Raw genomic sequence first — 84,429 nt, 5'->3', positions numbered from 1 at the left:
CCACCCGCTACGACAAGACCGCCCAGTCCTACAAAGCAGCCGTCACCCTCGCATCACTCCTGATGTGGGCCTGACACTTTGACGACAACTCCTAGCCCGAAGCCGACCGTTGTAGCGACTGCCACGGCCAGGGTGTTCAGAGGCGTCACGAAGCTGAGCGCTGCCACTGCGCCGACGCTGACCAGGACACCGACGACCGCCGCAGCCAGCGCCAGCAGCGCAGACCCGACCGCCCCGAGACCCAGGACGAGCAGCAGCAGCGCAACCGGGAGCGTGAACGCTCGACACGCCGCATGTCCCTCAGATCCGCAGCAACCATCTCGGCGAAGACGGGCGTCAGACCCGTCAAGGCGACCGTGACCCGCCCCCGCGACGCCCCTGACACGGCGGCGGAGGCCGCGGCGGCCACCCGCGGCGCAACCCGCTGCTGCTCCGCATGGTCTCCCCGGACCCCGACCAACAGATAGACGTGGTGCGGGTCGCGCTCCGGGCCGTGCGGCAACGCGAGCACCCCGCCGACGCCGGGAACAGCGGCCACGATCTGAGCGCAGCGAGACACGGCGTCCTGGTACGGGTTGTCGTCTACGCGCAAGATAGGAGAATCGAAGGCAAGGATCATCTGCTCAGATCCGAGCCCCGGCATTCCGTCTGCGATGAGTTCTTCCGTTCGGGCGGAGGAACTCGCTGGCACCTCCAAGGCCGGACCGCGAAGATGCCCGAGCCCGATGGCTGCGGCAAAGCACGTGACCACGAGCACGATCACCCAGGCGTACATCCTCCGCCGGCCCCGTCGGCTCCACCCGTCCGTCAAAGGTCCCCCCAGCCGTCGCCTGTTCGTGGCGGCACGGCTGTTTGCGCGCAGGATCCTGACTCACTCAGCGTGGAGCACGGCACCTGCCACCAGACCAAACAACGCCGTGTCCCGCGACAAGTTACGTACCGCCACTTCAAGTCGACAGCTCTGTGCGCTGCCGTCGTCCCCGGAGGACCTGGCGTACCAGATGCCGCCGCCGATGATCAGCGCGATGGCGACGGCCGCCGCGACGACGATGAACAGCACGGCGTTGTTCCGCCCGCCGCCGCCCGCCCCCGGCTGGGGCGCCATCGGCACGGCGGCCGGCGGCGGCGTCGGCCCTAACCCTGGCTTCAACGCAGAGCGGCGACACCCGCCAGGGTGCCATGATTGATTCACAGCGCCGCGCCGGCCTCGTGCGCGTCGTCCACGTACTTGCCTGGCCCTTGTGCAACTCGTCGGGCGGTGGCGCGCTGTCCGGCCTGAGTTCGGCCTATCCGCTGGTGGTCACGGCTGGAGTCTCTTCGGTCGCCTGTCTGGGGTGCCGGCTGTGCGCGCGCTCCCGCATGGGCCCCACCAAACCCAAGGCCACGGCGTAGCTTTGAGTGATATTTGCTGCGTGTGCGGGGCGCGTGAGATGGGAGAAGGGGGGAACCGTCGATGGCGTGCGGCGCGCGTATGCCCCTGATTCCTTGGAAGTAACTCTTATTTTGTGTGCTTGTAGGGCTGGAGTAAGGGCATCCGGTGGTCAGGAGGTTGATAACGATGGTTCCCCTGCTTCTGGTTCTTCTGCTGGCTCTGATCCTCTTCGGTGCGGGCTTCGCCCTGAAGGCACTGTGGTGGGATCGCAGTGATCGTGCTCATCGTGTGGCTTCTCGGCTTCGTCGTGCGCTCCGCGGACAGTGGCGGCCGCAAGGGCCGCTGGTACCGCTGGTAGACGAAAAAGCACCCGGCGCGAGGAGCGCGCCACGCGCAAGCAATGAGTGGGCCCGGCCGATACGGCCGGGCCCACTGGCGTGAAAAGAGAAGCTTGCCTGCTGCGGTTGGGAGGGAACGGGCTTATCGGGCGCACCGCAGGGTACGTGAGTCATGCACCGGCCCCGCAGGCTCAGCAGTGGAACCCTGCTCCTCCTGTCTGCGGGGCCGGTGCGTATCGCGCGTGCATCTGGGGCGTGTTGTGAAAGTGAGGGGGGCACGGCGTGCACGAGATTGTCGGGTGGCTATGGATGTTGACCACGTCATGACTCAAGGACCAGCGTCTCGCTCACTGTCGGACGAAGCCCTCTCCGACATGCTTGGCAGGCAACAGTTCGGCACGCTCGCCACCGTCAAGCGCAGTGGCCACCCCCACCTGACCACCATGCTGTACAGCTGGGACTCCGAGGCCCGCATTGTGCGGTTCTCGACGACGGCCGACCGCATCAAGGTCGGGCACCTGCGGCGCGACCCGCGTGCGGCGTTGCATGTGCAGGGCGGTGACGTGTGGTCGTTCGCCGTTGCCGAAGGCGAGGCCGAGGTCTCCGAGATCACGACGGTTCCTGGCGATGCGGTTGGTCGGGAGCTGCTCGGGATGATTCCTCAGGCCGCGAAGCCGGAGAATGAAGATGCGTTTCTGGAACAGTTGGTCGCCGAGCGCCGAGTGGTCATCCGGTTGAAGGTGGACCGGCTGTACGGAACAGCGCTCGACATCAGCGGCTAGTACTCCAGCTGTAGATCGCGATCTTCATGTCTGGGATGCGGCTTGTCGCGGGTAATGGCTGGTGAGGGATCGTTGTTGATGGAGCCGCCGCCAGTGCGACCAGCCGAGCCGGTAGGCCGTATCGTGGCGAGGCTGCACGGTGACCGTGATGAACAGGCGCTGGATCTCGTTGCAGGACAGCGGGGCCAGTCCGTCCGGGGCCGGGCTGCGGGCGTGTTCGTCGGCACGGACTACCGCGAGGAAGGCGTGGGCGAGCATCGCGAGGGTGACCCAACGGGTCCAAGAGCGGTAGCGGCGAACCTGGTGCTCGTCGAGTCCCGCCAACCCTTTCTCGGCCTGGGAAGGTCTCTTCCACGCGCCACCTCGAACCAGCGGTCTTGACCAGCACAGTCAGCGGGATTGGCTCGGCGGAGTGGCAGCGGAAATAGGCGAGTTCGCCGGTGGTGCGGCTGCGGCGGAGCAGGAGCTGGTGGCTGCCCGGCGTCGGCTCGACGAGGTCGACGACGGCCCAGTCGTAGAACCGTTGTCCCTTCGCACCGCGTCCGGCCGAGAGCTTCTGCCAAGCCCGCTTCGGCACCTTCTTCACCAGGACATCGGCGCGGAACCTCCCCGCACCCGTGGCCATTTCGGCCGAGCAGGCCACGGCAAGGACATAGCCGATGCCGCGCTCCTCCAGCGCCGCGCGCAGTCTCGGGTTGCCGCCATAGACCTCGTCACCCGTGACCCAGCCGACGCGGTGTCCGGCATCCCAGAACCGTTCGATCATCCTGAGGGCCAGGTCCGGCTTGGTTGCGAAGACGGTGTCCTCGCCGAGCCCCGCCGCCCGGCAGCGATCCGGATCGCCCGTCCACGAACGCGGAATGTACAACTCCCGGTCCACCGCCGCGTGTCCCCGGGCGCCGGCATAGACGAGGTAGACCGCGACCTGGGCATTCTCGATCCGTCCGGCCGTGCCGGTGTACTGGCGCTGGACCCCGACGGTGTGGATGCCCTTTTTCACGTCGCCGGTCTCGTCGACGACGAGCACCGCGGCTTCGTCGTGGAGGTGCGCGACGACGTATTCGCGCACGTCGTCGCGGCCGGCCTCGGCATCCCAGGCGGCCGGGCACAACAGATGCTGCATACCGTGCGGGCTGGCCTCCCCGACCCACTCCGCGATCGTCTAGCAGTTCTTGCGGGGCAGGTCCGACAGCAGGCCCAGTACCAGTCGCCCGGCTCGCAGGCGGGGTTCGTATCGAGCGAACCGGCCCGCGATGCGGCCCATGGCCGCCGCGAACGCCTCCCGCCGCCGACCGGGATCTATGCTGTGACCTGCGGCCACCATCTCATCGTCAGTCCACACAGCTCACGATGATCAACCGTGGTCGCACTCGTCCCCCACCGGACCCGGCCAGCACCATCACGCTCTACGAGCATTCGGTGAGCAACTCCGCCAGACAGTCGGCGAATTCAGTGAGCCAGTCCAGCCGTGGTCCACTGCGGGCGATACGAAAACCGTGGCGGCGGCCCCAGAACGCAGCCTGGACGGCATGGAACTGGGCCCACCGCTGGACGCGTTCACGGTCGAGTTCCGCGGCCTCGGCGAAGACGTCCACGACGCGGTGGACAGCCTTCGGCAGGTCATCCGCTTCAAGGAGCGTCAGCGCGCGCGACTTCAGCAGTGTCCCGCCATCGTAGGCGGGATCTCCCACGTACCCCTTGGGGTCGACAGCCAGCCACGGCTCTCGGCCGGCACGCAGGATGTTCCGGGCATGGAGGTCGCCATGGATGAGAGTGTCCGGCTGGTCCCGACCCAGCTCCCGAACAGTCGCCACGGCGGCATCCAGCACCTGCTGCGGCAGTGCATGCGGCAACTCCTCGGCGTCGTTGCACAACTGCTCCTCCCAGGCATCGACCTGCTCACGCAGCCGGGGCAGGCCGGACGGTGCGGGGATGGCCAGGCGGCGATTGAGCCGCCCGGCCACCGTCACAACCTCGTCGCCATCCTCGACCTCCGCCAGGGTCGACGGCTGAACCCGCTCCAGCAGCATCGCGAACCGCTCGTCGTCGCGTTCATGCAGCAGGACGGCGCCGCGTCCGCCCCACGCGGCGAACGCATCCGGCTCATGGACGTTGCCGGGATGCGGAAACGACACCTTCAGCACGGCGCTCTCCTCAGCCCGCCGCCGTACCGGAACGATGACCCCGACGCCCCCGTGCATGACCTCGCCATCCGGCACGCACCCCCAGCGCCCCAGCAATTCGTCGACGATCCCGGGCAGCTCGGCGAGCCACGCCGCCCCGGCCTCCCCCTCGCGGTCGACAGTGCTCTGTGCGAACTCCTCTGGCATCGCGATCATGCTGGCACCCTACGCGCCAGCCCGCCACAGCCACCAAGCCCAAGCCGGCCGCTGCCACCCGTCGGACCGCGCACTACGAAGATCGCGATGTACAGCTGGAGTACTAGCGGTCGACGACGCCGAACTGTTCCGGCGGCTCCGGCACAAGGCTGAACAGTTTCAGCGGCTCCTGGTCCCACGTCTGCCGGACCTGAGCCCCTTCCAGGCTGCCGCTGCCTATCGGCCCGCCCCCACACCCGGTCTCCTGGGCGGCGACTGGTACGACGCCTTCCTGATCTCCGACGACACCTGCACAGCCGTCATCGGCGACGTACTCGGCCACGACGTGCACGCGGCCGCTGCCATGTCACAGACGCGGCCCATGCTGCGGGCGCTGATGTACGACAGCGACTCATCCCCCAGCGACCTCCTCACCCGCCTGGGCCGGGCTCTGCAGGCCATCACGGACACTCCCGTCACCACAGCCTGCCTCGCACGACTCGAACCTGCGGGACCCGGCATATGGACACTGCGATGGAGTTCCGCCGGACACTGCCCGCCCATCCTCGTCACCCCCGACCGACACGCCCACAGCCTCGCCATCGACTCGGATCTGCCCCTCGACGTGGACATCGCCGTGCCACGCCGCGACCACACCCACACCGTGCCGGCCGGCTCGACCATCGTCTTGTTCACCGACGGACTGATCGAGCATCCTCACCAACCCATCAACGTCGGGCTGGACCACCTCGCCGCTACCGTCGCGCGCCACGCCCACCTGCCACTACGCCCCTTCGTGCAGGCCCTGACAGACGAACACTGCAGCGACGGACACGACGACATGGCCGTTCTGGCTCTCCGGCCTCCATTGAAGTTGCCGAGCGCGGGCGTCCGTGAACCTGCATTGCGAAAGATGGGCTGCATGGACAAGCCAGCCATCAACGGCTTTTCTGGCGCAGGACCGCCGTGACCCGCCCGCCGGCGTCTGGGTGCGGTTGGCAGGGTTCTGCTGCGCTCGGCGCTCGTTCGGGCGACACTGCAGCCCCGCCCGCGCAACGACCGCAGCCGGTTCGCCCCGTTCGGGCGCGCGCTGGCGTTCCCGGGTCGGCACCCGGTGGGGTCGCGACCGGACTCGGGGACTGGACGCGACACCACCGCCCGGAGGGCATGCACAACGCGCGCAGCGGGGTGCCGCCCCGTGCCAGTCAGGCACACGGAGCCGAACGGGTGGCTTGATCACAGGCCGACTGCGTACGCCCCGCGGGCCGGAAGCGGAGGTGCGGACAGATGCGGGCCGACGACGGCGTTCATACGCTGATGGAGCTCGGGGTGAGCACGAGAGGTGGGTCATGCCCCGCACGATCTTGTCCGGCGCGCTCCTTCGGCCTGGTCACCGATCAACGTGGTCGGCGCCACCGAGGACCACAGCATCCGCTTCCACCAGTACCACCTGCCGTTCCGGCGGAGACCGGCAGCGGCGTGCTGTTCTGGCAGGCGGCGTCCCTGGCGGCGTTCGCGCGGCGGGTGGCGGGCGAGGATGTGCGTGTCGCGACGGCCCGCGACGGGCTCGGGGTGGACCGGTTGCTCGACGCTGCCCGGGACTCGGCCGCGTGGGTGCCAGTCACTCCGTGTGACGGGCGGCGACGGGGCGGCCGCGCGTCCCAGGGGCGCCGCGGCCGGTGGGCCCTGCTTTTCCGCCGGCCGGGGGCACGCCGCCCCGGCCCGCTGGACCATAGAGCGCACGATGGCCTGGCTCGCCGGCTGCCGCCGACTCCACCGCCGCTACGAGCGCAAGGCCGAACACTGCCTCGCCTTCACGAGCATCGCCTGCACCCTCATCTGCTACCGCAGACTCAGATGACGTCTAAGCGATGGCGAAGCAGGCGTGTGTGTCAGCGGGGCGCGGGCCGTCGACGTGGTCGACCACCGTCGGCGCAACGGGCCGCTGGTTCCTCGCAGGCCGCAGGCGTTCGCGTACGGGGGCGGATTCTCGTGTCCGGCGAGTGCCTGAAAGGTGGTCAGTCGGACGCGGCTGCGCTCAGGTTGCGGCGGAACGAGCCCGGCGTGCGCAGCGCCTTCTCGATGTCCTCCAGGGACCGGCCGCGGGTCTCCGGCACCTTCAGCGCGACGAACACCACGCACAGTACGTTCATCGCCGCGTACACGAAGAACGTGCCCGACCGTCCGATCGCCCCGATCGCGCTGAGCGCCGTCACGGCGATCAGCAGGTCGAACCCCCAGACTCCGAGAGTCGCCAGGCTGGTGGCCGGCCCCCGTACCGACAGGGGGAGGACCTCAGGAGCGATCAGCCACACCACCGACTGGATGCCGATGCCGTTGCAGAGTATGTAGGCGAACAGCGCCACGATGACCAGGGGCTTCGGGGCCTGTGCACCCCCGCCGAGGAAGGCCGCGCCGAGCACGGCCATCGCGAGTCCCGACAGGGGGACGAACCACAGGATCGTGCGCCGCCGGCCCAGCGCGTCGACCGCGATGGCCCCCGTCACGCCGGCCACCACCAGCATCAGCCCGATGCCCACGCCCGTCAGCAACGCGACCGAGTCCCCGAACCCGGCGTCGGCCAGGATCGTCGGCGCGTAGTAGACCATCGCGTTGATGCCCGTCAACTGGGAGAAGGCGGCGATGCCGACGGCGACCAGGAGCGCCGGACGGATCCACCGCTGGCGCAGCGCGCGCCGGTCCCCGGCCGGGGCGGAGACCTCGCTGATGCCCGCGATCTCCGCGTCCACGTCGGCGCCCACGGGCCGCAGCCGCGTGAGGACGGCGCGAGCGGACTCGGCGTCGCCGCGTTCGACGAGCCATCGGGGACTCTCCGGCAGCCTCATCATGCCCACGGCCAGGACGGCTGCCGGAATCACCGCCAGTGCGAACATCACCCGCCAGCCCCCGTGCTCGGTCAGCAGCCAGCCGCACAGGTACGACACCAACTGGCCGATGGCGACCATGAGCTGGAACAGCACCATGAGCCGGCCGCGGATCGCCGCGGGCGCCACCTCCGCGATGTAGACGGGCACCATGTTGGAGGCGCCGCCGACGGCGAGCCCCAGCACGAAACGGGCCGCGATCAGCGCGCCCGTGTCCGGAGCGACCGCGGAGGCGAGCGCTCCGGCGGCGAAGACCACGGCCACCCACTGCACGACGCGCCGGCGTCCGTGCCGTACCGCCAGGCGTCCCGACCACAGAGCGCCGACCATCGCGCCGACGAGGATCACACTGACGACGACCTCCTGCGCGCGGGACGACAGGTGGAGGTCCTCACGCAGGTGCAGCAGGGCGCCCGAGATGATGCCCGTGTCGTATCCGAAGAGCAGGCCGCCCAGCGCGGACACCGCGGCCACCGCATACAACTGCCGAGGGTGCCGGCCCGCGGTGCGCGCGTCGCGCGGGCGCTGCGCGGTGAGCTCAGGCATCGCCCATGACCAGACCCTCGATGGTGTGCTTCTGCGTGACCGGGACCAACTCGTCCACGACCGGGCAGTCGAGGTGACGGCGCACCCGCTCCGGCAGCTGCTCCCAGAAGCTGTACGTGACGGCGAGGTCGTGCCGCTCCCCGTTGTTCGCCTCGGGGCCGTCGACGCCCAGGACGAGGACGGGGCGCGGGCGCGGGGAGTGGTTGGTGGTGCCGCGGTGGATCGTCAGAGCGGTCCGGGCGGAGATGTCTCCGCGCTGCGGGTATTTGCGCACGGCGCGCTCCACGTAGTGGGCGTACTGCGACTTGGGCGGGAACATGCCGTGGTCGAATTCGGCGCCGTCGTCCCACTGGGTGCCGGGCGCGATCTCGAAGGGACCCATGTCCTCGGCGGTGTCCACGGTGGTGACGTTGAACGCGAGCGAGGTCAGACGGCGTTCCCTGCGGGTCTCCTCCGGCATCGGGAAGTCCCGGTGCCACGGCTGGTTGACGGCGCCCTCCAGCGGCACGTCGAAGCCGATCTCGACGATACGGTAGTCCGGGCCGAGCACGGCGGTGCACAAGGAGCGCACCCAAGGGTGGTCGACGAGGTCTACGAAGCCCCTGATCTGCTCGGGATGGATCTCGACGTAGTAGCGGTTCGGCCCGCGTCCCACCGCGCCGCCCGGCCGGGACAGCGCTTCCTTGAACGCGAGGTCGACGTCCTCGCGGAGCACGTCGGCCCACTGAACGCTGAAAGCGCCTTTACGTGCGGTGATGCCGTCGGAGTAGAGGGCCTCCACGTCGGCGGTGACGTCGGCGTCGAGGGCGGAGGGCGTGGTTCCGGGATACAGATGTGCACTCACAATGCGGCTCCTCGGTGGGGGAGCCTCTATGTTGCAACGTTGCATTCTTCGTTGCAATACCTCCCGCCGCCCCTATTTCGATGGCTCCGGGACCCATGCGAAGATGTCCGGCGTGACCAGCCGCCTCAAAGACGTCGCCGCCCTGGCCGGGGTGTCGATCAGGACCGTCTCGAACGTCGTCAGCGGCTCCGGCGCCGTCGCCGAGCACACCCGTGCCAAGGTCCAGGCCGCCCTGGACGAACTCGGCTACCGCCCCAACGTCGCCGCCCGCAACCTGCGCGCCGGCCGCACAGGGCTGATCGGTCTGGCCATCCCCGAACTCCATTCGCCGTACTTCAGCGAACTCGCGGGACTCGTCGTGCAGGCGGCGCAACAGCGCTCCTGGACCGTCGTCATCGACCAGACCTTCGGCGACCCCGACGCCGAGCGCCGCCTACTCGAAGGCACCGGCGGACGGCTCGTCGACGGCCTGATCATCAGCCCCTGGGCCCTGCGCCCCGAGGAACTCGCCGCACGAGCCCAGCGGACGCCCCTCGTCTTCCTGGGCGAACGCAGTCCCGCTGGCCTCGCCGACCGTGTGGCCGTGGACAACGTGGCGGCGGCCGACGAAGCGACCACCCACCTGCTCGGCCTGGGACGCCGCCGCATCGCCGCCATCGGCCTGCAGCCGCACCTCCACAACGGCACCGCCCGCCAGCGCCACGAGGGGTACCACGCGGCCCTCGACCGCGCCGGTCTCGCTCCCGACCCCGCCCTGGAACGGACCGTCGAGACCCTGCACCGCAAGGACGGCTACGCCGCGATGTCAGCGTTGCTCGACGAGGGCGCGGAGCCCGATGCCGTGTTCGCCTTCACCGACGAACTCGCCCTCGGCGCGCTGCACTGCGCCCACAACCGGGGATTGTGCGTCCCGGAGGATGTGGCGGTCATGGGCTTCGACGGCATCGACGACGCCCGCTACGCCAACCCCGCCCTGACGACGGTCGTGCCGGACAAGCGGCAGATCGCAGAGCGCGTGCTGCAGTGTCTCGCCGACCGCATATACAGCCCGGCTTCGGTGCCGCCGCAGGACATCGTTGTCCCCCACCACCTGGAGATCCGTGCCAGCACCGTGGGACGTGCAGGGGAGTCTTACGAGCCGACGCACTGATGGTGTGCGAAAGCGGCCAGTCGGGCAACCTGGTCGTCAGGTATCCCGCGGGCCAGGTTTCGACTCGCTGGGACGGCCGCCGCTGTCCTCACCGTCAGCGTCCGCGACGCTAGTCCAGCGGGGCGGTACGGCCGGGCTCTTGGTGCCCAGCGGCGCGCTCATGGGGCGGCCACCTTGGCCACGCCGACCATCGCGTCCCGCGTCACCAGGGACACGAGTTCCTCCTCGGTCAGGTGCTCTGTGCCGGCCGGGCGTTCGGGCAGCACCAGCCAGCGCACCTCACTGGTGGAGTCCCGGACGATGATCTGCACGTCGTCGTCGAGCTCGAGTCCCATTTCGGCCAGTACCGAGTGGGGATCCTTGACGACGCGCGAACGGTAGGCAGGGTCCTTGTACCAGCTCGGTGGGAGGCCGAGCACCGGCCAGGGGTAGCACGAGCAAAGTGTGCACACCACCACGTTGTGGGTGATCGGGGTGTTCTCCACGACCACGATGTGCTGGCCCATCGGGCCCCCGAAACCCATTTCCTTGATGGCCGCGGTACCGTCCTCTAGCAGTCGCCGCCGGTAGTTCGGGTCGGTCCATGCCTTGGCGACGACCTTGGCGCCGTTGAGCGGTCCCACGTTGGTCTCGTAAGTGGTGATGATCCCGTCCATCACCTTCGGGTCGATCAGGCCGCGCTCGGTGAGCAGCTGCTCGAGTGCTTCGGTGCGCAGGGCCACGGGAAGGCGTTCACCCGTTGGGCTGGTGGTGCTCATGCGGTTTCTCCAAGTAGCTCTCGAACAGCTCTACGGTGAGGGCGAAGGATCTGGCATCGGCGCCCCACAGTTCGCGTGAGCGGAATCGCACCGAGTAGACGTGCTGCGGGTTCTCGCCCTGGAAGTGGGCGTTGGTGTCCGGCAACACGGCTGCGGGTTGGATGCGTTCGACGACTCCGACGTGTCCCCGTACGTACCGCGGAAGTCTGGAGTGTCCTGCCGGTGACATGTCCTTGGCGCGTACACGCTCGCCGGCGGCGAAGACCGGCGCGGCGTCTACTGTGCGAAGCGAGCCCGGCGCGGTGGGCGCGTAGTCGGGCAGGGCCGGCTCCGGGATAGGCGGTTCTTTCACGTCTTCGCCGCGCAGGTTGCGGGCGCGGGCGTCGACCGCGCCCGCCGCCAGGATGGCGCTGTCGGTAAGCATCAGCTCCGCGCCGTTGAGCCAGCGTCCGTAGTAGCCGTCGTTCAGATAGGCGTCTCGGTCCAGTCGCTCCAGCGCGTGACGGAAGGCGTCCACGTTCCCTCCGGCCACCCCGTACGAGACAAGCGCCAACGCGAATGCCCGGCCGTGCCACGTCTCCGCGAAGACTGGCTCATCGACTTCAGGTGGGGGAACAGGGCCCCAGCCCGACGTACCACCCATATCCGCTATGCCATCCATTGCACAACACCCCTCGTTTGCTCAGGCGCATCCACTGGATCGTCTGGTATCGGCCTCAGGGGGGCGCAGCTGCGCCATCAGACCCTGGCGATTACGAGTATATCCTCTTTATTGGTGGGGTGTGCAAGCGGTGGGCGCACGAGAGGACTCCACCGACGAGGGTCCGCGCCAGGGCAGTGCTTCCTCGGCGGTGCAAGCAAGGGGTGACCCGAGTCGGGCCCGCTGTCAACCTGGTCCCCCTGACCGGCTGACGTGTCTCTCGCTTCGATCCCGCCAGAGCGCCGAGGCACAGCGAGCCGACCAGGGCAAGCATCCTCGACCGCCACCGCGCGGCCCTGCGCGTCCGCGGCACCGTGCCGGCCGACACCGAACTCGTGTGGGACTGCGGCGACAGCCGGACGCTGTACTCCACGGTGGGTCCACTGCGCTGCGTGATCAGTCCCTGTCCCGGTGAGGTCCCTCTGCCGGGTGAGGCGACCCGGCTTCTGGCGAGCACACCGGTACCGTGAGCACTACGTCCGGTCGGCTGTCGCCGCCATACGGTGGGCTCATCCCTTCGCATCCGAGGTCGTCTCGGGCACCGGGCGGGCCGCAGCTGCCCCGATGACCTGAACGTCCGCCCCGTGAATCCCGCCGCGGTGTGCCGCGACGGGACAACGTCGCACCATGGGGGACGATCAGTCGGCCCCCACCCCTACAGGACTGCCCACCGTGCGGCGGGTACCGCCGTTCGGCGTCTGACAACGCGCCCCTACGCCACTGGCCGGGGTCACTTTCCTGGGGTCGATGAGCGCCGGAGGGCTTCGGCGATGATCTGTACGAGGTGGCGGCTGTCGAGGCCGGCGAGGTCGCGGACCTGAGTGCGGCAGGAGAACCCGTCGGCGAGGATCCGCCGGTCAGGACTGAACGATGCCTTGGCGAGGATGCCCTCCCGTGCGATCTTCTCGGAGACTCGTAGTGGCCTTCTCCATGCCGAAGTTCCCGGCGAGGCCGAAGCATCCGGCGAAGATCTAGACGGACGAGGAGCTTCTCGGCTGCTCGCGGCGGCTCCAGCCGATGGAGGTGAGCAACTCGGCGATGGTCTTGACCGAGCGGGCCAGCTCGGCAGCGCGGGGGTCGTCGGCGAGGAGCTCCACGAGGTACGGATGCGGTGTGCGGCGCGCGCCCTCCCAACCCCCCGGCCTCCTCATCACTCCCCTCGCAGCCCAGTCGGGGCGCAGCCCAGCAGTCCTGCCGGCCTGCGCCGTGACCATCACGGTCGCGACCGCCCTCGTCTCCTGCGTCCCGGACATGTTCCGTATCAGGTGGCTCACCGGCGAGCCATGCCTCGAGGGCATCACATGACGATCGTGAAGGAGAGCATGCATAGCGAATGTTCGTCGGACCGGGGTCACGGCGTCGTCCGGATCGCCTCGCCCATGAGACGTTGCAGATACAGCCCGCGCGCTGCGTCGAGTTCCGTCGGCTGGTTCGTGCGTACGGCGGTGGCGAAGCTGCGACGCAGGATCGGCCAGCACTCCTCGTGGTCGATCTCCGCCGTGTCGTAGCTCAACGGGGCTTCGGAGCCGAAGAGTTCGACCCGGGTGAGCGCGCGGTCGACGACGACGGAGCCCGACAGGGACGCCTGACTCACGGCACCGTTCTCGTGCTCACAGGTCAGTTCGATCCATCGGCGGGGGTCGCCGGAGCCGCGTATCGCGGTGATGGGCGAGACGGCGGTGTCCAGCAGGTCGAGCAGATGCGGGCCGAGGTCGAGCAGCGCGCCGTGCTCAAGGCGCCATCCGGTCGCGAAGTCGCCGCCGAGGAACGCTCCGTGGAGGTAGCAGGAGCGGGCGCCGCTGACCTCGCGGCCCCGCGCGGCGTCGAGGAAGGCGTCGGTGACCGGGTGGTAGCGCTTGGTCAGGACGAGTTGTGAGACCACGCCCGCGTCGAGCACGGCGTCGGCGACACGTTGTGCTGCAGGCAGGTCCGGGCCGAGCGGTTTTTCCAGCAGCAGCGCTTTTCCCCGTCGTGCCGCCGACGGCGCCAGTTCAGCCTGTACGGCGGGGGGGACGGCGAACGCCACGGCCTCGCACCGGTCGAGGAGGTCGTCGAAGGAGGCGGCGACGTGTGCGCCGTAGGGTGCGGCGGTCTGCCGCGCGGCGTCGGGGCGGCGGGCCCACACCGCGGCGAGCCGGGTCTCCGGCCCGGCGGCGAGCATGCGGGCGTGCATGGCGCGGGCCCAGGGGCCCGCGCCCACGAGGCCGACCTCGACGGGGCGGTCCGTCCAAGGGGCAGAGGTGACGGTCACGGTCTTCCTGTCTGTACGAGTGTGCTGCGCGCGCGGGGCCCGGCAGCCCCGCTCGCCGTGGCGGATCCGCGTGGGCGGCCCGTTCAAGCGGTGAGTGAGCCGAGCCGGGCGTCGGCCCGGTCGGGGGAGTAGAGGATCTCGACGACCATGGCGGCCGCCCCTATGACGCCCGCGTGGGCGCCCAGGCGTGAGGTGACGACCTGGAGGTTCGCGGTGGCACGAGGGAACGCGCGCTGGTAGAGCAGCTCCCGGACACCGGTCATGAACGGGACCCCGGAGAGCTCGCCGGCGATCATGAGGACGCCGGGGTTGAGCAGGCTGACCACGGTCACGAGAACCTCGCCCGCCCTCCGTCCGGCCTCCCGGGCCAGCCGGACGGCGTCGGGGTGCCCTTCGGTGAGCAGGCGCCTGACATCGGTGGCCGACGCGACGTCGAAACCGAGGGCGCTCAGGTCCCTCGCCAGCGCCCGGCCGCTGGCGACGGCGCCCAGGCAGCCATGGGAGCCGCACATGCACAAGACGTCGGTTCGGTCGTGCAGGCGGATGTGCCCGATGTCGCCGGCGCCGCCGTCGATCCCGCGGTACACCTTGCCGTCCACCACGACACCGGCACCGATGCCGGTGGAGACCTTCACGAGGACGAACGCAGTGCAGTCCCGGTGATTGGCCTGCTGTTCGGCCAGTGCCATGAGGTTGGCGTCGTTGTCCACGAGCACGGGGACGGGCCCCCCCTCCAGGCTGCCGCCGACGTGCTCGGCGTAGGCCTGCTGAAGACGCTCCGGGATGGGGTACCGGTCCCAGCCGGGCATGATCGGCGGTTGGATGACCCGGCCCGTCTCCCACTCCACGGGACCGGGGACGGACAGCCCGATCCCGCAGACGTGCCCGGCGTCGACACCCGCGGCGGCGAGGAGGTCCGGAAACCACCCGGCCAGTCGGTCCAGCACCACCTCCGGCCCCTCGGTGATGTCCAGCGGCCCGGTGTTCTCGGCGAGGATCGTGCCGCTGAGATCGAGGACCGCGGCGCGGGCGTATCTGGTTTCCAGGTCCACGGCGATGACCGAGGCGTGCCTCGGGTCGAACACGATCCGCTGGGACGGACGGCCTCCGGTGGAGGAACCCGTCACGTGCCTGAGCCATCCCGCCCGGTTGAGCAGGTCCAGGCGCTGGCCGACGGTCGAACGCGAGAGCCCGGTGATCCGCTGGAGATCGGCGCGGGTGTTCGCGTGGCCGCCGCGGATGAGCTGCAACAGCTCGCCCGCGCTGATCTGGCTCGGTGTCAGCATCGGTTCCCTCATGGTCTCAGCTCTTGTCGGCACCGCTGGTCAAACCCTCGGTGAGCAGCCGCTCGGCGGCGAAGAACAGGAGTACCACGGGGATCGTCAGGACCACCGATCCGGCCATCAGTACGGTCTTCGGCACCTCGACGCCGTTGGAGAGCTGGGCCAGGCCCAGCGGCACCGTCCACTTGCCCGGGTCCGCGGCGAGGAAGAGCAGGGCGAACAGGAACTCGTTCCACGCGATCATGAAGACGTACAGCCCGGTTGCCATGAGGGAGGGCAGGGCCAGGGGAAGAACCACCTTGCGGACGGTCTGCAGCCGGCTGCACCCGTCGAGCGCCGCAGCCTCCTCGATCGAGGGGGGAATGGTGACGAGGTAGTTCTTGAGCATGTAGATGGCCACCGGCACGGTCTGGGCGACGTAGACGACGGCGAGGCCGAACAGGCTGGAGGACAGGTGCAGTTTGGCGAAGACGACGAACAGCGGGACGGCCAGCAGCGTCGCAGGGAACAGGTAGACGGCGAGGAAGAGGGCGCTGACCTGGCGGTGTCCGAAGAACTTCAACCGGCTGATCGCGTAGGCGCCGGGTACCGCGGCCAGCATGGTCAGGGCGACGGTGCCGAGCGAGACCAGCGCGGAGTTGAGCAGGAACTTCAGGAAGCCCTGGCCACCGTCGTCGGTGGAGCGCAGCACGTCGCGGTACGTGGAGAGGGTGAAGTCCTTCGCCGAGACCCACAGGGAGCCCGGGTCGAGCAGCAGCGCGTCGATCGGCTTCAGCGACAGCAGCAGCATGTAGTAGAAGGGCACCACCGTGATGACGGCGAGGAACGCGATGACCACCCAGCGCGCGACGCCGAAGAATCTCTCCTCGAACTGAGCCCGGCTCATCACGACTCCTCCTGGACCTTGTTGCCGAAGAACTTGAAGTAGAGGCCCATCAGGACCATGAGCGAGACGGCCAGGACCAGGGCCTGGGCGGCCGCGGCACCCACGTCGTAACGGGCGGTGAGGAAGTCGTAGACCCGCACGGCGGCGACGTCGGTACCGGCGCCGCCGCCGGTCAGCAGGTAGACGTCGTCGAACTTGTTGAAGGTCAGGATGAAGCGCAGCACGCACAGCAACGCGATGACGGGCATCAGCTGGGGCAGCAGAATGTGGCGGAACCGCTGGGTGGTGGTCGCGCCGTCCACCAGGGCGGCCTCCTCCAGCCCGCCGGGCACCGCCTGGAGCCGGGCCAGGATGAACAGGAACGCGAACGGGAAGTACCGCCAGGTCTCGAAGGCGATGACGGTCAGCAGCGCCAGCGGCACGTCGAAGTGCAGGCCGAACAGGTGCACTTCGTACGAGCGGGTGGAGAGGAAGGCAATCGGATCGTCCCAGCCGAACAGGCGGTGGCCCCAGTTGTTGACCACGCCGTACTGCGGGCTGAGCGCGACCTCCCAGACGAAGGAGACCGCGACGACGGGGGCGACGTACGGCAGCAGCATCGCCGCGCGCAGCAGGCCGCGGCCGCGGAACGGCTTGCGCAGGGCGAGCGCGGCGACCAGGCCGAGGGCGACGGAGCCGAACGTGGCGCCGGCGGTGTACAGCAGGGTTGTGGTCAGGCTGGACCAGAAACCGGCCGAGCCGAAGACCTGGTCGAAGTTGTCCAGGGTCCAGTTGCCGAACAGGCCCATGCCCTGGATGTCGACCAGCTTGGCGTGCTGGAACGCCAGCAGGACGGTCCACAGGATGGGGAGGATCACCACCACCAGGACCACCACGAACGTGGGTGAGACGAACGCGAGGCCGGCGCGGTTGGCGCGGCGGCTCGTCGTCATGGGGCGGCGGGCGCGTTCGGCGGGCCGGTCCGTGGACCTGCCGCCGGTGTGCCGGCGCTGGGGTGCGCCGGCTGGAGCTGTTGTCATGAGGGGACCTTTGTAACGTGCAGGAGGGCGGCTACTGGAGGGACTTCTGCAGGGCGGTGACCTCGTCGTCGGCCTCGCCGGCCGCCTCGGAGGGGGAGATCTGTCCGCTGGTCATGGCGCCGATGGCCTTCGGCACGGGCAGTTCGCCGTTGGTGGCGCCGACGAGCGCGCCCTCGCCCTGGGTGATGCCCCAGCGCCGCATGTTGCTGACTCCGTCGGCGAGCTGGTTGAGCAGGCTAGCGGGGTACACCTTGTCGAAGGGCTGCTTGGTGTCGACGCCGATGGTGCTGTGGCGCCAGGCCTCCAGGTAGCGTCCGGGCTGCGCGGCGGTGCCGGTCCGGACGGGGATCTTGCCCTCGGGCGCCATGCCGAACCAGGACTCGTAGCCGGTGCCCATCATGTACTCGATGAACTCGCGGGAGGCCGCCGTCTCGGCGGTCTTGGTGGTCACCCATGAGGTGATCTCGCCGAACTGGGCGGGCCGGGCGGCGTCGGGGCCCTTCATCGCGGTGACGATGCCGCTGTTGCGTGACAGGTACCGCGGGTCGTCCTTGCACTGCGGGCAGCTGGGCAGGGCGTCCTTGCGCAGGCCGGCGAGTTCGTCCAGGAGGAACGAGGACCAGATGATCGAGGAGGACTGGCCCGCGAAGTAGGTGGCGCGGGTAGAGTCCACGGTCTGGGTGCCCGGGGCGCCGTAGGTGCGGGCCAGCTCGTCGTAGGTCTTGAACGCGGTTCGGCACTGCGGCGATTCGAGGGCGACCTGGTGCCGGCCGTCGACGAGCTGGCAGTCGTCGGCGAGTGCGATGCTCTCGAAGCTCTGCGAGGTGAAGGCGTCTCCCGGGTCGGTGGCCACGGAGATGCCGTAGCGCCCCTTGGTGGTCAGCGCCTTGGCGCCGGCGACTGCCCGGGCGTAGGTGTCCGGAGCCTCGAGGTGCTTCGAGTCGAACTGGTCCTTGCGGTAGACCAGCAACTGCAGCCAGGCGTCGGAGGGCACGCCGAGGCTCCGGCCGCTGTCCGAGGTGAGCCTGAGCGCGTTGGCGTTGAAGGTTTTCCGGCCCAGCCCGTCGATGATCTGCCGAGGTATGTCCGTGTTGAGCAGGCCGTTGCTGTACATCTGCCAGACCTGGCCCATGGGCGCGGCGCCGATGACGTCGGGCAGCGAGCCCGAGGCGGCGGCCGACATGATCAACTGGGGCATCTGGCCCTCGTCGACCCCGACGAGGTGGACCTTGATGCCGGTCTTCTCTTCGAACCCCTTGACGATCCTCTGCGTCACGGCGACGCGATCAGGGAGGTTCTCCTGTGACCAGACCGTGATCTCCCGGTCGGGTCTGCCCGGTCCTGTGCTGCTGGCGCAGCCAGTGAGCAGCCCCAGGCCCAAGGCCGCCGTGATGCCCACCGCGATCGTCTTCGATCGCCGGCTCATGGTGTGCATTGCATGTCCTTGCTACGACTTCCGTCTGTTGAAGACGCATCACAGCATCACTTTTGCTGGTTGACAAGACATAAGCTCGGGATATTGTCGACGCAACCGCACTCGCAACCCCCTTCCGGAGTCATCCGTGGAACGCGTCGTCCAATTCACCGGCCCCCGCCAGGTGGAGGTAACCGAGCAGGCCGGAGCCGATCTGCCCCCCGGGCACCTGAGGGTCCGCACCCGCTACTCGGGCATCTCGGCCGGTACCGAACTCACCGCTTACCGCGGGACCAACCCGTACCTGACGCGGACCTGGGACCCCGAGGCCCGGCTGTTCCGCGACGGCGCGGCCGGCATCCAGTACCCTGTGGCCGGCTGGGGCTACTCCGAGGTCGGGGAGGTCGTCGAAGCCGCCCCCGACCTGACCGGGACCCCGGGCCTGCCGCAAGCGGGCGACCTGGTCTGGGGCATCTGGGGCCACCGCAGCGAGGGCATCGTCCCCGCCGAGCGCATGATCGGCCACACCCTGCCCGCCGGCCTGGAGCCGCTGGCCGGCGCCTTCGCCCGGGTCGGCGCCATCGCCTACAACGCCGTCCTGGCCGGCGACATCCACCTCGGCGAGGACGTCGCCGTCTTCGGCCAGGGCGTCATCGGACTGCTCACCACCCGCCTCGCCCAACTCAACGGCGCCCGCGTCACCGCCGTCGACGCCCTCGACGGCCGCCTCAAGACCGCCGAGCGCTACGGAGCCCGGCACACCCTCAACGCCCGCACCGACGAGGTCGCCGAACGCATCCGCGAAGCCACCGGCGGCCTCGGCGCCGACCTCGCCATCGAGATCAGCGGCGCCTACCCCGCCCTGCACACCGCGCTGCGCTCGGTCGCCGTCGGCGGCCGGGTGGTGGCCTCCGGCTTCTACCAGGGCGACGGCATCGGCCTTCGCCTCGGCGACGAGTTCCACCACAACCGCGTGCAGCTCATCTGCTCCCAGATCGGCGGCGTCCCCCCGCAGCTGTCCCACCGCTGGACCGTGGAGCGCCTCCAGCAGACCTTCCTGCGGCTGGTCGCCGAGGGCCAGGTGGACGTCACCTCCCTGGTCAGCCACGTCATCCCGGTCGCCGACGCCGCCGACGCCTACGTGCTGCTCGACGAGCGCCCCGCCGAGGCGCTGCAGGTCGTGCTGGAATTCTGAACGCTTCGAAAGGCCCCTCATGCTCAAGACCGCGGCGCAGGAACAACTCCTGCCCGGAGACACCCTGCAGGCCAAGTGGGAGTTCGCCCAGGAGGCGGGCTACGACGCCATCGAACTGCGCGGCAAGGGCGACTTCCACTTCGCCTCCCGCCTCGACGAACTGAAGAAGGCCCGCAAGGACGGCGTGGTCATGCCCACCGTGTGCGTCGACATGCTGCACTTCCTCGGCGCCTTCGACGCGGACCTGCGCCGCGACGCCGTCGACCAGATGAAATCCCAGCTCACCGTCATCGCGGAGATCGGCGGCCGGGGCGCCCAGACCCCGGCCTCGTACGGCATGTTCTCCCGCCGTCTGCCGCCCTTCGAACCCCCGCGCACCGAGGAGGAGGACCGCGAGATCCTGCTCAGCGGCCTGACCGAACTCGGCGAACACGCCCGCAGGGAAGGTGTGACCCTCTTCCTGGAGCCGCTGAACCGGTACGAGGACCACATGGTCAACCGGCTGGAGCAGGCCGCCGACCTGATCCGCGCCACCGGCCTGGACTCGATCAGGATCGGCATCGACAGCTACCACATGAACATCGAGGAGAGCGACCCCGCGGCCGCGATCCTCGCGCACGCCGACGTCATCGGCCACGCCCAGGTCTCCGACTCCAACCGCTTCCAGCCCGGAGCCGGCCACCTCGACTGGTCCGCCTGGCTCGGCGCCCTGCACACCATCGGCTACGACGGCCACCTCGCCCTCGAATGCCGGCTGACCGGCGACCCCGTCGAAGCCGTCCGGTCCGTCCCCGCGTTCCTCAAGAGGTCCGGCGCGTGAAGTCCCTCCTGGACCGACCCGCGCCCACCGCCGCCGCAGACCTGACCCTGCGGCGCGGTGCGGCGCGGGTCCTCATCGACAACTGGACCGGCGCCTCGACCGTTCCGTCCCGCACCCTCTACCCCCACCAGTGGAGCTGGGACTCCGCCTTCATCGCCATCGGCCTGCGTCACCTCTCGGTCCGCCGCGCCCAGCAGGAGCTGGAGTCACTGCTGTCCGCCCAGTGGGCCGACGGACGCATACCTCACATCGTCTTCAACCCTGCCGTACCGGACGACGCCTACTTCCCCAGCCCCGACTTCTGGCGCTCCTCCGCCGCCGGGCGGCCGGCGGGCGCGCCGGCGGCACCCGAGACGTCCGGCATCGTCCAGCCACCAGTGCACGCCCTGGCGGCCTGGCTCGTGCACCGCGCCGACCCCGAGGAATCCCGCCGGCGCGGCTTCCTCACCCGAGTCCGCCCCCGCCTCGCCGCCTGGCACGACTACCTCCTGGGCCAACGTGACCTCGGCGGTGGCGGACTAGCCGCCGTGGTCCACCCCTGGGAACCGGGCATGGACAACAGCCCCTGCTGGGACCAGGCCCTCGTACGCGTGGAACCGGCCGCTCCGGACGCCTTCCGCCGTGCCGACCTCAACCACGGCCATCCCGCCGACAGACCCACCGACCTGGATTACGGCCGCTACGTCCGCCTGGTCACCGACTACCGCGACGCCGGCTACGACGACCACGCCGCCCGGCACACCTTCGCAGTGGAAGACCCCTGCTTCAACGCCCTGCTCATCGTCAGCGAACGGGCTCTCGCGGCCATGGCACGGGAGACCCGCGCGGACGCCGCAGTGCACTCCGCCCGCGCCGACGCCCTCACCCGACACCTGATGACCCGTCTGTGGGACGACAACGCGGGCCTCTTCCGCGTCCGCGATCTGGCCACCGACACCCTGGTCGGAGAAGACTCCGTCACCGGCCTGACACCGCTCCTCGCCCCCCACCTGCCGCCGCACGTCGTCAGCCGCCTCGTCGACACCCTCACCGGCCCGCGCTTCGACGCACCGGCCACCCAGCTCGTCCCGAGCTACGCCCTGACCGGCCACGCCTTCGACGCCCAGCGCTACTGGCGCGGCCCCGCCTGGTTCAACACCGCCTGGCTTATCCACCGCGGTCTGCGCACGCACGGCCGGGAACAGGACGCCGAACGGCTGCGGCGGGGATTCCTCAGCGAGGCGGGACGGTCCGACTTCGCCGAGTACGTCGACCCGACCACCGGTGCTGCCCGGGGCGCCCGGCACTTCTCCTGGACCGCCGCCCTCACGCTCGACCTGCTGTGCGCCGACCCCAAGGAGCCCACCCCATGACCCCGGCCGACACCCTCGTCCAACTCGTGCGGGACGCCACCTTCGCCCGTGTCGACACCACCGGGGGCATCCACGGCACCCACGGCACCGCACCCGACGGACTGTTCCTGCGCGACGGCCGCCACCTCAGCCGCTGGCACCTGACTGTCGACGGCACCGAACCCGTCGCCTTGGTACCCGCCGACGCCACGACGGACGACACCGCCGTCTGCGTCCTCACCCCGAGAGGCACCCGGGACAACCCGCCAGCCTTCACCGTCTTCCGCGAACAGTCTGTCGGTGCTGGGGAGTTCACCGAACACCTGCGCCTGGTGAGCAACCGTCCCGAGCCGGTCACCGCCCTGGTGGAGATCACCGCCGACGCCGACTTCGCCGACCTGTTCGAACTGCGCGCGGACGACCGCCGCTACGCCAAGCCCGGCGCCCGCCGCGAGAGCCAGCACACCGACGACGGATTGGTCTTCGACTACCACCGCGCCGACTGGCACTCCCGGACCACCGTCGTCAGCCACCCGCCGCCTACCGGCCACGACACAGTCGTGGGCCTGCCCACCGCCCGCACGCTGCGGTGGCAGCTGCCGCTCGCCGCGCACGGCGAGGCCGAACTTTGTCTGACCGTCCGCGCGTTGCCGCACGGACTGCCGGCCGGTGCTCCCGCCGTGCCACGGCCGCGGCGACAGACCACGGCGCCGGCCGACGACCTGGCCCGCACCTGCGAACGGGGCCTGGCCGACGTGGACCTGCTGACCGTCGCGGTCACCGGCCTGGACGGTGAGGAGGTCGCCGTCCCCGCCGCCGGCATCCCGTGGTTCCTCACCCTCTTCGGCCGCGATTCACTGCTGACGTCGTACTTCCTGCTGCCCGAGCGGCCCGGGACGGCAGCCGCCACCCTGAGCGCCCTCGCGGCGACCCAGGGCCGTCTCCACGACCCCGTGAGCGGCGAACAGCCCGGACGCATCGTCCACGAGACCCGTCACGGTGAACTCGCGCACTTCCGGCAGGTCCCCTACGGCCGCTACTACGGCGCCGTCGACGCCACACCGCTCTTCCTCGTCCTGCTCCACGCCCACCACGAGACGACCGGCGACTCGTCCCTGGCCGTTCGGCTGGAGCAGCACGCCCGGCGAGCCGTCGACTGGATGTTCACCGACGGCGGCCTGGACGAACACGGCTACCTCGTCTACCAGCCCGACCCGAACGGCCTGGTCAACCAGAACTGGAAGGACTCGGCGGGCGCCATCTGCTTCACCGACGGCACACAGGCCCAGGGCCCCATCGCCGTCTCGGAAGCCCAGGGCTACGCCTACGACGCCCTGGTCCGCACCGCCGAACTGGCCGCCGCGGTCTGGCAGGACCCGTCCTACGCCGGCCGCCTGCGCGAAGCCGCCGAAGGGCTGCGCACCCGTTTCGTCACCGACTTCTGGATGCCGGACACCGACTTCCCCGCCCTGGCCCTGGACGGCCGGGGACGCCAGGTCGACGTCCTCGCCTCCGACGCCGGCCACCTCCTGTGGTCGGGAATCCTCGACCCGGCACGGGCCCGCCGGGTCGGACAGCGGCTGCTGGAGCCGGACTTCTTCTCCGGCTGGGCGATCCGGACGCTCGCCGCGGGCCAGAAGCCCTACCATCCGCTGTCCTACCACCGCGGCAGCGCCTGGCCGCACGACAACGCAGTCATCGCGCTCGGCCTGGCCCGGTACGGACTCGCCGACCAGGTCGGCGCGGTCGTGGACGGCCTGGTGGCGGCGGCAGCGCCCTACGGGTACCGCCTGCCCGAGGTGCTGGCCGGCTACGACCGTACGGCCACGGTCCGCCCGGTGCCCTACCCCCACTCGTGCTCCCCGCAGGCCTGGGCCGCGGCGACCCCGCTCGCCCTGCGAACGGCGTTGCGAATGGTGTGAAGCCGGCAACTCCCCACGGACGCGCGCGGCCGGGTCGGTGCCCGGGACGACGGCCTGGACGCCGGTGTCGGCGTACGTCTTCGGCGTCAACGTGGACAGGTACCGGCCGGCGGGGTGCGCGGCTGACGGGCGGGCGGCGTCGATGGCGTGGGCGGTGGCCCAGGAGTGCCCGAAGCGCAGTAGTTCGGTGGCGGTGACCGCGGCGTCGGTGTCGAACGCCTCGATCCGGATGACGTAGCCGCGGACCTTCCTGCCATCGCAGTGCCGGGTCACCGTGCCGGGGGCGGCGGACAGCCCACAACGGGCGGCAGCCGCCTGTTCAGAGCTGTTCGCCGAGGAGGTGCTGGCCGTGCCGTTCGTGCTGTGCCCGGCCACCACCGACCGGGCGACCGCCGAGGATTGGCTCGACCCGGCGTGGGGCGCGGCCGGCATCGAGGGCGTCGTCGTGAAAGGCCTGGCCCAGAAGTACCAGCCGGGCCGCAGGGGCTGGATCAAGGTACGAGCCCGCGTCAGCGCGGAAGCCGTTGTCGCCTCCGTGACGGGCCGGATGGCCGCCCCGTCGACGCTGCTGCTGGGCCGCTACGACGAGTCGGGCCGGCTGCGGTTCATCGCGCGGACGGCACCGCTGTCGGCGACGGCCCGGCGGGAGGTCGGCGGCCTGCTGTATCCAGGCGGTGCGGAGCACCCGTGGCAGCACCGCCGCTTCTCGGCCGGTTGGGGCACCCCGCGAGGTGATCGACCACCGGCCGGTCGTGCCCGACGTGGTGGTCGAGTTCGCCGGGGACACCGCGGTGGACGAGGGCCGCTACCGCCACCCTGTCCGCTACCTGCGCGTACGTGACGACCTGAGCCCGCTGCCGCCCCCAGGGGGCTAATCCGGAGTCACGCCCGCGCCGCCGACTGAGCGCGGGCTCCTCGCCGTCGGCGACGAAGATCAGGTTCTGCTGCCCGCCAACCCCTGGGCATAGGCGACCGTCGACAGCTCGGCCACGGGCGACCGAACAACATCTTGCATCTGGAGGGAGCGTTTACGGGCTCAGGTGGCGCAGTTCGTTGTCGTAGAGCTCGGCCCGGTCGAGGCCCATGCCGGTGAAGCGGCCTGCCAGTTCCAGGGAGAGGATGCCGTGCAGGCGTGTCCAGAAGAGCAGGGCGCGGCGCAGGGCGGCGGGCTGTGCGGGGTGGCCGGCGGCCCATTGCCGGTGCTGGGCGAGGTGCGCCCGATGCGGTAGCGGCCTTGCGCGTCGCGTTCCAGAGCGCCCCACATAAGCAGGTCACCCAGCATGCGGTGCACGGTGGACACAGGCAGACCCGATCGCGGGCCAGCTCGCTCAGGGACAGGTGAGGACGTTTTGCGCCGAGGGCACTGAGGATGCGCAGGGCGCGGCCGATGACGGGGCCCGTCCCCGTGGCGGGCGTAGCCCCGGCTTCCTGCGGGGGCGTCGAGGAAGGTGCGATGCGCAGGGCGTGGTGAGTCAAGGCGTGAGTCCTTCCTCGCTGCGGGGACGGCCCGCCCTTCACCGGGCTTACGGGCCGTCGCTGAGTGACCCGGCGTCCAACGACGCGATCTTGCGGAGGATTTCGATGGCCAGCTTCCGTTCGTCGCCGGGTAGCGCGTCGAGAAGTTGCTCGTTGATGTCCTCGGCCGGGCCGATCAGGGAATCGAGCAGTTCGGACCCCTGGTCCGTGAGGCTCAGCAGGGTCCGTCGGCGGTCGTCCTCGTCGCGTACCTGACTGACGTAGTGCTGGTCGGTCAGCCGGCGGACGATGTGGTTGACCGTTGAGCGGTCCAGTGAGGTGAAGCGCGCGAGGGTGCGCTGGTCGATGCCGGGGTCGCGACTGAGGGCATTGAGGACGGCGAACTGCTGGGAGGTGATCTCCCGGGACACGTGCCGGAACCACAGAGCGGTGTGCACTTGTTCCGCGCGCCGGATCAGGTGCCCGACGTAGTTGTGCAGTTCCAGTGCGTGCGCCACAGTGTTCCGTCCGTCCGTCTGTCGACGAGGTGGTGCCGTCCGGGGAGACGGCCGGTGTGGGGAGTCTACGAGTGCGGGCACCACCTGGCGGCGAGCGGCGGTCAGCGGCTGCGGCGGCCGGGGCGCTGGTCGTAGGGGGTGGCACGGGAGCCGTCGACACCGACCTCTAGGCGACCGACCTTCTCGATGTCCAGGATCACGCGGTCACCGTGGCTGAGCGGTCCTACTCCGGCCGGGGTGCCGGTCGCGATCACGTCGCCCGGGTGCAGGGTCATGACGGAGGAGGTGTAGGCGATCAGTTCCCGGACGCCGAAGATGAGGTCCGCGGTGTTGGTGCGCTGCCGGGTGGTGCCGCCGACGTCGCAGCGCAGGTCGAGCGTGTCCGGATCCGGGATCTCGTCCGCGGTCGCGATCCAGGGGCCGAGGGGGGTGAAGGTGTCGAAGGACTTGCGGGTGGAGCGGTCTTCGCCGGAGCGGACGGTGATGTCCAGGACGCAGGTGTAGCCGAAGACGTGGTCCAGGGCGTTGTCCGCGCTGACGTGTGACGCGGTGCGTCCGATGACGACGCCCAGCTCGCCTTCCTGGTCCGTGCGCTTGTCGGAGTAGGGGAGGAGGATGTCCTCGCCCGGCCCGATGACGGAGGAGTTCGCCTTGAGGAAGACGCCGAGGTCCGCGACCGAGGTGGTGTACTCCATCTCGACCTTGTGATCGTGGTAGTTGACCGGCGCGCCGATGATCTTCCCGGGGCGGGGAAGCGGGGCCTGAAGGGCAGCCTCGGTCAACGGGATCCGGGGCCGGCCGGCGAGGTCGAAGCGGACGGTGCCCTCGTCGGCTGCCGTCTCGATATAGCGCTGGAGCGCACCGACGGGGCCGGCGGTGTCGCCTCCGGCGACCTGGTCGGTCACATCGATGAGGTCGTCTCCCTCGACGAGTCCGAGGTGTCCCTTGTTGAACAGTGCCAGACGCATGCTGGCCTCCTTGTGAGTGTCGGGTGGGCGGATCAGGCGCCGGGATCGGCGTCTTCGGTGCGGTAGAGGCCGAGGGAGCGCATGACCGGCTCGTCGCTGTAGGAGAACAGGACGGCGTCCGCGGAGGCCGAGGTGTTGACGTGGCGGTAGGACGCCCAGCCGGGGACGGCGAAGGTGTCGTGCTCGGACCACTCCAGCCGCTCGCCGTCGACGATCGTGGCGCCCTCCCCGCGGACGACGTTGAAGATGGTCGAGGCCGTGTGGCGGCGGCCGGCGCCCTCGAAGCCGGGGCGCAGCCGCTGAACGCGGCAGCCGATGGTGGGCATGACCGGACCGCCGGTCCAGGGGTTGGTGTACTCCAGGACGATGCCGTCGACGTCGCTGCCGTCGGCCGTGTCGGCGATGGCGTCCAGGGCGCGCTCCGTCTCCTGCCAGGTGTACCGGGTGACGGGCGAGCTGGGTCCGTCCTGGGTGAGCCAGGCAGGGGTGAGCCGGCCGTGCAGGAACTGGCGGCTGCCGGCGTCGTCGGGCTTGGTGACGGGCTGGAGCCGCTGCGGGTACTGCTCGTAGAAGCCGGCTTCCAGGGCGTTGACCAGGGGGTAGTCGAGGGCGTCGAGCCAGATCATCGGTCCGTCGCCCTCGTGGGTGTGGTCGTGCCAGTGCCAGCCCGGGGTGAGCAGCAGGTCGCCGGGGGCCATGAAGACCCGTTCACCGTTGACGGTGGTCCAGGCGCCGTCGCCTTCGAGGATGAAGCGGAAGGCGTTGGAGGTGTGCCGGTGCGCCTGTGCGGTCTCGCCGGGCAGGATGATCTGCAGGCCCGCGTAGAGGGTGTTGACCGTGGCCGGAGGGTCGGTGAGGCCGGGGTTGACGAGCATGAGGACCCGTCGTTCGGCCTCCTCCAAAGACAGGGTCTCGGAGAAGTGCAGGAGGTGCGGGCGGAGTTCGCGCCAGCTCCAGCGATAAGGGACGGCGCGGCTCTTTGGCTGGGCGGGAAACAGGTTGCTGTAGAAGCGCCACAGAGGCGCGGCGCCCAGGCCCTCCAGGGCCTTGTAGGCGAGGTCGTCGGTTGTCATGGTGTCCTCCTACGCGATCCGGATCACAGGGCGGGAGCAGGCGCGGGGGTGGGGGTCCACACCCAGGAGATGTCGTCGAACGCCTCGGGACCGCGCGAGGCGAGGAGCATGTTGCGCAGGGTGGCTCCCATGCCTTCCAGGTGGCAGATCTCGCCGAAACGGCGGGCGTTGGTCTGAATGCGGGCCGCCCGGCCGCGGCGCCGGTCGGCGTACGCGGCGAAGGCGTCCGCGGGGTCGGGGTGCTGGCCGAGGGCCTCGCCCAGGGCCACGGCGTCTTCCACTGCCTGGCAGGCGCCTTGGGCGAGGTACTGGAGCATGGGGTGGGCGGCGTCTCCGAGGAGGGCGATCCGGCCGTGCACCCAGGTGTCGATCGGGGCGCGGTCGTACAGCGGCCAGCGACGGTCGCGGGAGACGAGCGGCAGCGCGTCGCGCACGGCATCGCAGGTGCCGGCGAAGCGTTCCTCCAGCTCTGCCTCGGTGCCCCAGTCGTCGGAGTCCGGTGTGTAGTGGTCGCTCTCGAAAACGGCGACCTGGTTGTACAGCTCGCCGCGGCGTACGGGGTACTGCACCAGGTGCATGCGCGGGCCGGCCCAGACCATCACCGCTTCCGAGGCGGCGTGCTGGGACATCCGGCCGCTCATCTTCTCGGTGAGCAGGGCGCCGCGGAACGCGACGTAGCGTGAGCAGACCGGTTCTCCGTCGCCCACCAGCGCCTGCCGTAGGCGGGAACGCAGACCGTCCGCTGCGACGACTGCGTCGGCGGTCAGCCGTGTGTGGCGCTCCGCGAAGTACAGGTGGACCGAGGACCCGTCCTGTTCGGCGTCGGTGACGGTGTGTCCCGTGCGCAGCGTGACACCGGAATGCTCCTGGCAGGCGGCCAGCAACGCAGCGTGCAGGTCGGTGCGGTGGGTGACCAGGTAGGGGTGCGCGAAGCGATCGGTATACGCCGCGCTGCGCAGATCGAGGGCGGTGATCTCGTCCCCGGTGAGGGCGTCCATCATGACCAGCCGGGGTGGGGCTACCGCGGTGTGCCGGACAGCCGGAAGCACGCCGAGTTCGTCGAGGGCGAGGGAGGCGTTCGGGGCGAGCTGCAGGCCGGCTCCGATCTCGCCGAAGTGGGCAGCTCGTTCCACGAGTGTCACGCGGTGGCCGGCGCGGGCGGTCGCCAGCGCTGCGGCCAGTCCGCCGATGCCGCCGCCGACTATGGCGATGTGGAGTGGAGAAGGGGTGACAGACATCTGGCCTCCATGAGTCGGCACGGGAGGGCACCCGGGGCGGAGGCGGTCCGGACCGGTTCCGCAATGATCCGTACATAAATCATTGGTGTACAGATCATATTGTGAGGGTGTTTCCTGTGTGTCAATGGTTCGTCGGTGGTGAGACTTGCTGTGCGTCGCCGGTCAGCAGGCGGCGGAGACGCTGTCCATTCGCAAGGCGGCTTCCGTCCGGGCGGTGATGTCCTCGACGGTGACGCCAGGGGCGGTTTCCACAAGGGCGAGACCGTCCTCGGTGACGTCGATGACGCCGAGGTCGGTGATGATCCGGTGCACGCACCGCTCACCGGTGAGGGGCAGCGCGCACTCCCGCAGGATCTTCGGGCTGCCGTCCTTGGCGGTGTGCTCCATCAGCACGATGACGCGGCGGGCGCCGTGTACGAGATCCATGGCACCGCCCATGCCCTTGACCATCTTCCCGGGGATCATCCAGTTGGCGAGGTCACCCCGTTCGGATACCTGCATAGCGCCCAGGACGGCGGTGTCGATGTGACCGCCACGGATCATGCCGAAGGAGAGCGCGGAGTCGAAGAAGGAAGCACCCGGCAGGACGGTGAAGGTCTCCTTGCCCGCGTTGATCAGATCGGGGTCGACCTCGTCCTCGTACGGGTAGGGACCGGTGCCGAGGACGCCGTTCTCGGAGTGGAGCACGACGTGGACGCTGGGCGGGAGGTAGCCGGGGATCAGCGTGGGCAGGCCGATGCCCAGATTGACGTAGGAGCCGTCGCCGAGTTCGGCGGCGGCGCGGGCGGCCATCTGGTCGCGGGTCCAGGACATCAGGAACGCACCGTCCTCTTCTCGATGGGCTTGTTGGTGGCCTGCTCGGGGGTGAGCGTGACGATCCGCTGTACGTAGATGCCGGGCAGGTGCACCTGGTCGGGGGCGAGTTCGCCGGGCTCGACGAGCTCCTCGACCTCAGCGATCGTGATGCGCCCGGCCATGGCGGCGAGGGGATTGAAGTTGGCGGCGGCGTGCCGGAAGACGAGGTTGCCGTGGCGGTCGCCGCGCCAGGCGCGTACGAGGGCGAAGTCGGTGGTGATGCCGTGTTCCAGGACGTACGGGCGGCCTCCGAACTCCCGGGTCTCCTTGGGCGGTGAGGAGACGGCCACTTCGCCTCCATCGGGCGCGTACCGCCAGGGCAGGCCGCCCTGGGCCACCTGGGTGCCGACGCCGGCCGGGGTGTAGAAGGCGGGGATGCCGGCGCCGCCGGCGCGCAGCCGTTCGGCGAGCGTGCCTTGCGGGGTCAGTTCCACCTCCAGCTCGCCGCCCAGGTACTGGCGGGCGAACTCCTTGTTCTCGCCGACGTAGGAGCCGGTGACGCGGGCGATGCGGCCCGCGGCGAGCAGGACGCCCAGACCGCGGCCGTCCACACCACAGTTGTTGGACACAACCTCCAGTCCGGTCGTGCCCTGCTCGTACACGGCGTCGATGAGGACGGCGGGGACACCGGAGAGGCCGAAGCCGCCGACGGCGAGCGAAGCACCGTCGGGGATGCCGGCCACCGCCTCGGCGGCGCTGCCGCAGACCTTGTTCACGTACTTGGTTCCTTCCGGGATGCGTTCGGGCACAGGTGGTTCAGGCGGTGGCGCCAGGCAGGCCCGCGGACCACCCGCCGTCGACGACGAGGTGGGTGCCGGTGATGTAAGCGGACTCTTCAGAGGTCAAAAAGACGGCCGCGTTCATGACGTCCTCCGGGGTGCCCAACCGGCCAAGCGGGACGTGGCGGGCGATGTCGTACATCGGGTGGTCGTCGGCGAGCAGGGTGGCGCGGGAGCCATCGGTGTTGATCATTACGGGGCTGACGCAGTTGACCCGGACACCGTGCGGGCCCCCCTCCGCGGCGAGCTGCTGGGTCAGCGCGATCACTGCGCCCTTGCGAGCCGGCGGCGCGGTGCGCGGGCTGGTGGGGGAGCCGCTCGGACCGGAGGTCGAACTGACCATCACTACGCAGCCGCGGCTGCGGACCAGGTGCGGCCAGGCGGCTTGGACCATCAGCCGCGCCGAGTCCGGCTCGGCGCGCACGGTGGACGCGAAGTCCTCGTAGAACTGCGGCTCGATCACCTCGGAGCGGACGGCACCGGCGTTGGCGTAGACGATGTCGACGCCGCCGAACGCGTCCACGGCGGCCTTGGTCCAGGACCGCACGGAGTCCTTGTCGGTGACGTCCAGCGGGCCCGGCGTGAGGATGGTGCCGCCCTCGCGGGCGACGAGCCGCTGGGTCTGAAGGGCCTCCTCGTGCAGCAGGTCGCCGCCGACGACCAGGGCACCCCTCGGCGGCGAACCGCAGGGCTGCCGCCCGGCCCTGGCCCCTGGCGGTGCCGGGAATCAGGGCTACCTTGCCGTCGAGCCGCTTCATCCGCGGGCCTCGGTGAGCACGGCGTCGGATACGGACTTGACCCCGCCGTGCGCGGTCAGGCCGCCATCCACGGGGATCTCCGCACCGGTTATGAACGACGACTCGTCCGACAGCAGGAACACGACCAGCGGCGCCACCTCATCGACCGTGCCGGTGCGCCCGAGCGGGGTCTCCCGGAGGTTGGCCTCGCGGAACGCGGGGGCGGCGGAGGCCGTCATCTCGGTCTCGATGTAGCCGGGGTGGACGGTGTTGACGCGGATGCCGCGCGGGCCGAGTTCAAGCGCAGCGGTCTTCGACAGGCCTCTCAGCCCCCACTTGCTTGTGGTGTACGCGACCGGGTAGTGCGCGGTGAGCGCGGCCGAGGATCCGACGTTGACGATCGAGGAGCCGGGCGGCATCAGCGGGCTCAGGTGCTGGATGCCGAGCAGCGGACCGGTCACGTTGACGGAGTGCACCCGCTCGAAATCCTCGGCCCGCACGTCACCGACCCGGGCCCGCCAGGTGACGCCGGCATTGTTCACCAGGCCGTGCACCTGCCCGTACGCCGCCCGCAGCTCGGCGGCCAGTGCGGCCCACTCCTCGCTACTGCTGACGTCGAGGCGGCTGCACTTTCCGTCCGGGGTCACGTCGGTGGCGATGACCCGGGCGCCCTCGCGGGTGAGGGCTTCGGCCTCGGCGGCGCCCTGGCCCCGGGCTGCGCCCGTGACGACGACGACCTTGCCGAGCAGCCGCTTGGGGTGCAGGTCGCTCACGGCCGCTCCCGGCTGCGGCGCCGGCCGGTCGGCAGGAATACGGGCTCGGGGCCGGGGACGACGGTGTTCGTCAGGGTGCCGATGCCCTCCACCGTGAGGGTGACGGTGTCGCCCCGCTTCAGCGGCGGCGGGGTCTGCTCGCCGCGTCGGCCCCACAGTTCGGCCAGGCAGCCACCGTTGCCGCAGGTCCCCGAGCCGAGGACGTCACCCGGGATGACGCGGGTGCCGCGGGAGGCGTAGGCGGTCATCTCCTCGAAGGTCCAGCTCATGTTGGACAGCAGGTCCTCGCCGACCGTCTCGCCGTTGACCTCGGCGGTGAGGGCCAGACGCAGGAAGCCGTCGGTGTCCCGGTAGGGCTCCAGCTCGTCGGCGGTGACCAGGTACGGACCGAGGGTCGTGGCGGTGTCTTTGCCCTTGCAGGGGCCGAGGCCGACCGTCATCTCGGTGCCCTGCAGGTCGCGCGCGGACCAGTCGTTGAACACGGTGTAGCCGACGATGTGGTCGCGGGCCTGCTCGGGGGTGAGGTCGCGGCCTTCCCGGCCGATGACAGCGCCCACCTCGAGCTCGAAGTCCAGCACGGCCGAACCGGGCGGTACCGGGATGTCGTCGCCGTGGCCGTAGACGGCGTGCGGGTTGGTGAAGTAGAAGGTCGGAGCCGCGTACCACTGCTCGGGGACCCCGGTGACGCCGTTGATCGAGCGTCGCACGCCCTCGACGTGTTCCTCGAAGGTGACGAAGTCCCGGACCGACGCCGGCTGCAGTGGGGGCAGCAGCTGTACTTCGGAGACGTGGGGGCCGTGCGGGACGTCGAGGGCGGCCCGGCCGGCGGCGAGCAGTCCGGGCAGTCCGTCGGCCTGCGCGAGCAGGTTGGCGAGTGCGGTGACTTCGGGCAGCGGGTAGAGGGTGCCGTCGCCCTCGACGACGGCCACGCGGTGGCGGTGGTGGTGTTCGTAGGCGGCGAAACGCATGGTGCGGCTCCTGAGGGAGGGGTCAGGCGAGGGGGATGCGCATGAGGTCGTGGCCCACGGTGAGGTGGCCCCGGTAGCCGGCCGCGCGGGCGGAGCTGCGGGCGGCCGCAGCCCACTCGCGGTCGGGGAACTGGGTCGGGTCGGCCGGCGCGAGGTGGCTGAGGACAACCCGGCGGGCTTCCGCGGCGGCGGCGATTTCGCCGACCTCGGAAATGTCGGTGTGGACCTCGCGCATGTGGTCGACGAGGCGGGCGGGCATGCCCTGCTCCTCGAACCACGTGGCATCGACGGCCTCGTGGACCAGCAGGTCGCAGCCGCGGGCCAGCGCGACGAGGTCGTCGCTGCGGCTGGTGTCGCCGGAGAAGACGACGGAGCCGTCCGCGGTGTCGAACCGGTAAGCGTACGAGGGGGACATGTTGCCGTGCGGGACTCTGGTCGCCGTCACCTTCACGGTGGCGGTCTCCAGGACGGTCACCACCGTGCCGGGCCGCGCCGGCAGCTCGGTCACGTCCAGCATGGAGACGGGGTCGATACCGAAGCCCTCGGCGACGAAGGCGTTGGTGGAGGCGGCGAAGGTGGCGTTGGCGCGCCGGGTGGTCTCGACTACGCCCGGCGCGGGCTGCCCGGGGGTGACGGGACCAGCGGTGACCGTGTCGCTCGGCCCCGGACCCCACACGCGCACGGTGCCGCCGAGTCCGGTCTGGGGCGGCAGCACGCCGGCGCACAGCAGCGGGAAGTCGAAGTAGTCCACGATGTGGTCGGCGTGGAGGTGGGTGAGGAAGATTCCCTTGAGCGACGGCATCGACAGCCCCGCCCGCAGGTACTGGGTCACCGCGCCCCGGCCGCAGTCCACCAGGTAGGTGTCGCTGCCGACGGTCACCGCGGAGGCGATGCCCATGCGCTCGCCGTACGGCGGGGGGCCGCCCGCCGTGCCCAGCAGGTGCACCACCGTGCCCGGGCTCGGCCGGGATTTGTCCCGCGCCTCGGCGGACTGCGGAGCGCCGGCGAAAGCGGTAGCGGCCGCGCCGCCGGCCAGCAGGCCGCGCCGGGACAGCGAGGGCGTACGAGAGGTCATCGGGCGGTTCCTTCGATCGTCGCTGACGTGGGAGCCGTGGGGGGAGGAGCGAGGCGGCGGGTCCGGGGACGCGGCGGCGCGAGTCAGGGCGTGGACGCGGCTGTCGCGTCCCCGGGGACTGGGTGCGAGATCAGACCGGCGGGGCGACGAAGACGCCGCGGTCGGGGTCGTTGAAGGACTCCTTGGCGACGAGTTCGTTCATGGGGTTGGCGGTGCCCCACTGGTCGGTGACCTCGGGCCGGGAGAAGTCGTAGACGTGCGGGTGCCAGGTGTCCTCGTCCAGGCACTCCAGCTCGGTGGTGTACTCGACGGTGTTGCCGTGCGGGTCGAGGAAGTACGTGAAGGTGTTGTCCCCGGCCATGTGCCGGCCCGGCCCCCAGATCTTCTTGAACCCGGCGCGGATGACGCGGCCGGAGCCACGCAGGTACTCGTCGATGCCGCGCATCTCGAAGGAGACGTGGTGCAGGGAGGTGTGTGGGCCCTTGGCCAGGGCCATGGAGTGGTGCTGGCTGGAGATCCGCAGGAAGTGCATGACCTCGCCCATGTGCGGCGAGCTGAGCGTGTCGGAGAGACGGAAGCCGAGGTGGGTCTCGTACCACTCCCGGGTGCGGTTCAGGTCGGGGGAGTTGAGGACGACGTGGGAGAGCTTGACCGGGATCGCCTCCTTCTCCTCGATCCTGCGGTGCCGGCGCACCTCGACGTCGGCGGAGACCTCGATGGTGCGGCCGTCGACGTCGAAGAAGCGGAAGCCGTACCCGCCGCCGGGGGTGTCGATCTTGCCCGGCTGGGTGATCAACTGGACGCCCCCGGCGAGCAGTCGTTCGGCGAGGGTGTCGACGTCGGCGGCGGACGCGGCGCCGTAGGAGACGAGGTCGAGGCGCTTCTCCTCGGCCTTGCGCAGCCGGACGACGTACTGCTCGGGGGAGCCCTCGGCGGCGAGGAAGGAGATCCCGGAGTCCTCGGCGACCTTGGTCAGGCCCCAGACACCGGCGTAGAAGTCGAGCTGCTTGTCGTAGTCGGGCACGGCGAGGTCGACGTGCCGCAGATGGGTGAGCAGACGCATGGTGTCAGTCCTTCCTCAGGAGTGCGGCCGCCGTGCCGCCGCGGACGGCGTCGAAGTCGGGCTGGGACAGGCGGGCGGCGCGCAGGAAACCGAGGGGGTCCTCGGTTCCCATGTCGAAGGGGAAGTCGGAGCCGAGCAGCACCCGGTCTGCGCCGGCCACCCGGATCAGCTCCCGCAGGACGTGCGGGTCGTGGACGAGGGAGTCGAAGTACAGCCGCCGCAGGTAGCTGCTGGGCAGGTGCGCGCAGCCCGCGCCCGCGTCGGAGCGGGCGGACCAGGCGTGGTCGGAGCGGCCGATGTGGGTGGGCAGGTAGCCGCCGCCGTGGGCGGCGACCATCTTCAGCGCGGGGTGCCGGTCGAGGACCCCGGAGAAGATCAGGTGGGAGAGGGCGACGGCGTTCTCGGTGGGCTGGCCGACGGTGTTCGACAGGTACCACTGGTCGAGCCGTTCGCCGAGTGTGCAGCCGAAGGGATGCAGGAAGACCAGCGCGCCCCTCTCCTCGGCCCGGGCCCAGAACGGTTCGTAGGCCGGGTCGGACAGCTCGCGTCCCGGGGCATGGCTGGAGATCTCCACCCCGGCCAGGCCCTGCTCCAGGGCGTGGTCCAGGGCGCGGACCACCTGCTCCGGGTGCTGCAGCGGCACCAGGCCGAGGCCGCGCAGCCGGTCGGGGGCGGCCGAACAGTGCGCCGCCGTCGTCTCGTTAGCCAGCCGGTACACCTTCTCGGCCGTGTCTTCGTCCGCCCAGTAGTGGTAGTGCGAGGGAGAGGGGCTGACCAGTTGGACGTCTACGCCCTGGGCGTCCATCGCGGCCAGGCGCACGGCCGGGTCGGTCAGCCTCGGTATGCGCTCGCGCACCATGGGGCCGCTGACGGCGAGGGCGGCGGAACCGTTGCGACGGGCGTCCAGGGCCCTGGCCTCGGCGTGTCCGGGCAAACCGGCGACAAGCGCCTCCACCTCGGGCAGCAGGACGTGGGCGTGCACGTCGATCGTGGGAGTGGGGGTCGGCGTGGTCACGGCAGCTCCCGGAGCATGGTCATCATGCGGCCCATCAAACCCGGCACGTCGGCGTCGCGTACCCCGTCGAGCTGCCACTGCCCGATCTGTACGGACGCCTCCACGACCGGGCGGACCCGGGCGATCCGCCGCTCGTAGTACGCCTGGAACAGTGCGTCGTTCCACTGGTCGGATGCGGTCAGCATCTGAGCGAGCACCCAGGCGTCTTCGAGGGACAGTGCGGCGCCCTGGGCGAGGGTGGGCGGGCAGCAGTGGGCGGCGTCACCGAGGAGGACGACGCGGCCGCGGTGCCAGGAGTCCTCGACCAGCAGCCGGTCGAACCAGGTGTAGTTGATCTTCGCCGGGTCGGTGATGTGCGCGGTGATCTCGGGCCAGAAGCCGCCGTAGTAGCGGGTCAGGCGGCGCATCTCGTCCGCGTACGACTCGGGCGGTATCCCGGCGCGGTCGCGGTTGGCCTCGACGACGTAGGCGTACAGGGTGGTCTCGCTGGTCGGGCAGTATCCGGCGATGTAGGCCGGGCCGCCGTAGGCGAGGTCGGTGCGGGTCACGCGGGCGGGGCGCGGGGCGGCGATGCGCCAGATGGCCATGCCGGTCGGTTCGGGCTTGTCCGTGATGCCGATCGCGGCGCGGGTGGCGGAGCCGAGGCCGTCGGCAGCGACCACCAGGTCGTAGTGGCCCTCGGCGCCGTCGCTGAAGCGTACGGAGACACCGTCCGCGTCCTGGTCCAGGATCTCCGCGGTGGTGCCCAGCCGGACCGACACGCCGCTGGCGCGCACCGCGTCGATGAGGATCTGCTGGAGCTGCGGCCGTTGCATGCCGACGGTGGCGGGCAGGTCGTCGCCGCCGGTGCGCAGGTCGTCCTGGACGTGCAGGACGGTGCCGTCGGGGGCGGTGATGCCGACCGAGCCGAAGCCGAAACCGGATGCCTGCACCTGTTCCCAGACGCCGAGTTCGCGCAGGACGCGCAGAGCGTTGCCCTGGAGGGTGATGCCGGAGCCGGCGGTGGCGTTCCAGTCGTCCTTGGCCTCGATGAGGTCCACCGCGTACCCGGCGCGGCGCAGCAGGATCGTCACGGCGTTGCCCGCCGCGCCGCCGCCGACGACGAGAACCGTGCGGGGTTGGGTCATGGGGAACTCCCTTGTTCCTCGGTCTACTTGACCGCGATCGGGTTGACGGGCGAACCGACGGCACCAGTGATGGGCAGCGGCGCCGCGGTAAGCCAGAAGTCGTACCGGCCGTCGTCGGCGCAGTCGTCGGCGAGCGCTTCGAGGTCCCACATCTCGCCGATGAGGAGACCGAGGTGGGGGATGGCGACTTGGTGCAGGGGCTGGAAGGCGTGCTCGAACTCGTTCGGGCGGACCTCGAAGCCCCAGGTGTCGGTGGCGATCGCGGCGATCTCGCTACCGTGCAGCCAGCCCGCCGTGGTGAACGACAGGCCGGGAGCGGGGCCGCCGGCGTAGTCGCCCCAGCCGTCGCGGCGGACGCGCGCGAGTTGCCCTGTGCGCACGAGCACGAGGTCACCGCGGCCGACCGCGACGTCCTGGGCATCGGCGGTCGCGGTCAGGTGCTCTTCGGTGATCGCGAAGCCGTCCGGCAGCTCCCCGTCCTCACCGACGACCCGGCCGACATCGAGGAGCACACCGCGTCCGGCGACATGTGCGGCCATGTGCTCGATGCCGGTGACCTGGTCGCCGTCGGAGGTGACGACCTGCTCGGAGGGGCGGCCGTTCCACGCCTTGCCGTGGTCGAAAATGTGGCCGAGCCCGTCCCACTGGGTGGAGCACTGCAACGGCATCGATATGACGTCGTCGGCGCCGCCGATGCCGTGCGGAAGGCCCTGATTGCCGAGGGCCGCGTCCGTGCCGGTGTCCAGCATCGTGTGCACCGGATTGGTGCGGCGGCGCCAGCCCTTTTGCGGGCCGTCGATGTCGAAGCGCTGCGACAGGGAGAAACTCACGCCCCGGCGAATCAGCGCGGCGCCCTCACGGCGTTTCGCCTCGTCGAGGAAGTTGAGCGTGCCGAGCACGTCGTCTTCGCCCCAACGACTCCAGTTGGAGTACGCCTTCGCGGCGCGTGCTACGGACCCTTCGGGGTCGGTACGGTCCAGGGTCACTGTGCCGCCTCCGCCACACAGCGGGTGCGCTGGGCACCGAGCCCGGTGATCGTGGCGTCCATGACGTCGCCGTCCCGCAGCAGCCGGCCCCAGTGCATGCCGTTCCCTGCGGGCGAGCCAGTGAGTACCAGGTCCCCGGGCAGCAGCCGGGCGGTCTGCGACACATAGGAGACCATCCGCGCGACGTCGAAGATCATGTCCTTGGTGGATTCGTCCTGCATGGTCTCGCCGTTGAGCCGCAGCGTGAGGCGCAGGTCGTCCGGGTCCGCGATGGACGTGGCGGGCACTATCCAGGGGCCGAGTGGAGTGAAGCCGGGGGCGTTCGCGCTGCGCAGCCAGTCGGTCCCGATCTGCGGCATATCCCGGCGGAAGACAGTCGCCCGGTCGGTCAGGTCGTTGGCGATGGTGTAGCCGGCGACGTGGTCGAGGGCCTCCTCGACGGACACCCGGTGGGCCGGGCGGCCGATCACCGCGGCCAGTTCCAGTTCCCAGTCCGGCTTGTCGGCCCAGGCCGGCAGGACCACGTCGTCGTAGGGGCCGGTGATCGCGCTCGGCAGGCCGATGAACACGTACGGCAGGTCCTCGGCGGCCCGCCGGTCCATGATCTCCGCCGCCTCCGCGCGCCGCTCCTCCTCCGGCCGGTCGTCGCCCGGGGCCCGGTGCGCGATGTGCAGATCGATGACGTGCTGCCGGTAGTTGGCACCCGACTGGAACACCTGGCGCGGCTCGACCGGTGCGTGCACTTCGAACTCCGCCAGCGTCCCGCGTACGAGGGCGGCGGCGCCCGCAAGTGCGGTCAGCCGCGGCAGCACCGCGTCCCAGTCGTCCAGGACCCCCCGCACGGTCAGTGCGGCGTCGCCCAGAGCGGACCGCAGGTCGATCACCTGAGCGTCGGGAGTGACGAGAGCCGGGAAGGCGGGGCCCTCGGGAGCGGAAAGGGTGGCCAGGGCGAAGGGTCCGGCGAAGAGGGCGGACGCGGCTTCAGGTTTCACGGGCAGGTCCTCCTGATTGCGATGGCACTAATCTGGAGGCGCCACCCGCGATCAGGGAAATCGATTCCATGGATAACAGCCATCCACGCTCTAAATTTGCGCAGGTCATCGCCCGGAAAGCTAGGAAAACCGCCCGTGAATCTCAGTCGCCTCGACCTCAACCTCGTCGTCGCCCTGCGCGCCCTGCTGGAGGAGCGCAACGTGACCCGCGCCGGGCAGCGCGTCGGGCTCAGCCAGCCGGCGATGAGCGCGGCGCTCTCCCGCCTGCGCCGGCACTTCGACGACGACCTGCTGGCCCGGGTCGGCGGCCACTACGAACTCACCGCCCTCGGACAGGTCCTCCTCGATCGCGCATCCACCGCCTATGACCTGCTGGAACGCCTGTTCGCAAGCCAGGCGGACTTCGACCCGGCCACGGAGAGCCGTGAGTTCAAAATCGTGGCCTCCGACTACGCCGTCGCCGTCTTCGGTGCCGAACTCGCCCGGGTCGTCCACCAGGAGGCCCCCGGCATCCGCCTGCGTTTCGCCCAGACGCCGACCACCGTGGTGGACGCGACGGACGCCCTGCTGAGCACCACCGACGGCCTGTTCATGCCGCACGGCGTCATCAGCGACTTTCCCGCCACCGACCTCTACCAGGACCGATGGGTCTTCCTCGTCGCCGACGACCACCCGAGCGTCGAGGACCGGCTGACCCGGGAGGATCTGGCCCGGCTGCCCTGGGTCACCTACCAGCGCACGTACGACGCCCCGGCCGTCCGCCAACTCGGCATGCTCGGCATCGAGCCCCGCGTGGAGGTCTCCGTGGACAGCTTCCAGATCATGCCGCTGCTGGTCAGCGGAACCCGGCGTATCGCCCTCGTCCAGGCCCGCCTCGCCCGGCTCCTCGCGCCGCTCGCCGCCGTACGCGTGGTGGAGCCGCCCTACGAGGCGGTGCCGCTGCGCGAGGCGTTGTGGTGGCACCCGGTGCACACCCACGACGCGGCCCACATCTGGCTGCGGGAGACCGCCGCGCGGGTCGGCAGACGGATGGCCGACGCGCCCGGCGGATGAGCGAGGCCCACCGCACGCGCACACGGGACGTCATCCACGGGACTGATGGAATCCATCCGCAACCTGAATGACGGCAGGGGTGGGCAGGACGCCGGGCAGGACGCATGCTCGGACGGGGCCCGGCGGTGCGTTCCCACCCGACGTCCCCCTGCGACAGCCGGATGATCCTCGCCTACGGGGTCGATCTCCCGTACCGCCAGCCGGAGCTCCGCCATGCCCGTCCCCCCTGCCGTGCCCATCATCGGTCCCGCACCCGTTCCCCACGGGTGTGGGCGGACCCGGTCAGCGCGCGGGTGCCGCCATGGTCGACCGGCGTATGACCAGTTCGGGTTGCAGTACGACGTGGCTGTGCGTGTGCCCGGTTCCGCGGGCCGTGTCCTCGACGAGCAGCCGGCCGGCCCGCCGTCCCATGGCGGATGCCGGTCGTCGCACCGAGGTGAGCGGTACCACGGCCGACGCTGCGAACTCGATGTCGTCGTAGCCCACCACGGCGATGTCGTCCGGCACCCTCAGCCCTGCCTCGTACAGCGCCTGGAGCATGCCCAGGGCGAGCAGGTCGTTGGCGCAGAAGACCGCGGTCGGACGGTCGGGCAGGCCGAGTACACGGTGCCCGGCGTCCCGTCCGGCGTCCACGGTCAGGCCGGCGCAGGGCAGTTCCCGCAGGGCGCTCGCCGCGACGCCCGCCTCGCCGAGGGCGCTGAGTGCCCCGGCGCGGCGGTCCCGGACCTGCTGGAGGCGGTCGGGGCCGCTGACGTAGACGAGGGAGCGGTGTCCGCGCTCGAGGAGGTGGCGGATGGCCGCGCGGCCTCCCGCCAGGTTGTCGATCCCGACGGAGCAGGTGCCGGGCTGCGGTGCGTTCTGGTCCGCCATGACGTACGGGACCGCGTTGCGGCGGAAGGCCGCCGCGGTGCGTCCGGCGCCCTCCCCGGACGTCAGTACGGCGCCGCGGACCTGGTGGGACGTGATGAGCGACAGGTGCCGTGCCGCCTCGGCGGGCCGGTGGGCGCCGATGCACACCATGATGCCCAGGTCCGCCTCACGGGCTGCCTCCTCCACACCAGAGGCCAGCGCGGTGAAGAACGGGTTGGCGAGGTCGTGGACCAGGACGGCCAGCACACGCGAAGCCCAGCCGCGCAACTGGCGGGCGCCTTCTGCGCGTACGTATCCCAGCGAGTCGATCACCTCAAGGACGCGCGAGCGGGTGGACTCGGCCACGATCTCCGGACGGTTGAGGACATTGGAGACGGTGCCCAGAGACACACCCGCCTCACGGGCCACGTCCTTGATGCCGACACGGCGGACCCGGCCCCGGCCGGCACCCGCCTCGGAGGCGAAGAGTTCCCGTGCGCCGGGTACGGCAGCGGCACCGGGTGTCCGTGGGTCCATGGCCTATCGGGCCCGCGGTCCGGCCGTGCTGCGGCGCACGACGAGCCGTGGTGTCATCGTGGTCCGCATGGCCCTGTCCCGCCGGCCTTCCACTCGTTCGATGAGCATGCGGGCGGCGGTGGCGCCCATGGTGTGCCCGGCTTGGTCGACGCTGGTCAGCTGGACGGGGGCGAGCGCGGCGAGCGCGGTGTTGTTGTAGCCGACGAGGGACAGGTCGTCCGGGATGCGCAGGCCCAGTTCGTGGGCGGCTCGGTAGATGCCCAGGGCGGCGACGTCGGCACCGGTCATGACGGCGGTCGGCGGACGTTCGGCGGTCAGCAGGGACATGCCGGCCTTGAAGCCGCCCTCGTCGGAATAGGCGGCGTGGTGCACACGCGTGTGCCCGGCGAGGCCGTGGGTTTCCATGGCGGCGAGGTATCCCTCGGTCAGCACTGTCTCGGGAGGGCGTTTCCACCGGTTGGCCTTAGTGGTGCCCTGGGCGGAGACCAGGGCGATGTCGCGATGGCCGAGGCCGACCAGGTGGTCCACGACCAAGCCGGCGCCGATGTCGTCGGCGTCCACGACCGAGTCGTGCGTGTCGGCGGTGTCGTGGTGGCCGATGACCACGGTGGGTGTCGATGCCGCTGTGGCGAGCACCTCGTCGCGGGCGGTTCCCGGCGCGATGAGGATCAGCCCGTCCATCTGACGGTCCACCAGGGAGCGAACAGTCTTGGCCTGTTCCTCCGGGTCGAAGCCGGCGGCGCCGATGAGCACGGTGTACTCGCTGTCGCGGAGTTCGTCGCGGATGCCGTCGAGGATGTCCGCGAAGAACGCGTTGCGGACGTTGTCGAGCAGCACACCGATCGTGTACGTCCGGCCCCGCAGACCGCGCGCCGCAGCGTGCGGACGGTAGCCCAGCTCCGCGATCGCCGCCTGGACCTTCTCCCGCATGGCCGGACTCACACCGTAGGCGTTGCGCAAGACCTTGGAGACGGCGGCGACGGACACACCGGCATGCCGGGCCACATCGGTGATGGTCACGCGTTTGCTGCGGCGAGGCTCCCCGGCCCGGTCCATCATCCACACTCCGGCTCTCGTAGGCGTAGGTATAACGGTCTACACGCTCCCCCCGGGGCGACGTCAAGTCGTCCACCACATCACCGCGTCGTTACAGCGCCGTGTCTTGACGGCGAGAAGAGGGGCGTGCAGGGTGTTGCCCAATCGAAGTAGAGAACGTTCTACACAGTGATCGGATGCGACCCACTCGTGGGTCTGCCGCGTCGTCCGCCCTTCGCCCGGAGCTGTGCACTCGCCCCGGAGTCACTCGTCAGCCCCTTCTCCATCCAGCCCCTGGAGCTCCCCGTGTCCCCTCGCACGTCCCGTCCACGCCGCGCACGCCTGGCCTTGCTCACGTCCGGCACCGCCTCGCTGGCCCTCCTCGCCACCGCCTGCGGCGGCAGCGGTGGCGGCACCTCGGCCGCGCCCAAGGAGTTCAGCTACCTGAGCGTCACCGAGAACACGACCGTCAAGACCGGGCTAACGACACTGTCCACGGGGGCGTGCAAGAGCGCGAACGACGCGCTGCCGCTGAAGGTGGAGACCGTGCCGCAGGCGAGCCTGGACCAGAAGCTCCAGTTGCTGGCCGGCCAGAACGCCCTGCCGGTCCAGTTCGCGGCGGGCAACGCCCCGGCCCTCACCCAGCAGCTGGCGAAGTCGGGCAAGGTGGCCGACCTAGAGGCGAAGCTGAAGGAGCTGGGCGTCTACGACCAGCTTCAGCCGGCCGCCGTATCGACGATCAAGGCGCTGTACGGCGGCAAGCTGGAGGTCCTGCCGTACGAGTACAACATCGAGGGGATCTTCTACAACAAGAAGCTGTTCCAGGACAGCGGCCTGAAGGTGCCCGGCACCTGGGGCGAGTTGGTGTCGGCCGCGGCGAAGCTGGAGACGAAGGGCGTCCAGCCGTTCTCCGCCTCCGGACAGCAGGGCTGGCCGCTGACCCGCATGATCAGCGGCTACCTCTACCGCAGCCTCGGCCCTGACGCGTTGCAGAAGGTGGCCGACGGCAAAGCGAAGCTGACCGACCCGCAGTACGTGAAGGCCGCCGAGGAGGTCGCCGCGCTCGGCAAGAAGGGCTACTTCGGCAAGGGCGTCGGCTCCATCGACTACGACACCGCGATGAACCAGTTCCTCACCGGCAAGGCCGCCATGTTCTACATGGGCAGCTGGGCGCTGGCGAACATCGCCGACGCCAAGCAGAACAAGGTCGGTGCCGAGAACGTCGGCTTCATGCCGTTCCCGGCCGTGGCGGGCGGCAAGGGCTCGATCGACCAGTACCCCTCCAACGTCGGCCTCGGCATCACCCTCAACGCCAAGTCCTTCGACAAGAAGACCGGCGACTGGGTCACCTGCATCGCGAAGAACTACGGCAGCACGGCCCTGAAGGACCACGGCTCCATCTCCGGCTTCAAGGTCAACACCAAGGTGGAGGACGCCAACGCGGTCACCACCCAGGTCCGCGACACCATCAGCACCTCGAAGCGGAACGTGCTCTGGTTCGAGGCCCTGTTCAGCACCAAGGCCACCACCGTCAGCCAGACCAACGCGGCGAGCCTGGTCAACGGCAGCATGAGCCCCGAGCAGTTCATGCGGACCGTCCAGGACGCGCTGGCCGCCCAGTAGCCGGGCCGGGGGCGGTCGCTCGGCCCTCCTGACGATGCCGTGCGCTCCGCCCCCGCCCTCCCAACGGAAAGTGGACCCCTCCCATGCACCGCGTACTCGGTGACCGCAGGGCCGTCGCGCTCCTGCTCGGTCCCGCGCTCCTCGTCTACTCCCTGATCATGCTCGTCCCGATGGTGTGGTCGCTCGGCTACTCCTTCACCAAGGGCAACACCATCGACGGCTTCACCGGCAACGGCGTCGCCAACTTCTCCCGCGTGCTGCACGATCCCGCCGTCCACGACGCCCTGTGGTTCACCCTCAAGTACGCCGTCGTGGTCACCGCCGGGCAGGTCGTCGCCGGCTACCTGCTGGCGCTGCTGTACGTGTTCTTCCTCAAGCGGGCCTCGGCACTGATCCGCACGCTGGTGTTCTTCCCCGTGGTGCTGCCCACGGTCGCCGTCGGCCTGCTCTTCCAGAAGTTCTTCCAGGTCGCACCACAGACAGGACCGGTCAACTCCCTGCTGAACGCCGTCGGCCTGGGCTCCATCGACTTCTTCGGCAGCGCGGGCAGCGCCTTCTGGGTCCTGATCGTCATGGACATCTGGCGTTCCATGGGCTTCTACGCCGTGCTGCTCTTCGCCGGCCTGGTCGACATCCCCGACGAGGTCCTGGAGTCCGCCCGGCTGGACGGGGCGACAGGGCTCAGGCTGGTCCGCCACATAGTGCTGCCCCTGTCCCTGCCCGTGCTGATGTCCTCGCTGATCTTCAGCATCAACGGCACGCTCAAAGTCTTCGACTCCATCGTGGCGCTGACCAACGGCGGGCCCGGCAACGGCACGACCCCGCTGACCCTGTACATGTTCCAGACGTCGTTCACCTACAGCGACTACGGCTACGGCAGCACCATCGCCCTGATGCTCACCGTCGTCTGCCTGCTGGTGAGCCTGGTCGTCTACCGCGTCTCGCGGCGCGACCTCACGGAGGGCTGATCACTGTGGCCACCATCGACACCGCTGTGAAAACTTCCGTGAGGAGCACGAGCACCCCGCCGGCGAAAATCCCGCCTGCCCGTGCCGGCCGACTGTGGGTGAAGATCGTCGTCACGCTGCTGCTGGTCGTCGAGATCTACCCGCTGGTCTGGATGTTCCTGACCTCGCTGAAGTCCAACGACGACTACCTCAACCACTCCACCTGGAGCCTGCCCACCACCTGGGAGTGGGGCAACTACGGCCAGGCGTGGACCACCGGCCACATCGGCCTGTACGTCCAGAACAGCCTCCTCGCCGTCCTCCCGGCGCTCGCGCTGATGCTGCTGCTCGGCACCGCCGCCGGCTTCGCCCTGCAGATCATGGTGTGGAAGGGCCGCAGCCTGACCCTGCTGGTCTTCCTCGCGGGCATGATGGTCCCGCCGCAGATGATCCTGCTGCCGCTGTTCACCGTGTACTTCCAGACCGGCCTGTCCGGCACCCTGTGGCCGCTCATCCTGACCTACACCGGCACCGGCCTGCCCCTGACGGTCTTCATGATGGCCACCTACTACCGCAGCGTCCCGCGGGAGCTGTTCGAGGCGGCCACCATCGACGGCGCCGGCATCCTGCGCGCCTTCTGGACCATCAGCGTGCCCATGGTGCGCAACGCGCTCCTGACCGTGGGCCTGGTGCAGTTCTTCTTCATCTGGAACGACCTGCTCATCGCGCTGACCTTCACCAATGACCAGGACCTGCGCACCATTCAGGTCGGCCTGCTCAACTTCACCGGCGACTTCGGCGCCACCCAGTACGGCCCGCTGTTCGCCGCGATCTGCATCAACGTCTTCGGCACCCTCCTGATCTACCTGTTCCTCAACCAGAAGGTCATGAAGGGCCTCACCTCCGGAGCGGTCAAGGGCTGAGCGCACGATTCCCCGACCCCGCACACGTGATACGAAAGGTCCCCTTTGCTCCCCCTTCAGCCTTCCCCGGTGTCCTTCGAACACCTCCCGGACGGCCTCGGCATCGGCGTCCCCGCCCCCCGCCTCACCTGGACACTCCCTCCCGGCACCGGCCGTCAGGTGGCGTACGAGCTGGGACTCGAGCGCTGCGGCACTGTGCACCGCACCGGCCGCGTCGACAGCGCCGAGCAGATCCTGGTGCCCTGGCCCGGCGAACCACTGACCTCCCGTGAGCGCGTCACCGTCCGGGTCCGCGTCTGGGCCGCAGGCGCTGCCGGGCCGTCCGGCTGGAGCGAGCCGAGCACCGTCGAGGCCGGGCTGCTGGACCCCGCCCACTGGTCGGCGGTTCCCGTCGGCGCCGGCTGGGACGAGGACCCGAAGGCCGACCGCCGCCCGGCCCGAGTCCGCAAGAACTTCCGCCTCGACCGCCCGGTGATCCGCGCCCGCCTGTACGTCACCGCGCACGGCCTGTACGAGGTCGAGATCAACGGCCGCCGCGTCGGTGACGAGATCCTCGCCCCGGGCTGGACGGTCTACCCGCATCGCCTGCGCTACCGCACCCACGACGTCACCGGCCACCTCGCCGAGGGCGTCAACACCATCGGCGCCTGGCTCGGTGACGGCTGGTACCGCGGCCGGTACGGCTTCGACGGCGGCACCCGCAACATCTACGGCACCGACCAGTGCCTCATCGCCCAACTCGAAGTGACGTACCACGACGGCACCACCGTCACCGTCGCCACCGACGGGACGTGGACCGCCGCACCCGGTCCGATCCTCACCAGCGGCCTGTACGAAGGAGAGACCTTCGACGCCCGCCTGCACGATCCCCACTGGGCCACGCCCGACGCGCCCGGCACGGACTGGACGCCCGTGCGCGTCCACGCCCGGGACCCGCGCACCCTCGCCGCTCCGCAGGGCCCGCCGGTGCGCCGCACCGAGGAGATCGCCCCGGTCACCGTGACCCGCAAGGACGACGGCCGTCACCTGATCGACTTCGGCCAGAACCTCGTCGGCCGCCTGCGTATCACGGTCGACGGCCCCGCCGGCACCACCGTCACCCTGCGACACGCTGAGGTCCTCCAGGACGGCGAACTGGCCACCCGCCCGCTCAGGGAGGCCCACGCCACCGACGCGCTGATCCTCGCCGGGAACGGACCGTTCACCTGGGAACCCCGCTTCACCCTGCACGGCTTCCGCTACGCCGAGATCACCGGCTGGCCGGGCGACTTCCATGCCGACGCGGTGACCGCCCAGGTCCACCACACGGACATGCACCGCACGGGCTGGTTCGAGTGCAGCGACCCCCTGATCAGCCGGCTCCACGACAACGTCGTCTGGAGCATGCGCGGCAACTTCGTCGACATCCCCACCGACTGCCCCCAGCGCGACGAACGCCTCGGCTGGACCGGCGACATCCAGGTCTTCGCCCCCACCGCGAGCTACCTCTACGACTGCGCCGGCATGCTCGACTCCTGGCTCACCGACGTCGGCTTGGAGCAACTGCCCGACGGCACCGTCCCCTGGTACGTCCCCGTCATCCCCGGCGAGCCGATGTGGACGCCGATCCAGCCCGGCGCCGCCTGGGGCGACGTCGCCACCCTCACCCCGTGGACTCTGTACCGGCGCTTCGGCGACCTGGAAATCCTGCGCCGCCACTACCCTACGGCCAAAGCATGGGTGGACCTCGTCGAACGACTCGCCGGCCCCGGCCGTCTCTGGGACACGGGATTCCAGCTGGGCGACTGGCTCGACCCCGCCGCCCCGCCCGACGACCCGGCGGCCGGCCGCACTGACCGTTACCTCGTGGCCACCGCCTACTTCGCGCACTCGTCCCGCCACCTCGCCCTGACCGCGGACCGGCTGGGCAAGAAGGAGGACGCCGAGCGGTACGCACAACTCGCCGACGAGGTGACGGCCGCCTTCCGGCAGCGCTATGTGAGCCCCAGCGGCCACATGACGAGCGACAGCCCCACCGCCTACGCACTGGGCATCGCCTTCGGCCTCCTCACCGAGGAGCAGCGCCGTGCGGCGGGCGACCGGCTCGCCGAACTGGTCCTCGCCGACAAGGCCCGCATAGCCACCGGTTTCGTCGGGACCCCGCTGATCTGCGACGCCCTCACAGACACCGGGCACCTCGACGTCGCCTACCGCCTGCTCACCCAGACGGAGTGTCCCTCCTGGCTCTACACGGTCAAGCAAGGGGCGACCACCATCTGGGAACGCTGGGACAGCCTCCGCCCGGACGGTACGTTGAACCCGGGCGGCATGACGTCCTTCAACCACTACGCCCTGGGAGCCGTCGCTGACTGGCTGCACCGCGTCGTCGGCGGTGTCGCCGAGTCCGCCCCCGGCTACCGGCAGATCCTCTTCCAGCCCCGTCCCGGCGGCGGCATCACCTGGGCCCGGACCCGGCACGAGACACCGTACGGAGCGACGGAGCTGTCGTGGGAACTGGCCGACGTAGGCCGGATACGAGCCCGTGCTGTCGTACCCGACGGGTGTTCCGGCATCGTCCGGTTCCCTCAATGCCCACCTGTGACAGTGGGGCCAGGAGTACATGAACTCGACTCATGGGAACTCATGGCGAAATCGACATAATCTCTCTTCGTGCGCTTCGAGCAGCCCGGCAGGTATCTCAGTTGCCTGCCGGGCTGGTCCTTTTCAAGTCATGTGCGGCCGTCTCCATTCGTGGCTTCAATGGTCTCCATTGATATGACTGATGGCGGCGGCGAGTGGTTGCCGGATTGCATTGAAATCCTTCGCCGGATTTCAATTCGACGCCGAGTTTTGCCTGCTCAGAAGGTTTTTCATTCTGTCGCGACTGAAGGGGTTGACCTGAAGAGTCCCGACCCCTAGCTTTTCGGTTCAACAAGCGGAAGCAGCATGGAAGCCTTCCTCTTTCACTGGCGTCGACTGCCCTGGGACGGCAGTGCGTGACCGGTGATGCCAGAAATCCGATGGATTGCCCCCGCCAGCACCCGGGGCCGGTCGTGTGCCCGACTCCTCGCCCGGCCCCTTCCGTAAGCGCCCGTAGTAAGGTCCCTTCCCCCTTTTTTTCGGAGAGCCGCCGTGAAAAGAAGAGCCTTCCTGTCCGCTGCCACCTTCACCGCCCTGACCATGAGCATGGCCCCCCTGGTGACCAAGGCGGCAGCCGCCACCACCGCACCGCAGGACCAAGCCGACGCGATGCTCGCCCGGATGACGGCGGCCGAGAAGGAGGCGCTCGTCCGGTGCGACTTCGCCGCCGTCGCTCACCTGGGCATCCCGGTACTGACGATGGTGGACGCCTCCGCCGGCCTGCGCGGTGAACAAGGTGTGACCGCCTTCCCCGTACCGGTCGCCCAGGCGGCGACCTTCGACGAGGACCTCGCAGGCCGGCTCGGCACCGCGATCGGCGCCGAGGGCCGGGCCAAGGGCTACAACAACCTCCTCGGTCCCACCGTCGACCTCGCCCGGACCTGGCACTCCGGCCGACAGGCCGAAGGCATGGGGGAGGACCCACTGCTCGCCGGCCGGATGGGCGCTGCCCTCACCACCGGCATCCAGAGCCAGAACGTCGCGGCCACCGTCAAGCACTTCGCCGCTTACACCCAGGAGACGAACCGCTTCTCCACCGACACCAAGGTCTCCGACCGCGCCCTGCACGAGATCTACGAAGCGCCGTTCCGGCATGTGATCGCCGCCGCTCCGACCACCTCGGTGATGATGGCCTACCCGAAGATCAACGGAACCTTCGCGACCCAGAGCCCCAGCCTCTTCGACGACCTGAAGAAGAGCATCGGACTGCAGGGCTACGCGGTTCCCGACTTCTGGGCGGGAGACGACCAGGTCGCCGCCGCGCGGGCCGGCATGGACCTCGCCGGACTCGGCCCCTCCGCGGTCAAGATCCCCGCCGGCGCGCTCACGGGCGGCGCCATACCGAGCAGCCGACTGGACGACGCGGCCCGCCGCATCCTCGTCACGATGTACGCCAACGGCCTTTTCGACCACCCTCTACCCACGCCCGCGTCCAACGTCAGCACGCCGGCGCATCAGGACCTCGCCCATGAGGCCGCCGTCGCCTCCCTGGTGCTCCTGGCCAACCGCTCCGCATCGCTGCCCCTGCCGGCCGGCCTCAAATCCCTGGCCGTCATCGGACCGGCAGGCACGGACGCCTTCACCGGTGTGGCCGGTTCCAGCTATGTGGACCCCGGAACCTGGACGACGCCGCTGGACGCCATCCGCGCACGAGCCGGCAGCGGCGTGAACGTCAGGTACGCACAGGGCACCAAGGGAGACGTGCCCCTGACCACGGTCCCCTCCGCCGTGCTGCGCACCAGCTCCGGCACCACCGGACTGACCGGCGCCTACTACTCCGGTGCCGACGCCTCCGGCACACCCCTCATCACCCGGACCGACACAACCGTCGACTTCACCTCCGCCCCGGTGGACGGACTGCCGGACGTGTGGTCGGCGAAGTGGAGCGGCACGCTGGTACCGACCACCACCGGTTTGCACCGCTTCTCCCTGCTGCCCGCCGGAACCGCCACCCTGAAGATCGACGGCACCACGGTCGTCTCCGGCAGCCGGCACGGCCGCCGATTCTTCCTCGGCCCCTACGACTACCCCCTCCAGGGGACGGCCCAGCTGACCGCTGGACGCGCCGTCACCATCGAGCTGACCTACACCAACGCCACCACCGACGCCGGTACCTGCGGTCTCACCTTCGGATGGCAGCCCGACTCCCTCATCCCCGCCGCCGTCGACACCGCGCGCGCCGCCGACGCCGCCGTCGTCTTCGTCAACCGGATCGCTGGCGAGGACATGGACCATGAGGCACTCGGCCTGCCCGGCGACCAGGACCAGCTCATCACCGCCGTGGCCGCGGCCAACCCGCGCACCGTGGTGGTCCTCAACACCGACGGTCCCGTGGCCATGCCCTGGCTGGGTGACGTCGAAGCCGTGCTCCAGGCATGGTACGGCGGGCGTGGCATGGGCACCGCGCTTGCGGCAGTCCTCTTCGGAGACAGCGATCCCTCGGGCCGCCTGCCCCTGACCTTCCCCGCCGACGCGACTCAGGGACCTGGCACCACACCGGCGACCTACCCCGGCAGCAAGGGCACCGTCTCCTACGACGAGGGCGTCGCCGTCGGCTACCGCTACTACGACAGCAAGGGCCAGCAACCACGCTTCCCCTTCGGCCACGGCCTGTCCTACGCCACCTTCACCCACGGCTCCCTCGAGGCCACCTACGACACGTCCGCCAAGAGCGTGACGCTGGGCGTGACCGTCACCAACACCGGCACCCGCAAGGGCACGGAAGTCGTACAGATCTACGCCGGGCTGCCGAGCGCCGCCGCTGCCGAGCCGCACCGGCTCGTGGCCTTCCGCAAGGTCACGCTCGCCCCCGCGGCCAGCCGGCGCCTGACCATCAGCATCCCCGTCCAGGACCTGACCGTCTGGAACACGGGTGCCTGGACCCTCACGGTCGGCACCTACACCTTCGCCACAGCGCACAGCTCACGCGACCTGACCGCGCAGCGAGCCGTGCCCATCAGCTGACACCACCCCGGCCGGCGCGCGTGACGCCCCGATCACTCCCACCGCGCCGGCCACCGCCCATCACCTACCGCACGGAGCCGACTCGTGCCCCGCACATCCCGATTCCTGCATGCCGCCGCGCGTCTCGCGCTGGCCGCAGCACTGCTGAGCAGCTGCTCTCTCATGAGCAGCGGCACATCGGACGCCCAGGTGTCCGTCATGGCCAACATCACCGACAAGGCGTCGATGAGTGCCGTCGTCGCCGCCTTCCGCAAGGCACACCCGGACATACGCGTCACGGTCAGCTACGCCGACACCAACACCCTGCAGAAGGACCTCCCAGACCGGCTGCGGGCGGGTAAGGCCCCAGACGTTTTCACCGTCTGGCCCGGTAACGGCAACCCCGCCTCGGTCATCGCCCTGGAGCGAGACCGCCTCCTGGACGTACTCACCCTCCGGCCCTTCGCCCGCCGCATACCCGACAGCATCCGACCGGTCACCGACGCGGACGTCGGCACCTACGTGGTCCCCGTCAGCTTCAGCGCCATCGGGGCGATCTACTCCTCGGAAACACTCGAAACGATCGGCGGAACCCGTCCCCGCACATACAGCGGCCTGCTCGCCCTGTGCGAGGCCGCCCGCCGGCACGGAAAGGTGCTCTTCGCGCTCGGCAACGCATCCGCCTGGGTGACGCAACTCGTCGACTACGCGCTCGTCGCCACTACGGTGTACGCCCACGACCCCGACTTCGACACGCAGATGGATTACGGCAAGAGAACCTTCGCCCGGTCCGGCTGGCGCCAGGCCATGACCGAGTATCTGGACATGCGGGAACGAGGCTGCTTCAGTACGGACCCGCTCAGCACGACGTACCAGGACGCTCTCGACCAAGTGGCCGAGGGAAGGGCCGTGGGGACGGTCCAAGTGGCAGGAGCGGTGGCCGCACTGCGCTCGGCGGCCCCCGGCATGCACTTCCGGATGGCGGCGCTGCCCGCCACGGACCAGCCCGACGAGACGCGCATCCCAGGGGCCGTCTCCGCCGCCTACGGACTCAACGCGCACAGCCGTCACCACCCTGCGGCACGGGCCTTCATCGACTTCCTGGGGTCGGAGCAAGGCCAAAACCTCTACAACCGAACGGGAGGGACGCTGCCGGCGCTCCCCAACAACTCCTTTTCCGCAGACCCCGCCGTCGAGGAGGTGGTGCAGCGGCAGAAGGACGGGACGACGGTACCGTTCATGGACCAGAGATGGCCCAACTCGGCAGTGCAGCAGACGCACTTCTCCCAGGTGCGGGCTCTCTTCGCAGGCACCACGAACATCGCCCACGCGCTCGCGGCCATGGACGAGGCGTACCAGCGGGGAAAGGACACGGATACGGCCTCCAGCTAACGAGTTCGTGCACGGTAGGCGGTGAGACGCCGAGGGTGGCGGCGGGGCTCGGTGTTCACATCTGCCGTGCCGGCGTCAGGTCCGCGGTCTGCTGGTGGGACAGCAGGCCGGCGACGGCTTGGACGATGTCGCTGATGTGCTCGCGGCGGCCGAGGTGGCGGGTCAGGGCCCGCCAGTTCTTCAGGTGCGTGATGCCGTGCTCGACCCGGATACGTCGTGAGGAGTGCGCTTTGCGCTGTCGCTCGTGCATTTCCTCGTACCAGTCCGGAGCGTTCTTCCTGAACTTGCGGTGCGGAGGTGTGACCACCCGGCCGCCGGTCTGCGCACCCAGGCCCTGGTAGCCGGCATCGGCGAGGATCTCCATGGCGGGACCGTTGGCCAGGAGCTTGACCAGCCCTAACTGGCGGGCGTGGGTGATGTCCGCGCAGCTTCCGGGCCTGGTCGGGCTGCAGAACAGCATCCGGCCATCCGCGTCGGTGAGCACCATGGTCTTGACGGCGTTCTGCTTGCTCTTGCCGGAGATGAACTTGTCCCGGTCCTTACGTCCGGCGGCCGGCCGCCGGACCCGGATCTCGGTGCCGTCGATGATCCCGGTCTTCCCGCCGGCACCGAGATGGTCGACGACCTCGGTCAGAGTCCCTAGCCGCACGCCGGGACTCACGGTGCATCCTCGCTCGACGAGCAGCGGCCGTACCTCGCCGATGGCGCGGGTGATGGTGGAGCGGTCCACGTGGAACCAGCAGGCCAGCACGTCGTGCGTGACCCCGTGCCGGAGGTGCACGAGGGTGGCCAGGAGCCGGTCGACGAACACGAGCCGGTGCTTCGCCCCGGTGCCCACCGCCCGCTTCCGCGGCCGGGACGCAAGCTTGTCCTGATGCCGTTCATGCCACAACGGGCCCAACTCAGCCACCAGTTCAGCGATCACATCGGCCGAGAGACCCGTGATTCTCCGATTGCTGACGATCGCTGCACGAGATACGTTCCCCACCACACGACCATGATCGACGATCAGAAGCTCGACACCTCACCGCCTACCGTGCACGAGCTCGTTAGGGCCGTGGCCACCCGCTACGACAAACGCGGATACGTCTTCCTCGGGACCGCGACTGCCGCAGCCCTCGTCATCTGGCTTCGCGCATGATCGGCCGGACAAGTCCTAGTGACCTGAGTCGGAGATTCATCGTTGGTTCGGTATGAGTCGTCCGGGTCCGAAGATTCCGCCGTTGTTGGTGACCGATGCCCAGCGGGCTGTGCTGGAGGGCTGGGTGCGTCGCCGCACGACGGCTTAGGCGCTGGCCCAGCGGTCGCGGATCGTGCTGGAGTGCGCCGACGGGCACTCGATCATGGAGGTGTCACGCCGGCTCGGGGTCACTCCCGTTGCGGGGCCATTCGCCGCCCCCTCCCCTACGAGCCGGGGCGCAGGAGATCCCGGGTCAGGGTGAAGGCTGCGGTGGCTGTAGACAGCAGTGCGTTGATCCTTGCCAGGATGCGCGCCGTTCTGTCGGTGTCCTGGGCGTCCACGGCCGAGGCCAGGTCGTCGGCGTACTCCCGCGCCCGGACCGCCTCGTCGGGTGTGACTGCGTGGGCGTCCGTTCGTAGGGCTTCGATCAGCTGCTGGTGCGGGATGTCGGGCCCGTTCGCCCGGTTGCCGTAGCCGCCGTGGGCCACTGCCTGGGGGCTGTTGACGTTCGCCACGACGAAACCGCCCGACGCGGACGAGATGCGGAACGGCACCTCCCGCGGAGCACCGACACCGGCCCAAGCTGTCCACCTGCTTGGCCAGATGCTGAAACGGGTCGGAACAGGCCTCACACGATCACACCCTGGGGAATAACGTGATCGTGGACGTGAGGAATTACGTGAACGTCCACAACGTCAGGGTGTATCCGGCGAGGACCAGTTTGCACGGCGCCCGGACCGGCGCCCAGACCGGCCTGGATCGCCGGCGCGGCGACCTGGGCGACAGTGACGTTGAGCAGCTGCACGAAAGTGGCGCTGAGCACCACCGGCAGCACGAGGCGTCCGTCGCTCACGGCAGCAGGGCCGCGGCGAGCTCACGGGGCCGGGCGGCGAACGGGCTGTGGCTGCCCGGGAGGGTGCGCACGGTGAACGAGTTCCCGGGCATGGCCCGGTCGGCTTCCGCGATCATCAGATCCTGCACGGCCGCCGGCAGCGCCCGGTCGTCCGCACAGCGCAGGAAGGTCCGCGGGACGCGCCCCCACCGGCCCGGGGTCACGATGACCGGGGTGGTGGGGATCGCAAGCGGCAGATCGGGGCTCAGCGCCGAGCGCCAGCGGTCGAAGCGGTCCGAGGGAATGTCGTGGTAATAGGTCTGCCGCAGTTCCTCGGCGTAGGCGGGATCCTGTGAGAGCGGGTTGATCCGCACGGCGCCCAGTTCCCCGGGATCGCCCAGGATGAGGCTCTGGCCTCGTGCGGTGACATTCTCGGGCGAACCGAGATAGTCGAAGAACCGGGGCCGTCCGGCGGGCACGAAGGCCGAGAGGTAGACGACCTCGTCGACGAGTTCGGGTGCGCGCTCGACGGCCAGCGACGCGGGGCCGCCGCCCGCGCTGTGCGCGACGAGCACGACACGACGGTGGTGGCGGCCCTGGCGCAGCGTGTCCAGCACAGCCTCGGCGCTGTCGTCCATCGTCACGGTGGCGAGCGCGGACCTCTCGGTGAAGAGGCCCGGCTGGCCGGGCTGGAGGTATCCGCCGGGCAGTGGCGCGTCGAAGCCGTGTCCCGGCAGGTCGATGGCGATGCTCGCGGCACCGAGTGCGGCGAGTGCGCGCTGCGTCGCCGCCCACTGCCCGGAGCCGTGCCAGGCCCCGTGCACGAAGACGAAGACGGTGTCTGCGGAGGAGCGATCAGTCATGCCTGCATTCCACGCAACCCGGTCCCGATCATCCAGTGAAAGATCTGGCAAGCTGGCCGCTGATACTTCTCAGGTATGACCGGAAGGCTGGCATGGAGGCGCGGCACCTGCGGTACGCACTGACCCTCGCCGAGCACGCACACTTCGGCCGGGCAGCCGGTGCGCTGGGCATCGCGCAGCCTCCGCTGTCCAAGCAGATCGCCGACCTCGAACGGGAAGTCGGCACCCGCTTGTTCGATCGCACCCGCCAGGGGGTGTTCCCGACGGCTGCGGGCGCGGCCTTCCTCTCCCGTGCACGCAGGGCGCTCGACGAGATCGCGGCAGCCTCGGTCGACGCGGCCAGGGCAGCACGCGGCGAGACGGGCCGGCTGCGCCTGGGGTTCATCGCCTCGGCGCTGCTCGAACCCCTGCCGGACGTCCTGGGCCGGTTCGGTCGTGAACGGCCCGAGGTACGGCTGGAACTGCACGAGATGGCGACCAACCGCAGCACGGCCGCGCTGGTCGCCGGCGAACTGGACGTGGCGATCGGCCTCGGCCGGCCACGGGGCGTCGGAGCCGAGCAGTTGGTATCGGTCCCGATCGGACATGACCACCTGGTCGCGGTCGTGAGCAGCACGCACCCGTACGCGGGTCAGTCTTCGGTGGACGTGGAGCAGCTGCGGCGACAGCCGCTGATCGTGGCGCCGGGCGAGGACGAGCCCGCCGTCGTCGCTGGACTGCGGACCCTGCTGGGCAAGGACTCTCCGGCGCTCTCCAGCGCGACCGTCGCGAGGGACATCCACACCATCATCGGTCTCGCCGCCTGCGGGGTGGGAGTTGGTCTGGGACCCTCCCGCATGCTGACCGCTCTACGACGGGGCACGTGGTTCTGCGAGGTGACCCCGCGTACGCCTCTGCCCGATCTGATCCTGTCCTTCCGGGCGCGGGATTGTTCCCCGGCACTGAACGCCTTCCTCGACATCATCCGCGAGAACTGCCCCGAGGCCGGTGCACGCTGCCTGGTCACGGAAGACCCGCCTCGGCACTCGTGAAGTTGGAAAATGCTCACTGTGGTGTCTCGGGACCTTGGTCACACGAAGTCCTCCAAGGTGGCTGTTGCGGGATGTCCGCGAGTGGTTCGGGCGGCTGGTCGAAGACGATCCGGTAGTCGCTCCCGGCGGTCCGGCTGAAGGGCGGCCGGCCGCAGAGCGCGGCGTGCGGCCGCTCGTGGTTGTGGTAATCCACGAATGCCGGGAGTACGACGCGGAATTCACGCTCGGTCATGTATTCGCGGACCTACGCCCACTCGCGGCAGAGCGTCCCGTGATACCACTCCACCTTCCCGTTCGTGTGCGGCGTGTACGGCCTGGTCCGCTTGTGCTTCGTACCGGTCGCGGCGAGCACGTCAGCCCAGGGCGTAGGCCGGTAGCACGCACCGTTGTCGGTGAGGCAGCAGCAGATCGGTGTGATGTCGTGGGCGGCGAAGAAGGCAACGGTCCGGCGCCAGAAGACGACCGCGGTGACGGCCTTTTCATCGTCCAGGGCCTCGATACAGGCGAGCCGGGACCGGTACGTCGGAGGCGCGGGCGGACTCGATGCCGACGCCGTGCATCCGCCAGCCGCCGCCGGTCGGGATGCGTCCGAGCTTCTTGACGTCGACGTGGACCAGGCCGCCGACCCGGTCGTGCTCATGGCGGGTGACCTCGCGCAGATGCTCGCCGGCCGGTGGGTCGAGGTCCCGGAGCCGGTTGAGTCCTCACCTCAGCAGAATGCGGCGAATGGTCGCGGGCGCGAGTGTGACGCCGTGCAGCCGCTGTAGGGCGGCGGCGAGCCGGCCTGGCCCGTTCTCGGTCTGCCGCCGCAGAGCCTCCACCAGGTCAGCGATGTCCTCGGGTGTGAGGGCGGGGCTGATGGCGGGGGCGGGAGGGGTGGTCGAGTAGTCCGTTCTCACCGTGCGCGCGCCAGCGGGCGTACCACTTGGCCAGGCAGCGGCGGGAGATCCCGGCGCAGCCACGTGCGCGATCGGACGTCCGGCGTCGATCCGCAGACACAAGCGCAGACGTCCTTCGAGGATCAGCGGTGCGTTCCGATGTCCCCCGCTGGTGGCATTCCTGGACTGGGCCGCCGCGTTCACCGGGAGCCCGGGGGTCTTAGGGCTCCCACGGGAGCGGCTGTGTTTGGCGTCAGCGTGCGAACTTTTCGATGGCCGCTGGGGTGAGGGGGGTGAAGAAGTTGACGAGGTTGCCGTCGGGGTCGCGGAACAGCAGCGAACGGTTGCCCCAGGGCGTCGTGGTGGGCTGGGTGACGAAGTCGGTGACGAAGCCGGTCAGGTGGTTGTAAACGCTGTCCACGTCGTCTACGAGGAACTCGGTGATCACGCTGTGGTTGTCCGCCGGGCGGGCAGAGCCGGGGGCGAAGAGCGGGACGGTGCGGGTGCTGCCGATCGCGAGGGTGGCGCCCGCGGTCTTGAGTTCGGCGAAGTCTTCGTTGGCCCACGTCGCCTGCGCTCCTGTGGCGCGCTCGTAGAACTCGACGAGGCGCGCTACGTCGCCGGTGATGATGCGGACCGAGATGAAGTCCATGGGAATCTCCTTGGCTGTGCTGGGGGCGTACACGTCGCAGGCTAGGAGAAATAGGGGACAGAATCGGTCCTGTATTCGCGTTAGGCTGCGAACATGCCTCGACCCACCGGCCGCGTGCTGACACTCTTGGAGCTGCTGCAGTCGGGCGGCACCCGAACTGTGGCCGAGCTCGCCGACCGTCTCGGCGTCGAAGGACGCACTGTGCGGCGGTACGTGGACCAGCTGATCGACCTGGACGTGCCCGTGGAGTCCGTGCGCGGCCGCTACGGCGGGTACCGCCTGGCTCCCGGGTACCGCTTGCCTCCGCTCATGCTCAGCGACGACGAGGCGCTGGCCGTGCTGCTCGGCCTGGTCGCCGGCCGCCGGGCAGGGCTGACGACGACGGAGCGCACGGCGAACGAGACGGCGTCGGCGAAGATCCGGCGGGTGCTGCCCAAACACATCGCCCGTCGGCTCGACACACTCCTGGAAGCTCTCGCCTTCACGGATCAGCCCGGCGAGTTCGACACCCCGGACGCCGGAATCCTGCTCACCATCGCCGATGCGGTGCGCCACCGCCGACCGGTCTCGATCCGCTACACCGACCGTGACGGACGGCCCAGCCAACGCACGCTGCACGCGTACGGGATCGTCGCCCACGCGGGCCGGTGGTATGTCACGGGGAAGGACGCCCAGATCGGCGAGGACCGAACCTTCCGGCTCGATCGCATCGCAGACGCGCGGACCCTGTCCGGCTCGTTCGAAGAGCCCGTGGGTCCCGCTCCCGCACAACGCGTGTTGTCAGGGTTCGCCACGGCCGGGTACCGGCATGAGGTGACCTTGCGGATCCACGGGACGGTTGAGCAGATCCGCGCCCGCCTTCCCGTCAGCGTCGCGAGCCTGGAGGAGCACGAGCCCGCCGCCGGCGAGGACCGGGCGAGCCAGCGCTGGCTGCGCGTCGAGCTGCGGGCGGAGCGGCTCGACTGGTTGCCTCCGGTACTCGCCTCACTCGACCAGCCGTTCGTCATCGAGCGCCCCGATGAGCTGCGCGACCTCGTCATCGCGCTCGCCGATCGCCTCACGTCCTGTGCCCGCCGAACCTGACAGCGAGGAACCAATATCATGAGATGGCACACCTAACGTAATGCTCCACGCGGACTTGAGGGCTTGCCCGGTGTCGTGAACGAGCGTGGTTGCCACTGTCCGGATGTGCTCTGACCGACCTCGACACCGGCACCGCGCCGGGCAAGCCGGTTTTGCAGCTGCTCGAAGGGCAGCCGGCCCGTGGCGTCCCAGACGACGAGTTCGCCGTCCAGCGCGGTCGCGTCCGGCAGCTGCGCGGCCCCGGCCACGATCTCCGGAAACGAGGCCGCCATCTCGGTACCGCGCCTAGACCGCAGCACCACCCCTCCTTCCTCGACGGAGACGAGCGCCCGGAATCCGTCCCACTTCGGCTCTGCGGCCCACCCGGCAGGCACGTCAGGTTGGTCCACGGCAACGGTCAGCCTGGCTCGGGCAGGCTCCAGGTCACCGTCGATGCCTTCCACCGCGGCTGGCCGCCGTTTGGGTGCCTTCGGGCGGGGTTCGACGGGCGACGGGACTCGCCGAGAGAGCCGCTGCGGACACTGACGTCATGAGCGAGAGCAGCGAGAAGGTTCACCACCCCGTTGAGATCGTCCCGCAGTCAGGGATCTACGAATGCGACTGCGGCCAGGGTCATGGGTACAGCACTGACATGAAGGGGCACCGGTTCCCGCCACTGCACGAGGCCTGCAGCGGCAGTGGCTGGAAGCTGAAGGCCGCCACCTCCCACCCCGGGCCCTGAGCGGCCGGGCCGCTCCAGGCGCATGCTGCCGGGCCGCGTGGTGGGGTGGGGCCGTAAGCCGGGCACGGGGCGCACGCTGTCAGGGGCCGACCCGTGTCCAAGCCGTACGTCAGTCGCGCGCTTGCCCGCGTCCTTCCGTTTCGGAACACCCCCGTATCGGCGGGGAGGACGCCGACGACTGGCACGACGACGAGGCCCGCTCTGGAACACCCCCGCACGCGCGGGGAGCAGACGGCGCGTGGTGGCCGCGCTCGCGCGACATCGGCACTGAGCTGCCCGCGTTGCTGAGCGCTCTCATTGCCCACCTCGGCCCCGTGACCCGTGTGGGACTGGACGCCGCAGCCTGGGAAGGTCTCCCGACGCGTATCGCCGTGGACGGCCGGGTGGTGCACATTGATGCCTTCCCGGTCGGTGACGGCACGGTCCTGATCACCCGGGGCGACAGGGACATCTTCTCGCTGCTCGTGGTCCCGCCGGACGCGGCACCGGACGCCGCCCGCGCCGCGATGGCCCAGGCGGTCCGGGCAGACAACATCAGCCAGGCGGAACAGATTCTCATCGACATCGAGAGCGGGCACGGTTCGCCGGGCTGACGGGCCGGCCGCTGGGCGTGACCGGCCGAACGGTGTCGGACGGCGAGGGGAGATCAGCCGCGCCACTCCACCATGAGCAGCGTTGCGTCATCGCTGGTCTGTCCGCCCCGCGCCTGCTTGAGCGTGTGGGACAGGGAGCGCGTCACCGCCCGGATGCCGCGGCCGGTCCTCTCCAGATGGTTCACGCAGTCGATCAGCTGGTCCTCCCCGAACTCCTCCCCACCGCTCCTGTGCTCCTCGACCACTCCGTCGGTGAAGCAGAGGACTCGGTCCCCGGGCACCAGCCCCAGCTGGCTGATCCGGGGCTCCGAACCACCGAGGCCGACGGGGAGGGTCGTCGGGGCGGCCAGACGCCGCGCGACGCGGTGGTCGCGGACGAGGATCGGCGGCGGGTGTCCGGCGTTGACCCACTGCACCCGTCCCGTCGTCGTGTCCAGCTGCATCATCTGGGCGGTGACGAAATGCTCGGGACCGAATTGCCTGGCCACGGCGCGGTCCATGAACGCGTAGGTCTCCGACAGTCCGATGCCGGCGCGGCGGGCGTGGCGGTAGGCGCCGATGGTCACGGTGGCCATGGTGGCTGCGTCCAGTCCGTGGCCCATCGCGTCGATAATGGCCACGTGGAGGACGTCGTGGTTGAGCGCGTAGTCGAAGCTGTCGCCGCCCACGTCGTAGGCGGGTTCCAGGATCCCGGCCACGGCGACCCGGGGCATGATCATCGCGAGTGGTGGCAGCAGTGACCACTGGATCTCCGCGGCGACGCTCATCGCCTCACCGCGTCGGACGTCGAAGAACAGGTCGGAGTAGCCGTGCTTGGTCACCAGCAGGTCGGCCACCAGGCCGGAGATCCTGAGCAGCAGGCGGCGGTCGTGGGCGTCGATGCTGTCCAGCGTCACCGCCAGGACCCCTACCTGGTCACCGCCGTCCAGCAGAGGCAGATGGATCCGGACGCCGTCCTCCTGGGGCACCTCCACGGGGACCGCGTCGAGAAAGCAGCGGCCCGCCTCGGAGTCGTCGATAACCTGCGGTTCCCCGTCGGCGAGGCCCTCGCCGGGCAGCGGTACGAGCAGCAACTGGCCGTAGTCCTGCAACAGCACCTGTGGACGGCGGCCACCGAGCCGCTCCACGACGTCGGCGACCAGAGGCCCGATGAGGTGGGGCGGGAGTTCGTGCGCGCTGTCGAGGATCTTTCCCAGGAGAGCTTCCCCGAAGCTTTCGGACCGGTCCGTACGCTGTACTGCCGTCATCCCCTCACCTGCCGCAGTCACGCTTCGTGTGGGGGCGGGCCAGGATGACGAAGGGTCTGTCGGTGCCATGGCTCCATCACGGGGTCGTGAGCCCCGGCCTGCCGGTCACGCGGAGTCGGCCGGGTCGGGCTGCTTATCTCGGTCCGGCTCCGCCTTCCGACTCCCAAGCGTCCCGCCCGTCGAGGCCGCTCTCGGCGAGTGCCAGCAGGCGCGGAGCCGACAGTGGGTTCCCGGGGTCGGCGGCGGCGGTCAGCAGCCGGGTGGCTACTCCGGCCGGCTCGTCCGGGGGGATCACCAGCAGTTCCCAGCGACCCACGGTGCCGCAGTCCACGGTGATGGCATGCGCCTCGGCGGCGCGATCGGTCAGGACCACCTCGATCACATGGCCGGGCGCCATCACCTCCTGCGGGGCATCGGGCCAGGCGGCGGTCCCCACGGTCACGCGGGTGACGGTGCCGCTGCTCGGATCCAGGGAACCGACCAGCGCGGGCAATTCGAGTTCGAGTGCGTCGCAGCGCGGCCACCATGCGCCGTCCAACGGGCCATGGCTGACGTCCGGCGTGAGGCGCAGCCGGGGCATAGGCATCCGGTAGGAGTGTCCGTAACCTGGCGCGGTATCTTCGGCGGGCTTTGTGATGGCGTCCATCGTGCGATCCCGTTCCGGGCGCTGCTTTCCGGCTGCCCGTGTCAGTCACTCGCCGGGAACGGCGCCGCCGTGGTCGTGCGCCCGGGAGTTCTCGGTACCCACCACGCTACTCCCGGTCGTGGCGGGCGGCGTGGTGCGCGGCCATCGCGCCGAGAGGCAGGCAGCCATCGCGTGGAGGCACCTCGGTACGGCGGACGACGGGTCACGTGACCGCCCCGGCCGCTACGACCGCCGGCTCATCGCTCCTCTGCCACGTCATCGGCGTGCCGAGGGCTGCCCTTCGACGGACAGAGTCAACACGCATGGGGCGACGGAGCCGGGCAGCCCGACGACCTCCCCTATGTTCTGCCAGCCCCAGGACGAGAAGGCGGCTTGTCCTGCTCGGTCGGCAGGGTGCAGCAGGGTGATCCCGAGGGAGGAGTGCAGGTCTGTGAGCAGATGCTGCTGCAGCCGGCGGGCGATGTCGCGGTGCTGAACGTGCGGGTGGGCCACGACCTGGGTGAGGACGACGAACCGTGCGTGGGAGGTGAGCCGCTGGATGATCTCCTGGAGCGTTCCGTCGGACCCCCGGCTGCCGGAGCCTTCAGAGCTCATCGGAAAACCGAAGGCGCAGCCGACCAGCACCGTCGTCTCGGCGACCAGCAGGGCGAAGCTGGGGCGGCGGGCGGTGATCGACAAGCGGTGCAGGAAGTCCCGGCGGTTGTAGTACCGCTCGCCTGTGGTGCCTGCGACGGACTCCGCAGCCAGGTCCGCGATGTCCGCGCGCATGTCTTCTGCTTGCCAGCGGGTCAGCCGACGAAGGCGGATTCCGTCCTTGAGGACCGGCTGGTCCGGTCGGCGAGCGGGGTCCTCGGGCGCCCCCGTCGCGGCACTCATGAAGTCGTCGGATGCGGCGGGCGGCACGGGACTCGCGGGGGCCGTAGGGAGCAGCGAAGTCGAGCCCGTGGCATCGAGGAGCCGGGTGATCTGAGCGCACGGATGGTGCAGCCGCAGGCGAGCGTGGGCCCGGTCGGCGCGCTGTGCTGCCGACAGCAGGACGTCCAAGCCCCTGGCGTCGCAGGAGCCGACCGTGGTCAGGTCGATGTCGATCACGGTGACACCGTCCAGCAGACACTGCTCCACTGCGGCCCGCAGCAGCGGCGTCGTGGCCGGCCCGATGTCGCCGGCAAGCGTGACGAGCGTCCGCTCTCCTCGGTTCCGCCGATGGATGTCCAGACGGGAAAAGATCATCACGTCTCCCCTCGGCGGGGTTGCGGACCTGCACGGGCGCTCAACGCGGCCCTTGCCGTGATGAGCTTGCGCTGAGTTGCTTCGACCGCGGCGTACATGGCTCCGACCCGTCTCCACGCCGACCGCTGGGGCGGCCTGGATTCACTCGTCTCTCGCCGAGGACGACCCGGCGTGGTGGCCGGAGTGCGTGATGCCCTCGGTACTTCAACCGTACGTCGGCCGCAACCGGAAGCGGCTGGGTCGAAGGGCACGGCACGGTAGGGGCCGCGTCACTTGAGGGGCCGTTCTCCAACGTCAGAACGGAGGTGATGCTGCGGCTGCTCGTAAGGGTGTGCACCGCTCAGCCGCGGCGGCACCGCGCCGGCGGTCACGGACCTTGCCGTACACAGCGCGCCACCCGATCGCGCCCATGACGACGACGATGAGGACACCGGCGGCGTTTCCGACGATTCCGCCGGTGCCGAAGAAGATTAGGGCGAAAACCAGGCCGATCGCGGCCCCGACGAACGCGACCAGGAGCACCGTGTGCCCGCACTGGACCAGCAGGCCCGCCACCGCGGCCTGCACCACCACCCGCATCCCGTCGCTGGACGCCCCCCGCTGATCTGCCACCAGCGCGGTGAACCCGTGCCACGTCGTCCAGCTCACCAGCACGCCCGCGGGCACCTCGCTCACTCTCAGCCCCGGCGCGGCGTCGTCCGCCTCATCGACGATATGGAAGCCCGCCAGCTTCAGGGCGTGACGAACCCCTCCAACGAGCTGGGGACGGACAGACGACACCGGCCTCGCCTGCCCTGAAGGAATCGGCTCATGCCATCGGCTGCGGACCCGGCGGCTGCCCCGGGTGCAACGGCAGCCGCCGCCCCTCTGGGCACAACTGGCAGGCTCGTATGGCGCGGTAGCCCTGCGCCCGTACTATCCGTACTCGCCGCGGCGCAGCAGAACTGATCACCGGCGGGGGGTGCCCCTATGTCCTTGGTCAAGGGAAACGCGCGTGCGTGGGGTCGTCGATCCGGGCAGCATGGCGGGGTGAGCGACCTGCTGTGGGATGACGTGAAATGCTTCTTCGACCTGGACTTGATGGGGTCGTTGCCGGACGTGCGTGTCCCGAATGCCTCGGTGGAGGACTGGCAGGCGGTCCTCGACCTTGTCGCGGACAGGGGCTGGAAGTGCCAGTACTCCGAGGGAGAGACGGTGGTTCCGGTGCCCCGGGCGGAGGCCGTGCTGTCCCGACCGACGGATGCCGAGTGCCCGGACCTGCGGGTCTGGCTGACGGATGATGTGTTGGCGATATTCAGCTTCCATGCCGACGACGAAATCGACTTCGACGTCGACCTGCGCGAGTTGCAGGGCCAGGACCGACTTGATGTGCTCTGCGGCTTCCTTCGGGAGATCGGGCGTCGGCTGGGCAAGCAGGTGCTGATGGACCCGGAGGGCGAGTACGGCCATCCGGTGCTGGGCTTCGACGGCGAGGCCGATCGAGTCGTTCTCCTCGCAGACCCGCAGCTCAGGTGATGGTGGCCGACGGCTTAAGGTGCCGTCCCTGAGCATCGCGAAGAGGACGTCGGCTCGGCGTCTGGCGAGGCAGAGCGGGGCCTGGGTGTGGTGTTTGCCCTGGGCGATCTTCCTGTCGTAGTAGGTCCGGGATGCGGGGTCGCCCAGGGCGGCGAACGCGGAGAGGAAGAAGGCTCGTTTGAGCTGCTTGTTTCCTCTCCTGGAGGGCTGTTCGCCGCGGATGGACGAGCCCGAGTTGCGGGTCGCTGGGGCGAGTCCGGCGTAGGCGGCGAGGTGGCCGGCGGTCGGGAAAGTGCTGCCGTCGCCGACCTCGATCAGGATGCGTGCCCCGGTCCTGACGCCGATGCCCGGCATCGACGTCAGGACCTTCGAAAGAGGGTGAGCCTCCAGCAGTTCCTCGTCTGCCCGGCCAGCAGCTTGCGCTGGTCAAGCACGGCCGTCAGGGATGCGGCGAGACTCGGGACGATCAGCGCGGCCGCCTCGGTGCCGGGAACGGTGACGGTCTGCTCGTCCAGAGCGGCGAAGATCTCCTCGACGAGTCGTTCGGCCATCCTCGGGGCCTTCGGCCGCAGCAGGGTGACCAGGCGCCGGCGGCCGGCCTTGCGGATATGGGCCGGTGATCCGAACCGTTCCAGCAGTGTGAGGACGGCCGGGTGTTGCAACCGCGGCCCCACCACCCGCTCCAGCGACGGGTGGATCTGCGTCAGCAGGGCGTGCAGCCGGTTCGTGACCCTGGTGGCTTCGCCGGCGAGGTCGTCGTCGAACCCGACGATCATCTCCAGCTCCGCGATCGTCTCATCCTCGCCGTCGATCGCCCGCAGCGTGTGCGGCATCGCGCGGGCCGCGTCCGCGATGATTAACGCGTCCCTCGCGTCCGTCTTTGCCTCACCCGGGTAGAGGTCGGCGATCCGCCGCATCGTCAGGCCGGGCAGGTAGGCGGCCAGGCAGCCCATGTCTCTTGCGACGGCCAGCGGCAGGGCGCCGATCGAGGCCGGCTGGTCGACCACGACCAGCACTGTTCCGTGCTTGGCCTGGAGTTTGGCGAACAGCTCGCGGAGCTTGGGCTCGGTGTTGGGCGGGCGCTTGTCGAAGGCTTTCTTGCCGGCCGGGGTGACGGCGGTGGCGTGGTGCCTTGCCGACGTCCAGGCCGAGGAAGACGTCGATGTCGCCGGTGTCGATCACGTGCAGGCCCCTCCATCACGCTTTCGTCCGGCCTTGCCCCGGCACCGAGCTGCCGCATCCACGTTACGGAGAGCTCCTCCGGCTCGGGTGAAGCCAGTGCTCAAGCCCCTCATCAGCGGTCCGTCGATGCCTTCGGGCCCGGTGACACCACCCCCCGGATCATCAACAACAAGGGGGGAAAGTCATGCCGGACCCGAAGGCCGGAGGCCCCATTGCGGAGCCGCCGAAAAAGGTAACGGGGGGATTCCGCGGACTCCGTCCGACATCGGTGTCCCGCCGTGGGGTAGCACTTTCGGTGCGGGGCGGACAGGCGGCGAGAGAGTCCGACGCCGTCCCGGACGATGCGCAGGCGCGATCGAGCAGGCCCACGCACGACGACGCCACCAGGCCGCAGCGACCGAGCCGCCGCCCTTCCGGGTCCGAGCCGAGAAGACAGGCTGCCGGACGGAACTGCAGCGCCTGGAGCAGACGGGTGAGGGGTGACAGGTCAGATGCTGGCTTCCGGCTCGTGGGGCCCCGGCCATGCGGTAATCGGCCAGGTCCGATGGCTTTGTGTCATTCGTCGGCAACCCGCCTCCAACATCACCACGGCGCCGCTACACAAGAGAGTTGGCGGCGACATTCAGCCGTCCCTGTGGTGAATGCCAGTCGGTGGGAAGGCCGGGGCGGTTGGTGACCATCAATGTGGCGGTGCTGCTCGCCGTCGTCGTCATCTGGCGGCTGCGGCGGCGTACGGAAGCCCGCAGCCGCTTCGACGAGAAGCTAACCGTCGTCATCGTCCTGGCGCTGGGCGTCCTGATCGCCCCCACCCCGGCAGGTGAGGGAATCTTGACCATCCTGGGGCAGCTGGCGAGCGGCGTCACGCAGGCCGGCCGATGAGCTGCCGCACCCGCAGCGATCCGGCGGCGCACTGCGGACCACGCACATGGAGAGCGGGGCAGTGATGGCGGCACGTCGACGACGCCGGCGCTTGAGGAAGCAGACCCGCAGGCAGCTGCAGGGCTGGGGCGCGACGGCAGCGGTGATCGCTGTGGTGTGGGTCGCCGGGAACTGATCGACGGTGTGGCCCGTCCTGGTGACGGTGCTTGCCGCGGCCGCGCTGGACGGGGCTGGCTGGGCGCTGCTGCGGGCACACCGCCAAGCGGTCGGCCGGGACCGCGCATGGCGGGCACAGGAGGAGGCCCGGGCGCGCGAGTTGTCCATGGCGCAGGTCGATGCGCTGACATGGCAGGAGTTCGAGACGTACATCGCGGAGCTGTACTGGGCGGCCACGATCTCGTCCACGTCCGCTTCGACCGGCCCGCCCGGCCGGAAGTACTCACGCCACCACCGGCCGCCGCACGCCTCATCGAAGCGCTCGGAGGAGCGTTCCAGACCGCGGGCGGACCTGGCATTGCCTCCCAGGCGGCGTACCGCGTCCATGCTGAAGTTCATCAAGAACTCGGTCGGCTGCCAGAGCCGCGGAGTACTGCGCCGCTGGTTCAGCGTCTGAACGATCCGGTCGAATGGCAGCCCCAAGCCGCACGGATCAAGGAACAGGAACAGCGGGAGCCCTTCGGCAACCCGCAGAACCTCGCCCAGAACTCCGTCCACGTCGCCGTGATGCACCCTCGCGTCCACGCCCAAGGCGCGGTAGTGGGCAGCGACCTGGTCCAGACGGGCAACGGAATCAGGTTTCTGCTCCACGAAGAAGCAGTTCCATAACAACGCGTTCTTCTCCAGGTGATGAGCAGCCACCTGCATCGCGATCTCCGCAGAGCCGGGGTCGCCACTCTCGTACCGTCCCTCGCCCGCATAGCCGTCGAGGTACACGACCTGGCGACGACCACGCGAGCCGGTCATCCCGCCGAAGCGGGGAATGTACTGACCCAGCAGCTTGTGCTTGAGGACGCTCGGCAGCGCCTTTGAGGCCCAATAATCCTTGTCCGTGCCCGTCGACATGACCTTCCCCCCACCCCAGAATCCACTGTGATAATCGATATTGAGGTAAGCATCACGCACCGTAAAGAGGGCGGCAGCGCCGGGAACACAGGCCGCTGAGGTCTACCGCCTGGCGCGCAGAAGGTCGCGCCGGGCGGTAAAGATCTCACGCCACCGAGCGCAGGTGGCCTCGCCGTCAAGCCATTGCGGCGCCGCGAGGGCGGCAAGGTGTTGGCGGACGACCTGGCGGCTGCCGCGGCCCGGCAGACGCTCACCGAGAGCCAGGACGAGCGACTCCTCCATGTCCGGCTCGCCTGCCCGAGGGGAGTGGCGGCCGTAGCGCTGCGCGCGCCCAAGCCTCCGTCTCGCGGGTCGAGGCGAGGGCTTCGCCACGCCGACACGTAGGATCCCTGCACGTGGCACACACCTTCGAAGAACTTGTGGAGAAACAACGCGCCGCCGACCAGGCACACGCGACCGTCCAGGCCCTACGCGACCACGACGACCCGCCCGCGTACGAGACTGCATGGCAGGCATGGCGCGACCTCGCCCAAGACGTACAAGCCGCAATCACCCAGCACGCGAAAGAGCAGAGCACGATGCGGGCTGGCGTAGAGCTTGACGTGAAGAAGGCGGTCCGGCACACCGAGTAGCCAGTACACAGCGGCGCCCCGGGCAAAGGTGACGGCGTGGCCCACGCTGCTGCGATCGCCTGGCACGCGGTGAAGGCGAGAGAGCAACTCACGGTCCTGTCGCTGGAACCCGAACTGTACGCGGGTACCGGCATCACTCCGCTGAACCCCACCTGAACCGCGCCGCCTCGGACGAACGGGGGGCCATTCCCCGGCGGGAAATGGCCCCCCGTTCGTCAGCGCCTGGCGTGCCTGTGCGCCTGTCGGGCGATGACCAGGCCGCGCCAGCGGCTGCGGGTGTGCTGTTCGCCGTCGAGCCACCGGGCTCCGGAAGCCTGCTCGAGGGGCAGGTCGGCCATGAAGTGGGCGATGTCGACGAAGTAGGCGTGATCTTCGTCGGAAGTCTGTTCTCGTAGCCGGGTGAGGGTGGCGTGCAGTGCGGTGTGGTCGTTGAGGACGGCCTGGTGGAAGGCGTCGGCCAGCTAGATCGCGGGTGTCAGCGAGGCGAGGCCCGCGATATCGAGTTCGCGCGTGTCCGGGCGCACCTTCACGCCGGCGGTGCGGACGCCCGGCCAGCCCGCCTCGACGAAAGCGCGGACTCCGTCCACAGGTCCGGCCTCCAAGGCTGCGGACATGGACGCAACCGAGAACACCCAGAGCCCTGCCCCTGTCGCTGCTGCTCCGGCCCCCGCGACCCGCCCGGCGCGCCCCACCAGGACGTTGTCGACGTCGCGCCGTCCGGGTGCGAAGAAGGCGGCCCCGGCCGGCACTCCGGCGGGCGGCACTGACCCGAGGTTCGAGAACGGGCCGCTGGGTTGGGGCGGGTGGAGGGCTGCCCCATCCGGAAAGAGAAAGTTCACCCGCAGGTCATGCGATTGCCGCCTTCCGGCAGTCGCGGGACCCGAGAAAGGAGGGGGGAGGGGTTCACAACACAATCCTCACGAAAGGCGGCCGGTCATGCCGCACATCTTCACCACGATTCTGACCCAGGTGGCGGTCGCCCTGTTTGAGGCCGCCCTGCTCCGCCTGTCTGTCCAGATCTGGAAGGCGTTCACCGCCGGCGGGCAGCCGACGACGGCTTACGCCTGATCGGCGCGCCTCCGATCCTTCTCGTTTGTCTCTCGTTTATCGACCGCCAAGCATGGAACGTGGCCGAAGGAAGACCAATCTCCCTACGACGGGAGGACGAGATGACTTCCCCAGAGATGCGGCCGGGACATCAGCAAGAATCAACCACCACTCCGGGTGAGACATTGCGGACGGCGGCGACCGGGCCCTCGATGGCACAGATGCCCCCCACGGCAGAACCAATGCCGCAGGCCCCCGAGGCGGCTACCGAGCGCCAGGAGGAGCGGCAGGACCAGGCGAGCCCGATGGGTAAGGTGGTGCACTTGCACACTGCGCACCCCCGCGTCGCGATCCCCTACGTAACCCCGGGCGACATGTTCAAGGGAGCCCGCGAGGCCACCTCGCGGATCCCTTCGCTCCGCAAGCTGACCGGCTACGGGATCCTGGGCGGCATGGCAGTCGCCGGCGCCCTGGAGTGGCCGATCGCCGTGGCTGTCGGCGTCGCCACCGAAGTGATCACCCGCGAGCAGGCGGCACGGAAGCGAGCCGAGCAGGCGAAGGAGCAGCGTCGGCAACCGGGCACCGAGCCTCCCGTCCGGACGCAGGCTGCCCAGCCCGGGCAAACGGCTATGGCGTGACCGACGCATGCACGCTGTGGACGCCGGCAGGGCCCGAGACTGTCCGGCACCAAGACATCACCGCCGGCGGTCGGAGGTCAGGCGGCAAGTGCGACAGGCTGGCCGAAGGCCCGTCCGGAGTGGCAGAGCGTGCGATTTGAAAGCAGTGGCAGAGACAGCCGAGGAGCTTGGAGCTTGTTGAACAGGTACCGCAGGCCGGCAGGGGCTCCATGTGGGCTTTCGCCGCTCTGCGCTCGCAACAACATCGCGAGCACTACGACAGCCGATGCGCCCGCCCGCCGCACCTGCCGGCCGCCGTGCGGTTCTACCTGTCCTGTGCCGGCAGACGGAACAGATCGCCGCGCGTCACCGCGCCGCCGGTGAGGCGGAAAGACCCTGTGCACCGCTCTCGCTCGCCAGGCGCATGCCGTCGGGGAGCCGATCGCATGCGCAGGTCTCGACCAGCAGCTCGCCGACCTGTACCTGCCGGACGTCCCGGCTCTGTCCCCGCGGCAGGAGGCGGTCCTGCAGCGGATCATGGAAGACCACGAGCGGCGGATGACCGGGTTCACCACCGCGGTCCGCCAGCGCACGCACGGCACCGGACACCCCCCGGAACAGGACCAGGACGCTCCCGTAGAGCGCGGCCTGCGCCCCTAGCCTGGACTGCAGGCCCAACGGCGCTACCCGAGGACCGGATCACGCTCCCGAGTCTGTGCCCTGACGGCACCCAAGGGCGTGGTGCCGTCAGGCAGCCCCGGCTGTCACAGGCGCCAGGATCGGATCCGGTCGGCCGTGCCGAAGACGCCCTCCTTGCCTGCAATGAGGTCCTTGCACAACTCGACGAGTTCCCCGTACGGGGCGTCGAGTCCCTCCCCGCTGGCGTGCATGTAGGCAATGGTGACGGCGCACGCATAGCGCACGTTGAGGGACGGCAGCGGCCGCAGCAGGAGCAGCGTGTGCAGCAGCGCGGCGGCACGCCAGGACGCGTCCGGGTCGATACCGAGGCGGGGCGGGTCCACGCGGTGCCGCGCGACGGCTGCCACCAGGGCGGAGTAGTCGTTGATGTGGGGCTGGTCGGGCAGAGCGGTCTCGTGCTGCTCCAGCAGCCAGCGCACGTCGATGTGGACGGCGGGTGCCATGGATTCAGGCGGCCCTGCCCGTGGTGCCCCGAGCGGGGCCGTCGTCGATGCCCGCAGCGGCGATGGCATCGGCCAGCGCCGGGTCGGCGAATACCCGCTGGAACTCCTGCGCCGCGACCTTGAGAGCCCGGTGGTGGGCGATGGCGTCAGCCGTGGAGGCCTTCACGAACGCTTTCATCGGCATCCCGTGCTCACGGGCGACCGCCCGGAGCTCTTCGAGCTCCGCATCGGAAAATTCAACGTTGAGTGCTGCCACGCCCTCAGGCTACCGCTGGGGTACCCAGGGCTCAATCCTCGCAGTTCAGAGCTATCGCCCCGGGTACCCGACGGCTTCATGGCGGGTCTTGCAGGTCCCGGTCACCACCCACCGCCCGTGGCCGGCGTCCCGTTCGGAGCGTCATGGGGGTATCGCCGAGGTGAGCCCAAAAGGGGCCATGGGATGATCTTGCTCGATGAGTAGCCAGCAGAAGACTGGAGTGGTGGCCCGTTTGGGGTGTCGCCGAGATAGGCGTCAAGGCCGCCAGTAGTTGATCTTGAGCGGCTCGGGGTCAATGAGGCCGCGGTTGGCGCTGAGATCGATCATGGCCGTCGCCGGTCCTCTGTGCTCCTTAGGCCGGTCGCCGGTGGCGGACAGGAGCCGCCCCGATGATCTGGCCCCCGGACGCCGACCAGCCGCTCCCACCGGACACCTCCGGCAGACGCGGCCGCAAACCTGCCCCGATCTCCGCCACCGCGGGCTTGTCCCACCGGGCCTGGCTCGTGCCGGTCCGTAACTTCGTCTTCGCTTCCGGCCTCACCCTCGACGACCTCGTCGAGCGCTCCGGCTACTCCAAGACCCGTATCAGCGAACTCCTTCGCGGCAACGGCTACTACCCCGCCTGGCAGATCACCTTCAGCGTCGTCCACGCCCTGGGCCTGCCCTTGGAGCCGATGCTGCGCCTGTGGCAGAGCGGCGCCCGCGAAGCCGGCAAGGACAGCGCCTGGATCAAGCGCAGCATCCAGCAGGTTGCCCTCCAGTCCGAGGCCGCGCCCCTGCCCTACCGGGCCTTCGCCGACACCGTCCGCGCGACCTACACCGCCTACGCCCGCGCCTTCCTCCTCACCGACCACCGCGCCGGCTGGGTCGTCGGGGGAAAGCCTCGACATCCTCTGGCTGACCTGGAAACAGGCCGCCACCAGCGGCAACCTCCCCCGCTACGCCTGGCAACTGCTTCGCACCCGGGTCATGGCCCGTGCCCACCACCACGACGGCCACCCCGACCTGCGCGCCGCGGTCTCCTCCACCGCCGAAGTCCACGCCCACATGCCCGGCCACCTCGTCGCCCTGACCGAACTCACCGACCTCTTCCACGCCATCGGCAGCCTGCCCGCCGACCAGCTGGACATCACCGTCCTGCGCTACCTGTGCGCCACAGCGCCCGAGGCGATCTCCCGCATCGTCGGCCTGAGCGAGGCCATCACCCACGCCATCGACCACCACGCCCGCGCCACCCTCGAGCACCTGCTCCCCGACGTCCCCAAGGAATGAAGCAGCCCGTCATGCCCCCCATCGACGCCCTCCTCGCCCGCCTCCACCCCCTCCCCGACGTCCCCGGCGACACCGTCGCCTACCGCGACACCCCCTACCTCAACCCGAACCCTGCGCCCCCCACCCGGCCCCACCCCCCGCCGACCATGCGGCCGCCAGCCACCTGCAGGAGCTGTGCGAAGCGATCGTCACCGCCACCACCGCCGACGACCTAGAATTCCTCACCAGCAAACTCCCCGAACCCCACGGCGCCTGGCTCCTGGGCTGCGCCCTCCAGCTCGCCGACGTCGAAGACGGCGCCCGCTTCTGGTGGCAGTACGCCGCCGGCGCCGGACACCCGGCCGCCGCCTACTGCCTCTCCCTGCACCACCACGCCCAGGGCGAAGACCATGCCGCCGACTTCTGGTACCGGCAAAGCGGCCTGGAAAAGGCGATCGACTGCGACACCCTGACCGTCACCGGTATCCAGCCGCCACTCAACCGCTTCCGCTTCGACACCGGCATCCCCATCCTCCTGCGCGTCTTCAGCCGCCTGACCACCCGCAGAGATCGAGCCCGCACCCACCGCGCGGACGCACTCACCAACTACGTCGCACACGCCGTCACCCGTGGCTACCGCCGCCACCCCGATATCGAAATCCCTCTCCCCGAAGCCCGCTTCGCCTCCCGCATCGCCTTCATCCTCGCCGCTACACCGTCCTGGACTCTGCGGCCCGAGCGAGCACTCAAGTCCATGTGGCCCAGCCAGGGACGCAGCCGATACCAGCACGGCACCCATGCCAGAGACACTGCCGCTCAGGGGGCGCAGTGGTGAGAGAGGGCGTTGCTGAAGGTCGCGACCGTCGAACAGATCCAGCAGATCTCAGCCCCGCACCTGAGCTACCGGCACACCGACAAGGCCAAGCCCTCCGAGCGCAACAGGCCCACACCGCTGCGCATCTCGGGGCGCTCTCCGATCTGCGCAAGCACGGCCTGGTGGAGAACGGCGGGAGGACCTCGGGCGGGGACACCCTGCGCAACCTCACGCCCATGGGCGTGAAGGCCGCCTCCTACGAGCTGGGGCGGCCACTGGGGGAGATGGGCGGCCCGGCCCGTGGCGCGGGCCGCAGCAGCGCCTCCCACGTGATGACCGTCAACGACGCCCTGATCGCCCTGCTGCGCCGGAAGCCGGACCTGGCCCTGCTCGATGGCGAGCCGGCCGAAGCCCTCGCCGCCGCGAAGGCTGCCGTCGACGCCCCGGCCGGGCTGGGCACCATCGCCTCCCACGCGACCGAGGTGGCGCTGCCCGCGACGGGCACCTGGTCCAACCCCGGCAAGGGCGGCGCCCAGACGGACATCGTCGTCACCGCGCCCGAGGACAGGGCGCCGCTGCTGTTCGTGGAGATCGACAGAGTCTGCGCAGGAACTCGCCGCCAAGATCGACAAGTACGTGCGGTTCTGCCAGCGGCAGGTGAAGGACGCCGACGGCCGTGAGCGGACGATGTGGCGCACCCGCTGATGGGTGTCCGACGGACGGTGCGGCGATCAGCCGCACCCGCCGCTGCTGCTCGTCTTCAACCGTGTCGGCCCGCGCAACCCCAACACCGTCATCCCGCAGCTGGCCGAGCTGACCCGCCGGCACTGGCAAGGCGAGGCGCACGACGGCTTCCACATGTACGACGGCAAGCTCCCCATCGTGGTCACCGGCATGAAGCTGCTGAAGGAGCACGGCCCAGCCGGCGATGAGAGAGACGGGGTTGCAGGCCCGTTACGCCGGGAACCGCATAAGCCGCCTCGGCCGCGACGCCGAGGAGGGTGGTCGTGCGGATGACGGTCATGATGGACCACTGCCGGGTGGGAGGAGCGGCTCCGGCTCCAGGACGTCGACGACGGTGATGTCCACGGCCGTCACGGCGAGACCCAGGTCCTGTACGGCCGAACGGAAGACGGATCGGCGCACCTGGTGGACCTGGGCGGGCAGCGGAGCGTCGAGAGCGGCGGCCAGGGTCATGGTCACCTGCACGTCGGTGCCTTCGCCCTCGGGTACCAGCCGGCAGGTCGCGACCGCGACGCCGGGAATCGTGTCCGCGGCCTGCCGCAGTACCTTCGCTGCGGCGCTCTCGGAGATCCGCAGGTCCCGGTCCGGGTCGGCCAGAGGCAGTAGCCGCCTGAGCCGTACCTCTGCTCTGACGATGTTCAAGACGCGGTCGGCGAGTGCGTGGAGGCCGGGAACGTCGTCGAGCAGCGCCCGGGTGGTCGCGTTCACCGCGGCCAGACCTTCGACGGCATCGCCGCAGTGTGGACAGGAGACGGTGTGCGGGTCTGCGTTCGGCGCGGCGTCGCGGGCCTGTTCCCAGGCCCGGCTGAGCAGTCGACCGCAGGGCAGTACCTCATCACCTTCGAACAGGGGGATGCCGGCAGATGAGCCGGTACAGGTCCCGTCCGCTGCGGGGGGTTCGGAAGGCCGCGCGTGCGGGTCGTCTAGCGCCATGGGTCCATCGCCTCCTGCAGGGATCGGCGTGCCCTGAAGAGTCTGCCCCGCACCGTCTGTTCGCTGGTCCGCGTCACGTGGGCGATCTCCTTGTAGGACAGGCCCTGTACTTCTCTCAGGATCCAGCAGAGCCGTTGGCCCGCGTCCAGTTCGGCGAGCGCGTGAGACAGGGCGGCGGTGGCCGCGTCCTGCTCGGCGGACCGGGCTGGCTGGCTCCAGGCGTCTTCCGCTGCGGGCTCGATGACGGTGTCGAGGGAGAGGGGCGGCGGTCGGCGCCGGCGCATGGTCAGGCAGCGGTTGACGGTGATCCGGTACATCCAGGTACGGAACTCCGCGCTGTGACGGTATTCCGGCAGTCGCCGCCAGGCACTGACGAAGGCGTCCTGGACCGCTTCCTCGGCGTCCTGGGGGTTGCCGAGCATGCAGCGGGCCAGGGAGAGGAGGGCTCGGCCGTGCCGCTGGACGAGAACGGCGAAGGAGTCCTCATCTCCATCGGCCGCTCGTATGGCCAGCAGCCGGTCCGGCAGGTCGCGTCGCAAGAGGTCGCGGTTCGGCGATGGGGGTACAGCGCGTTCGGTCATGGCGCCCTCGCACAGGGCTCGGATCGTCCAGGTACCCGACAGGCCGTTTGTGAGGCACGCCGCACTCGATGTGCGTGAGGTATCCGTTGTATGTGCGTGAGACATCCGCCGCCCCGCACGTCCAACCTTGTGACGGGCGCCGCACCGGTGTCCGGCCTATCGATCGAGGCGACCGCCATGACGGAGAACACCACCAGCGACGGCGGGGACAACCGGCCGGACGCGAGCGTGAGCGCGCTGAAGGGCCGTACCGGGGCCGGGGCTCCGGCCGAAACACGGGGGAAGACCACCATCGCGGACGGCGTGGTGGCCAAGATCGCGGGCATGGCCGCCCGCGAGGTACCGGGCATCTTCAGCCTGGGAGCGGGGATGGCCCGCGCCCTGGGCGCCATGCGGGAACGCGTCCCCGGCGGAGGCGGCGGAGCCGTCACACGCGGAGTGAAGGTCGAGGTCGGCGAGCGCCAGGCGGCTGTGGACCTGGACGTCGTCGTCGAGTACGGCGTCTCCATCGTGGACGTCGCCGGCGACGTACGCACCAATGTCATCGGCGCCGTGGAGCGGATGACGGGACTGGAGGTCGTCGAGGTGAACATCGCCGTAGACGACGTCCATCTCCCTGACGAGGAACAGGCCGAACCGGACGAGGGTCGCGTGAGGTGACCCGCCACCGCGTCCTGCGCGGCGCGGTTGATCGTGCGGACGCCGACGTACGCACGTCCGCGAGACGGGTGAGTGCATGATGAACGCAGCAACCACGGGCCTCGTAGCCGGCATGGCCCTGGGCTTCGCCGGTTACTTCGGTGGCTTCTGGGCCTTTCTGCTGGTCCTCTTCCTGGGTGCGGTGGGGTTGATCGTCGGCCTCGTCGTGCAGGGCGACCTCGACATCCGGACACGGAGGCAGCGGTGAAGACCCCGTCCGGTCCCCCCGGCGAGGGGTCCTCCTTGTCGGCGCGGACCACCGGCTTGCCGCCCCCTGCCGAGCGGGGCGCCACCGTCATCCCGGACCGGGTGGTCGCCCGTATCGCCGCCCAGGCCGCACGCACGGCGCAGTCCCGGCGCGCCGCCGTGCCGCCCGACCTGGACAGCCTGGAGGCGCCCAGCGCCTCAGCCGCCGTCCGTATCGGTTCGGTGCGCCTGCACCTGACCATGGATCTGCCCTACCCCACCGACATTCCCCGGGTGTGTGAGCGGATCCAGCAGGATGTCGCCGACAAAGTGGCCCAGATGACCGGCCTGCGGGTGGGAGAGGTCGTCCTCACCGTCCGGCGGCTGATGACCGCCGCCGACACGGGCCGGGGGCGGGTCCGGTGAGCGGCCACGCGGCCCGGCGCGCCCGCCACGCCGTGGAGGAAGGAGCCTCGCGATGACATCCGACCCCGGCCCTTCCGGCCGCGACTCCACACCGTCCGCATCGCGGGCCAGGGTGCCGCTGGCAAAGCAGCCCGGACCACCCGAACACGACATGCACGGCCCGGACCCGACGTCCGGTGAGCGTGACGCTGGGCGCCGGTCCCACCGGCCGTGGTCCGCGCGCCGCATCCCGGCCGCCCTGGTCGCCTCGGTGATCCTCGTGGCGGCGGTCGCGGCGCTGGTCGACGTCATCGCCGTACGAGCGGGACGCCCGGCGGCGGCCTGGCGACGGCACCTGGCCGACGAACTGGCCACCCGCTCCGTGGGCGACGTGTGGGTGCTCACGGGAGCCGCCGTGGCCGCTGCCGTCGGCGTCTGGCTGATCGTCCTGGCCCTTACCCCCGGGCTACGCCACCAGTTGCCCCAGCGCTGCCCCACCGACTGCCCGCGGCTGCGGGCCTCCCTGGACCGCGACGGCGCCGCCGGCCTGCTGCGTGACGCCGCGCTGCGGGTTCCCGGGGTCGGCGCGGCGCGCCTCCGGGTGCGCCGTCACCGCATCAAAGCGCGCGCGGACGTCCGCTTCCGTGACCCCCGGCAGGTGGAGGACGACCTCACCGCCGTCCTCGACGAGGAACGTGACCGGCTGGCCCTCGCCCATCCTCCCCGCATCGTCGTACGGGTGCGGCAACGCACCGGCTGACCGACAACCGCAGCACCGGGAGTCCGCCATGACGTCGCGATCCGCACTCAACCGCACCCTGCTGGCCCTCGCCGGACTGGTCCTGCTCGGCGGCGGACTGCTGGTCCTCTTCGCCGGGCTCAACCTCTATCGGCGGCACGAACTGATCCCGCCCGCCGGCTGGCCCCTGATCGCCCCGGACGACGTCCTGCTCGCCTCCGCCGACCGGGCCCGCTGGAGCGGCCAGGGCTGGTGGTGGTGGCCCGCGGTCATCGCCGCCCTCGCCGTTGTTGTCCTGCTCGCCCTGTGGTGGCTGCTCGCCCAGCTGAGCCGACGCCGCCCAGGAGGGTTGCCCGTCGGCGGTACACCACCGCAGCAGGGCGTCGAACTGCGCGACCGCGCGCTCAGCGACGCGATCGCGACCCAAGCGGGCGCCCTGCCGGGGGTCAAGCGTGCGGCCGTACGCATCACCGGCCGACCCGCCCACCCCCGCACCCACGTCACGCTCATCCTCACCCCTGAGGGCGCGCCCGGCGCCACTCTCGGTGCCCTCTGCGAAGGCCCGCTCAGCACCGCGCGTCGGTCTATCGGCCTCTCTGACATGCCTACCGACGTCCGCCTACAGGTCGCCCACCACAAACCACACCGCGTGGAGTAAGGAGGAGACCGCCATTCCCGGCTACAGCGGCGTGACCGGCCACCCAGCCTCGGACGGGCGGGACGGCATCCAGCAGGGGCATGCGCTGGGTGACGTCGTCGCGGTTGGCGCCGGTCAGGACGACGGCGAGCGGGGTGCCCCGTCCGATCGGCGGAGTCAGACCTCGCCGCGCCTGGCGCCGGTCTCGTTGCCGCCACGGGACTCGATGAACTCTCTGAACGGCTTCAGGTCACCGGTGGCCTGCCGCTTGACGAAGCCGAGCTTGTCGCCGACTGGCTGACCGTCAGGGCAGAAGCGGGGTGGCGGCGCGGGCGTGCTCCCACATCCCGTGCAGTTGCTCGAGCGGCCGTTGCTGTTCGCCGTGCAGGGCGTTGAGGACCACGAGGCCTCCGGTCAGGGCCGGCACCGCCCACTGCACGCAGGCGAGCCGGCGCTGGGCCTTGGCGGTGTCGATGGGGTGCTTGGCTGCCTTCTCGGTGTCCTGGGGGTCGGGGGAGGAGGCGAGCTCGAGCTTCTTGCCCAGGACGCGGGCATAAGCGGTGGCGGCCAGCGCCGCCGCCGTGACGACCGTCTTCGCGGTGGTGGAGCCGGCCACGCCTTTCTGATTGCACACCCGGTGGGCGTTGACGGCGAGCAGGCCTCCGCCTCCGTACAGGTGCGCGGCGACCGCGGCCGCGCTGACCGGCATCCACTTGGTCCAGCCGGCTGATGCGATGCGCGCCTGGCCGGTCTGCGTACCGCCTTCCTGCCTGGCGGCCCCGTTGAGGCCGACGGCGCCCATCAGGGAGCCACCGAACCACGCGGCCAGCCCCAGATCGTGCAGGCTGCGGATAACGGTATTGCGTCCGGGCATGGCGGTGCTCCTTGCGCTGCGGGACATCGGTGAGCCGATGAAAGGGTGGTGGACGCCGTCGCATCTGAGGTGGCAGTCACGCAGGATCTTCCAGCTCTTCATGCGGGCGAAGGTGTGCTCGATAGGATCCAGCGTGCCGTCCACGAAGGCGCCCACGAGAAGGGCGGCAGGCAGATCGGCTACTTCCCGCAAACACTTCGTTCCTCTCCCCCAGGTCGATCCGCTCGCCAATACGGGAGTGAACGACGCGGCTTGGCGTCGCACAGCCCACGTTGGCAGGGGTCACTCCGGAGCGGTGCTGGCGCCTGAAAGGGTGGGCCGGGTGATGATCGCTTTGACGGTCTGGTCGAGGGTGGTGGTGGGGCGTTTGAGGACGTTCTGGAGGTCGTCGGTCTGCCGTTCCAGTGCGCCGGCCCGGACCTGGTCCTCGAGCCAGCCCTGGGCACCGGATGCGTGGTCAAGCCGGTCCCGGGTGACGACGGACCTGCCGGAGACACGGCTGAGGGCGTCGGCGAGCTCGCTGTAGGTCCACAGGCTGCCGGTGAAGTCGTAGGCACGGCCGAGATGGCCGTCTTCGGTGAGGACGCAGGCGGCGGCCTCGGCAAGATCGCCGCGCAGGGCGGTGTTGAGACCACGTCCACCGGTACCGTCGACGAGTTGCCCTGAGGCGACGGCGGTGCGCAGGCTCTCGTTGAGGAACGCCTCGCTGTAGAAGGGGTGACGTAGTACCAGATGGGGCAGACCGCTCGCGGCCAGGGCGCGCTCGGTGGTGTGGTGCGCTGCGGTCACGCCATCGGCCTGGGTGTCGGCGCCCAGGAAGCTGGTGTAGACGATCGAGCCGACGCCAGCCGAGCGGGCCGCGTCGATGGCCGCCCGGTGCTGGTCTGCGCGATGGGCGGGATGCAGTTCCGGAGAGGAGACCAGCAGCAACCGGTCGGCTCCCTCGAACGCGTCGCTCAGCGTCGCTGGCACGTCGTAATCACCGACGCGGACCTGGATTCCGCGAGCGGCGAGATCCGTCGCCTTGCTGGGATCACGCACCGCCGCTACGACGCGATCAGGTGGACATCGGGTCAGCAGCTGTTCAATGACCAGTCGACCGAAAGCCCCTGAAGCGGCCGATATGACAATCATCCACATCTCCTTTACTGCGACGCGGCCCCCACGCGGTGCCCGGGGTCCGGCCGATCCGGATGCCAGGCTCACCATGGGTGAACAGTCGGCAAAGCGTCAAAGTCTTTCGCTCGGTATGCACCCTCGTCTTCTCGCGGTTGCACCTCTTGCCCCGCTCTCGACCATGTTCGCTTCAGCGGTCCGGAGGAGCGGTGACCACCTCATCCCGCCTCTCCGGCCCGGCCCGGCAGCGCCCGGCCGGGTGGACGCACGCTCTCTCCTGGAGGACTTCATGAAGGTGACGCCTAACGAGCTCGTGCACGGTAGGCGGTGAGGCGTCGGTTTCCTGATCGTCGATCATGGTCGTGTGGTGGGGAACGCGTCTCGAGCAGCGATCGTCAGCAACCGGAGAATCACGGGTCTCTCGGCCGATGTGATCGCTGAACTGGTGGCTGAGTTGGGACCGTTGTGGCATGAACGGCATCAGGACAAGCTTGCGTCCCGGCCGCGGAAGCGGGCGGTGGGCACCGGGGCGAAGCACCGGCTCGTGTTCGTCGACCGGCTCCTGGCCACCCTCGTGCACCTCCGGCACGGGGTCACGCACGACGTGCTGGCCTGCTGGTTCGACGTGGACCGCTCCACCATCACCCGCGCCATCGGCGAGGTACGGCCGCTGCTCGCCGAGCGAGGATGCACCGTGAGTCCCGGCGTGCGGCTACGGACTCTGACCGAGGTCGTCGACCATCTCGGTGCCGGCGGGAAGACCGGGATCATCGACGGCACCGAGATCCGGGTCCGGCGGCCGGCCGCCGGACGCAAGGACCGGGACAAGTTCATCTCCGGCAAGAGCAAGCAGAACGCCGTCAAGGCCATGGTGCTCACCGACGCGGATGGCCGGATGCTGTTCTGCAGCCCGACCAGGCCCGGAAGCTGCGCGGACATCACCCACGCCCGCCAGTTAGGGCTGGCCAGTCTCCTGGCCAACGGTCCCGCCATGGAGATCCTCGCCGATGCCGGCTACCAGGGCCTGGGTGCGCAGACCGGCGGCCGGGTGGTCACACCCCCGCACCGCAAGTTCAGGAAGAACGCTCCGGACTGGTACGAGGAAATGAACGAGCGACAGCGCAAAGCGCACTCCTCACGGCGTATCCGGGTCGAGCACGGCATCGCGCACCTGAAGAACTGGCGGGCGCTGGCCCGCCACCTCGGCCGCCGCGAGCACATCAGCGACACCGTGCAAGCCGTCGCCGCCCTGCTGTCCCACCAACAGACCGCGGACCTGACGTCGGCACGGCCCTGGCCTATCTGCTCGCCAAGCCGGGCGTGACCTCGGTGATCGTGGGTGCCCGCAAGGACGAACAACTGGCCGACAATCTCGACGCCGTCAAACGTGCACTTGAGCGCCGAGGACATCGACCGGCTCGACAAGGTCAGCGCACCGGACCTGATCTATCCGCACTGGCACCAGGCCAATGCGGTCTCCAGCCGCTTCAGCGAGCCGGACCTCGCCCTGCATCGCCCAGCCAGGTGACGGGCAAGGCGCGCCGTGGGCTTCTCGTGGGCTTCTCGAGGGCCTCTATGAGGAACGGGGACACCACCGTGGATCGTGCCGGATGAACTGTGGGACCGCCGCCTGGAGCCGTTGCTCCCGCAGCGTGAACGACGTTTCCAAACATCCCGGCCGCAAGCCGCTGCCAGACCGGGAGGTGCTCTGCGGGATCCTGTACGTGCTGCACACCGGAATTCAGTGGGAGCATCTTCCTCTAGAGCTCGGCTTCGGCTCCGGTATGACGTGCTGGCGCAGGTTGCGGGACTGTAACGAGGCTCGTGTCTGGCAACGCTTGCATGAGGTCCTACTGGCCGAGCTCAACGCGGCCTCCCAGCTGGACTGGTCCCGCTGCGATCATCCGCTCATGTCGGGGCTTCCGCGTTCTTGTCCAGAGACCGGATAAAGGAAATCTCGACCGCCCCGGAGCGCTGCCCGTGGCCCTGCTGCGGTCCAGGGAGTCAGGTGCCGGGTCCGGTCGGTCGGTGGGACGGGGTGGTGGCGGTGGTCCAGCTGCTGAGGATGCGCAGCGACTCGGCCGTGGCGGAACCCGGCTCCGGGAGGTAGACGCACAGCGTCTGGTTGTCGTCGCCGGGCGGCTGCAGCGACTCGTACGAGAAGTGCAGGTCACCGACGAGCGGGTGCCGGTAGTGCATGGTCCCGTGGCTGCGCCGCAGCACCCGGTGGTCGTTCCACCAGGTGCTGAATTCCGGTGAGTTGAGGGTGAGTTCGCCGATGAGATCGGCCAGCCGGCGGTCCTGCGGGCAGCGGCCCGCCTCCAGGCGCAGCATGGCCACGGTCTCGGCGGCGATCTGCTCCCAGTCGACGGTGCGCTCGCGGGCCTCGGGGTCCAGGAGGTAGTAGCGCGCCAGATTGCGCCGCTGGACGGGCAGCGCCTCGAAGTCGGTGAGGACGGCGCGGGCCAGGCCGTTCGAGGCGAGGACGTCGGTGCGCCTGCCGATGATGAACGCGGGCACCTCGTCCAGGGTCTGGAGCATCAGGTGCAGCCCCTGGCGGACCCGCTGCGGGTTGACCGGTGCGCGTCGCCCGCCCGGGCGGGCGAGGAGGTTGGTGAGGTGCTCGCGCTCGGCGGCGTCCAGGCGCAGGGCGCGGGCCAGGGCGTCCACCACCTCGGGCGAGGGGTGCGCGGCCCGGCCCTGTTCCAGGCGGGTGTAGTACTCGGTGCTCACGCCCGCGAGGCGGGCGGCTTCCTCGCGGCGCAGGCCGGGCACGCGCCGGACGCGCCCGTCGGCGGGCAGTCC

The 84,429-nt window shown here is 69.9% G+C and carries 84 protein-coding genes and 12 pseudogenes; 38 read left to right on the top strand and 58 right to left on the bottom strand.

The window, feature by feature from the left end; genetic code table 11:
* Window positions 1-145: 145 nt before the first annotated feature.
* Both AB0947_RS36440 and AB0947_RS36435 read right to left on the bottom strand, forming a co-directional pair.
* Window positions 146-763, bottom strand: coding sequence for a hypothetical protein (locus AB0947_RS36440; RefSeq protein ID WP_366754663.1), 618 nt, complete (start codon window positions 761-763; stop codon window positions 146-148).
* 108 nt (window positions 764-871) lie between these two features.
* The gene (locus tag AB0947_RS36435) at window positions 872-1,060 is read right to left on the bottom strand and encodes a hypothetical protein (RefSeq protein ID WP_366754662.1); all 189 of its coding nucleotides are present in this window, start codon (window positions 1,058-1,060) and stop codon (window positions 872-874) included.
* A gap of 498 nt (window positions 1,061-1,558) precedes the next feature.
* On the opposite strand from AB0947_RS36435, the pseudogene AB0947_RS36430 reads away from it, so the two are divergent.
* Window positions 1,559-1,730: pseudogene (locus AB0947_RS36430) on the top strand (hydrophobic protein).
* Window positions 1,731-2,033: 303 nt separating this feature from the next.
* Window positions 2,034-2,492, top strand: coding sequence for a PPOX class F420-dependent oxidoreductase (locus AB0947_RS36425; RefSeq protein WP_366754669.1), 459 nt, complete (start codon window positions 2,034-2,036; stop codon window positions 2,490-2,492).
* A gap of 24 nt (window positions 2,493-2,516) precedes the next feature.
* On the opposite strand, the pseudogene AB0947_RS36420 reads toward AB0947_RS36425, so the two are convergent.
* Together AB0947_RS36420 and AB0947_RS36415 are read right to left on the bottom strand one after the other, a co-directional pair.
* Window positions 2,517-3,756 (bottom strand): annotated as a pseudogene (locus AB0947_RS36420) (IS701 family transposase).
* A gap of 142 nt (window positions 3,757-3,898) precedes the next feature.
* A complete protein-coding gene (locus AB0947_RS36415) occupies window positions 3,899-4,831 on the bottom strand; it encodes an aminoglycoside phosphotransferase family protein (RefSeq protein ID WP_366754661.1) in 933 nt (310 codons plus the stop codon).
* Between AB0947_RS36415 and AB0947_RS36410 the strand changes: the two genes are divergently transcribed.
* Window positions 4,830-5,780, top strand: coding sequence for a PP2C family protein-serine/threonine phosphatase (locus tag AB0947_RS36410; RefSeq protein WP_366754660.1), 951 nt, complete (start codon window positions 4,830-4,832; stop codon window positions 5,778-5,780). The genes AB0947_RS36415 and AB0947_RS36410 overlap by 2 nt on opposite strands.
* Window positions 5,781-6,533: 753 nt before the next feature.
* Window positions 6,534-6,671, top strand: a pseudogene (locus AB0947_RS36405) (IS5/IS1182 family transposase); the annotation flags it as partial.
* A gap of 157 nt (window positions 6,672-6,828) precedes the next feature.
* On the opposite strand, the gene AB0947_RS36400 reads toward AB0947_RS36405, so the two are convergent.
* The gene (locus AB0947_RS36400; RefSeq protein ID WP_366754659.1) at window positions 6,829-8,241 is read right to left on the bottom strand and encodes a sugar porter family MFS transporter; all 1,413 of its coding nucleotides are present in this window, start codon (window positions 8,239-8,241) and stop codon (window positions 6,829-6,831) included.
* Entirely contained in the window at window positions 8,234-9,085 is an 852-nt protein-coding gene (locus AB0947_RS36395; protein WP_366754658.1) for a phytanoyl-CoA dioxygenase family protein, read from the bottom strand. Before AB0947_RS36395 ends, AB0947_RS36400 begins: the two co-directional genes overlap by 8 nt.
* A gap of 112 nt (window positions 9,086-9,197) precedes the next feature.
* Here AB0947_RS36395 and AB0947_RS36390 point away from each other — a divergent pair, with 112 nt between their 5' ends.
* Complete coding sequence (locus AB0947_RS36390; RefSeq protein WP_366754657.1) at window positions 9,198-10,235, top strand: LacI family DNA-binding transcriptional regulator; 1,038 nt, start codon at window positions 9,198-9,200, stop codon at window positions 10,233-10,235.
* A gap of 158 nt (window positions 10,236-10,393) precedes the next feature.
* On the opposite strand, the gene nthA is transcribed toward AB0947_RS36390, so the two are convergent.
* From nthA to AB0947_RS36350, 8 genes are all read right to left on the bottom strand, one after another.
* Window positions 10,394-10,993 (bottom strand): nitrile hydratase subunit alpha, encoded by a 600-nt coding sequence (gene nthA / locus AB0947_RS36385; RefSeq protein WP_366754656.1) that lies wholly within the window; start codon window positions 10,991-10,993, stop codon window positions 10,394-10,396.
* Entirely contained in the window at window positions 10,968-11,654 is a 687-nt protein-coding gene (gene nthB, locus AB0947_RS36380; RefSeq protein ID WP_366754655.1) for a nitrile hydratase subunit beta, read from the bottom strand. The genes nthA and nthB overlap by 26 nt, the downstream gene beginning before the upstream one ends.
* Before the next feature lie 1,010 nt (window positions 11,655-12,664).
* Complete coding sequence (locus tag AB0947_RS36375; RefSeq protein ID WP_366754654.1) at window positions 12,665-12,790, bottom strand: hypothetical protein; 126 nt, start codon at window positions 12,788-12,790, stop codon at window positions 12,665-12,667.
* A 254-nt stretch (window positions 12,791-13,044) separates the two neighbouring features.
* Entirely contained in the window at window positions 13,045-13,944 is a 900-nt protein-coding gene (locus AB0947_RS36370; RefSeq protein WP_366754653.1) for a Gfo/Idh/MocA family oxidoreductase, read from the bottom strand.
* Window positions 13,945-14,027: 83 nt separating this feature from the next.
* Window positions 14,028-15,242, bottom strand: coding sequence for an ROK family transcriptional regulator (locus AB0947_RS36365; RefSeq protein WP_366754652.1), 1,215 nt, complete (start codon window positions 15,240-15,242; stop codon window positions 14,028-14,030).
* Window positions 15,243-15,246: 4 nt separating this feature from the next.
* The gene (locus tag AB0947_RS36360; protein WP_366754651.1) at window positions 15,247-16,113 is read right to left on the bottom strand and encodes a carbohydrate ABC transporter permease; all 867 of its coding nucleotides are present in this window, start codon (window positions 16,111-16,113) and stop codon (window positions 15,247-15,249) included.
* Window positions 16,113-17,132 (bottom strand): sugar ABC transporter permease, encoded by a 1,020-nt coding sequence (locus AB0947_RS36355; protein WP_366754650.1) that lies wholly within the window; start codon window positions 17,130-17,132, stop codon window positions 16,113-16,115. Before AB0947_RS36355 ends, AB0947_RS36360 begins: the two co-directional genes overlap by 1 nt.
* A 31-nt stretch (window positions 17,133-17,163) precedes the next feature.
* Window positions 17,164-18,567, bottom strand: a complete 1,404-nt coding sequence (locus AB0947_RS36350) for an extracellular solute-binding protein (RefSeq protein WP_366754649.1) — start codon at window positions 18,565-18,567, stop codon at window positions 17,164-17,166.
* 127 nt (window positions 18,568-18,694) lie between these two features.
* Here AB0947_RS36350 and AB0947_RS36345 point away from each other — a divergent pair, with 127 nt between their 5' ends.
* From AB0947_RS36345 to AB0947_RS36325, 5 genes are all read left to right on the top strand, one after another.
* Window positions 18,695-19,741: a zinc-binding alcohol dehydrogenase gene (locus AB0947_RS36345; RefSeq protein ID WP_366754648.1), complete on the top strand. Its 1,047-nt coding sequence runs from the start codon at window positions 18,695-18,697 to the stop codon at window positions 19,739-19,741.
* Between the two features lie 19 nt (window positions 19,742-19,760).
* Window positions 19,761-20,561, top strand: a complete 801-nt coding sequence (locus tag AB0947_RS36340) for a sugar phosphate isomerase/epimerase family protein (RefSeq protein WP_366754647.1) — start codon at window positions 19,761-19,763, stop codon at window positions 20,559-20,561.
* A complete protein-coding gene (locus tag AB0947_RS36335; RefSeq protein WP_366754646.1) occupies window positions 20,558-21,913 on the top strand; it encodes a trehalase family glycosidase in 1,356 nt (451 codons plus the stop codon). Before AB0947_RS36340 ends, AB0947_RS36335 begins: the two co-directional genes overlap by 4 nt.
* Window positions 21,910-23,814: a glycogen debranching N-terminal domain-containing protein gene (locus AB0947_RS36330; protein WP_366754645.1), complete on the top strand. Its 1,905-nt coding sequence runs from the start codon at window positions 21,910-21,912 to the stop codon at window positions 23,812-23,814. The genes AB0947_RS36335 and AB0947_RS36330 overlap by 4 nt, the downstream gene beginning before the upstream one ends.
* Window positions 23,815-24,545: 731 nt before the next feature.
* Window positions 24,546-24,689 carry a hypothetical protein gene (locus AB0947_RS36325; protein WP_366754644.1) on the top strand — a complete coding sequence of 48 codons (144 nt, stop codon included), beginning with the start codon at window positions 24,546-24,548 and terminating at the stop codon, window positions 24,687-24,689.
* 153 nt (window positions 24,690-24,842) lie between these two features.
* On the opposite strand, the pseudogene AB0947_RS36320 reads toward AB0947_RS36325, so the two are convergent.
* The 16 genes and pseudogenes from AB0947_RS36320 to AB0947_RS36245 all read right to left on the bottom strand — a co-directional run.
* Window positions 24,843-25,031, bottom strand: a pseudogene (locus tag AB0947_RS36320) (TetR-like C-terminal domain-containing protein); the annotation flags it as partial.
* Between the two features lie 306 nt (window positions 25,032-25,337).
* Window positions 25,338-25,787, bottom strand: a complete 450-nt coding sequence (locus AB0947_RS36315; RefSeq protein ID WP_366754643.1) for a MarR family winged helix-turn-helix transcriptional regulator — start codon at window positions 25,785-25,787, stop codon at window positions 25,338-25,340.
* A gap of 101 nt (window positions 25,788-25,888) precedes the next feature.
* Window positions 25,889-26,755, bottom strand: coding sequence for a fumarylacetoacetate hydrolase family protein (locus AB0947_RS36310; protein ID WP_366754642.1), 867 nt, complete (start codon window positions 26,753-26,755; stop codon window positions 25,889-25,891).
* A gap of 32 nt (window positions 26,756-26,787) precedes the next feature.
* Window positions 26,788-27,828: a cupin domain-containing protein gene (locus AB0947_RS36305; protein WP_366754641.1), complete on the bottom strand. Its 1,041-nt coding sequence runs from the start codon at window positions 27,826-27,828 to the stop codon at window positions 26,788-26,790.
* A 23-nt stretch (window positions 27,829-27,851) separates the two neighbouring features.
* A complete protein-coding gene (locus AB0947_RS36300) occupies window positions 27,852-29,066 on the bottom strand; it encodes an FAD-dependent monooxygenase (protein ID WP_366754640.1) in 1,215 nt (404 codons plus the stop codon).
* A 162-nt stretch (window positions 29,067-29,228) separates the two neighbouring features.
* The gene (locus AB0947_RS36295) at window positions 29,229-29,879 is read right to left on the bottom strand and encodes a CoA transferase subunit B (protein ID WP_366754639.1); all 651 of its coding nucleotides are present in this window, start codon (window positions 29,877-29,879) and stop codon (window positions 29,229-29,231) included.
* On the bottom strand, window positions 29,879-30,637 hold the full coding sequence (locus tag AB0947_RS36290) for a CoA transferase subunit A (RefSeq protein WP_366754638.1): 759 nt from the start codon (window positions 30,635-30,637) through the stop codon (window positions 29,879-29,881). The genes AB0947_RS36295 and AB0947_RS36290 overlap by 1 nt, the downstream gene beginning before the upstream one ends.
* Before the next feature lie 40 nt (window positions 30,638-30,677).
* Entirely contained in the window at window positions 30,678-31,343 is a 666-nt protein-coding gene (locus AB0947_RS36285) for an SDR family oxidoreductase (RefSeq protein ID WP_366754668.1), read from the bottom strand.
* 111 nt (window positions 31,344-31,454) lie between these two features.
* A complete protein-coding gene (locus tag AB0947_RS36280; protein WP_366754637.1) occupies window positions 31,455-32,210 on the bottom strand; it encodes an SDR family oxidoreductase in 756 nt (251 codons plus the stop codon).
* Window positions 32,207-33,178, bottom strand: coding sequence for a fumarylacetoacetate hydrolase family protein (locus AB0947_RS36275; protein ID WP_366754636.1), 972 nt, complete (start codon window positions 33,176-33,178; stop codon window positions 32,207-32,209). Before AB0947_RS36275 ends, AB0947_RS36280 begins: the two co-directional genes overlap by 4 nt.
* Before the next feature lie 22 nt (window positions 33,179-33,200).
* A complete protein-coding gene (locus AB0947_RS36270; protein WP_366754635.1) occupies window positions 33,201-34,253 on the bottom strand; it encodes an MBL fold metallo-hydrolase in 1,053 nt (350 codons plus the stop codon).
* 130 nt (window positions 34,254-34,383) lie between these two features.
* Window positions 34,384-35,316 (bottom strand): VOC family protein, encoded by a 933-nt coding sequence (locus tag AB0947_RS36265; RefSeq protein ID WP_366754634.1) that lies wholly within the window; start codon window positions 35,314-35,316, stop codon window positions 34,384-34,386.
* Window positions 35,317-35,320: 4 nt separating this feature from the next.
* The gene (locus AB0947_RS36260) at window positions 35,321-36,331 is read right to left on the bottom strand and encodes an amidohydrolase family protein (protein ID WP_366754633.1); all 1,011 of its coding nucleotides are present in this window, start codon (window positions 36,329-36,331) and stop codon (window positions 35,321-35,323) included.
* Entirely contained in the window at window positions 36,328-37,458 is a 1,131-nt protein-coding gene (locus AB0947_RS36255; protein WP_366754632.1) for an FAD-dependent oxidoreductase, read from the bottom strand. Before AB0947_RS36255 ends, AB0947_RS36260 begins: the two co-directional genes overlap by 4 nt.
* Window positions 37,459-37,481: 23 nt before the next feature.
* A complete protein-coding gene (locus AB0947_RS36250; RefSeq protein ID WP_366754631.1) occupies window positions 37,482-38,444 on the bottom strand; it encodes a cyclase family protein in 963 nt (320 codons plus the stop codon).
* Window positions 38,441-39,442: a fumarylacetoacetate hydrolase family protein gene (locus AB0947_RS36245; protein ID WP_366754667.1), complete on the bottom strand. Its 1,002-nt coding sequence runs from the start codon at window positions 39,440-39,442 to the stop codon at window positions 38,441-38,443. The genes AB0947_RS36250 and AB0947_RS36245 overlap by 4 nt, the downstream gene beginning before the upstream one ends.
* A 129-nt stretch (window positions 39,443-39,571) precedes the next feature.
* Between AB0947_RS36245 and AB0947_RS36240 the strand changes: the two genes are divergently transcribed.
* Window positions 39,572-40,489 (top strand): LysR family transcriptional regulator, encoded by a 918-nt coding sequence (locus AB0947_RS36240; protein WP_366754630.1) that lies wholly within the window; start codon window positions 39,572-39,574, stop codon window positions 40,487-40,489.
* A 282-nt stretch (window positions 40,490-40,771) separates the two neighbouring features.
* On the opposite strand, the gene AB0947_RS36235 is transcribed toward AB0947_RS36240, so the two are convergent.
* Window positions 40,772-41,875 (bottom strand): LacI family DNA-binding transcriptional regulator, encoded by a 1,104-nt coding sequence (locus tag AB0947_RS36235; protein ID WP_366754629.1) that lies wholly within the window; start codon window positions 41,873-41,875, stop codon window positions 40,772-40,774.
* 3 nt (window positions 41,876-41,878) lie between these two features.
* Window positions 41,879-42,895, bottom strand: a complete 1,017-nt coding sequence (locus tag AB0947_RS36230) for a LacI family DNA-binding transcriptional regulator (protein ID WP_366754628.1) — start codon at window positions 42,893-42,895, stop codon at window positions 41,879-41,881.
* 321 nt (window positions 42,896-43,216) lie between these two features.
* Between AB0947_RS36230 and AB0947_RS36225 the strand changes: the two genes are divergently transcribed.
* The 6 genes from AB0947_RS36225 to AB0947_RS36200 all read left to right on the top strand — a co-directional run bounded on the left by AB0947_RS36225 (window position 43,217) and on the right by AB0947_RS36200 (window position 53,357).
* Window positions 43,217-44,533: an extracellular solute-binding protein gene (locus tag AB0947_RS36225; protein ID WP_366754627.1), complete on the top strand. Its 1,317-nt coding sequence runs from the start codon at window positions 43,217-43,219 to the stop codon at window positions 44,531-44,533.
* Window positions 44,534-44,616: 83 nt separating this feature from the next.
* Complete coding sequence (locus tag AB0947_RS36220) at window positions 44,617-45,501, top strand: sugar ABC transporter permease (protein ID WP_366754626.1); 885 nt, start codon at window positions 44,617-44,619, stop codon at window positions 45,499-45,501.
* Window positions 45,502-45,539: 38 nt separating this feature from the next.
* Window positions 45,540-46,403, top strand: coding sequence for a carbohydrate ABC transporter permease (locus AB0947_RS36215; RefSeq protein ID WP_366754625.1), 864 nt, complete (start codon window positions 45,540-45,542; stop codon window positions 46,401-46,403).
* A 69-nt stretch (window positions 46,404-46,472) separates the two neighbouring features.
* Entirely contained in the window at window positions 46,473-49,043 is a 2,571-nt protein-coding gene (locus AB0947_RS36210) for a family 78 glycoside hydrolase catalytic domain (RefSeq protein ID WP_366754624.1), read from the top strand.
* 471 nt (window positions 49,044-49,514) lie between these two features.
* On the top strand, window positions 49,515-51,986 hold the full coding sequence (locus AB0947_RS36205) for a glycoside hydrolase family 3 C-terminal domain-containing protein (protein ID WP_366754623.1): 2,472 nt from the start codon (window positions 49,515-49,517) through the stop codon (window positions 51,984-51,986).
* A 162-nt stretch (window positions 51,987-52,148) separates the two neighbouring features.
* Window positions 52,149-53,357, top strand: a complete 1,209-nt coding sequence (locus AB0947_RS36200) for an ABC transporter substrate-binding protein (protein WP_366754622.1) — start codon at window positions 52,149-52,151, stop codon at window positions 53,355-53,357.
* 55 nt (window positions 53,358-53,412) lie between these two features.
* On the opposite strand, the gene AB0947_RS36195 is transcribed toward AB0947_RS36200, so the two are convergent.
* The 4 genes from AB0947_RS36195 to AB0947_RS36180 form a co-directional block, all read right to left on the bottom strand.
* Entirely contained in the window at window positions 53,413-54,195 is a 783-nt protein-coding gene (locus AB0947_RS36195; protein WP_366754621.1) for a transposase family protein, read from the bottom strand.
* A gap of 566 nt (window positions 54,196-54,761) precedes the next feature.
* The gene (locus AB0947_RS36190) at window positions 54,762-55,091 is read right to left on the bottom strand and encodes a hypothetical protein (RefSeq protein WP_366754620.1); all 330 of its coding nucleotides are present in this window, start codon (window positions 55,089-55,091) and stop codon (window positions 54,762-54,764) included.
* A gap of 74 nt (window positions 55,092-55,165) precedes the next feature.
* Window positions 55,166-55,390, bottom strand: coding sequence for a hypothetical protein (locus AB0947_RS36185; protein WP_366754619.1), 225 nt, complete (start codon window positions 55,388-55,390; stop codon window positions 55,166-55,168).
* Window positions 55,387-56,232, bottom strand: a complete 846-nt coding sequence (locus AB0947_RS36180; RefSeq protein ID WP_366754618.1) for an alpha/beta fold hydrolase — start codon at window positions 56,230-56,232, stop codon at window positions 55,387-55,389. Before AB0947_RS36180 ends, AB0947_RS36185 begins: the two co-directional genes overlap by 4 nt.
* A 92-nt stretch (window positions 56,233-56,324) precedes the next feature.
* Between AB0947_RS36180 and AB0947_RS36175 the strand changes: the two genes are divergently transcribed.
* On the top strand, window positions 56,325-57,263 hold the full coding sequence (locus AB0947_RS36175; protein ID WP_366754617.1) for a LysR family transcriptional regulator: 939 nt from the start codon (window positions 56,325-56,327) through the stop codon (window positions 57,261-57,263).
* Between the two features lie 130 nt (window positions 57,264-57,393).
* Here the strand turns inward: AB0947_RS36175 and AB0947_RS36170 are convergent.
* Window positions 57,394-58,345: pseudogene (locus AB0947_RS36170) on the bottom strand (IS481 family transposase); the annotation flags it as partial.
* A 49-nt stretch (window positions 58,346-58,394) separates the two neighbouring features.
* Entirely contained in the window at window positions 58,395-58,793 is a 399-nt protein-coding gene (locus AB0947_RS36165) for a VOC family protein (RefSeq protein WP_366754616.1), read from the bottom strand.
* A 93-nt stretch (window positions 58,794-58,886) separates the two neighbouring features.
* Here AB0947_RS36165 and AB0947_RS36160 point away from each other — a divergent pair, with 93 nt between their 5' ends.
* On the top strand, window positions 58,887-59,876 hold the full coding sequence (locus AB0947_RS36160; protein ID WP_366754615.1) for a YafY family protein: 990 nt from the start codon (window positions 58,887-58,889) through the stop codon (window positions 59,874-59,876).
* Window positions 59,877-59,908: 32 nt separating this feature from the next.
* Here the strand turns inward: AB0947_RS36160 and AB0947_RS36155 are convergent, their stop codons facing one another.
* On the bottom strand, window positions 59,909-60,319 hold the full coding sequence (locus AB0947_RS36155; protein WP_366754614.1) for a hypothetical protein: 411 nt from the start codon (window positions 60,317-60,319) through the stop codon (window positions 59,909-59,911).
* Window positions 60,320-60,405: 86 nt separating this feature from the next.
* Between AB0947_RS36155 and AB0947_RS36150 the strand changes: the two genes are divergently transcribed.
* Entirely contained in the window at window positions 60,406-60,597 is a 192-nt protein-coding gene (locus AB0947_RS36150; protein ID WP_366754613.1) for a hypothetical protein, read from the top strand.
* A 221-nt stretch (window positions 60,598-60,818) separates the two neighbouring features.
* Window positions 60,819-61,190, top strand: a pseudogene (locus tag AB0947_RS36145) (DUF5994 family protein); the annotation flags it as partial.
* Window positions 61,191-61,243: 53 nt separating this feature from the next.
* Here AB0947_RS36145 and AB0947_RS36140 read toward each other — a convergent pair.
* From AB0947_RS36140 to AB0947_RS36125, 4 genes are all read right to left on the bottom strand, one after another.
* A complete protein-coding gene (locus AB0947_RS36140; RefSeq protein ID WP_366754612.1) occupies window positions 61,244-62,437 on the bottom strand; it encodes a GAF domain-containing SpoIIE family protein phosphatase in 1,194 nt (397 codons plus the stop codon).
* 133 nt (window positions 62,438-62,570) lie between these two features.
* Complete coding sequence (locus tag AB0947_RS36135; protein WP_366754611.1) at window positions 62,571-63,083, bottom strand: DUF5994 family protein; 513 nt, start codon at window positions 63,081-63,083, stop codon at window positions 62,571-62,573.
* A gap of 255 nt (window positions 63,084-63,338) precedes the next feature.
* On the bottom strand, window positions 63,339-64,313 hold the full coding sequence (locus AB0947_RS36130) for an STAS domain-containing protein (protein ID WP_366754610.1): 975 nt from the start codon (window positions 64,311-64,313) through the stop codon (window positions 63,339-63,341).
* A 294-nt stretch (window positions 64,314-64,607) separates the two neighbouring features.
* A complete protein-coding gene (locus tag AB0947_RS36125) occupies window positions 64,608-65,093 on the bottom strand; it encodes a hypothetical protein (protein ID WP_366754609.1) in 486 nt (161 codons plus the stop codon).
* Window positions 65,094-65,342: 249 nt separating this feature from the next.
* Between AB0947_RS36125 and AB0947_RS36120 the strand changes: the two genes are divergently transcribed.
* Window positions 65,343-65,828 (top strand): hypothetical protein, encoded by a 486-nt coding sequence (locus AB0947_RS36120; RefSeq protein WP_366754666.1) that lies wholly within the window; start codon window positions 65,343-65,345, stop codon window positions 65,826-65,828.
* An 18-nt stretch (window positions 65,829-65,846) separates the two neighbouring features.
* Here the strand turns inward: AB0947_RS36120 and AB0947_RS36115 are convergent.
* Window positions 65,847-67,007, bottom strand: a pseudogene (locus tag AB0947_RS36115) (IS110 family transposase); the annotation flags it as partial.
* Window positions 67,008-67,679: 672 nt separating this feature from the next.
* On the opposite strand from AB0947_RS36115, the gene AB0947_RS36110 reads away from it, so the two are divergent.
* The gene (locus AB0947_RS36110; RefSeq protein ID WP_366754665.1) at window positions 67,680-67,889 is read left to right on the top strand and encodes a hypothetical protein; all 210 of its coding nucleotides are present in this window, start codon (window positions 67,680-67,682) and stop codon (window positions 67,887-67,889) included.
* 426 nt (window positions 67,890-68,315) lie between these two features.
* On the opposite strand, the pseudogene tcmP reads toward AB0947_RS36110, so the two are convergent.
* Window positions 68,316-68,852: pseudogene (gene tcmP, locus AB0947_RS36105) on the bottom strand (three-Cys-motif partner protein TcmP); the annotation flags it as partial.
* Between the two features lie 494 nt (window positions 68,853-69,346).
* Between tcmP and AB0947_RS36100 the strand changes: the two are divergent.
* Together AB0947_RS36100 and AB0947_RS36095 are read left to right on the top strand one after the other, a co-directional pair.
* Window positions 69,347-69,583: a hypothetical protein gene (locus tag AB0947_RS36100; protein ID WP_366754608.1), complete on the top strand. Its 237-nt coding sequence runs from the start codon at window positions 69,347-69,349 to the stop codon at window positions 69,581-69,583.
* A 227-nt stretch (window positions 69,584-69,810) separates the two neighbouring features.
* Window positions 69,811-69,978 (top strand): hypothetical protein, encoded by a 168-nt coding sequence (locus tag AB0947_RS36095; protein WP_366754607.1) that lies wholly within the window; start codon window positions 69,811-69,813, stop codon window positions 69,976-69,978.
* Between the two features lie 66 nt (window positions 69,979-70,044).
* Here AB0947_RS36095 and AB0947_RS36090 read toward each other — a convergent pair whose 3' ends face one another.
* The gene (locus AB0947_RS36090) at window positions 70,045-70,197 is read right to left on the bottom strand and encodes a hypothetical protein (RefSeq protein WP_366754606.1); all 153 of its coding nucleotides are present in this window, start codon (window positions 70,195-70,197) and stop codon (window positions 70,045-70,047) included.
* 322 nt (window positions 70,198-70,519) lie between these two features.
* Here AB0947_RS36090 and AB0947_RS36085 point away from each other — a divergent pair, with 322 nt between their 5' ends.
* Window positions 70,520-70,651: a hypothetical protein gene (locus AB0947_RS36085; RefSeq protein WP_366754605.1), complete on the top strand. Its 132-nt coding sequence runs from the start codon at window positions 70,520-70,522 to the stop codon at window positions 70,649-70,651.
* Between the two features lie 221 nt (window positions 70,652-70,872).
* Window positions 70,873-71,268, top strand: a complete 396-nt coding sequence (locus AB0947_RS36080; protein WP_366754604.1) for a hypothetical protein — start codon at window positions 70,873-70,875, stop codon at window positions 71,266-71,268.
* A gap of 345 nt (window positions 71,269-71,613) precedes the next feature.
* On the opposite strand, the gene AB0947_RS36075 is transcribed toward AB0947_RS36080, so the two are convergent.
* The 3 genes from AB0947_RS36075 to AB0947_RS36065 all read right to left on the bottom strand — a co-directional run bounded on the left by AB0947_RS36075 (window position 71,614) and on the right by AB0947_RS36065 (window position 72,645).
* Window positions 71,614-71,844, bottom strand: a complete 231-nt coding sequence (locus tag AB0947_RS36075; protein WP_366754603.1) for a hypothetical protein — start codon at window positions 71,842-71,844, stop codon at window positions 71,614-71,616.
* Between the two features lie 167 nt (window positions 71,845-72,011).
* A complete protein-coding gene (locus tag AB0947_RS36070) occupies window positions 72,012-72,389 on the bottom strand; it encodes a toxin Doc (RefSeq protein ID WP_366754602.1) in 378 nt (125 codons plus the stop codon).
* A gap of 4 nt (window positions 72,390-72,393) precedes the next feature.
* Window positions 72,394-72,645, bottom strand: a complete 252-nt coding sequence (locus AB0947_RS36065) for a hypothetical protein (protein ID WP_366754601.1) — start codon at window positions 72,643-72,645, stop codon at window positions 72,394-72,396.
* A gap of 969 nt (window positions 72,646-73,614) precedes the next feature.
* Here AB0947_RS36065 and AB0947_RS36060 point away from each other — a divergent pair.
* The gene (locus AB0947_RS36060) at window positions 73,615-73,917 is read left to right on the top strand and encodes a hypothetical protein (protein WP_366754600.1); all 303 of its coding nucleotides are present in this window, start codon (window positions 73,615-73,617) and stop codon (window positions 73,915-73,917) included.
* 211 nt (window positions 73,918-74,128) lie between these two features.
* Here AB0947_RS36060 and AB0947_RS36055 read toward each other — a convergent pair whose 3' ends face one another.
* A complete protein-coding gene (locus AB0947_RS36055; RefSeq protein WP_366754599.1) occupies window positions 74,129-74,695 on the bottom strand; it encodes a hypothetical protein in 567 nt (188 codons plus the stop codon).
* Window positions 74,696-74,892: 197 nt separating this feature from the next.
* Between AB0947_RS36055 and AB0947_RS36050 the strand changes: the two genes are divergently transcribed.
* Window positions 74,893-75,390: a hypothetical protein gene (locus AB0947_RS36050; protein ID WP_366754598.1), complete on the top strand. Its 498-nt coding sequence runs from the start codon at window positions 74,893-74,895 to the stop codon at window positions 75,388-75,390.
* Between the two features lie 28 nt (window positions 75,391-75,418).
* Window positions 75,419-75,727 carry a hypothetical protein gene (locus AB0947_RS36045; RefSeq protein ID WP_366754597.1) on the top strand — a complete coding sequence of 103 codons (309 nt, stop codon included), beginning with the start codon at window positions 75,419-75,421 and terminating at the stop codon, window positions 75,725-75,727.
* A 3-nt stretch (window positions 75,728-75,730) separates the two neighbouring features.
* On the opposite strand, the gene AB0947_RS36040 is transcribed toward AB0947_RS36045, so the two are convergent.
* Window positions 75,731-76,162, bottom strand: coding sequence for a hypothetical protein (locus AB0947_RS36040; RefSeq protein WP_366754596.1), 432 nt, complete (start codon window positions 76,160-76,162; stop codon window positions 75,731-75,733).
* Window positions 76,163-76,377: 215 nt separating this feature from the next.
* Window positions 76,378-76,926, bottom strand: a complete 549-nt coding sequence (locus AB0947_RS36035) for a sigma-70 family RNA polymerase sigma factor (RefSeq protein WP_366754595.1) — start codon at window positions 76,924-76,926, stop codon at window positions 76,378-76,380.
* A gap of 219 nt (window positions 76,927-77,145) precedes the next feature.
* On the opposite strand from AB0947_RS36035, the gene AB0947_RS36030 reads away from it, so the two are divergent.
* The 5 genes from AB0947_RS36030 (at window position 77,146) to AB0947_RS36010 (ending at window position 79,655) form a co-directional block, all read left to right on the top strand.
* Window positions 77,146-77,628 carry an Asp23/Gls24 family envelope stress response protein gene (locus AB0947_RS36030; protein ID WP_366754594.1) on the top strand — a complete coding sequence of 161 codons (483 nt, stop codon included), beginning with the start codon at window positions 77,146-77,148 and terminating at the stop codon, window positions 77,626-77,628.
* Between the two features lie 76 nt (window positions 77,629-77,704).
* The gene (locus AB0947_RS36025; protein WP_366754670.1) at window positions 77,705-77,875 is read left to right on the top strand and encodes a hypothetical protein; all 171 of its coding nucleotides are present in this window, start codon (window positions 77,705-77,707) and stop codon (window positions 77,873-77,875) included.
* Window positions 77,872-78,279, top strand: a complete 408-nt coding sequence (locus AB0947_RS36020; RefSeq protein WP_366754593.1) for an Asp23/Gls24 family envelope stress response protein — start codon at window positions 77,872-77,874, stop codon at window positions 78,277-78,279. The genes AB0947_RS36025 and AB0947_RS36020 overlap by 4 nt, the downstream gene beginning before the upstream one ends.
* Window positions 78,280-78,331: 52 nt before the next feature.
* A complete protein-coding gene (locus AB0947_RS36015; protein WP_366754592.1) occupies window positions 78,332-79,018 on the top strand; it encodes a DUF6286 domain-containing protein in 687 nt (228 codons plus the stop codon).
* Window positions 79,019-79,046: 28 nt separating this feature from the next.
* Complete coding sequence (locus AB0947_RS36010) at window positions 79,047-79,655, top strand: alkaline shock response membrane anchor protein AmaP (RefSeq protein ID WP_366754591.1); 609 nt, start codon at window positions 79,047-79,049, stop codon at window positions 79,653-79,655.
* 46 nt (window positions 79,656-79,701) lie between these two features.
* On the opposite strand, the pseudogene AB0947_RS36005 reads toward AB0947_RS36010, so the two are convergent.
* From AB0947_RS36005 to AB0947_RS35985, 5 genes and pseudogenes are all read right to left on the bottom strand, one after another.
* Window positions 79,702-79,794, bottom strand: a pseudogene (locus AB0947_RS36005) (IS5/IS1182 family transposase); the annotation flags it as partial.
* A 17-nt stretch (window positions 79,795-79,811) separates the two neighbouring features.
* A pseudogene (locus AB0947_RS36000) lies at window positions 79,812-79,934 on the bottom strand (cyclase); the annotation flags it as partial.
* 4 nt (window positions 79,935-79,938) lie between these two features.
* Complete coding sequence (locus tag AB0947_RS35995; RefSeq protein WP_366754664.1) at window positions 79,939-80,508, bottom strand: hypothetical protein; 570 nt, start codon at window positions 80,506-80,508, stop codon at window positions 79,939-79,941.
* A 33-nt stretch (window positions 80,509-80,541) separates the two neighbouring features.
* Window positions 80,542-80,631 (bottom strand): annotated as a pseudogene (locus AB0947_RS35990) (IS5/IS1182 family transposase); the annotation flags it as partial.
* Between the two features lie 159 nt (window positions 80,632-80,790).
* The gene (locus AB0947_RS35985) at window positions 80,791-81,642 is read right to left on the bottom strand and encodes an NAD(P)H-binding protein (RefSeq protein WP_366754590.1); all 852 of its coding nucleotides are present in this window, start codon (window positions 81,640-81,642) and stop codon (window positions 80,791-80,793) included.
* A 346-nt stretch (window positions 81,643-81,988) separates the two neighbouring features.
* Between AB0947_RS35985 and AB0947_RS35980 the strand changes: the two genes are divergently transcribed.
* From AB0947_RS35980 to AB0947_RS35970, 3 genes and pseudogenes are all read left to right on the top strand, one after another.
* On the top strand, window positions 81,989-82,948 hold the full coding sequence (locus tag AB0947_RS35980; RefSeq protein ID WP_366754589.1) for a transposase family protein: 960 nt from the start codon (window positions 81,989-81,991) through the stop codon (window positions 82,946-82,948).
* A gap of 69 nt (window positions 82,949-83,017) precedes the next feature.
* On the top strand, window positions 83,018-83,152 hold the full coding sequence (locus tag AB0947_RS35975; protein WP_366754588.1) for a hypothetical protein: 135 nt from the start codon (window positions 83,018-83,020) through the stop codon (window positions 83,150-83,152).
* 72 nt (window positions 83,153-83,224) lie between these two features.
* Window positions 83,225-83,519, top strand: a pseudogene (locus tag AB0947_RS35970) (transposase); the annotation flags it as partial.
* Window positions 83,520-83,628: 109 nt separating this feature from the next.
* Here AB0947_RS35970 and AB0947_RS35965 read toward each other — a convergent pair.
* Window positions 83,629-84,429 (bottom strand): helix-turn-helix transcriptional regulator (locus AB0947_RS35965; RefSeq protein ID WP_366754587.1); only part of this gene is annotated, 801 nt, incomplete at its 5' end.

Origin of the sequence: Streptomyces sp. NPDC047841, assembly GCF_040704085.1 — a bacterium.
Taxonomy (GTDB): domain Bacteria; phylum Actinomycetota; class Actinomycetes; order Streptomycetales; family Streptomycetaceae; genus Streptomyces; species Streptomyces argyrophylli.
Note: the sequence above shows the minus strand (reverse complement) of the source record. Positions and strands in the feature narration are given on the sequence as shown.

Bases quoted from the DNA above. Each gene is read 5' to 3' on its own strand.
- AB0947_RS36425 (WP_366754669.1), top strand. From the start codon at position 2,034: ATGACTCAAGGACCAGCGTCTCGCTCACTGTCGGACGAAGCCCTCTCC.
- AB0947_RS36410 (WP_366754660.1), top strand. From the start codon at position 4,830: ATGCTGGCACCCTACGCGCCAGCCCGCCACAGCCACCAAGCCCAAGCC.
- AB0947_RS36415 (WP_366754661.1), bottom strand. From the start codon at position 4,831: ATGATCGCGATGCCAGAGGAGTTCGCACAGAGCACTGTCGACCGCGAG.
- AB0947_RS36400 (WP_366754659.1), bottom strand. From the start codon at position 8,241: ATGCCTGAGCTCACCGCGCAGCGCCCGCGCGACGCGCGCACCGCGGGC.
- nthA (WP_366754656.1), bottom strand. From the start codon at position 10,993: ATGAGCACCACCAGCCCAACGGGTGAACGCCTTCCCGTGGCCCTGCGC.
- nthB (WP_366754655.1), bottom strand. From the start codon at position 11,654: ATGGATGGCATAGCGGATATGGGTGGTACGTCGGGCTGGGGCCCTGTT.
- AB0947_RS36365 (WP_366754652.1), bottom strand. From the start codon at position 15,242: ATGAGGGAACCGATGCTGACACCGAGCCAGATCAGCGCGGGCGAGCTG.
- AB0947_RS36360 (WP_366754651.1), bottom strand. From the start codon at position 16,113: ATGAGCCGGGCTCAGTTCGAGGAGAGATTCTTCGGCGTCGCGCGCTGG.
- AB0947_RS36355 (WP_366754650.1), bottom strand. From the start codon at position 17,132: ATGACAACAGCTCCAGCCGGCGCACCCCAGCGCCGGCACACCGGCGGC.
- AB0947_RS36350 (WP_366754649.1), bottom strand. From the start codon at position 18,567: ATGCACACCATGAGCCGGCGATCGAAGACGATCGCGGTGGGCATCACG.
- AB0947_RS36340 (WP_366754647.1), top strand. From the start codon at position 19,761: ATGCTCAAGACCGCGGCGCAGGAACAACTCCTGCCCGGAGACACCCTG.
- AB0947_RS36330 (WP_366754645.1), top strand. From the start codon at position 21,910: ATGACCCCGGCCGACACCCTCGTCCAACTCGTGCGGGACGCCACCTTC.
- AB0947_RS36310 (WP_366754642.1), bottom strand. From the start codon at position 26,755: ATGCGTCTGGCACTGTTCAACAAGGGACACCTCGGACTCGTCGAGGGA.
- AB0947_RS36305 (WP_366754641.1), bottom strand. From the start codon at position 27,828: ATGACAACCGACGACCTCGCCTACAAGGCCCTGGAGGGCCTGGGCGCC.
- AB0947_RS36300 (WP_366754640.1), bottom strand. From the start codon at position 29,066: ATGTCTGTCACCCCTTCTCCACTCCACATCGCCATAGTCGGCGGCGGC.
- AB0947_RS36295 (WP_366754639.1), bottom strand. From the start codon at position 29,879: ATGTCCTGGACCCGCGACCAGATGGCCGCCCGCGCCGCCGCCGAACTC.
- AB0947_RS36275 (WP_366754636.1), bottom strand. From the start codon at position 33,178: ATGCGTTTCGCCGCCTACGAACACCACCACCGCCACCGCGTGGCCGTC.
- AB0947_RS36270 (WP_366754635.1), bottom strand. From the start codon at position 34,253: ATGACCTCTCGTACGCCCTCGCTGTCCCGGCGCGGCCTGCTGGCCGGC.
- AB0947_RS36265 (WP_366754634.1), bottom strand. From the start codon at position 35,316: ATGCGTCTGCTCACCCATCTGCGGCACGTCGACCTCGCCGTGCCCGAC.
- AB0947_RS36255 (WP_366754632.1), bottom strand. From the start codon at position 37,458: ATGACCCAACCCCGCACGGTTCTCGTCGTCGGCGGCGGCGCGGCGGGC.
- AB0947_RS36235 (WP_366754629.1), bottom strand. From the start codon at position 41,875: ATGGACCCACGGACACCCGGTGCCGCTGCCGTACCCGGCGCACGGGAA.
- AB0947_RS36220 (WP_366754626.1), top strand. From the start codon at position 44,617: ATGCACCGCGTACTCGGTGACCGCAGGGCCGTCGCGCTCCTGCTCGGT.
- AB0947_RS36200 (WP_366754622.1), top strand. From the start codon at position 52,149: ATGAGCAGCGGCACATCGGACGCCCAGGTGTCCGTCATGGCCAACATC.
- AB0947_RS36180 (WP_366754618.1), bottom strand. From the start codon at position 56,232: ATGACTGATCGCTCCTCCGCAGACACCGTCTTCGTCTTCGTGCACGGG.
- AB0947_RS36175 (WP_366754617.1), top strand. From the start codon at position 56,325: ATGGAGGCGCGGCACCTGCGGTACGCACTGACCCTCGCCGAGCACGCA.
- AB0947_RS36165 (WP_366754616.1), bottom strand. From the start codon at position 58,793: ATGGACTTCATCTCGGTCCGCATCATCACCGGCGACGTAGCGCGCCTC.
- AB0947_RS36160 (WP_366754615.1), top strand. From the start codon at position 58,887: ATGCCTCGACCCACCGGCCGCGTGCTGACACTCTTGGAGCTGCTGCAG.
- AB0947_RS36150 (WP_366754613.1), top strand. From the start codon at position 60,406: ATGAGCGAGAGCAGCGAGAAGGTTCACCACCCCGTTGAGATCGTCCCG.
- AB0947_RS36140 (WP_366754612.1), bottom strand. From the start codon at position 62,437: ATGACGGCAGTACAGCGTACGGACCGGTCCGAAAGCTTCGGGGAAGCT.
- AB0947_RS36135 (WP_366754611.1), bottom strand. From the start codon at position 63,083: ATGGACGCCATCACAAAGCCCGCCGAAGATACCGCGCCAGGTTACGGA.
- AB0947_RS36130 (WP_366754610.1), bottom strand. From the start codon at position 64,313: ATGATCTTTTCCCGTCTGGACATCCATCGGCGGAACCGAGGAGAGCGG.
- AB0947_RS36090 (WP_366754606.1), bottom strand. From the start codon at position 70,197: ATGTCCGCAGCCTTGGAGGCCGGACCTGTGGACGGAGTCCGCGCTTTC.
- AB0947_RS36085 (WP_366754605.1), top strand. From the start codon at position 70,520: ATGCCGCACATCTTCACCACGATTCTGACCCAGGTGGCGGTCGCCCTG.
- AB0947_RS36080 (WP_366754604.1), top strand. From the start codon at position 70,873: ATGCCGCAGGCCCCCGAGGCGGCTACCGAGCGCCAGGAGGAGCGGCAG.
- AB0947_RS36070 (WP_366754602.1), bottom strand. From the start codon at position 72,389: ATGGCACCCGCCGTCCACATCGACGTGCGCTGGCTGCTGGAGCAGCAC.
- AB0947_RS36060 (WP_366754600.1), top strand. From the start codon at position 73,615: ATGGCCCGTGCCCACCACCACGACGGCCACCCCGACCTGCGCGCCGCG.
- AB0947_RS36055 (WP_366754599.1), bottom strand. From the start codon at position 74,695: ATGGGTGCCGTGCTGGTATCGGCTGCGTCCCTGGCTGGGCCACATGGA.
- AB0947_RS36030 (WP_366754594.1), top strand. From the start codon at position 77,146: ATGACGGAGAACACCACCAGCGACGGCGGGGACAACCGGCCGGACGCG.
- AB0947_RS36025 (WP_366754670.1), top strand. From the start codon at position 77,705: ATGATGAACGCAGCAACCACGGGCCTCGTAGCCGGCATGGCCCTGGGC.
- AB0947_RS36015 (WP_366754592.1), top strand. From the start codon at position 78,332: ATGACATCCGACCCCGGCCCTTCCGGCCGCGACTCCACACCGTCCGCA.
- AB0947_RS36010 (WP_366754591.1), top strand. From the start codon at position 79,047: ATGACGTCGCGATCCGCACTCAACCGCACCCTGCTGGCCCTCGCCGGA.
- AB0947_RS35995 (WP_366754664.1), bottom strand. From the start codon at position 80,508: ATGCCCGGACGCAATACCGTTATCCGCAGCCTGCACGATCTGGGGCTG.
- AB0947_RS35985 (WP_366754590.1), bottom strand. From the start codon at position 81,642: ATGATTGTCATATCGGCCGCTTCAGGGGCTTTCGGTCGACTGGTCATT.